Annotated in this window: 114 protein-coding genes, 1 tRNA gene and 1 pseudogene (2 of these 116 cut by a window edge); 51 read left to right on the top strand and 65 right to left on the bottom strand. The window is 65.5% G+C overall.

The features are described from left to right. On the top strand, positions 1–61 hold the 3' portion of the coding sequence (locus B3349_RS09755) for a hypothetical protein (protein ID WP_291588437.1). It extends 191 nt beyond the left edge of the window; the window shows 61 of its 252 coding nt (coding positions 192–252); its start codon lies off the left edge, out of view; it ends in the stop codon at positions 59–61. A gap of 99 nt (positions 62–160) precedes the next feature. On the opposite strand, the gene B3349_RS09750 is transcribed toward B3349_RS09755, so the two are convergent. Both B3349_RS09750 and B3349_RS09745 read right to left on the bottom strand, forming a co-directional pair. Then, positions 161–472, bottom strand: a complete 312-nt coding sequence (locus B3349_RS09750) for a hypothetical protein (protein ID WP_291588436.1) — start codon at positions 470–472, stop codon at positions 161–163. A 151-nt stretch (positions 473–623) separates the two neighbouring features. Further along, positions 624–1,301 carry a Crp/Fnr family transcriptional regulator gene (locus B3349_RS09745; RefSeq protein ID WP_291588435.1) on the bottom strand — a complete coding sequence of 226 codons (678 nt, stop codon included), beginning with the start codon at positions 1,299–1,301 and terminating at the stop codon, positions 624–626. A 322-nt stretch (positions 1,302–1,623) separates the two neighbouring features. On the opposite strand from B3349_RS09745, the gene panB reads away from it, so the two are divergent. Then, positions 1,624–2,499 carry a 3-methyl-2-oxobutanoate hydroxymethyltransferase gene (gene panB, locus B3349_RS09740; protein ID WP_291588434.1) on the top strand — a complete coding sequence of 292 codons (876 nt, stop codon included), beginning with the start codon at positions 1,624–1,626 and terminating at the stop codon, positions 2,497–2,499. Between the two features lie 39 nt (positions 2,500–2,538). Further along, positions 2,539–3,387 (top strand): pantoate--beta-alanine ligase, encoded by an 849-nt coding sequence (gene panC, locus B3349_RS09735; protein WP_291588433.1) that lies wholly within the window; start codon positions 2,539–2,541, stop codon positions 3,385–3,387. A 13-nt stretch (positions 3,388–3,400) separates the two neighbouring features. Here panC and B3349_RS09730 read toward each other — a convergent pair whose 3' ends face one another. Next, positions 3,401–3,973, bottom strand: coding sequence for a hypothetical protein (locus tag B3349_RS09730; protein WP_291588432.1), 573 nt, complete (start codon positions 3,971–3,973; stop codon positions 3,401–3,403). Between B3349_RS09730 and B3349_RS09725 the strand changes: the two genes are divergently transcribed. From B3349_RS09725 to B3349_RS09710, 4 genes and pseudogenes are all read left to right on the top strand, one after another. Next, positions 3,968–4,792 carry an ABC transporter substrate-binding protein gene (locus B3349_RS09725; RefSeq protein WP_291588431.1) on the top strand — a complete coding sequence of 275 codons (825 nt, stop codon included), beginning with the start codon at positions 3,968–3,970 and terminating at the stop codon, positions 4,790–4,792. The genes B3349_RS09730 and B3349_RS09725 overlap by 6 nt on opposite strands. Positions 4,793–4,862: 70 nt before the next feature. Next, positions 4,863–5,618, top strand: coding sequence for an amino acid ABC transporter permease (locus B3349_RS09720; protein ID WP_291588430.1), 756 nt, complete (start codon positions 4,863–4,865; stop codon positions 5,616–5,618). Beyond that, positions 5,615–6,301 carry an amino acid ABC transporter permease gene (locus B3349_RS09715; protein WP_291588429.1) on the top strand — a complete coding sequence of 229 codons (687 nt, stop codon included), beginning with the start codon at positions 5,615–5,617 and terminating at the stop codon, positions 6,299–6,301. The genes B3349_RS09720 and B3349_RS09715 overlap by 4 nt, the downstream gene beginning before the upstream one ends. 86 nt (positions 6,302–6,387) lie before the next feature. Continuing rightward, positions 6,388–6,843: pseudogene (locus tag B3349_RS09710) on the top strand (MaoC family dehydratase). 5 nt (positions 6,844–6,848) lie between these two features. Here B3349_RS09710 and B3349_RS09705 read toward each other — a convergent pair. Beyond that, a complete protein-coding gene (locus B3349_RS09705; protein ID WP_291588428.1) occupies positions 6,849–7,832 on the bottom strand; it encodes a LysR family transcriptional regulator in 984 nt (327 codons plus the stop codon). Positions 7,833–8,016: 184 nt separating this feature from the next. Between B3349_RS09705 and lysA the strand changes: the two genes are divergently transcribed. Together lysA and B3349_RS09695 are read left to right on the top strand one after the other, a co-directional pair. Beyond that, positions 8,017–9,264: a diaminopimelate decarboxylase gene (gene lysA / locus B3349_RS09700; RefSeq protein WP_291588427.1), complete on the top strand. Its 1,248-nt coding sequence runs from the start codon at positions 8,017–8,019 to the stop codon at positions 9,262–9,264. A 318-nt stretch (positions 9,265–9,582) separates the two neighbouring features. Further along, the gene (locus tag B3349_RS09695) at positions 9,583–10,545 is read left to right on the top strand and encodes an aldo/keto reductase (RefSeq protein ID WP_291588426.1); all 963 of its coding nucleotides are present in this window, start codon (positions 9,583–9,585) and stop codon (positions 10,543–10,545) included. 118 nt (positions 10,546–10,663) lie between these two features. Here B3349_RS09695 and B3349_RS09690 read toward each other — a convergent pair whose 3' ends face one another. The 4 genes from B3349_RS09690 to B3349_RS09675 form a co-directional block, all read right to left on the bottom strand. After that, positions 10,664–11,653 (bottom strand): NAD(P)H-dependent glycerol-3-phosphate dehydrogenase, encoded by a 990-nt coding sequence (locus tag B3349_RS09690; RefSeq protein WP_291588425.1) that lies wholly within the window; start codon positions 11,651–11,653, stop codon positions 10,664–10,666. Between the two features lie 292 nt (positions 11,654–11,945). After that, a complete protein-coding gene (gene secB, locus B3349_RS09685) occupies positions 11,946–12,404 on the bottom strand; it encodes a protein-export chaperone SecB (RefSeq protein ID WP_066539427.1) in 459 nt (152 codons plus the stop codon). 128 nt (positions 12,405–12,532) lie between these two features. Continuing rightward, positions 12,533–12,790 carry a glutaredoxin 3 gene (grxC, locus tag B3349_RS09680; RefSeq protein ID WP_291588424.1) on the bottom strand — a complete coding sequence of 86 codons (258 nt, stop codon included), beginning with the start codon at positions 12,788–12,790 and terminating at the stop codon, positions 12,533–12,535. A gap of 82 nt (positions 12,791–12,872) precedes the next feature. Then, a complete protein-coding gene (locus B3349_RS09675; RefSeq protein ID WP_291588423.1) occupies positions 12,873–13,280 on the bottom strand; it encodes a rhodanese-like domain-containing protein in 408 nt (135 codons plus the stop codon). Between the two features lie 168 nt (positions 13,281–13,448). Between B3349_RS09675 and gpmA the strand changes: the two genes are divergently transcribed. The 4 genes from gpmA to B3349_RS09655 all read left to right on the top strand — a co-directional run bounded on the left by gpmA (position 13,449) and on the right by B3349_RS09655 (position 17,080). Next, on the top strand, positions 13,449–14,192 hold the full coding sequence (gene gpmA / locus B3349_RS09670) for a 2,3-diphosphoglycerate-dependent phosphoglycerate mutase (RefSeq protein WP_291588422.1): 744 nt from the start codon (positions 13,449–13,451) through the stop codon (positions 14,190–14,192). A gap of 104 nt (positions 14,193–14,296) precedes the next feature. Further along, positions 14,297–15,733, top strand: coding sequence for a S41 family peptidase (locus B3349_RS09665; RefSeq protein ID WP_291588421.1), 1,437 nt, complete (start codon positions 14,297–14,299; stop codon positions 15,731–15,733). A gap of 92 nt (positions 15,734–15,825) precedes the next feature. Next, on the top strand, positions 15,826–16,569 hold the full coding sequence (locus B3349_RS09660; protein WP_291588420.1) for a HesA/MoeB/ThiF family protein: 744 nt from the start codon (positions 15,826–15,828) through the stop codon (positions 16,567–16,569). 133 nt (positions 16,570–16,702) lie between these two features. After that, positions 16,703–17,080 carry a response regulator gene (locus B3349_RS09655; protein ID WP_291588419.1) on the top strand — a complete coding sequence of 126 codons (378 nt, stop codon included), beginning with the start codon at positions 16,703–16,705 and terminating at the stop codon, positions 17,078–17,080. Between the two features lie 64 nt (positions 17,081–17,144). Here B3349_RS09655 and B3349_RS09650 read toward each other — a convergent pair whose 3' ends face one another. Beyond that, complete coding sequence (locus B3349_RS09650; RefSeq protein WP_291588418.1) at positions 17,145–17,777, bottom strand: response regulator; 633 nt, start codon at positions 17,775–17,777, stop codon at positions 17,145–17,147. A gap of 143 nt (positions 17,778–17,920) precedes the next feature. On the opposite strand from B3349_RS09650, the gene B3349_RS09645 reads away from it, so the two are divergent. From B3349_RS09645 to B3349_RS09625, 5 genes are all read left to right on the top strand, one after another. Then, positions 17,921–19,276 (top strand): CHASE3 domain-containing protein, encoded by a 1,356-nt coding sequence (locus tag B3349_RS09645; RefSeq protein WP_291588417.1) that lies wholly within the window; start codon positions 17,921–17,923, stop codon positions 19,274–19,276. Positions 19,277–19,469: 193 nt separating this feature from the next. Then, positions 19,470–19,634 (top strand): DUF1328 domain-containing protein, encoded by a 165-nt coding sequence (locus B3349_RS09640; RefSeq protein WP_083520533.1) that lies wholly within the window; start codon positions 19,470–19,472, stop codon positions 19,632–19,634. A 32-nt stretch (positions 19,635–19,666) separates the two neighbouring features. Beyond that, complete coding sequence (locus B3349_RS09635) at positions 19,667–20,095, top strand: hypothetical protein (protein WP_291588416.1); 429 nt, start codon at positions 19,667–19,669, stop codon at positions 20,093–20,095. A gap of 119 nt (positions 20,096–20,214) precedes the next feature. After that, positions 20,215–20,535, top strand: coding sequence for a BON domain-containing protein (locus B3349_RS09630; RefSeq protein WP_066539439.1), 321 nt, complete (start codon positions 20,215–20,217; stop codon positions 20,533–20,535). Between the two features lie 141 nt (positions 20,536–20,676). After that, complete coding sequence (locus tag B3349_RS09625; protein ID WP_291588415.1) at positions 20,677–21,801, top strand: zinc-binding metallopeptidase family protein; 1,125 nt, start codon at positions 20,677–20,679, stop codon at positions 21,799–21,801. A gap of 66 nt (positions 21,802–21,867) precedes the next feature. On the opposite strand, the gene coaD is transcribed toward B3349_RS09625, so the two are convergent. The 4 genes from coaD to B3349_RS09605 form a co-directional block, all read right to left on the bottom strand. Then, positions 21,868–22,362 carry a pantetheine-phosphate adenylyltransferase gene (gene coaD, locus B3349_RS09620; protein WP_291588414.1) on the bottom strand — a complete coding sequence of 165 codons (495 nt, stop codon included), beginning with the start codon at positions 22,360–22,362 and terminating at the stop codon, positions 21,868–21,870. A 165-nt stretch (positions 22,363–22,527) separates the two neighbouring features. Continuing rightward, entirely contained in the window at positions 22,528–23,289 is a 762-nt protein-coding gene (gene rsmD, locus B3349_RS09615) for a 16S rRNA (guanine(966)-N(2))-methyltransferase RsmD (protein WP_414646874.1), read from the bottom strand. After that, on the bottom strand, positions 23,286–24,641 hold the full coding sequence (locus tag B3349_RS09610; RefSeq protein ID WP_414646873.1) for a M16 family metallopeptidase: 1,356 nt from the start codon (positions 24,639–24,641) through the stop codon (positions 23,286–23,288). The genes rsmD and B3349_RS09610 overlap by 4 nt, the downstream gene beginning before the upstream one ends. Positions 24,642–24,661: 20 nt before the next feature. Continuing rightward, complete coding sequence (locus B3349_RS09605; protein ID WP_291588413.1) at positions 24,662–26,119, bottom strand: M16 family metallopeptidase; 1,458 nt, start codon at positions 26,117–26,119, stop codon at positions 24,662–24,664. Positions 26,120–26,147: 28 nt separating this feature from the next. On the opposite strand from B3349_RS09605, the gene ftsY reads away from it, so the two are divergent. Further along, positions 26,148–27,323, top strand: a complete 1,176-nt coding sequence (ftsY, locus tag B3349_RS09600; protein WP_291588412.1) for a signal recognition particle-docking protein FtsY — start codon at positions 26,148–26,150, stop codon at positions 27,321–27,323. Between the two features lie 113 nt (positions 27,324–27,436). On the opposite strand, the gene cutA is transcribed toward ftsY, so the two are convergent. Together cutA and B3349_RS09590 are read right to left on the bottom strand one after the other, a co-directional pair. Next, complete coding sequence (cutA, locus tag B3349_RS09595; protein WP_291588411.1) at positions 27,437–27,820, bottom strand: divalent-cation tolerance protein CutA; 384 nt, start codon at positions 27,818–27,820, stop codon at positions 27,437–27,439. 496 nt (positions 27,821–28,316) lie between these two features. Beyond that, positions 28,317–29,069, bottom strand: a complete 753-nt coding sequence (locus B3349_RS09590; RefSeq protein ID WP_291588410.1) for a GntR family transcriptional regulator — start codon at positions 29,067–29,069, stop codon at positions 28,317–28,319. A gap of 285 nt (positions 29,070–29,354) precedes the next feature. Between B3349_RS09590 and B3349_RS09585 the strand changes: the two genes are divergently transcribed. The 4 genes from B3349_RS09585 (at position 29,355) to B3349_RS09570 (ending at position 34,111) form a co-directional block, all read left to right on the top strand. Beyond that, on the top strand, positions 29,355–30,335 hold the full coding sequence (locus B3349_RS09585) for a Bug family tripartite tricarboxylate transporter substrate binding protein (protein WP_291588409.1): 981 nt from the start codon (positions 29,355–29,357) through the stop codon (positions 30,333–30,335). Positions 30,336–30,362: 27 nt separating this feature from the next. Then, entirely contained in the window at positions 30,363–31,559 is a 1,197-nt protein-coding gene (locus tag B3349_RS09580) for an amidohydrolase family protein (RefSeq protein WP_291588408.1), read from the top strand. Between the two features lie 465 nt (positions 31,560–32,024). After that, complete coding sequence (gene rpoH / locus B3349_RS09575; RefSeq protein ID WP_291588407.1) at positions 32,025–32,975, top strand: RNA polymerase sigma factor RpoH; 951 nt, start codon at positions 32,025–32,027, stop codon at positions 32,973–32,975. A 146-nt stretch (positions 32,976–33,121) separates the two neighbouring features. Then, positions 33,122–34,111, top strand: a complete 990-nt coding sequence (locus B3349_RS09570; RefSeq protein WP_414646872.1) for a Bug family tripartite tricarboxylate transporter substrate binding protein — start codon at positions 33,122–33,124, stop codon at positions 34,109–34,111. 140 nt (positions 34,112–34,251) lie between these two features. Here B3349_RS09570 and B3349_RS09565 read toward each other — a convergent pair whose 3' ends face one another. From B3349_RS09565 to B3349_RS09550, 4 genes are all read right to left on the bottom strand, one after another. After that, positions 34,252–35,853, bottom strand: a complete 1,602-nt coding sequence (locus B3349_RS09565) for a methyl-accepting chemotaxis protein (protein ID WP_291588406.1) — start codon at positions 35,851–35,853, stop codon at positions 34,252–34,254. 232 nt (positions 35,854–36,085) lie between these two features. Further along, positions 36,086–36,697: an SCO family protein gene (locus B3349_RS09560; protein ID WP_291588405.1), complete on the bottom strand. Its 612-nt coding sequence runs from the start codon at positions 36,695–36,697 to the stop codon at positions 36,086–36,088. 240 nt (positions 36,698–36,937) lie between these two features. After that, positions 36,938–37,627, bottom strand: coding sequence for an SCO family protein (locus B3349_RS09555; protein ID WP_414646871.1), 690 nt, complete (start codon positions 37,625–37,627; stop codon positions 36,938–36,940). Further along, on the bottom strand, positions 37,608–38,324 hold the full coding sequence (locus tag B3349_RS09550; protein ID WP_291588403.1) for an SURF1 family protein: 717 nt from the start codon (positions 38,322–38,324) through the stop codon (positions 37,608–37,610). Before B3349_RS09550 ends, B3349_RS09555 begins: the two co-directional genes overlap by 20 nt. An 81-nt stretch (positions 38,325–38,405) precedes the next feature. On the opposite strand from B3349_RS09550, the gene B3349_RS09545 reads away from it, so the two are divergent. Continuing rightward, positions 38,406–38,636, top strand: coding sequence for a twin transmembrane helix small protein (locus B3349_RS09545; RefSeq protein WP_098066335.1), 231 nt, complete (start codon positions 38,406–38,408; stop codon positions 38,634–38,636). 166 nt (positions 38,637–38,802) lie between these two features. On the opposite strand, the gene B3349_RS09540 is transcribed toward B3349_RS09545, so the two are convergent. The 7 genes from B3349_RS09540 to B3349_RS09510 form a co-directional block, all read right to left on the bottom strand. After that, positions 38,803–39,684 (bottom strand): cytochrome c oxidase subunit 3, encoded by an 882-nt coding sequence (locus B3349_RS09540; protein WP_291588402.1) that lies wholly within the window; start codon positions 39,682–39,684, stop codon positions 38,803–38,805. A 59-nt stretch (positions 39,685–39,743) separates the two neighbouring features. Beyond that, positions 39,744–39,950: a DUF2970 domain-containing protein gene (locus tag B3349_RS09535; RefSeq protein ID WP_291588401.1), complete on the bottom strand. Its 207-nt coding sequence runs from the start codon at positions 39,948–39,950 to the stop codon at positions 39,744–39,746. Beyond that, entirely contained in the window at positions 39,947–40,537 is a 591-nt protein-coding gene (locus B3349_RS09530; protein ID WP_066539838.1) for a cytochrome c oxidase assembly protein, read from the bottom strand. The genes B3349_RS09535 and B3349_RS09530 overlap by 4 nt, the downstream gene beginning before the upstream one ends. 159 nt (positions 40,538–40,696) lie before the next feature. Next, the gene (locus B3349_RS09525) at positions 40,697–40,795 is read right to left on the bottom strand and encodes a cytochrome oxidase small assembly protein (protein WP_225608779.1); all 99 of its coding nucleotides are present in this window, start codon (positions 40,793–40,795) and stop codon (positions 40,697–40,699) included. A 63-nt stretch (positions 40,796–40,858) separates the two neighbouring features. Then, positions 40,859–42,523 (bottom strand): cytochrome c oxidase subunit I, encoded by a 1,665-nt coding sequence (gene ctaD, locus B3349_RS09520; RefSeq protein ID WP_291588400.1) that lies wholly within the window; start codon positions 42,521–42,523, stop codon positions 40,859–40,861. Positions 42,524–42,557: 34 nt separating this feature from the next. Then, positions 42,558–44,132: a cytochrome c oxidase subunit II gene (gene coxB / locus B3349_RS09515; protein WP_291588399.1), complete on the bottom strand. Its 1,575-nt coding sequence runs from the start codon at positions 44,130–44,132 to the stop codon at positions 42,558–42,560. Between the two features lie 491 nt (positions 44,133–44,623). Continuing rightward, the gene (locus tag B3349_RS09510; RefSeq protein WP_291588398.1) at positions 44,624–45,535 is read right to left on the bottom strand and encodes a class I SAM-dependent methyltransferase; all 912 of its coding nucleotides are present in this window, start codon (positions 45,533–45,535) and stop codon (positions 44,624–44,626) included. 83 nt (positions 45,536–45,618) lie between these two features. On the opposite strand from B3349_RS09510, the gene B3349_RS09505 reads away from it, so the two are divergent. The 3 genes from B3349_RS09505 (at position 45,619) to B3349_RS09495 (ending at position 47,379) form a co-directional block, all read left to right on the top strand. Beyond that, the gene (locus tag B3349_RS09505) at positions 45,619–46,320 is read left to right on the top strand and encodes a ComF family protein (protein WP_291588397.1); all 702 of its coding nucleotides are present in this window, start codon (positions 45,619–45,621) and stop codon (positions 46,318–46,320) included. Positions 46,321–46,386: 66 nt separating this feature from the next. Beyond that, entirely contained in the window at positions 46,387–46,872 is a 486-nt protein-coding gene (gene trmL / locus B3349_RS09500) for a tRNA (uridine(34)/cytosine(34)/5-carboxymethylaminomethyluridine(34)-2'-O)-methyltransferase TrmL (RefSeq protein ID WP_291588396.1), read from the top strand. A 186-nt stretch (positions 46,873–47,058) separates the two neighbouring features. Further along, on the top strand, positions 47,059–47,379 hold the full coding sequence (locus tag B3349_RS09495; protein WP_291588395.1) for a DUF4148 domain-containing protein: 321 nt from the start codon (positions 47,059–47,061) through the stop codon (positions 47,377–47,379). 107 nt (positions 47,380–47,486) lie between these two features. Here the strand turns inward: B3349_RS09495 and B3349_RS09490 are convergent, their stop codons facing one another. Further along, the gene (locus B3349_RS09490) at positions 47,487–47,960 is read right to left on the bottom strand and encodes a MaoC family dehydratase (RefSeq protein ID WP_291588394.1); all 474 of its coding nucleotides are present in this window, start codon (positions 47,958–47,960) and stop codon (positions 47,487–47,489) included. A 160-nt stretch (positions 47,961–48,120) separates the two neighbouring features. After that, entirely contained in the window at positions 48,121–48,759 is a 639-nt protein-coding gene (locus tag B3349_RS09485) for a LysE family translocator (RefSeq protein WP_291588393.1), read from the bottom strand. 172 nt (positions 48,760–48,931) lie between these two features. On the opposite strand from B3349_RS09485, the gene B3349_RS09480 reads away from it, so the two are divergent. Then, positions 48,932–49,363: a DUF1841 family protein gene (locus tag B3349_RS09480; RefSeq protein ID WP_291588651.1), complete on the top strand. Its 432-nt coding sequence runs from the start codon at positions 48,932–48,934 to the stop codon at positions 49,361–49,363. A gap of 182 nt (positions 49,364–49,545) precedes the next feature. On the opposite strand, the gene B3349_RS09475 is transcribed toward B3349_RS09480, so the two are convergent. Next, a complete protein-coding gene (locus tag B3349_RS09475) occupies positions 49,546–50,214 on the bottom strand; it encodes a c-type cytochrome (protein WP_291588392.1) in 669 nt (222 codons plus the stop codon). A 105-nt stretch (positions 50,215–50,319) separates the two neighbouring features. On the opposite strand from B3349_RS09475, the gene B3349_RS09470 reads away from it, so the two are divergent. The 9 genes from B3349_RS09470 to B3349_RS09430 all read left to right on the top strand — a co-directional run bounded on the left by B3349_RS09470 (position 50,320) and on the right by B3349_RS09430 (position 61,261). Continuing rightward, positions 50,320–51,162 (top strand): AAA family ATPase, encoded by an 843-nt coding sequence (locus B3349_RS09470; protein ID WP_291588391.1) that lies wholly within the window; start codon positions 50,320–50,322, stop codon positions 51,160–51,162. Positions 51,163–51,249: 87 nt separating this feature from the next. Continuing rightward, complete coding sequence (locus tag B3349_RS09465; protein ID WP_291588390.1) at positions 51,250–51,492, top strand: hypothetical protein; 243 nt, start codon at positions 51,250–51,252, stop codon at positions 51,490–51,492. A gap of 76 nt (positions 51,493–51,568) precedes the next feature. Then, complete coding sequence (locus B3349_RS09460; protein WP_066539601.1) at positions 51,569–52,180, top strand: GNAT family N-acetyltransferase; 612 nt, start codon at positions 51,569–51,571, stop codon at positions 52,178–52,180. A gap of 18 nt (positions 52,181–52,198) precedes the next feature. Then, positions 52,199–53,386, top strand: a complete 1,188-nt coding sequence (locus tag B3349_RS09455; protein WP_279999767.1) for a vWA domain-containing protein — start codon at positions 52,199–52,201, stop codon at positions 53,384–53,386. Between the two features lie 10 nt (positions 53,387–53,396). Then, positions 53,397–55,304: an autotransporter assembly complex protein TamA gene (locus tag B3349_RS09450; protein ID WP_291588389.1), complete on the top strand. Its 1,908-nt coding sequence runs from the start codon at positions 53,397–53,399 to the stop codon at positions 55,302–55,304. Between the two features lie 2 nt (positions 55,305–55,306). Next, positions 55,307–59,512 carry a translocation/assembly module TamB domain-containing protein gene (locus B3349_RS09445; protein WP_291588388.1) on the top strand — a complete coding sequence of 1,402 codons (4,206 nt, stop codon included), beginning with the start codon at positions 55,307–55,309 and terminating at the stop codon, positions 59,510–59,512. Between the two features lie 34 nt (positions 59,513–59,546). Continuing rightward, a tRNA-Arg gene (locus B3349_RS09440) sits at positions 59,547–59,621 on the top strand. A 121-nt stretch (positions 59,622–59,742) separates the two neighbouring features. Beyond that, a complete protein-coding gene (locus tag B3349_RS09435; protein ID WP_291588387.1) occupies positions 59,743–60,066 on the top strand; it encodes a hypothetical protein in 324 nt (107 codons plus the stop codon). A gap of 40 nt (positions 60,067–60,106) precedes the next feature. Then, on the top strand, positions 60,107–61,261 hold the full coding sequence (locus tag B3349_RS09430; protein ID WP_291588386.1) for a DUF697 domain-containing protein: 1,155 nt from the start codon (positions 60,107–60,109) through the stop codon (positions 61,259–61,261). A gap of 103 nt (positions 61,262–61,364) precedes the next feature. Here the strand turns inward: B3349_RS09430 and B3349_RS09425 are convergent, their stop codons facing one another. From B3349_RS09425 to B3349_RS09400, 6 genes are all read right to left on the bottom strand, one after another. After that, a complete protein-coding gene (locus B3349_RS09425) occupies positions 61,365–62,735 on the bottom strand; it encodes an ATP-binding protein (RefSeq protein WP_291588385.1) in 1,371 nt (456 codons plus the stop codon). Next, positions 62,732–63,391 (bottom strand): response regulator transcription factor, encoded by a 660-nt coding sequence (locus tag B3349_RS09420; protein ID WP_291588384.1) that lies wholly within the window; start codon positions 63,389–63,391, stop codon positions 62,732–62,734. Before B3349_RS09420 ends, B3349_RS09425 begins: the two co-directional genes overlap by 4 nt. Positions 63,392–63,430: 39 nt before the next feature. Beyond that, positions 63,431–64,969, bottom strand: a complete 1,539-nt coding sequence (locus tag B3349_RS09415) for a Do family serine endopeptidase (protein ID WP_291588383.1) — start codon at positions 64,967–64,969, stop codon at positions 63,431–63,433. A gap of 255 nt (positions 64,970–65,224) precedes the next feature. Next, positions 65,225–65,575 carry an arsenate reductase (glutaredoxin) gene (gene arsC, locus B3349_RS09410; RefSeq protein WP_291588382.1) on the bottom strand — a complete coding sequence of 117 codons (351 nt, stop codon included), beginning with the start codon at positions 65,573–65,575 and terminating at the stop codon, positions 65,225–65,227. Positions 65,576–65,626: 51 nt separating this feature from the next. Beyond that, on the bottom strand, positions 65,627–66,022 hold the full coding sequence (locus tag B3349_RS09405; RefSeq protein WP_291588381.1) for a DUF423 domain-containing protein: 396 nt from the start codon (positions 66,020–66,022) through the stop codon (positions 65,627–65,629). Positions 66,023–66,051: 29 nt separating this feature from the next. Then, positions 66,052–67,695: an ABC transporter permease gene (locus tag B3349_RS09400; protein ID WP_291588650.1), complete on the bottom strand. Its 1,644-nt coding sequence runs from the start codon at positions 67,693–67,695 to the stop codon at positions 66,052–66,054. 129 nt (positions 67,696–67,824) lie between these two features. On the opposite strand from B3349_RS09400, the gene B3349_RS09395 reads away from it, so the two are divergent. Beyond that, the gene (locus B3349_RS09395; RefSeq protein WP_291588380.1) at positions 67,825–68,913 is read left to right on the top strand and encodes an ABC transporter ATP-binding protein; all 1,089 of its coding nucleotides are present in this window, start codon (positions 67,825–67,827) and stop codon (positions 68,911–68,913) included. A 99-nt stretch (positions 68,914–69,012) separates the two neighbouring features. Here the strand turns inward: B3349_RS09395 and B3349_RS09390 are convergent, their stop codons facing one another. From B3349_RS09390 to B3349_RS09355, 8 genes are all read right to left on the bottom strand, one after another. Next, a complete protein-coding gene (locus tag B3349_RS09390; protein ID WP_291588379.1) occupies positions 69,013–70,425 on the bottom strand; it encodes a dihydrolipoyl dehydrogenase in 1,413 nt (470 codons plus the stop codon). Positions 70,426–70,567: 142 nt separating this feature from the next. Beyond that, positions 70,568–71,329, bottom strand: a complete 762-nt coding sequence (locus B3349_RS09385; protein ID WP_291588378.1) for a lysophospholipid acyltransferase family protein — start codon at positions 71,327–71,329, stop codon at positions 70,568–70,570. A 22-nt stretch (positions 71,330–71,351) separates the two neighbouring features. Then, positions 71,352–72,647 carry a dihydroorotase gene (locus B3349_RS09380; protein ID WP_291588377.1) on the bottom strand — a complete coding sequence of 432 codons (1,296 nt, stop codon included), beginning with the start codon at positions 72,645–72,647 and terminating at the stop codon, positions 71,352–71,354. 223 nt (positions 72,648–72,870) lie between these two features. After that, positions 72,871–73,833 carry an aspartate carbamoyltransferase catalytic subunit gene (locus tag B3349_RS09375; protein WP_291588649.1) on the bottom strand — a complete coding sequence of 321 codons (963 nt, stop codon included), beginning with the start codon at positions 73,831–73,833 and terminating at the stop codon, positions 72,871–72,873. A 2-nt stretch (positions 73,834–73,835) separates the two neighbouring features. After that, a complete protein-coding gene (gene pyrR / locus B3349_RS09370; RefSeq protein ID WP_291588376.1) occupies positions 73,836–74,357 on the bottom strand; it encodes a bifunctional pyr operon transcriptional regulator/uracil phosphoribosyltransferase PyrR in 522 nt (173 codons plus the stop codon). Continuing rightward, the gene (gene ruvX / locus B3349_RS09365; protein ID WP_291588375.1) at positions 74,354–74,866 is read right to left on the bottom strand and encodes a Holliday junction resolvase RuvX; all 513 of its coding nucleotides are present in this window, start codon (positions 74,864–74,866) and stop codon (positions 74,354–74,356) included. Before ruvX ends, pyrR begins: the two co-directional genes overlap by 4 nt. After that, positions 74,863–75,462, bottom strand: coding sequence for a YqgE/AlgH family protein (locus B3349_RS09360; protein WP_291588374.1), 600 nt, complete (start codon positions 75,460–75,462; stop codon positions 74,863–74,865). The genes ruvX and B3349_RS09360 overlap by 4 nt, the downstream gene beginning before the upstream one ends. Before the next feature lie 324 nt (positions 75,463–75,786). Continuing rightward, complete coding sequence (locus tag B3349_RS09355; protein ID WP_172591871.1) at positions 75,787–75,960, bottom strand: rubredoxin; 174 nt, start codon at positions 75,958–75,960, stop codon at positions 75,787–75,789. Between the two features lie 87 nt (positions 75,961–76,047). Between B3349_RS09355 and thiD the strand changes: the two genes are divergently transcribed. Both thiD and hemL read left to right on the top strand, forming a co-directional pair. Beyond that, entirely contained in the window at positions 76,048–77,013 is a 966-nt protein-coding gene (gene thiD, locus B3349_RS09350; RefSeq protein ID WP_291588373.1) for a bifunctional hydroxymethylpyrimidine kinase/phosphomethylpyrimidine kinase, read from the top strand. Beyond that, positions 76,997–78,301 carry a glutamate-1-semialdehyde 2,1-aminomutase gene (gene hemL / locus B3349_RS09345; RefSeq protein WP_291588372.1) on the top strand — a complete coding sequence of 435 codons (1,305 nt, stop codon included), beginning with the start codon at positions 76,997–76,999 and terminating at the stop codon, positions 78,299–78,301. The genes thiD and hemL overlap by 17 nt, the downstream gene beginning before the upstream one ends. Positions 78,302–78,356: 55 nt before the next feature. On the opposite strand, the gene B3349_RS09340 is transcribed toward hemL, so the two are convergent. Beyond that, a complete protein-coding gene (locus tag B3349_RS09340) occupies positions 78,357–79,316 on the bottom strand; it encodes a LysR family transcriptional regulator (RefSeq protein ID WP_291588371.1) in 960 nt (319 codons plus the stop codon). A 50-nt stretch (positions 79,317–79,366) separates the two neighbouring features. Between B3349_RS09340 and ertE the strand changes: the two genes are divergently transcribed. Next, positions 79,367–80,668, top strand: a complete 1,302-nt coding sequence (ertE, locus tag B3349_RS09335; RefSeq protein WP_291588370.1) for an N-carbamyl-l-glutamate amidohydrolase ErtE — start codon at positions 79,367–79,369, stop codon at positions 80,666–80,668. Between the two features lie 67 nt (positions 80,669–80,735). Here the strand turns inward: ertE and B3349_RS09330 are convergent, their stop codons facing one another. The 7 genes from B3349_RS09330 to B3349_RS09300 form a co-directional block, all read right to left on the bottom strand. Further along, on the bottom strand, positions 80,736–81,341 hold the full coding sequence (locus B3349_RS09330; protein WP_291588369.1) for a DNA-3-methyladenine glycosylase I: 606 nt from the start codon (positions 81,339–81,341) through the stop codon (positions 80,736–80,738). 59 nt (positions 81,342–81,400) lie between these two features. Further along, on the bottom strand, positions 81,401–82,879 hold the full coding sequence (locus B3349_RS09325) for an amino acid permease (protein ID WP_291588368.1): 1,479 nt from the start codon (positions 82,877–82,879) through the stop codon (positions 81,401–81,403). Positions 82,880–83,286: 407 nt separating this feature from the next. After that, positions 83,287–83,727: a c-type cytochrome gene (locus B3349_RS09320; protein WP_066539640.1), complete on the bottom strand. Its 441-nt coding sequence runs from the start codon at positions 83,725–83,727 to the stop codon at positions 83,287–83,289. 108 nt (positions 83,728–83,835) lie between these two features. After that, positions 83,836–85,434 (bottom strand): bifunctional phosphoribosylaminoimidazolecarboxamide formyltransferase/IMP cyclohydrolase, encoded by a 1,599-nt coding sequence (gene purH / locus B3349_RS09315; protein ID WP_291588367.1) that lies wholly within the window; start codon positions 85,432–85,434, stop codon positions 83,836–83,838. Between the two features lie 64 nt (positions 85,435–85,498). Next, positions 85,499–85,756, bottom strand: coding sequence for a helix-turn-helix domain-containing protein (locus tag B3349_RS09310; protein WP_066539644.1), 258 nt, complete (start codon positions 85,754–85,756; stop codon positions 85,499–85,501). Further along, entirely contained in the window at positions 85,753–86,796 is a 1,044-nt protein-coding gene (dusB, locus tag B3349_RS09305) for a tRNA dihydrouridine synthase DusB (RefSeq protein WP_291588366.1), read from the bottom strand. The genes B3349_RS09310 and dusB overlap by 4 nt, the downstream gene beginning before the upstream one ends. 166 nt (positions 86,797–86,962) lie before the next feature. After that, complete coding sequence (locus B3349_RS09300) at positions 86,963–87,589, bottom strand: M15 family metallopeptidase (RefSeq protein ID WP_291588365.1); 627 nt, start codon at positions 87,587–87,589, stop codon at positions 86,963–86,965. A 140-nt stretch (positions 87,590–87,729) separates the two neighbouring features. On the opposite strand from B3349_RS09300, the gene B3349_RS09295 reads away from it, so the two are divergent. Beyond that, positions 87,730–88,242, top strand: a complete 513-nt coding sequence (locus B3349_RS09295; protein ID WP_291588648.1) for a YqaA family protein — start codon at positions 87,730–87,732, stop codon at positions 88,240–88,242. Positions 88,243–88,358: 116 nt separating this feature from the next. Further along, on the top strand, positions 88,359–88,541 hold the full coding sequence (locus B3349_RS09290; RefSeq protein WP_291588364.1) for a hypothetical protein: 183 nt from the start codon (positions 88,359–88,361) through the stop codon (positions 88,539–88,541). 1 nt (position 88,542) lies between these two features. On the opposite strand, the gene B3349_RS09285 is transcribed toward B3349_RS09290, so the two are convergent. From B3349_RS09285 to orn, 5 genes are all read right to left on the bottom strand, one after another. Beyond that, complete coding sequence (locus B3349_RS09285; protein WP_291588363.1) at positions 88,543–89,241, bottom strand: RNA polymerase sigma factor; 699 nt, start codon at positions 89,239–89,241, stop codon at positions 88,543–88,545. Between the two features lie 291 nt (positions 89,242–89,532). Continuing rightward, positions 89,533–90,627 carry a redox-regulated ATPase YchF gene (gene ychF, locus B3349_RS09280; RefSeq protein WP_291588362.1) on the bottom strand — a complete coding sequence of 365 codons (1,095 nt, stop codon included), beginning with the start codon at positions 90,625–90,627 and terminating at the stop codon, positions 89,533–89,535. A 247-nt stretch (positions 90,628–90,874) separates the two neighbouring features. Further along, on the bottom strand, positions 90,875–91,174 hold the full coding sequence (locus B3349_RS09275; RefSeq protein WP_291588361.1) for a hypothetical protein: 300 nt from the start codon (positions 91,172–91,174) through the stop codon (positions 90,875–90,877). Positions 91,175–91,240: 66 nt separating this feature from the next. Continuing rightward, entirely contained in the window at positions 91,241–93,304 is a 2,064-nt protein-coding gene (locus B3349_RS09270; protein ID WP_291588360.1) for a DEAD/DEAH box helicase, read from the bottom strand. Positions 93,305–93,657: 353 nt separating this feature from the next. Next, the gene (gene orn / locus B3349_RS09265) at positions 93,658–94,236 is read right to left on the bottom strand and encodes an oligoribonuclease (RefSeq protein ID WP_291588359.1); all 579 of its coding nucleotides are present in this window, start codon (positions 94,234–94,236) and stop codon (positions 93,658–93,660) included. A gap of 29 nt (positions 94,237–94,265) precedes the next feature. Between orn and B3349_RS09260 the strand changes: the two genes are divergently transcribed. The 3 genes from B3349_RS09260 to rsgA are packed head-to-tail and all read left to right on the top strand — an operon-like array spanning position 94,266 to position 96,918. Then, positions 94,266–95,588 (top strand): M48 family metallopeptidase, encoded by a 1,323-nt coding sequence (locus tag B3349_RS09260; RefSeq protein ID WP_291588358.1) that lies wholly within the window; start codon positions 94,266–94,268, stop codon positions 95,586–95,588. Beyond that, positions 95,585–95,935 carry a 4a-hydroxytetrahydrobiopterin dehydratase gene (locus B3349_RS09255; RefSeq protein ID WP_291588357.1) on the top strand — a complete coding sequence of 117 codons (351 nt, stop codon included), beginning with the start codon at positions 95,585–95,587 and terminating at the stop codon, positions 95,933–95,935. Before B3349_RS09260 ends, B3349_RS09255 begins: the two co-directional genes overlap by 4 nt. After that, complete coding sequence (gene rsgA, locus B3349_RS09250; protein ID WP_291588356.1) at positions 95,932–96,918, top strand: ribosome small subunit-dependent GTPase A; 987 nt, start codon at positions 95,932–95,934, stop codon at positions 96,916–96,918. The genes B3349_RS09255 and rsgA overlap by 4 nt, the downstream gene beginning before the upstream one ends. Positions 96,919–97,086: 168 nt before the next feature. On the opposite strand, the gene B3349_RS09245 is transcribed toward rsgA, so the two are convergent. From B3349_RS09245 to rpsP, 6 genes are all read right to left on the bottom strand, one after another. Then, positions 97,087–98,064 (bottom strand): CobD/CbiB family protein, encoded by a 978-nt coding sequence (locus B3349_RS09245; RefSeq protein WP_066539661.1) that lies wholly within the window; start codon positions 98,062–98,064, stop codon positions 97,087–97,089. Between the two features lie 60 nt (positions 98,065–98,124). Further along, positions 98,125–98,874 (bottom strand): CoA pyrophosphatase, encoded by a 750-nt coding sequence (locus B3349_RS09240; protein WP_291588355.1) that lies wholly within the window; start codon positions 98,872–98,874, stop codon positions 98,125–98,127. Positions 98,875–99,037: 163 nt separating this feature from the next. Beyond that, positions 99,038–99,424 carry a 50S ribosomal protein L19 gene (gene rplS / locus B3349_RS09235; protein ID WP_066539666.1) on the bottom strand — a complete coding sequence of 129 codons (387 nt, stop codon included), beginning with the start codon at positions 99,422–99,424 and terminating at the stop codon, positions 99,038–99,040. A gap of 112 nt (positions 99,425–99,536) precedes the next feature. Continuing rightward, positions 99,537–100,316 (bottom strand): tRNA (guanosine(37)-N1)-methyltransferase TrmD, encoded by a 780-nt coding sequence (gene trmD / locus B3349_RS09230; protein WP_291588354.1) that lies wholly within the window; start codon positions 100,314–100,316, stop codon positions 99,537–99,539. A 38-nt stretch (positions 100,317–100,354) separates the two neighbouring features. Then, positions 100,355–100,924, bottom strand: a complete 570-nt coding sequence (gene rimM / locus B3349_RS09225) for a ribosome maturation factor RimM (protein ID WP_291588353.1) — start codon at positions 100,922–100,924, stop codon at positions 100,355–100,357. A gap of 90 nt (positions 100,925–101,014) precedes the next feature. After that, positions 101,015–101,269 (bottom strand): 30S ribosomal protein S16, encoded by a 255-nt coding sequence (gene rpsP, locus B3349_RS09220; protein WP_066539673.1) that lies wholly within the window; start codon positions 101,267–101,269, stop codon positions 101,015–101,017. Positions 101,270–101,556: 287 nt separating this feature from the next. On the opposite strand from rpsP, the gene B3349_RS09215 reads away from it, so the two are divergent. The 5 genes from B3349_RS09215 to B3349_RS09195 all read left to right on the top strand — a co-directional run bounded on the left by B3349_RS09215 (position 101,557) and on the right by B3349_RS09195 (position 107,543). Continuing rightward, on the top strand, positions 101,557–102,006 hold the full coding sequence (locus tag B3349_RS09215) for an NINE protein (RefSeq protein ID WP_291588352.1): 450 nt from the start codon (positions 101,557–101,559) through the stop codon (positions 102,004–102,006). Between the two features lie 233 nt (positions 102,007–102,239). Beyond that, positions 102,240–103,520 (top strand): sigma-70 family RNA polymerase sigma factor, encoded by a 1,281-nt coding sequence (locus tag B3349_RS09210; RefSeq protein ID WP_291588351.1) that lies wholly within the window; start codon positions 102,240–102,242, stop codon positions 103,518–103,520. Positions 103,521–103,693: 173 nt separating this feature from the next. After that, a complete protein-coding gene (locus tag B3349_RS09205; protein WP_291588350.1) occupies positions 103,694–106,090 on the top strand; it encodes a TonB-dependent receptor in 2,397 nt (798 codons plus the stop codon). Positions 106,091–106,176: 86 nt separating this feature from the next. After that, positions 106,177–107,337 (top strand): PepSY-associated TM helix domain-containing protein, encoded by a 1,161-nt coding sequence (locus B3349_RS09200; RefSeq protein ID WP_291588349.1) that lies wholly within the window; start codon positions 106,177–106,179, stop codon positions 107,335–107,337. Further along, positions 107,334–107,543 carry a hypothetical protein gene (locus B3349_RS09195; protein ID WP_291588348.1) on the top strand — a complete coding sequence of 70 codons (210 nt, stop codon included), beginning with the start codon at positions 107,334–107,336 and terminating at the stop codon, positions 107,541–107,543. Before B3349_RS09200 ends, B3349_RS09195 begins: the two co-directional genes overlap by 4 nt. A gap of 98 nt (positions 107,544–107,641) precedes the next feature. Here the strand turns inward: B3349_RS09195 and B3349_RS09190 are convergent, their stop codons facing one another. From B3349_RS09190 to B3349_RS09180, 3 genes are all read right to left on the bottom strand, one after another. Continuing rightward, positions 107,642–108,652, bottom strand: coding sequence for an inorganic phosphate transporter (locus B3349_RS09190; RefSeq protein ID WP_291588347.1), 1,011 nt, complete (start codon positions 108,650–108,652; stop codon positions 107,642–107,644). A gap of 20 nt (positions 108,653–108,672) precedes the next feature. Next, the gene (locus B3349_RS09185; RefSeq protein WP_218332853.1) at positions 108,673–109,320 is read right to left on the bottom strand and encodes a DUF47 domain-containing protein; all 648 of its coding nucleotides are present in this window, start codon (positions 109,318–109,320) and stop codon (positions 108,673–108,675) included. A 639-nt stretch (positions 109,321–109,959) separates the two neighbouring features. Continuing rightward, positions 109,960–110,446, bottom strand: partial view of an ABC transporter ATP-binding protein gene (locus B3349_RS09180; protein WP_291588346.1) — the 3' portion only. Its footprint extends 254 nt past the window's final position; the window shows 487 of its 741 coding nt (coding positions 255–741); its start codon lies beyond the right edge, outside the window; its stop codon occupies positions 109,960–109,962.

Here is a 110,446-nt window from a genome sequence, read left to right as displayed (position 1 = left end):
GCAAAAAAAAGCGCTGCCGATGGCAGCGCAATCCATGCAAGTCACCGCGTCATCCGCGTGATCCAGAGCAGCGCACACAGCCCGGTTCACATTGCGCAGATGCACTGGCGACCTTGCATGCCTCCAGGGCCAAGGTGTGATTCACACCCTGGCCACGTGCTCAGGGCTGGGCCGTGGCCTGGCCTTGGCGGGCCGTGGTCTGCACGGAGCCCATGTACTTGGCCACGGTCTCCTGGAATGCAGGGCCGTTGCGCAGTTGCTCGTACTTGCGGTATTCAGGGGTGTACTTCACGTCCGGGAACTGCGCCGGCGAGGGCATGAAGCTCATGCCCGACTTGTGCCACAGTTCCAGATCGGCTTGCACCTGGGCTTTTTGCAGGGTCTCGGCGTCGGCCGACACGGTCGATTCGGCGTGGGCAGCGCCCACCAGGGTCATCACAGCCGCGGCAGCGGCCATCCATTGCTTGCGCATGGCATTGTCCTTTCCAGACACATTCACAGAAATTGCCGGGCTGCTGACAGTGGCAGCACAGCCTGGAAAGCAGTGTCGGGCAGGAGCGGGGTACCGTCTGTGCGTTTTCTCACGCAGTGCAGCAAAAAGCCGGAAAAAGACCCAGCACTGCTCAGCGCATGTCTTCCAGCAGCACGCGCAAACCATCCACATTGGTCAGGCGCAGGCCGCGGCCTTCGCGCTGCAGCAGACCCAGGCGGGTCAGGCGCGACATCTCGCGCGCCACTTCTTCGCGGCTGCTGCCCAGCAAGGCCGCCAGACTGACCTGGGTGGGTGCCGGCTGCAGCAGGGCCTGGTTGTTCTGCACCCCGGCCCGCTCCGCCAGCATCAGCAAGCGCGCATGCAGGCGCCCGCCCACGCTGAGCGTGCCCATTTCCACCAGCCGGGCCACCAGCGACCAGACCAGGCGGTTCATGCCTTGCAGCAGGGCCGACAGCATGCCTTCCATCACCGCCGGGTCACGGTCAAACAGGGCCTTGACCTCATGCCCCTCCAGCGTGGCGATCAGGCTGGCATCGGCCGCCTCCACCACCAGCGGCACGCTGGGCGGCTGGGAGCACTCCCCCAGCCAGTGGTTGCCGCACCACTGGCCCGGCATCAGGTCCCCCACGATCATCTCGCGCCCCTGGCTGCCGTAGTAGCGCACCCACAGCCGGCCGTGCACGATCAGGTTCAGCCGACCCTCATCGAACGCATCCGGCAGCGGCTGCCCCGGCTCCAGCAGACGCCAGCGGAACCGTGTGGCCAGGGACTGCAGATCCGCCTCCCCCAGATGGGCCAGCAAAGGCATGGTCTGCAAGGCCTGCCAGGACGCCGGAACCGGTGCCGGCGCAAGCGCTGCCCCTGCATCGTCAGAACGCAGCAGCGGTGGCGAGGAAACGGAAAGGGAGGCCATAGGAGCCCATTGTGCCGTGGCCGCCACCGATCCGCTGCACGCAGAAACCTCTGCGGTTTCCGGGCTCTCGCCCAGCCCTTCGCGCCCTGCAGCACCCGCTGCAGCACAAACCCCGGTGGCGCGCCGGTGAACTGGCTACCGCGGCATTGCAGCATCCCCTAGACTCGCGCCAGATTGCAGCACTGACCCAACGCAAAAAACACCTCTGGGAGACAACATGTCCGCAAGTACCACCGGCACGCCGTACGGCACCATTCCGCCCGCATCCCCGCTGCCCCAGCGCCGCCCCGTCAGCCTGCCGCGCCTGGCGCAGATGCGAGCAGCCGGCGAAAAGATCACCATGCTCACCGCCTATGACGCCACCTTCGCCGCCGTGGCCGATGCCGCCGGCGTGGAATGCATTCTGGTGGGCGATTCCCTGGGCATGGTCTGCCAGGGCCTGCACAGCACCGTGGGCGTCAGCCTGGACGACATGTGCTACCACACGGCCAGTGTGGCGCGCGGTCTGCACCGCGCCCAGGCCACGGCCTGGCTGATTGCCGACCTGCCCTATGGCAGCTACCAGGAATCCCGCGAACAGGCGCTGCGCAGCGCCAGCGCCCTCATGCAGGCCGGCGCCCACATGGTCAAGCTCGAAGGCGGTGGCTGGACCGCGCCCACGGTGCAATTTCTGGTGGAACGCGGCATCCCCGTCTGCGCCCACCTGGGGCTGACACCCCAGACCGTCCACGCACTGGGTGGCTACCGCGTGCAGGGCAAGGACGATGTGGCCGCCGCCACGCTGCGCCGCCAGGCCCGCGAGCTGCAGGATGCCGGCGCCGCCATGCTGGTGCTGGAGATGGTGCCCGCCGCCCTGGCCGCCGAGCTGACGCAGGCGCTGACCCACTGCCACACCATCGGCATCGGCGCTGGCAATGGCACAGCCGGACAGGTGCTGGTGCTGCACGACATGCTGGGGGTCAACCTGGGCAAGATGCCCAAGTTCGTGCGCAACTTCATGCAGGAGGCCGGCAACGTCAAGGGCGCCATGGCGGCCTATGTCCAGGCGGTCAAGGATGGCAGCTTCCCCGACAACCAGCTGCACGCCTGGTAAGCCCTGGCTTCTCCCGTTTCCGTCCCGTTTTCCGACACCATGCACATCGTCCATACCATCGCCGACCTGCGCTCCGCACTGGCAGGCCGCGGCCGCCCCGCTTTCGTTCCCACCATGGGCAATCTGCACGAGGGCCATCTGTCCCTGGTGCGCACCGCACGCCAGCATGGAGATGTGACCGTGGCCAGCATCTTCGTCAACCGCCTGCAGTTTCTGCCGCATGAAGATTTCGACAGCTACCCGCGCACCTGGGATTCGGACTGCAGCAAGCTGCAGTCCGCCCACTGCGACCTGCTGTTTGCACCGCGCGAAGCCGATCTCTACCCCGAAGCCCAGACTTTCAAGGTGCAGCCCGACCCCACGCTGGCCGACATGCTGGAAGGGCATTTCCGCCCCGGTTTCTTTACCGGCGTGTGCACCGTGGTGATGAAGCTGTTCTCCGCCGTGTTTGCCACCACCGGCGGCGGCACGGCCATCTTCGGCAAAAAGGACTACCAGCAGCTGATGGTGATCCAGCGCATGGTGCAGCAGTTTGCGCTGCCCATCACCATCATCGCCGGCGATACCGCCCGTGCCGACAGCGGCCTGGCACTCAGTTCCCGCAACGGCTACCTGAATGCCGAGCAACTGCAGCAGGCCATGGCCCTGTCCCAGGCACTGAAGACCCTGGCGCAGGCGGCCCGCACGGGCCGCACTCCACTGGCTGACCTGGAAACCCAGGCCATCGGCCAGCTGCAGGCCCTGGGCTGGGAGCCCGACTACCTGACGGTGCGCCTGCGCAGCAACCTGCAAATCCCCAGTGCCGCCGACCTGGGCACAGCCCCGCTGGTGACATTGGGCGCCGCCAAGCTGGGCAGCACCCGGCTGATCGACAACCTCGAGTTCTGAACTGCGGCAGCTCTCAGCACTGGAACGCCCCGGTGGCGCAGTGCGGGGCCTCCGGCAGGACTTCCAGCGCATGGGCGGCCACGCGCAACTGCGCACCGCTGGCACATTCCAGCTCCAACACCAGAGGCTGGCGCAGCACACAGGGCACAGGCAACGCCAACAGGCGTTGCCCCTCCAACAGCACACGCCCGCCCTCCAGCTTCCCGAAAAGCGCTTGCACGGGCGGCATGGGCCCGGCCAGCGTGCAGACCAAGCGCATCGGCAGCCACATACCTTCGCCGCTGCCGGTCTTGCGCTCCTCCTGTGCATACACCCGCGCGGCGGAAAAGCGCACGGTCAGCACCGCAGCGGTGCCCGGGCTCACGCTGCACGCTGCGACTTCTGAATCCTCGAATACCCATTGCATGGCCGTGAGCATAGAGGCTGCACGGCCCGATCGCATGCCCGTCGCTGGGGCAAGAAAGCTTTTCAGATAAGCAAGACGAAATTTGTTGCTTCTGCCCTGCAGGCGGCATTTCCACAATGGCTGGACCAGGTGCGGCCCGCACCGCTTTTTCCGCCATGGAAGGATGTTCGTTTTATGCAATTCAAGAAGTGGATCACCGCCGCCGCTGCAGGCGCCGCGCTGCTGACAACCGGCTCTGTCTGGGCCGACCGCCTGCAGGACATCAAAAAGGCCGGCGTGCTACGCGTGGCCGCCTTTGATGGCAACCCCCCGTTCGGCTTTGTCGACGCCAAGACCCGCAAGATCGTGGGCCTGGACGTGGACTACGCCGAAGAATTTGCCAAGCGCCTGGGTGTGAAGCTGCAACTGGTGCCCACCAATCCCGCCAACCGGGTGCCGTTGCTGGTGTCCGGCAAGGTGGATCTGGTACTGGCCAACTTCACCATCACCGAAGAGCGCGCCAAGCAGGTGAACTTCAGCGTGCCGTACTTCTCGTCCGGCACGCAGTTCCTGGCCCCCAAGGGCACGCTGGCCTCGGCCGACCAGCTCGGCAGCCTGCGCATTGCCGTGGACAAGGGCACTACCAACGAGATCGTGCTGCGCGAAAAATACCCGCAGGCCACCCTGGTCGCGTTCGACGACACGCCATTTGCCTTCACCGCCCTGCGCAACGGCAATGTGCAGGCCCTGGCGCAGGACGGCCCCAAGCTGGTGGGCCTGCTGGGCACCATCAAGGACGCCCAGGAACGTGCCAAGTGGGAAGTGCCGGCATTCACCATCTCGAACGACTTCATCGGTGTGGGCATTCCCAAGGGAGAGACTGCGCTGACCGACTGGGTCAACACCACCCTCAAGGAACTGGAAGGCAAGGGCCAGGCCGGCAAGATTTACGACGCCTGGTTCGGACCCCGGAGCAACACGCCGCTGGTACGCACTTTCAAGATCGGCGACAAGGTCTGAGCCACCGCGTCCGTGCCACTTTTCGCCAGGGTCTGCGCGCCTGACCGGTGTGCAGCCCTGGCGGCTTCCCATGACCCCTGTTCTCCCCTGGCCAGACGCGGTGCTGGCCGTCAAATACTGGCAATGGCTGCTCAGCGGCTGGTCGGTCACCATGGGCACCTCGCTGCTGGTGATTGCCCTGTCCACCCTGCTGGGCATGCTGTTTGCCATCGCCCGCGATGCCCCCGTGCCGGCGCTGCGCGTAGCGGCCAGCGTCTACCTCTCGGTGTTTCGCAACACGCCGCTGCTGGTGCAGCTGTTTTTCTGGTATTTCGGCGTTCCCAGCCTGCTGCCTGCGGGCTGGATGGGCTGGCTGAACACGCCACATGTGCTGGCCCTGGGCGGATGGCATCTGGCCTGGCCGTCGCTGGAGTTCCTGTCCGCCGCCGTAGGCCTGGTGCTGTATTCCACGGCCTATGTGGGCGAGGAAATCCGCGCGGGCATAGCCAACGTGCCGCGCAGCCAGCTTCAGGCGGCCCTGAGCCTGGGCATGACGCGCTGGCAGTCGCTGCGCCATATCGTGCTGCCGCAGGCGCTGGCCCATGTGGTCTCGCCGCTGTGCGGGCAGTACATGAATATCACCAAGAACACCTCGCTGGGCATGACGATCGGCCTGGTGGAACTGTCCTACCGCGCACGCCAGGCGGAGGCCGAGACCTTTCAGTCTTTCCAGGTCTACGGCATCAGCACCGTGCTCTACATCGTGCTCATCATCGCCCTGGAGCTGCTGAGCCGACAGGTGCAGCGCCGGCGCCGATGGGGCCGGCTGCCCGTGGGGCGCACATGAACCTGGCAGCATTGGCCGACGACTGGCTCTACCTGCTGGTGGGCACCTTCCCCGAAGGACCGCCCGGTGGTGCGCTGCTGACCTTGATCCTGAGCGCCACCTCCGGCCTGGCCTCGGCCGCGCTGGGGCTGGTGCTGGGCATCGCACTGGCCATGGGCAGCGGGCCGTGGGCCACGCTCTTGCACACCGTGCTGGGCTTTCTGCGCGCCATTCCCGTGCTGATGCTGATCTTCTGGATCTACTTTCTGCTGCCCATGCTGTTCGGTATGGATGTGCCAGGCACGGTGTCCGTGGTGTGTGCCCTGTCGCTGATCGGCGGCGCTTATCTGGCACACGCCGTGGCGGCGGGCATCCATGCCGTGCCCCAGGGCCAGTGGGACGCAGGCCGAGCGCTGGGCATGGGCCGCTGGCAGGTCCTGCGCTGGCTGGTGCTGCCGCAGGCACTCACGGCCATGCTGCCCTCGCTGGTCAACCAGTGGGTCACACTCATCAAGGACAGCTCGCTGGCCTATATCGTGGGCGTGGGCGAACTGTCGTTTCTCTCCACCCAGGTGAACGCGCGGCTGATGGTGAACCCGGCCGAGGTGTTTGTATTCGTGGGCGGCGTGTACTGGCTGCTGTGCTCGCTGCTCCACCTGCTCACCTGGGCCGTCGGACGGCGGCAGCCAGCGCAGCGCGCCTGATTCGCTCCTGCACTGCTGCCTGCGCTACAGGGCCGTCACGCCCGGCCCTACATACTGGCCGGCATTCCCCCCACAAGGAGGCCGACATGCCGGAAAAGAACCTGTACCTGGACGATTTGTACGTGGGCCAGACCTTTGTCAGCGGTGAGCATGTGCTGGACGAAGCCCAGATCATTGCCTATGCCAGGCAGTTCGACCCGCAGGTCTTTCACCTTGACCCGGAAGCCGCCAAGCACACCTTCTTCCAGGGTCTGGCGGCCAGCGGCTGGCACACGGCATCGGTCAGCATGCGCCTGGTGACCGAGAGCATTCCGCTGGCAGACGGCGTGATCGGCGGCGGCATGGAAGAGCTGGCCTGGCCCCAGCCCACACGGCCCGGCGACCGGCTGCATGTGGAATAAGAGATCGTGGAGATCATCCCCTCCCAGTCCAAGCCCGACCGCGCCATGCTCCGCGTGCTGTGCCAGACCAAGAACCAGCGCGGCGAAGTGCTGCAGCGCTTCCGCCCCAAGATGCTGGCTTTCAAGCGCCCCACCGCCTGAGGCGTTCAGCCGGCGGGTGGCTGCAGCGCCTGCGCCGTGTGCTGCAAAGCGGCCACCAGCGCATCCACAGCCGGCTCGGCCGGGCGGTGCAGCGGCAGCAGCACATGCACCTGGTAGGGAATGGCAAAGGCCAGCGGGCGCACCACCAGCTGCGGCCCAGCACAGGCCTGGGCCGTGTAGGGATTGACGATGGCCACGCCCAGCCCCTGCTGCACCAGCGCGCAGACCGAGACCGCACTGGCCGTCTCCAGCCCCAGCGGGCGCTCCACCCCGGCCTGGGCAAACACCGCATCGATCTGCTGACGGTACGGGTCGTCCCGCGCCAGGCTGATAAAGGGCTGGCCGGCAAAGTCCGGCGCCGCCAGCAGCGGCTGCTGCGCCAGCGGATGGGTGGCGGGCAGCACTGCCACCTCGTCCAGCGCCGGCAGCGGCAGGCTGCGTGTGCCGGGCGGGGCGTCAGCCAGCTCGGCCAAACCCAGGTCAAAACGCTGCGCGGCCATCCATTCCTGCAGCAGCGGCCCTTCCTGGGTGGTGATGCTCACCGGCACCGCGCCCTGCCGGGCCTGCAGGCGCGCCAGGGCGCCAGGCAGCAGCGCATGGCTGAGCGCCGGCAGGCACAGCACGCGCACATGGGCACCCTGGGCCTGGCCCAGCTCCAACGCCCGGTCCACCACGCGCTCCAGACCCTGCCAGCTGCGCTGCACCTCGGCCCACAGCGCCAGCGCCCGCGCCGTAGGGCGCAACCGGCCCTGGGCACGCTCGAACAGCGCATAGCCCAGCAACTGTTCCAGCCGTGCCAGCTCGCGGCTGACGGTGGGCTGGCTGGTGAACAGCAGCCGTGCCGCACCGGTGACACCGCCGGCCAGCATCACCGCCCGGAACACCTCAATGTGGCGGTGGGCAATGCGGGGCGCAGTCCCGGTGGAATCGGAGACCGCGGCAGGCACAGCCGGCACAGGCGGCACAGAGGAAGCAGGCGGACGGGTCATGGTAGCTGGCAATGCATATCGAATATGAATGACTTTGCCACAACAAAGCATTAGACCAAATACACCTACTGCGGCATTCTCTGCATCCAAGGGGGTCGGCCACCGTGCCAGATGGCCCATCTTTCCCGCATCGCACGCACCCGCTGTGCGCCAAAGCCGCTATCCATTGCAGAGTATCCAGACCATGAGCAACCCTTTCTCCCCCGCCCAGCTGTGGGCCCTGGCCGACGAATTCGGCACACCGCTGTGGGTGTACGACGCCGCCACCATCCGCGAGCGCATTGCCCAGCTCCAGGCCTTTGACACCGTGCGCTTTGCCCAGAAGGCCTGCTCCAACATCCACATCCTCCAGCTGATGCGCGAACAGGGCGTGAAGGTGGATGCTGTCTCGCGCGGCGAGATCCTGCGCGCTCTGGCCGCCGGTTTCACCCCGGGCTTTGGCGAACCGGCCGACATCGTCTTCACCGCCGATGTGATGGACGAAGCCACGCTGGCCACCGTGGTGGAACACCAGGTGCCGGTGAACGCCGGCTCCATCGACATGCTGCACCAACTGGCCGCCGCATCCAAGGGCCACCATGTGTGGCTGCGCATCAACCCCGGTTTTGGCCACGGCCACAGCAACAAGACCAATACCGGCGGCGAACACAGCAAGCACGGCATCTGGCACAGCGAGCTGGAAGCCGCGCTGGAAGCCATCAAGACCGGCGGCCTGGTGCTCGCCGGCCTGCACATGCACATCGGCTCGGGCGTGGACTACGGCCACCTGCAGGAAGTCTGCGGCGCCATGGTCAAGCTGGTGGAACGCACCCGGGCGGCCGGCGTGGACCTGCATGCGATTTCCGCGGGCGGTGGTCTGTCCATCCCCTACAAGGCGGGCGATGCCACCATCGACACCGAGCACTACCACGGCCTGTGGAATGCGGCACGCCAGCAGGCCGAAGCCATCGTGGGCCACCGTCTGGGTCTGGAGCTGGAGCCCGGCCGCTTCCTGGTCGCGGAATCCGGCGTGCTGCTGGGCACCGTGCGCGCCACCAAGAATGCAGGCAGCAACCACTTCGTGCTGGTCGACACTGGCTTCAACGAACTGATGCGCCCCAGCATGTACGGCAGCTACCACGGCATGGAAGTGCTGCGCCGCGACGGCCGGCAACTGCCCGCGCAGGACAGCGTGGTGGCCGGCCCGCTGTGCGAATCGGGCGATGTCTTCACCCAGGGCGATGGCGGCGTGGTGCTGCCCCGCAGCCTGGCCGGGGCCAGCGTGGGCGATCTTCTGGTGATCCACGACACGGGCGCCTACGGCAGCTCCATGTCCAGCAACTACAACACCCGGCCGCTGGCGGCCGAGGTACTGGTCGACGCAGGCCAGGCCCGCCTGATTCGCCGCCGCCAGACGGTGGACCAGCTGCTGGCACTGGAACTGGGCCTGTAATCCCTGACCGGCCGGCCTGCCGCGCTGCACCACCTGGTACGGCCGACAGGCAACGGCGCTGTTGACGCACTTCAGCCACCTTCGGGTGGCTTTTTTTGCACCCACCTGCCGCCCTTCGCCGCCAGTGGCTGCGGGCTGTCCTGCAGGCGATAAGCACCGGGCCGGCGGTCACGCGAGAATGGCCGCAGCACCTGGATATGAACATGGCCCACACCTTCCTGCACCTGTGTGATCAGCTCATTTATTCATAGCTTTTGGTGCTAAGCCCCTGTGTACCATGGGTGCGCAATACCTGCCCTTCCCTGCCTGGAGATCCCAATGTCCTTTCCCACCCGCCCGCTGGGCCAATCGCCGCTGATGGTGTCGCCGCTGTGTTTTGGCGGCAATGTGTTCGGGTGGACGGTGGACCCGTCCACCAGCTTTGCTCTGCTGGACGCGTGGCTGGGCGCGGGCATGAACTTCGTCGACACGGCCGATGTGTACTCGCGCTGGGTGCCGGGCCATGTGGGCGGTGAATCGGAAACCCTCATCGGCCAGTGGCTGCAAAAAAGCGGCAAGCGCAAGCAACTGGTGCTGGCCACCAAACTGGGCAAGGACATGGGCGACGGCAAGGTCGGCCTGCACCCCAAGTACATCAAGCAGGCGGTGGATGCCTCGCTGACGCGCCTGCAGACCGATTACATCGACCTGTATCAGACCCATGACGACGATCTGAACATTCCGCTGGAAGATGTGCTGGGCACCCTGGGCGAGCTGATCCAGGCCGGCAAGGTGCGCGCCATCGGCGCAAGCAACTACAGCGCCCAGCGCCTGGCCGAGGCGCTGGACTGCAGCGACCGGCACCGCCTGGCGCGCTTTGACAGCCTGCAGCCGCTGTACAACCTGTACGACCGCGCCGTGTTTGAAAAAGAGCTGCAGCCGCTGTGCGTGGCGCGCAACGTGGGCGTGATCAATTTCTACGCGCTGGCGGCCGGCTTTCTGACGGGCAAATACCGCAGCGAGGCCGATGTCGGCAAAAGCCTGCGCGGCGCCAAGACCACCAGCCTGTACCTGAACCCGCGCGGGCTGCGTATCGTCAATGCACTGGAGCAGGTGGCCGCCCAGTACAAGGCCCAGCCCAGCGAGGTGGCCATTGCCTGGCTGCTGCAGCAAGCCGGCATTGCCGCGCCGATTGCCAGCGCCACCAGCCTGGCGCAGCTGCAATCCCTGGTCACGGCCGCCACACTGCAACTGGATGCCGCCGCACTGGCCACGCTGGACGCCGCCAGCCGGGAGGACTGAGCCGCTGGCGCGCATGCGCCGCAGCACCCCGCCCTGGCAAAAAACCGAACGGTCTGCGCAGAGGCCAGGCCGTTCAGTCTATGCAGCGCCGTCCGCCTGCGCGCAGTCGGCCAGCGGTTCAACGCTCCTGCTTCGGGTCACGCTCCATCAGACGATGCACAGCCTGGGCCGGCGCCACCTTGCCGTCCAGCAGGTCGACCACCGTCGCCGCAATCGGCATGTCCACACCCAGCACCTGGGCGCGGGCCAGCACGGTGCGGGCGCTGTACACGCCTTCAGCCACATGGCCCAGTGACTCCACAGCCTGGGCCAGTCCCATGCCGCGGGCCAGCAGCAAACCCACCTTGCGGTTGCGCGACAGGTCGCCGGTGGCCGTCAGCATCAGATCACCCAGGCCCGACAGGCCCATGAAGGTGTCGGCCCGGGCGCCCAGGGCCACGCCCAGGCGTGTCATCTCGGCCAGGCCGCGCGTCAGCAGCGCGGCGCGGGCATTCAGTCCCAGCTCCAGCCCGTCGCACAGACCGGAGGCAATGGCCATCACGTTCTTCACGGCGCCCCCCACTTCCACCCCGACGATGTCATCGTTGCCGTACACGCGCAGCGAGGGGCTGTGCAGCGCCTCCACCAGCGTATGGCGCACGCCGGCATCGCGGCTGGCAGCCACCAGGGCCGAAGGCTGGCTGCGCGCCACCTCCTGCGCAAAGCTGGGACCGCTCAGTGCGCCACAGCGCAACCGGGGCGCCACCTCGGCGCAAACCTCGTGCGGCATCAAGCCGGTACCGGCTTCAAAGCCCTTGCACAACCAGGCCACGGGCGCGTGCAGATGCTGCAGCCGCTGCAGCCATTCGCGCAATGCGGCCATGGGCGTGCCAATGATGACCAGCTCGGCATCGGCCACGGCATCCAGGGCGTCGCCCTGCACCACCTGCAGGCCCGGCGCAAACGCCAGGCCCGGCAGGTAGCGCATGTTCTGGCGGCTGTCGTGCATCTCCCGGGCCTGCACGGCATCGCGTGCCCACAGGCGCACCTGGTGGCCCGCGGGGTGGGCGGCGGCCGACATGGCCATGGCCGTGCCCCAGGCTCCGGCACCAATCACTGTGATTTTCATAGCTGCTTGTGCAGTTTCCATATGCTTTAGCGGCACCTTGAAGGTTTGTTCTTTCCCGGCGCTGCAGCGCAGCACGGGACATGCAGCCAGCATGGTACGCGCTGGCACACCCGCCTTGGTGCAGCGCAGCAGGCCACAGGTATCCGAAAGTTATCCGAACCCGGGTCAAAGCAGCCGGATGGCGGCATGCCAGTGTGCTGCGCGCGGCAGGGCCTAATGCAAAGAGGCCCCGCAGGGCCTCTTTGTCCAGAGCACATCGGCACGCGGCGCCAGGGCCGCCTGCCTGCGGTGCTTACTGGGGCAGTGCGCCGTCGGCCTGTGCGGCTTGGGCAGCGGCTTGCTGCTCGTACATGGCCTGGAAGTTGATTTCCGCCAGGTGCACGGGCGGGAAGCCGGCGCGGGTCACGATGTCTGCCACGTTGCCGCGCAGGTAGGGATAGATGATCTGCGGGCAGGCCACGCCGATCACGCCACCCATTTGTTCTTCGGGGATGCCGCGGATTTCGAAGATGCCGGCCTGCTTGGCTTCCACCAGGAACACGGTCTTGTCTTCGATCTTGGTCTGCACCGTGGCGGTCACGGCCACTTCAAAGATGCCTTCGGCCACGGGGGTCGCTTCCACACCCAGTTGGATGTCGACGCTGGGCTGGGTCTGCTCCAGCAGGATGGCGGGCGAGTTCGGTTGTTCCAGCGACAGGTCCTTCAGGTACACGCGCTGGATTTGGAACACGGGGTTTTCTTGTTCGGACATGGAGTCAGTCTTTCAGGTCTAAAGCAACCGGAGCTATACAAAAAAGCCCGCCGGCGCAAAGGCTGCGCAGCGGGCGTGGCGTGCATTATGCAGTCGCGGTCTGGCTGGGCATGGGCACACGGCAGGGATCAGACGTTGAGCAGGGGCAGCAGACCACCCTTGGCATCCAGCGCCATCAGATCGTCGCAACCGCCCACATGGGTATCGCCGATATAGATCTGCGGCACCGTGCGGCGTCCGGTGGACTGCATCATGTGGTCGCGGGCAGCGGGGTCGGTGTCGATGCGCACTTCCTCGATCTGCTCCACGCCCTTGGACTTCAGGATCTGCTTGGCACGGATGCAGTACGGGCACACGGCAGTGGTGTACATCTTGACGGCTTGCATGGAAATCTCTCCTCGGTGGTAAGGGCTGCAACCGGTCCGCAGGGCGAACCCCAGCTGCATATCCCCTCTATGTGGGGGCGGATCAGGCTTTTACAACCGGCATGCCGGCATTGCGCCAGCCCTTCATGCCACCGGCCAGGGCCTGGGCCTTTTCATAGCCCAGCTTCTTGGCCATGGCTTCGGCACGCACGGCGCGGGCGCCCTTCTCGCAGACCAGCACCACGGGGACAGACTTGTTCTTGGCCACCTGGGGCAGGCGCTCGTCCAGCTGTGCCAGGGGAATATTCTTGGCGTTGGTGATGTGACCGGTCACATATTCCTCGGCCTCGCGCACATCGACGACCACCGCTTTTTCGCGGTTGATGCGCTGCACGGCGTCAGCCGGAGTCAGGCTGCCAGCGCCCGCACCCTTGAGGGCAGGCACCATCAGCAGTGCGCCGGAACCAATGGCCAGCAGGAACAAATACCAGTTCTCGATGAAAAATTGCACGTCAATCCTCGGGATAGCAAACCGCGCAATTCTAGGGGGAGTTCCCCGGCCCGCCCCCGCGCACGGGCTTGACTGCTGCCAAGGGCGTCCCGTGCGGCCTAAAATCGCGGTTTTTCACGATCCGCTCACTTCTTTGTTTGCCGCGCGCGTGACGCGCCAAGGGACCCCATGTACAAGCTCGTTTTGATCCGCCACGGCGAATCCACCTGGAACCTCGAGAACCGTTTCACCGGCTGGACCGATGTGGACCTGACCGACACTGGCGTGGAACAGGCCAAGAACGCAGGCCGTCTGCTCAAGGCCGAAGGCTATGACTTCGACCTGGCTTTCACCAGCATGCTCAAGCGCGCCACCCGCACCCTGTGGCACGCCCTGGACGAGATGGACCGTACCTGGCTGCCGGTGGAACACAGCTGGCGCCTGAACGAGCGCCACTACGGCGGCCTGCAGGGTCTGAACAAGGCCGACATGGCCAAGCAGTACGGCGAAGCCCAGGTGCTGCAATGGCGCCGCAGCTACGACGTGCCGCCACCCGCCCTGGAAGCCACCGACCCCCGCAGCGAACGTGGCGACCGCCGCTATGCCGAGCTGCAGCCCGAGCAGATTCCGCTGACCGAATGCCTGAAGGACACCGTGGCCCGCGTGGTGCCGTTCTGGAACGACGCCCTGGCCCCCGCCATCCTGGCCGGCAAGCGCGTGGTGCTGGCCGCCCACGGCAATTCCATCCGTGCGCTGATCAAGTACCTGGACCATATTGCCGATGACGCCATCGTGGGCGTGAACGTGCCCAACGGCATTCCCCTGGTGTACGAGCTGGACGCCAACCTCAAGCCCATCCGCAGCTACTACCTGGGTGATGCCGAAGCCGCTGCCAAGGCCGCCGCTGCCGTGGCCGCCCAGGGCAAGGCCTGACGCGGGGCCGCAGCACGCTCTAGGTATCTGCACCGGGTTCGGACCCCAGACCCCCAAAGGGCCAAGGCCCCCGGTGTATATTGCTGTGTCAAAGGTATGGATCTATGGGCCAAAAACTGAAAATTGCTGGATGGGTATCGGTGGGTGCACTGGCTGGTGCACTGACCACGGTATCGCTGCAGACCGTGGCGCGTGGCGCCATGACGCCGCTGCCGCTGGAAGAGATCCAGCAGCTGTCCGCAGTGTTCGGCATCGTCAAAACCGACTATGTCGAGCAGGTCGATGACAAGAAACTGATCACCGATGCCATCTCCGGTATGGTGGCCAGCCTGGATCCGCACTCCCAGTACTTCGACAAGAAGTCCTTCAAGGAATTCCGGGAAGGCACGTCGGGCCGCTTTGTGGGCGTGGGCATCGAGATCACGCAGGAAGACGGTCTGATCAAGATCGTCTCCCCGATCGAAGGCTCCCCGGCCGACCGTGCCGGCCTGAAGACCAACGACCTGATCACCAAGATCGACGAAACCGCGGTCAAGGGCCTGTCGCTGAACGATGCGGTCAAGCGCATGCGCGGCGAACCCAACACCAAGGTGACACTGACCATTCTGCGCAAGGACGAGAGCCGCAGCTTCCCTGTGACCATCACGCGCGAAGAGATCAAGACCCAGTCCGTCAAGGGCAAGCTGATCGAGCCCGGCTACGGCTGGATCCGCCTGAGCCAGTTCCAGGAACGCACGGTGGACGACTTTGTACGCAAGGTCGAAGAAATCTACAAGCAAGACCCCCAGCTCAAGGGCCTGGTGCTGGACCTGCGCAATGACCCGGGCGGGTTGCTGGATGCGGCCGTGGCGATTTCCTCGGCCTTCCTGCCCCAGGGCGTGACCGTGGTCAGCACCAACGGCCAGTTGCAGGAAAGCAAGGCCACCTTCAAGGCCGATCCCGAGTTCTACGCCCGCCGTGGCCAGGGTGATCCGCTGCAGCGCCTGCCCGCCGCACTGAAGAAAGTGCCGCTGGTGGTGCTGGTCAACGAAGGCTCGGCATCCGCCAGCGAAATCGTGGCCGGTGCCCTGCAGGACCACCACCGCGCCACCATCATGGGCAGCCAGACCTTCGGCAAGGGATCGGTGCAGACCGTGCGCCCCCTGGGCCCGGATACCGGCCTGAAGCTGACCACGGCACGCTACTACACGCCCAGCGGCAAATCCATCCAGGCCAAGGGCATCGTGCCCGATGTGATGGTGGATGAAACCGCCGACGGCGATATGTATGCGGCACTGCGCATGCGCGAAGCCGATCTGGAAAAGCACCTGTCCAGCGGACAGGGCGAGGAAGTCAAGGACGAAGCCCGCGAGAAGGCCCGTGAAGAAGCCCGCAAGCGCCTGGAGGAAGAGGCCAAGAAGCCGGCTTCCGAGCGCCGTCTGCCGGAGTTCGGCTCCGACAAGGACTTCCAGCTGCGCCAGGCGCTGAACCAGCTGCAAGGCAAGTCGGTGAAGGTCAGCAAGACCCTGACCGAGCGCCCCGCAGAAACCAAGGAAGAATGAGCACGGCAGGCTTCCCGCCTGCGCCGCTCACCCAAGCCGGGACGCCATGCTCCCGGCTTTTTCATTTCTCGCAACGATATGGGCCCACTGCCATGAATGACGATCAACTGCTGCGCTACTCACGCCACATCCTGCTGGATGAGGTCGGCATCGAAGGCCAGCAGCGCATTCTGGATGCCCACGCCCTGGTCATAGGTGCAGGCGGTCTGGGCTGCCCGGCAGCGCTGTTTCTGGCATCGGCCGGTGTCGGCGAGATCACGCTGGTGGACCACGACACGGTCGACCTGACCAATCTGCAGCGCCAGATCGGCCACACCACCGAACGTGTGGGCATGCCCAAGGTGGAGTCCCTGGCCGCCGCACTGCATGCGCTGAATCCCGGTGTGAAAGTGCATTGCGTACAGCAGCGTGCCGATTCCGAGCTGCTGGACCACGCAGTGCCGCACGCCAGCGTGGTGCTGGACTGCAGCGACAACTACCGCACGCGCCACGCCATCAACGCGGCCTGCATGCGCCACCAGGTTCCGCTGGTGGCTGCCGCCGTGATCCGCTTTGACGGGCAGCTGAGCGTCTTTGACCCACGCCAGCCCGACAGCCCCTGCTATGCCTGCCTGTTCCCCGCCGATGCCGAGTTTGAAGAGGTGCAATGCTCCACCATGGGCGTTTTTGCCCCGCTGGTCGGCGTGATGGGGAGCCTCCAAGCCACGGAAGCCCTCAAACTGCTTTCCGGGGCAGGCACGTCCATGACAGGGCAGTTGCTGATGCTGGAGGGTCGCAGCATGGAATGGAGCCGGATGCGCGCGCACCGCAACACAGAATGCAAGGTATGCGGTTAAAAAATGTAGGATTCTGCCTACCCTTTTACATCTCAGAGGCTGGCAGAATGGTCCGTACAAAGTGCACACCGGCACTTGCCACTCCGCACCTACCATGTCCGCATTGCGTCCCCCCACTTGATGGTTATCTACAGTGAAACTGCGCGCATACATCGTTGAAGACAACGCCACGATTCGCGAGAACCTGATCGAAACGCTTTCTGAGCTGGCCGATGTGGAGACCGTGGGTATTGCGGAAACCGAAGCCGAAGGCACGGCCTGGCTGTCCGCGAATGGCCACCATTGGGATATTGCCATCGTGGATCTGTTTTTGCGCCAGGGCAGCGGCCTCGGCGTGCTGGCGGCCTGCCAGGAACGCTCTGCGCAGCAGCGTATGGTGGTGCTCAGCAACTACGCCACGGCCGATGTCAGGGCGCGCTGTTCCCAGCTGGGCGTGGATGCGGTATTCGATAAATCGAATGAAATCGATGCGCTGGTGGATTACTGCACACAGCAAAGTGCCGCGGCATAAAAGCCCCGCAACCGCCCATAAAAAAAAGCTGCCTTCCGGCAGCTTTTTTTATGGCGCACAGTCTTCAATCAATGAGCTTGTTTTTCAACGCGTAGTAGGTCAGATCGCTATTGGAGGAGAGCGACATTTTCTCCATCAAACGCGTTCTGTACGTACTTACAGTTTTTACACTTAGAGACAGAGACTTTGCAATATCGCCTGCTGTTTCCCCCTTGGCCAGTTTCAGGAAAACCTGAAATTCGCGCTCTGACAGTTGCTCATGGGGCGGCGCATCGTCCTTGCGATTGAGTTGCTGCGCCAGCAAATCGGCCACCGTGGGCGTCAGATAGCGGCGCCCCAGCGCAATGGTGCGAATGGCTTCGGCAATTTCCTTGGGTTCGCATTCCTTGTTGAGATAACCGCTGGCACCCTGGCGAATCAGATTGATCGCGTAATGCTCTTCGGGATAACCGCTCAGGATCAGAATTCCCATATCCGGCGCCTTGGCCCGCAACATGGCCAGGGCATCCAGGCCACTTTGTCCGGGCATGGACAAATCCATCAGCAATACATCAATCTCTTGCTCTCTCACCAGATCAATGGCTTCACGGCCATTCGAAGCCTCCCCCACCACCCTTAAATCCACATGCTCGGACAGGTATTGGCGTAAACCCTGACGAACAATCGCGTGGTCATCGACTATGCCTACTTTGATCATCGAATCGTTTCTCCTCTGAGTAAGGCACACAGTCAGGTTTCTGTATGCAGAAATCCACTGGTCATTGCTAACGTACATCGCGTCTGAAGCAACTTGATTATGCAGAATAACTGCACCACACTCGTGACCGCAGGAGGATTTCGATGAAGTGGTCCCAAATACGCCGAATGGCCATCAGCTTGCCGCTGGCCATGCTGGCAGCCATCGCCATGGTGGCGATCAATGAGGTTGGGTACCAACGCTCCAACCAGGCGCTTGAAGCCATGGCGCACACCCAAAGCACGCGCAATGCCATCAACCAGTTGATGCAGAACATGCTGGATGCAGAAACTGGGCTGAGAGGCTATCTGCTGACCAGCGACGAACGCTATCTAGAGCCCTACAACAAGGCCGTCACATCGATCAACGGTGACATGGACCAGCTGCGCGAACTGTTCATCGATGAGCCCGATGACCTGACCATTTTCTCTCCTCTCTCCCGCCAGGTCTCCCGCAAGACGGCCGAGATGGAGCTGAGCCTGCGCCTGTTCCGCGAAGGCAATGAGGAAGCCTGGCGCTTCGTCATGTTCACCGACATGGGCAAGCAAAACATGGACGCCATCCGCAGCTACACCCGGCAGCTGACGGAGAGCAGCGATGCCCGTGCAGAGGCCAAACGCAGCGATGTCGAGAACGCGTTGTGGCTGTCCCGCCTGGGGATTGCTACCGTGACGGTAATCGGCCTGCTGGCGTTCTACATGTACCTGCGCCAGACCCACACCCTGGAGGATGTGTACAAGCGGGAACAGAAAATCCAGAGCGAGGAACGCAGCCGCCTGGAAGACCTGGTGCGCGAGCGCACCGCCACCCTGACCGAACTGGCCAACCACCTGCAGCAGGTACGCGAAGACGAACGCGGCCATCTCGCACGTGAATTGCACGACGAACTGGGATCCTTGCTCACAGCAGCCAAGCTTGACGTGGCCCGCCTCAAATCCCGCATCGACATGACGGTGCCCGAAGTGGCGGACCGCATCATGCACCTGACGGAAACCCTCAACAGCGGCATTGCCCTCAAACGCCGCATCATCGAAGACCTGCGCCCGTCGTCCCTCTCCAACCTGGGCCTGACGACGTCACTGGAAATCCTGACCCGCGAGTTCGCCCAGCGCTCCAACATCGAGGTGGAAAGCAGCCTGGAGCAGGTGGAACTGCCCGACGCCACGCAGCTGACGGTCTACCGCATCGTGCAGGAGTCGCTGACCAATATCGGCAAGTACGCCAGTGCGTCCCGGGTGGTGGTCAGCGTGCACAACTACCCTACCTATGTGGCGGTGCAGATCCAGGACAATGGCAACGGTTTTGACATGCACAGCGTGCGTCCCAATTCGCACGGTCTGGCCGGCATGCGCCACCGGGTGGAAGCCGCAGGCGGCCGCCTGACCGTCACCTCCGCACTGGGCGATGGCACCACCATCTCTGCGGTGATTCCCACGGCCCAATCCTCGATTGCCGCCTGACCCCCGCGCCCCGGGCTCCCCATGGCTTGCTTTGGCAAGCCATTTTTTTGTAGTCCCAGACTGACACTTCTGCACCCTCCCGGCTGACGCCGAGCCATCCCCGGGACCGTCACCTCGCTGTTACAGCTGGCCCTACAGTGGTCCATCTGCCTTCCAACATTGGGAAGCGGTTTCACTCTTAGCGGAGAACGATATGCTGCACTACGCCATCGTCTGCTTGGTCATCGCCCTGATTGCCGCCGTCTTCGGCTTTGGCGGCATTGCCGCCAGCGCGGTGGGCATTGCCAAGATTCTGTTCTATGTGTTCGTGATCATGGCCGTCATCACTTTTGTGCTCAGTCTTCTCAAAAAGGGATGAATGCTGCCCTCACCCTATAAAGGATCCATGACATGCCATTTTCTGAAGATACCCAAAAGCGCGTAGACCAGGCTGCGGATGCCACCCGGGATGCCGCCAAGGAAGCCGCCCACAGCGCCCAGGAATTTGCCGGCAACGTGGCCGACAGCGCCCGCGACGCCATGCGCAACACCCGTGCGGCGGCCAGCCATGCGTTTGACAAGGCCCAGGACGGTTTCAATGCGGTGGAGCGCGAGCTCAACCCCACCATCGACGATTTCGCCGCCAAGGCGCAGGCCATGGCAGAGCGCAGCATCCAGTTCTGCGCCGACAGCTCCGAACGCGCACGCCGCCAGTTCCAGCAGGCATCCGAAGCCACCACGCGCTATGTGGTGGAGCAGCCCGGAAAGTCCATCCTGCTGGCCGCCGCTGCGGGTGCCGCCGTCGCCGCCGCACTGCTGATGGGCTCGCGTCGCCGCTAAGGCGCTGGCGCACCACCGCTCCACCACGTGCCTTGGGATCTCACCCGAGGCACGGTATGGCAAAGCGCCCCTCACCTTCTTCCCTTTCTCCCTCCCAACAGACCACATAAGGAGCTTCTATGCAGAAAACCACCCGTGCCATCACCTTGTCTGTCCTGATGGGCGCCGCCGTCCTGGTCACCACCGGTTGTGCCGTGGTCCGCGACCAGCAAAGCGTGGGGTCCTATGTCGATGACTCCGCCATTACCACGGCGGTGAAGGCCAAGATGGCCGAAGACAAGTCCGTGTCGGCCACCGCCATCAGTGTGGAAACCCTCAAGGGCACGGTGCAGCTGTCGGGCTTTGCCAAGAGCCAGGCCGAAAAAGACCGTGCGGAATCCATTGCACGCAACACCAAGAACGTCCGGGCCGTGCAAAACAGCATCGTGGTCCGTCCCTGACCCCCGCTGCGCTGCGGCCGCTCACCGCGCCTGCAGCGCAGCCCCTCCTCCATGACGGGCCCCGGAGCCCCAGTTGCCGGCAAATGCTTACGCGTTTGCCGGCATTTTTTTGGGGCTTTGCCATTCGGTAAGCTACACGCTATGCGCGCCTTCAATTGCGATCACTGCGGCCACCTGGTTTTCTTCGACAGCACCTGCTGCGTGCACTGCGGCAGCACGCTGGCCTTTGTGCCCGAATGGCTGCGCATGGCGGCACTCACCCCGGCTCTGCCCGCAGGCACCCCCTCGGTGCCCGCCGTCCAGGCCATGCCCACGGCCGCCCCTGCGGCCGAACTCTGGCAGTCCAAGGATGCCGGTCGCACGGACTCCGGACGCTGGCGGCTGTGCAGCAACCACACGGCCTACCAAGCGTGCAACTTTGCCGTACCTGCGGACGATCCCCAACCGCTGTGCATTTCCTGCCGGCAAACCCGCTGGCTGCCGGATTTGTCAGACCTCGCCAATCTGCGCCGCTGGAAAGTGATCGAAGATGCCAAGCGCCGCCTGTTCTACACCCTGGCCCGCTTGCACCTGACCCGCCTGGACGGCGTGGTGGCACCCGAGTTCGAGTTCCTGGCAGACCAACCCGGCCAGCCGGTGATGACCGGCCACCGCAGCGGCACCATTGTGCTGAATGTGGCCGAAGCCGATGACGACGAACGCACGCGCCGCCGCATGGCACTGCATGAGCCCTACCGCACGCTGGTCGGCCACCTGCGCCATGAATCGGGGCATTTCTACTGGGATGTGCTGGTCCATGCCCAGCCACACGCACTGGAACAGTTCCGCGCCCTGTTTGGCGATGAGCGCCAGGACTATGGCCAGGCGCTGCAGACCCACTACCACGTGGGTCCTGCCGGCCCCTATGGCTGGCAGGAGCAGCATGTCAGCGCCTATGCCACGGCCCACCCCTGGGAGGACTGGGCAGAAACCTGGGCCCACTATCTGCACATGGTGGATCTGATGGAAACAGCCGCCTGCTACCGCACGCAGCTGACCATACCGGGAGAGCTGGGGCCGCACACCGTGCAGGACCCGTTCACACCGCAAGGCCGTGATTTCAACGCCATGCTACGCGCCTGGGTGCCGCTGACCCTGCTGCTCAACAGCCTGAACCGCAGTCTGGGCCAGGACCACGCCTATCCGTTTGCCCTGTCCGGCGGCGCCATCACCAAGCTGCGCTTTGTGCACGACCTGCTCACGCCCTACCAACCCGCCGCCCACTGAGCAGCGCCCCCTAAGCCAGCGACCAAAGGCCAGACATCAGAGGGTATTCAGCCCCCCTGGCCGGGCTCAAGCGCGTCCCACCTTGGCCATCAAGCGCGCCTGCACGCTGTCAGAAACAAACTTGTCCACCTCGCCGCCCAGCGAGGCAATCTCGCGCACAAAGGTGCTGCTGATGAACTGGTATTTGTCACCCGGCGTCAGGAATACGGTTTCCACCTCGGGCATCAGGTGGCGGTTCATCCCGGCCAGCTGGAATTCATAGTCGAAGTCGGTCACCGCACGCAGCCCGCGCACCATGGCCTTGCCGCCCTTGGCCACAACAAAGTCGCGCACCAGGCCGGAGAAGCTCTCCACCGTGGCGTTGGAGTACGGCGCCGCCGCCTCCCGCACCATCTCCAGGCGCTCGTCCAGCGTGAACAGCGTTTTCTTGTGGTGGCCCGCCGCCACCGCCACGATCACCCGATCAAACAGCTGGCAGGCACGGCGCACCACGTCTTCGTGGCCCAGGGTGATGGGGTCGAAAGTGCCAGGGTAGACAGCAATCACCGGGGGATGGGACATGGACAGGCCTCCTTGTTCTGCAGGGTTGTCAAAAAAAGCAGCGCCATTATGCCGCTGCCCATCCCGCCACCCTGTCCCCTGGAAGATGCCTGCGCACCATCAAAAAGAGGCCCAGCAGAGCCTCTTGTGCAATCTGCTTGCGCGCAGCAGTGGCCTGCATCGGCATTACTCCGCTGCAGCAGCCTCCGGGCGCTTGCGCAGCAAATGCGCGTGCACCATGCCGGCTTTCAGGTAGCGGTGCACCTGCAGACCGACAGCCTCCAGCGCGGCATCGTCCCAGGCCGCGGGCGCTTCCAGGTAGACATAGCCATCCGCAGCCACCGCCTGGGCGGCTGCCTGCAGCGCGGGCTGAAACAGCGCTTCAGCGCCGAACGGCGGGTCGAGAAAGATCGCATGCCATTGGCCGGGCGCCGCCTGCTTCAGCGCGGCCAGCGCATCACCACGCTGCACACGCACCGCCGTGGCCCCCAGTTGCTGCTGCAACCGCTGGATCTGGGCAATCAACGCCGCATCCTGCTCCACCATCCACACTTCGGCGGCGCCGCGCGAAGCGGCTTCCAGTCCGAGTGCGCCAGTGCCGGCAAACGCGTCGATGCAACGCCAGCCCCCCAGGTCCTGGCCCAGCCAGTTGAACAGAGTCTCGCGCACGCGGTCGGGCGTGGGGCGCAGGCCAGGCCGGGTGGCCACAGGCAGGCGCCGGCGGCGCCAAGCGCCTCCGATGATGCGGATCTCTCCGCTACCGGTATTGCCCTGGCGCGGCGCCTTGTTTCCGCCCCCTTGCTTGGCACGGGCAGCGGAAGCCTTGGCGGCGTTCTTGACGGCAGCACCTGCGGTCTCGGCCTCCTGCTGGGCTTTTTCCTGGCGGCGCTTGAGCTTGGCCTCCACGGCCAGGGCTTCGTCCAGGGTGCGATAACTGTTGCGGCTCACTTGTTCTTTTCTCCGAGCACCACGGTGACCATGCGGTCCGGGTGCAGCACGCGCTGCACGGCAGCGCGGATGTCGTTCACGGTCAGGGCCTGAATGCGGTCGGTCCAGTGGTCCAGATAGTCCAGAGGCAGGCCGTTCCAGGCGATATTGGCCACATTGCCCAGCAGCTTGGCATTGCTGTCGATGCGCAGGGCGAAGCCACCGATCAGATTGTCCTTGGCTGCCTGCAACTCGGCTTCCGTGGGGCCTTCGGCGACGAACCGGGCCAGCACCTCGCGCGAGACCTTCAGTGCCTCTTCCGCCTGGTCGGGCCGCGTCTGCAGGCTGATGACGAAGGCACCGGCATGCAGACCGGGCGCAAAGTCGCTGCTCACGCCATACGTCAGGCCGCGCTTTTCACGCACCTCTTCCATCAGTCGCGAGACAAAGCCGCCACCGCCCAGGATGTGGTTGCCCACCAGCAGGGCCAGAAAGTCGGGGTCCTTGCGCGCAATGCCAGGCTGGCCGACCAGCACCTGGGCCTGGGCCGACTGGAAGGGAATCTTTTCCTCCACCGCCTTGCTCAGAGCTGGCACCTCTGCCACGGCGGGCAGAGGCAGGCAGCCCTTGCCGTCATTGGCAGGCAAGCGGGCCAGCAACTGCTGCACCAGGGTGTCGGCCTGGGCGCGGTTCACCGCCCCCACCACGCTGACCTTGGCACGGCAGGCCTGGAACGATCGCGCATGCAGGGCCTGCATGTCGCCCAGCTGGATATGGGCCAGCGTCTGCTCCGTGGTGCGCATGCCGTAGGGGTGGCCGCTGTACACCAGCTTGCCGAAGGCACGGCCGGCCACCGTGCCAGGGCGGGTGCTGCTTTCCTGGATGGCCGCGCTCCAGCGGGCGCGCTCGCGCTGCCACACGTCCTGCGGCCAGCTGGGCTGTGCCATCTGGCGCGAGGCCAGGTCCACCGAGCGGTTCAGCAGATCCGGCACCGTCAGACTGCGCAGCGAATAGCTGAAGCTGTCCTGCCCGGCGCCCGCTCCGAACGAGGCCCCCAGATCGGCCCAGGCTTCGCCCAGCCTGTTTTCGTCCAGCGCCGCCGCCTTGCCGTCGGCCTTGACACCCTTGGAAGCCATCAACGCCACGGCAGTGGCCAGACCGGACTTGTCCACCGGGTCGCGGCGGCTGCCGGCATCAAACGCCACCTGTACATCCACCATGGGAATGCTGGGACTTTCCACCAGCCAGACCTGGGCGCCGCTGGCCTGGGTCCAGTGCTGGATGGGCAGCAGTGCCCAGGCGTTGCTCACGCCCAGGCCTGCCACGGTGCATGCCGCATAGGCGCAGGCCGCAATGGTTTTCATCTTCTTCATGACCAAATCTCTCCTGGCGCTCAGTGCAGATCGCCGCTGACAGGGGCGGCAGGGCGGGGTTTCTTGCCCGCCAGGGGCTGGGGCACCAGCACGCCCACGGTCAGTTGGTCGTCACCAAAATAGCGTCGGGCCACGGACTGCACCTGCTCGGCCGTCACGGCCATCAACTGGCGCAGCACCTGGTCTTCGGCATCCACGGGCATGCCCATGGTCCAGTAACTGCCCAGGCTTTGTGCCTGTGCAAAGACCGAGTCCCGCTCATACACATTCGAGGCCATCCACTGGGTCTTGACCCGCTCCAGCTCGGCCGCCTGCACACCGTCCTTGGCAATACGCTGGATCTGGCCACGCAGGGCTTTTTCCACTTCCGCCGCCGTATGGCCCTTGGCCGGCACGCCGGTCAACATGAACAGCGCCGGCCCCCGGCCGAATACCGAGGCCGAACTGCCAGCCCCATCGGCCACGCGGCCCTTGCCTTGCACCAGGGCCCGCTCCAGGCGCGCACCGTCATAGCCGTCCAGCACAGCGGACAGCACCAGCAGCGCCAGTGCGTCGCGGTCTTCGGCCGTGGGCTGGGCCAGATTGCGGTAGGCCGGAGCGCGGTAGGCCATGGCCACAAAGGCCTGCTCGGCCGGCTGTTTCACTTCGATGCGGCGCACGCCGATCTGCGCAGGCTCGGTGCGCGGCTTGCGCGTTGGCACAGTGCGAGCCGGAATCTGGCCGTAGGTGGCTTCCGCCCAGACCTTGACCTGGTCGGGATCGACATCTCCGGCAATCACGATGACGGCATTGGCCGGCACATACCAGGCTTTCTGGAACTGGCGCACATCGTCGGGCGTCATCGCGTCCAGATCGTCCATCCAGCCCACCACCGGGCGGCGGTAGGGCGAGGACTGGAACACGGTGGCCATCATCTGCTCCATCAGCACCGAGCGCGGCTGGTCTTCGGTGCGCATGCGGCGCTCTTCCTTGACCACTTCGATTTCCTTGGTGAACTCGGCATCCGGCCACTGGTTGCTGGCAAAGCGGTCGGCCTCCAGGGCCATCACTTCCTGCAGCTTGTTCGCCGGAATCTGCTGGTAGTACCCGGTGTAGTCACGGTTGGTGAAAGCGTTCTCACGCCCGCCCAGAGCGGCCACCTTGCGCGAGAAATCGCCCGGCGCCACCTTGGCCGAGCCCTTGAACATCATGTGTTCCACCACATGGGCCACGCCCGAAGTGCCATCCACCTCGTCCATGGAACCCACCCGCACCCAGACCATGTTCACGGCCGTGGGGGCACGCTTGTCCGGCTGCACAATCAATTGCATGCCATTGGAGAGCTGGTACTGGCGCACGCTGGAAGCCGCGCCAGGGGCTGCGACAGCCCATTCGGCCAGCGAAGACGACACCGATGGCGTGGCCGGTGCATCCGCAGAACCGGCCTGCGCCAGTGCGGCACTTGCCACAAGTCCTAGGAGGGTAAGGGTACGTTTCATAGAATGGAGTGATTCTAAGAATCCACCAATGTTCAGTTTTTTCAAGAAAAAGCCCCCACACACCGAGTCTGCCGCTCCCGAAGCGGCGGATGTACGGCCCGATGCGCAGGCACCCCTGTCTGACGCGCCAGCCCCTGCCTTGCCCCAGCCTGCCACTGGCGAAGCCGCCAAAGGCGGCACCATGGGCTGGCTGCGCAACACCTTTGGCGGCGCCAAGGCGGATGCTACCCCGGTCGAAGCCGTGCCGTCGGATTTCTCCGTGCCCGCCGTCGCCGAGCCCCAGGCCAAGCCCGAAGCTGCGGGCGAGCGCCAGGGCTGGATGGACCGCCTCAAGGCGGGCCTGCGCAAGACCGGCACCAGCATCACCACCGTCTTCACCGGCACGCGCATCGACGATGCCCTGTATGAAGAGCTGGAGGACGCCCTACTGATGGCCGACACCGGCGTCAAAGCCACCCAGCACCTGCTGGAAGACCTCAAGCGCCGCGTCAAGGAAAGCAAGACCACCGAGCCGGCCTCCGTCAAAGGTCTGCTGGCCGAGGCCCTGACCGATCTGCTGGCCCCGCTGCAAAAGCCGCTGACGATTGGCGAACACCAGCCCACCGTGCTGATGGTGACCGGCGTCAATGGCGCGGGCAAGACCACGTCGATCGGCAAGCTGACCAAGCACCTGGCCGACAACGGCCAGACCGTGCTGCTGGCCGCCGCCGACACCTTCCGCGCTGCAGCGCGCGAACAGCTGGGCGTCTGGGCCACCCGCAACACGGTGGAAATTGTCAGCCAGGAAGGCGGCGATCCCGCAGCGGTCAGCTTTGACGCGGTCTCCGCCGGCAAGGCCCGCAAAAAGGATGTGGTGCTGGTCGATACCGCAGGCCGTCTGCCCACCCAGCTGCACCTGATGGAAGAGCTGAAAAAGATCAAGCGCGTGGTCAGCAAGGCCGATGGCACGGCCCCGCACGAGGTGCTGCTGGTGATCGACGGCAATACCGGCCAGAACGCGCTCAACCAGGTCAAGGCCTTTGACGAGGCCCTGGGCCTGACCGGCCTGATCGTGACCAAGCTGGACGGCACGGCCAAGGGTGGCGTGCTGGCGGCCATCGCCCAGGAAAAGCCGATCCCCGTTTACTTCATCGGCGTGGGCGAGAAGGTAGAAGACCTGGAAACCTTCAACGCCAGGGAATTTGCCCAGGCGCTGCTGGCCTGACGCAGGCTACGGCGCCTCCCTCCCCTCTACGACCGAAAGCCCTGCTCCGCAGGGCTTTCTTTTTGGAACACGGCCTGCACAACGGTGTCAGCCCCCTCCAGCGCAGACCGTCTCTAGCGTTTGGCATCCCGGACCGGCATGGGGGCCTTGACATTCTGTGCCACCCACTGGCCGTAATCGTGCTGGGCCTGTTCGCCGCGCAGCAGCAGCTGCGGCAGCTCGTAAGGATGCTGGCTGCGCAGCCATTCCAGCAGCGGCTGCACCGCATCCGGCACGGTCTTGAACACCAGGCGCCACTCGGGCGACGCCTGCAATTCCCCGTTCCACAGATAGTGGGAAGTGATCTGGTCCACCTGCGCGCAGGCTGCCAGTTGCGCCTGCACCGCCCCCTGGGACAGGCGCTGGGCATCTTCGGCCGTGGGCACGGTGGTGGTCACCACGCTGACACCCCGAAAGGCAAAGCCCTTGGAGGGGCGGGTGGGGGGAATCTGGCTCATGCAACGCTCCGGCGGTTGGCAACAGGGGCCGATGGTGCCCCACTGCGCGGCAGTTGGGCATATTTTTTCCAACGGTTGCACCACAGCGCCCTGCGGCAGGAAGTGCACACTCAGCCGCCAGGGCCACCGCCTCTGCATTCCAGATGCCAGCCATGGCATCTTGATAAAACAATGATTTACAAGGCCTTGTACGTGCCACGCACTGGCGGCCCGTGCAGAACCTTGCTGCCTTCGCGGGCGAGTGGTTGTTGCGCGCCGTCCTGCCCAGTCCGCGACCGCCCCTAGTTGCTGGGCCAGCCCCACGGCGGCGGCCATCCCGCCCGGTTCCTGGGCACACTGCACCTCCATGAACTGGAGTACCAGTCGCGCAAGAACTGCACACGGAAAAGCGGCCCATGGCAGCTTAGGGCAGTTCACGCCATCTCTGGCTGCACACAGACTTCCCCCCGTGATGGCGGCGTGGCAGACCTCCACGATGTGCCTGAACTTTTGCCTGCTAACACCCAGATGTGCTTGAACTGCCCGCCAGCAAGCTCACCAGATCCACCTCGCGCTCAGCCACCGCACCATGGATCACCCGCTGCTCCAGCTCATCCAGATGGGCCATGGCCACGGCCAAGGCCTTATCGCGTGCGCCGCCCAGCAAGGCGTTGATGATCTCCTGGTGCTCGCGGGGAGCACATACGGTCGCGGCCACACTGTCAAACAAGGCCTTGTACAACTCCGTAGTGCTCACCAGGCGTTGCATGTATGACAGCAACTCCTCGCTACCCGCCATGTGTGCCAGCACCAGATGGAACTCACCGGCCAGCCGGATAGAGTCTGCCCGGCGCCCATCCTCCATCGCCTGGTATTCCGCTTGCACATGACGCTGCAGCGCCTCTGTCTGCACAGCGTTCAACTGGCCGCACAGGCTGGTCACCAGACCTGCCTCGACAATGCGGCGCGCACGGTAGATGCTGCGCATCTCCTCGACCGTCGGGTTGGGCACAAAGGCCCCCCGGTTGTGCTCCAGCACCAGTCGCTTTTCAGCCCCCAAGCGGGTAAACACCTTGCGTACGGCACCCCGGGTGCAGTCCAGCGCCTCGGCCAGCGCGCGCTCGCGCAAGGGCGTGCCGGGACGCAGCTTGCCGCTCAGCAGCGCCCGCGAAATCGCCTCATAGACACGTTCGTCCACACTGACTGTGCCATCGGCTACAGGCTCTTCGCTGGGGACATGGGGAGCAAGGCGGCGGGAAGAGGCGGACATGGACAGCACAAAGACAACAGGCTTGAAATCTTAGCGGCACGGGCACCCCGCGTTCAAGTCAGGGGACCCGCCGTCGCCAGGCATCAGGGTTTACGCGCAATACCTGCACAAATATGAGTCTCACCCAAAATTTTGGTTAACCAAAATATAAAATTTGATTAACCATTGTATTGAACCAGCTCATACCAATGGGGAGAGACATGCCATATCAGCGGACGTTCTGCGTCGCCTGTCGGGCACTTGTCGGCCTGAGTCTTTTCTCTGTTCCCTAGAAAGTTTTCACCCATGGCGCAACTTCCCGCTTTTCCTCTCAAAGCCCTGGCGGCCCTGTCGCTGGCTGGTGCATCCGCCTTCGCCCACGCCGCGTGGCCGGACCGCCCCATCACCCTGGTGGTGGGTTTCACCGCCGGCGGATCGGCCGACACGCTGGCGCGCACGATCGCCGAGCCGCTGTCCCGCCGTCTGGGCGTGCCGGTGATTGTGGATAACGTGGCCGGCGCTGGCGGCACCATCGCCACCCAGCGTGTGGTGCGCGCCAAGCCAGACGGCAACACCATCATCCTGGCGTCCAACAGCGAAATCGTGCTGGCCCGCCACTTCAACAGCGCCATTGCCTACGATGGCACCAAGGACCTGCGCCCGGTCACACTGGTGGGCGTCATGCCCATGGTGCTGGTCGCCGGCCCCAAGGTGCCTGTCACCTCGGTCGAGGCCATGCTCGCGCGCGCCAAGACCCAGGCAGGTGCCGACACCTTTGCGTCCTCCGGCATTGGCACGGCCTTGCACATTGCCGGTGAAATGCTGAACCAGCAGGCCAAGGTGTCGATACAGCACGTCCCCTACAAGGGCGGCGTACCCATGCTGACCGACATCATCGGCGGCAATGTGGATTACGGCTACTTCATGGTGCCTTCGGTGCTGGGTTTCCTCAAAGAGGGCAAGGTCAAGCCACTGGGCACCACCTCGAAGACCCACTGTGAAGTCCTGAAGGGCATCCCCGCCATGTCGGCCAGCAAGGCACTGCCCAACTATGACTTCGGCGTATGGACCGGCATCTTCGCCCCCAAGGGTGTCGCGGAGACCGTGGTGACACGCCTGAACACCGAGATCAATGCAGCGATGCGCGAACCCCAAGTCATCAAAATGCTGGACCAGGCCTGCATTGGCCAATCGGGCGGCACGCCCGCTGAGTTCGCCAAGCTGATCCTGGCAGACGCCCAGAAGATGCGCCAGATCGCAACGCCCGAAATCGGTGCCGTGCGATAGGCTCCATCCCTACAGGAAACATTCAACGTGAGCACTTCCAGCCTTTTACTGCAGAACGTTCGCCCCATGGGCGAGCCAGCCTGCGACCTGTTGATCGAGCAAGGCCGTATCGCGGCCATGGGCACCTCGCTGAACACACCCGAAGGTACCGAGCGCATCGACGGCGGGGGCCAACTGCTACTGCCCGGCCTGATCGAATCCCACACCCACCTGGACAAGACACTCTGGGGCCAGGACTGGTACGTCAACGAGGTGGGCAACCAGTTGGTCGACAAGATCAACAACGAGCGCACCTACCGCGCCCAAACGCGGCACGACAGTGCGAGCCAGTCGCTGCGCATGGCACGCGAGTTTCTCGCGTTGGGCACCACGCGCATCCGCAGTCACGCCGACGTGGATACGGACATTGGCACCCAGCATGTGGCGGGCCTGCTGCAGACCCGCGCGGACATGGCGCCCTGGCAAGATATTCAGGTGGTGGCTTTCCCACAATCGGGCCTGCTGCAGCGCAAGGGCACGGCACAGCTGCTGGATGCATCCCTGGCCATGGGGGCGGACGTGCTGGGCGGTCTGGACCCCTGTGCCATCGACCTGGACCCGGCCCAATCGCTGAACGTGCTGTTCGAGATCGCCGAGCGCCACAACAAGCCGCTCGACATCCACCTGCACGAGCCCGGCGACATGGGCGCCTTCTCGCTCCAGCTGATCTTGGACCGTACCGAAGCACACGGCCTGCACAACAAGGTGGTGATCAGCCACGGCTTCTGCCTGGGCGATGTGAGCGATGCCCAGCGCAGCGCGCTGCTGGCGCGCATGGCCAAACTGGGTGTGTCGCTGGTCACCAGTGCGCCGCCTTCGCGCAGCGTGCCGCCGCTGGGTGCCTGCCAGCGCGCGGGCGTGCCCATGGCTGGCGGCAACGACGGTATCCGCGATACCTGGTCGCCCTACGGCCGCCCTGACATGCTGGAACGCGCCATGTTCATCGGCATGCGCTACAACTTGCGCCGCGACGATGAAGTCGAGCAAGCGCTGCACTGCGTCACCCACGCAGGTGCCACGGTCTGTGGCTTCGCCGACTATGGCCTCACACCCGGAAGCCGAGCCGATCTGGTGCTGGTGCCCGCCCAGACGCCCGCCCACGCCGTGGCCGCCCGCCCCGTTCGCTCACTGGTCATCGCCCACGGTCAGATCGTGGCGCGCGAGGGCAGCTTGCTGCTGGAGTAACCGGAATCAGAAGCCCCGCCCCCACGGACGTGCTTCTGTAGCTTCCGCCCCCCAAATCACGCAATGAAATCGAGCAATCGCTTTCATTGAAAATCTCTTAGACAGGGACAAACCCGGTCTGTCTTTTAAGCAGGGTATGTCCAAGTGCCCCGCTGCGGGCACTTGGACATACTTTTCGCAAGGGCTTCACCGCACCGCCCTGCGGCAGGAAGTGCACACTCAGCCGCCAGGGCCGCCGCCCCGGCATTCCAGGCACCAGCCATGAAATCTTGATAAAACAATGATTTACAAGGCTTTATACGTGCCACGCACTGGCGCCCTCCAAATCCAGTACAAATCCTGTGACGGTGTACGGAGCCTGCGACAACTTGTCACGACCCCTGGCCCTACATCGCGGGAACTTATGCCTTAGCACTCAGTCATAGAGAGTGCTAATATGGATTTATGGAAGAAAGGATCAATGCAATGACTACACAGACGGGCACCCTTACGGCTGCAACGGCTCTGGCACCTGCGAATCCTTGGGCTCTGGTGCCGCCGCTGGGCAATCTGGATGCTTACATCTCCGCTGTAAACCGCCTGCCCATGCTCACCCAAGAGGAAGAGCAGGACTATGCGCGCAAGCTCAAAGAACACAACGACCTGGATGCCGCCGGGCGCCTGATCATGTCCCATCTGCGCCTGGTGGTATCCATCTCGCGCCAGTACATGGGCTATGGCCTGCCCCACAGCGACCTGATCCAGGAAGGCAATGTGGGCCTGATGAAGGCGGTCAAGCGTTTTGACCCCGACCAGAACGTGCGTCTGGTCAGCTACGCCATGCACTGGATCAAAGCCGAGATCCACGAGTACATCCTGAAGAACTGGCGCATGGTGAAGGTGGCCACCACCAAGGCCCAGCGCAAGCTGTTCTTCAACCTGCGCTCGATGAAGCAAGAGCTCAAGGCGGATGCCGCCATCGAAACCGGCGACAACACCTTCCGCGACACGCTGACCGCACAGGAGATCGACTCCGTCGCCGCCAGACTGAACGTCAAGCGCGAGGAAGTGATGGAGATGGAAACCCGCCTGTCGGGTGGCGACGTGCTGCTGGACCCTTCGCCCAGCGACGACGATGACAAGGCCTTCGGCCCCATCTCCTACCTGACCGACGGCGCCCACGAGCCCACAGCCATGATCGAATCGCGCCAGCGCGATGTGATGGCCACCGACGGCATTGCCCAGGCGCTGGAGGCGCTGGACGACCGCAGCCGCCACATTGTGGAAGAGCGTTGGCTGAAGGTGAACGATGACGGCTCCGGCGGCATGACGCTGCACGAGCTGGCAGCCGTGTACGGCGTGAGTGCCGAACGCATCCGCCAGATCGAAGTGGCCGCCATGAAGAAAATGAAGAAGGCGCTGGCCGAGTTTGCATAAACCCGGCCAAAACCGCACAGTGCCACACAGGCACTGCGCCCATGGCTGCCCTGCAGCCTCCTGAAACCCGGATAATTTCCGGGTTTTTTATTGCCCGCCGTCACGCCGTCCGCGCAGGCAGCTATCACTTTGCATTGGGAGAAGCCATGACCGAATCCACCCGCTCCACGCTGTGCCGCCGCAGCCTGATGAGCCTGGCCTGCGCGGCCGCCCTGGGCTGCAGCGTGGGCGCGGTCCAGGCCGAGCAGTGGCCCAGCAAGCCCCTGCACCTGATCGTCGGCTTCCCCGCAGGCTCTTCCCCCGACCTGACGGCCCGGGCGCTGGCCGAACCGCTGGAAAAAGCCCTGGGCCAGACCATCATTGTGGAAAACAAGGTGGGCGCGGGCGGCAACATTGCTGCCGAAGCCGTGGCCAAGGCCACGGACGGCCACACGTTCAGCGTGATGATCAACGGCAATATGACCATTGCCAAGCTGCTGAACCCCGCCGTGCGCTACGACCCGGTGAAGGACCTGCAGCCCGTCAGCCTGATCGGCGTGGCGCCACTGGTGCTGGCGGCACCGGCCAATGCCCCGGACGGCAAGGCCTTCTTCGCGGCCGGTGCCGCGGCTGGCAGCAAGTGGAGCTATGGCTCGCCCGGCGTGGGCACTGTGGGCCACCTGGGCATGGAACTGCTCAAGAGCCGCTCCGCGTTGCGGCCCGAACATGTGCCCTATGCCGGCTACCCCCAGGTGTACCAGGGTCTGCAAGGCGGCGATCTGCAGCTGTCCATGCTGCCGCCCGCGCTGGCCATGCAGCAGATCCAGGCCGGCAAGCTGCGCGGCATTGGCGTGACCTCGGCGGCCCGCAGCCCGCTGGCCCCCGGCCTGCCCAGCCTGAAGGAGCTGGGCGTGCAGAACTTTGACCTGGAAATCTGGAACGCTGTGGCCGCCCCCAAGGCCATGCCACGCGCCCATGTGGACAAGCTGGCCGCCGCCGTCAGCGCCATCGTGCGCACCCCGGACATGCGCGCCAAGCTGGCAGTCCAGGGCTGGCAGGTGGTGGGCAGCAGCCCGGAAGGCCTGTCCAACCGCATCCAGCAGGATGTGAAGGCCCTGGGCACCATCATCCGCGAACAAGGCATTCGCGGCCAGTAAGCGCTGCGCGGCCGCAGGGCCTGGCAGCCATGGGCGGATCGCCCACAAAAAAAGGAGGCCTGGGCCTCCTTTTTTCACGCCGTGCATTCCGCCACGCATGCCGGTGGCCCTGAAGGCCGCTGCATCTACACACGCCTTTGTCAGGCCGCTTCCAGGGCCCGGACTTCCAGGGTCTGCAACGCCTGGCGCTGGCGTGGGATGAACACCGCCGCTGCGCCGTGCAGGCGCTGGGCCTGCAGCGCCAGCACATCGCTGAGCTGGGCACTTTCCTCGGCCATGCCGCGGTTCTGCTCGCTCAGGTCACGCAAATGGGCCACGGCGTCGCTGATCTGCGCACTGCCGGCCGCCTGCACATGGGTCTGCTCCAGGATACGGCCCATGGACTGGGCCAGGCTGTCGATGCCTTCCACCACCGAATGCATGGTGATGCGTGCCGTCTGGGCGGCAGCGTGGCCCTGCTCCACCTGCTGGCGTGAACCCTGGATCAGGTTCTTGATGTCCCGCGCGGCCTGGGCGCTTTGCTGCGACAGCTGACGCACCTCCGCCGCCACCACGGCAAAGCCTTTGCCATGCTCTCCCGCCCGCGCGGCTTCCACGGCCGCATTCAGCGCCAGCAGATTGGTCTGGAAGGCAATGCCATCGATCATGCCCACGATGTCGGCCACCTTCTTGCTGGAGACATCAATGCCCTGCATGGCCTGGACCAGCTGGTCGACGCAGCTCTGGCCCTGGCTCACGCCCTGCACGCCTTCGCGCGCCTGCACCATGGCAGCCTCGGCCAGGCTCTGGGTTCCGGCAATCGTCTGCCCCAGCTGCGCCAGCGCTTGCGCCGCCTGCTCCAGATCGGTCGACGCCTGCTGGGTGCGCTGCGCCAGCTGCACATTGCCGGTCTGCAGGGATCCGGCGCAAGCACTGACCTGCTCGGCCTTGCCTTCGATATCACTGACGAGGGAACGCATGTTCAGCCCCGCCTGCTCCACACTGCGCATCAGGCTGCCGACTTCATCGCGCCGGCTCAGGAACAGCGACTGCGCACTTTCCCCGCTGGCCACCTGGCGCGCCTGGCGCAGCACGGCGTGCAGCGGCCAGACCAGGTGGCGCCCCATCCACAGCAAGCCGCCCAGCGCGCATGATGCCCAGCCCAGCGCCATGGCCAGCAGGATCGTGCTGTGGACGCCCAGGGCGGCCCCCAGACCCAGCGCCACGCCCCACAGCAGCATGGCCGCGGCACCGGTGCAGAGCTTGGTGGTAGCCGACACAAAGTGCAAGCGGCTCCACCAGGCACGCCAACCCTGCGGGAATACATAGCCGCGGCGCACCTGCAACTGGTGGTTGCCGCTGTTGAGCAGGTCATACAGCGCCTGCTGGGCCTGGGTTTCCTGCGCCGTGGGCTTGGTGCGCACCGACAGATAGCCAATCGTCTTGCCGCCCGCCTGGATGGGGCTGGCATTGGCCCGCACCCAGTAGAAATCGCCGTTCTTGCAGCGGTTCTTGACCACGGCCGTCCAGCTGGCGCCGTGCTTCAAGGTATCCCACATGTCGGCGAACAGAATGGCCGGGGTATCCGGGTGGCGGATGATGTTGTGGGGCTGCTGCTGCAGCTCCTCGAAGCTGTATCCGCAGGTGCTCAAAAAGGCGTCATTGGCATAGATGATGTTGCCTTTGAGATCGGTGGCAGACAGCAGCGTATCGCCATCCTGCAACTGGTGCTCCACGGCGGTGACCGGCAGATTGATGCGCATAAACCCCCTTCGCTTTGTTGCTTTGCGGGTGGATGCGGCGCTCACGGCAGTCCACCGAAGAGGTGCAATATGCGGAGCCGTCCCACGTGCCCGGTTGATAAAAATCAACACCACCGCGCAATGCATAGCGAATACCAATCTCTGGGGATGCGCTATCGTGGCATGCACGCCGCAGGTATTGACCTGCGGCAAGATGCCCTTGACCTGATGCCGCTACCAGCGGCATCAGCCCTTATTTTTCGGCCAGCAGCACCTGGGCATCGGCCACCAGCGGCTGGGCGCCAGCGCCGTAGCGGTGGTAGGCGCGCAGGCGGCCCTGGGGGTCGTACATGTACAGGCCGGCCGTGTGGTCCAGCGTGTAGGCGCCGGGGACCTTGCCTTCCACCTTGCGGAAGAACACCTTGAAGTCCTTGGCCACGGCCGCCACCTGCTCGGGGGTGCCGGTCAGCGCCACCATGCCGGGGTCGAAATTGCCCACATAGGCCTTGAGCACTTCCGGCGTATCGCGTTCCGGATCCAGGGAGACAAACACCCCTTGCAGCTTGTCACCCTGGGCGCCCAGCATCTGCTTGACCTCCACCAGTTCCTGCAGGGTGGTGGGGCACACATCGGGGCACTGGGTGTAGCCAAAGAACACCACGGTCACCTTGCCGGCGAAATCCTTGATGGAGCGCAGCTTGCCGTCGGCGTCGGGCAGCGGGAAGTCCTTGGCGTATTCGGCCCCCGTCACATCCACGCCCTGCAGCTTGACTTCCTGCTGGCGCGAGCAACCCGCCAGCCCCAGGCCCATGCCGGCCACCAGCCCAGTGGCCAGCAGGCCTTGCAGCATCCGTCGTTTGTCCATCCTGATCCCTCTCGCAATGGGCGGGGTCAGCGCACAACCCGTCACACGGGGCATGGCTGGTGGACCCACCATGAAAATACAAAACGCTGCGTGCGGCCACCACCACCGTTGCGGCAGGCGGCGCACCCAGCCTGGATGGCAAATCCTAACCCGAGGGTCGCACCATGCAGCGCCATGGTGCACATTTCCGGAGAGACTGGCTGCTGCGCAAGGGTTTGGGCCGCAGCAGGCCACCCCGGTTCAGCGCCCCGGCTGGTCCCAGGAGGAAGAGGCCCGCAGCAAGCGCTCCAGATCGCGCTTGGCACGGCCGGCGCTGCTGCGCTCCATGCCTGCGGGCAGGCGCATCATCCAGTGGCCTTGGGGGTCCACGATGTACAGATGGTCCTCCAGCGCGTGGCCCGCCTCGGGCTGCAACCATTGCGCCACCTGCGCACGCGGCAGGCGCAGCGCGCTGCCCTGCTCCAGGGCCGGCCGCAGGGCCGCATCGGGCTGCACCGCATCGCTCACCAGCCAGACCCAGTCCAGGCGCTCCTTCTCGCGTCCCAGGCTCTCGCGCAGCTGGCGCTGCAGGTACAGATGCTCAGCACAGCGGCCTTCGCAGGCGCCGCCGGCCACGCTGACCAGCAGCCACTGCCCTTGCAGGCTGGCCAGCGGCACGGTACTGCCGTCCAGGCGCTGCCCCTGCACACCATCGGGCATGGGGTGCTGCGGATCGATCAGCGTGCCAAAGCTGCTGCGTCCTTCGGGACGGACCACGTAATAGGTGAAGTAGGACGCGATCACAGGGGCCGCGCAGACCAGCAGCACGGCCAGCATCTTCCAGCGGCCGCTGCGGGTGCGCGCCGGCTCGGGTACGCCGGCCTCCGGCAGGCTGTGCACGGTCAGGCCCAAAGGCTGGGGAGCAGACGATTCAGGGGGCATGGGCAGCATCAAAAGAGGGACGGCGCAGCGGCCGCAGGATCTGGAACCACAGGTACAGCAGTGCAACCAGCGCACACAGACCGAACCACTGGAAAGCATAGCCGTAGTGCTTGGACACCCCGGCATCCGGAACCGGCCATTGGCGCAGCAGGCCTTCGGAGGCGGCGCCGGTCTGCACCACGCTCCACGGAAGCAAAGCCAGACCCGTCTGCTGCGCATAGGCCGGCAGATCCAGGTTCTGGCGGATACGCGCAACGTCGGCAACGCCCGGCTCTGCCCCTAGCGCATACAGCTGCGAGGGCGCTGCAGCGATGCGGCCTCGCACCTGCACCAGACCTTCTGGGGTGGCAATGGGCGGCAGGGCCGTGCGGTCCAGGAAATTGCGCGGCACCCAGCCGCGCTGCACCACCACGGCACCGCCTCCCTCCAGCAGCAACGGGGTCAGCACATAAAAACCTGGCCGGCCCTGCATCTGGCGGTTGTCCAGGTAGACGGTGTGTGCGGCCTGCCAGCGCCCGGTCAGCTGTACGGGCCGGTGCAACCAGCCCGACGGCTCGGCAGCATGATCCGCAGCGGCCCGCAGTGCCGGCCAGTCGGTATTGCGCAGCACAGGCTGCGCGGACTGCAGCGCGATGGCGGCCTGCAAGGCCTCTTTCTGCGCCGCGCGGTCCAGCTGCCACCCGCCCAGTCGTGCCGTCAGGGCCATGCACAGCACTGCGGCGAGCAGTACCACCCATCCACGTATTCCCTTGGGAAGCCACCTCACACTCACCCGATAATGCCTTTCATGGGATACCTTGTTGCACTGGCCTTTCTGGCCATCATCGCCAGCCTGGGAACGGCCCTGTTCTTCATGCTGCGCAAGGACGACGACACGCCGTCGGACAGCGAACGCGGCCGCCGCATGGCGCGTGCGCTGGCAGTGCGCGTGGGCCTGTCGATCGCCCTGTTCCTCTGCCTGCTGCTGGCCTGGAAACTGGGGTACATCCAGCCCACCGGCTTGCCCTTGCGTTCGTAGGCACCGCCAGGGGACTGTGCCACCATCGCTGCGCAAAGCAGCGCTGCCAGACCCCGCAGCCCCGCCATTCTGAGGACACCATCCCTTCAGCCGGCTGACAGCCCCGGCACGGACAGCACCTTCGGGCCCAGCCACCGGCAGGGCAATCGCCCTGCCTGGTTCCAACTCACATCCAGTACACCAGCACGTAGAGGAACAGCCACACCACGTCCACAAAGTGCCAGTACCAGGCCGCCCCCTCAAAGCCGAAGTGGCGCTGGGCCGAAAAATGGCCGCTGTGCAGGCGCAAGGTGATCACCAGCAGCATCAGCATGCCCACAAACACGTGGAAGCCGTGGAAGCCCGTCAGCAGGTAGAAGGTGGAGCCGTAGATGCCGGAGTTGAGCTTGAGGTTCAGGTCCGTGTACAGGTGGTGGTATTCATAGCCCTGCACGCACAGGAAGACAAAACCCAGGATCACCGTGGCCCACATGAAGGCGATGGTGCGGGCACGCTGGCCGGCGCGCAGTGCGTGGTGGGCAATGGTCAGCGTCACACCCGAAGTCAGCAGCAGCGCGGTGTTGATGGTGGGCAGCCAGAACGGCCCCACGGTCTGGAACGGCTCCACCGTGCCCGCCGGCGAGGTGGTGGCGCCCGGAGAGACCGAGGGCCAGGCGGCCTTGAAATCCGGCCAGAGCAGCGAATTCTCGAAGCCCCCCAGTGCCGGCACCGAATGCGCACGCGCCCACCACAGGGCGGTGAAGAAGGCGCCGAAGAACATCACTTCCGAGAAGATGAACCAGCTCATGCTCCAGCGGTAGGACAGATCGATCTTGCGGCCGAACAGCCCTGCCTCGCTCTCGCGCGCCGCATCGCGTATCCACTGGTAGAGCACCACGCCCCACCAGACCAGGCCCAGCAGCACCGACCACATGCCCCAGCCGTGGCCGTTGATCCAGTTGCCTGCGCCCAGCACCACGAAAAACAGGCCCGCTGCCGCCCAGATGGGATGGTGCGACACGCCGGGCACGTAGTAGTACGGCGTTGTTCCAGGGGTCGATGCACTCATGACTCAGCTCCTGTCGTTTTTTGCGAAGGCCGCAGCACGCTGCAGCAGTTGTTGTTCTGTCAGCTCACCCATTTCACCAGGGCGATCAGCCCCAGCACCAGCACAAACACCGCCACCAGCCCCACGGCGATCACCTGCAGCGGCTGCAGCTGTGCAAAATCCCGCTCGTATTCGCTGCCCTTGCGCACGCCCAGCAATGCCCAGGCCACGGCCTTGATCGAATGCCACAGACGGTGCTGCTGTCCGGCGGGGGGCGGTACGGTCATGACTGCTCCTTGCCGGTGACCACGCTGGCCACGGGCGCGGGCGGCGTCTTCCCCCCCACCTCAAAGAAGGTATAGGACAGGGTGATGGTGGTCACATCCTTGGGCAGCTTGGGATCGATGACAAACGCCACCGGCCATTCCTTTCGCTCCCCCGGCTCCAGCACGTACTGGTTGAAGCAGAAGCACTCCAACTTGTTGAAGTGCGGTGCAGCATTGCGCGGTGCATAGCTGGGAATCGCCTGCGCCGCCATGCGGTGGTTCTGCACGTTCTGGAATTCATACATCACCGTCGCCAGCTCGCCCGGATGCACCTGCAGCGAACGGCGTTCTGGCTTGAACTCCCACGGCCCGCGCGCATTGGCGTCGAACTCCACGGTGATGGTGCGGCTGGTGTCCACCTGGGTGTTGGCCGGCACGGCCGAGGAATTGCCCGGCACCTGCCGCTCCGACACGGCCAGCACATTGATGCCCAGCGCCTCGCACACATGCTTGTAGATCGGAATCAGTGCATAGCCGAAGGCAAACATGCCCACGGCCACCACAGCCAGCTTGCCCACCATCCGGAGGTTGTCGCGGTGTACGGCCATCACCCCTCCTGTGCGCAGTCCACTGCGCATTGACGCAGGCCCCGCCGCTGCGACCACCGGCGCGCGCCCGCCACAGGACGGCCACCCGGGGCGCTCCCGCAGCGCAGGGTGGCATCCCCCGGGGGGCAGGACGCGAAGCGGTGCAGCGCGGTGTGCATCTCAGTGCAGCAAGGCCATCTTGGCCACAAAGCCGACAAAGAACACGGCCGCGATCGACGCCAGGATCAGCGCCATGCGCAAATTCTTCTGGCGCTGCATCTGGTAGGCCGTGGTGCGGTCGTGCAGACCGGCCGATGGTTTGGAGGGAGCGGTGTGCATGGCTTATCCAATCACGCGGGTTGCAGTGGCGTCCAGTTTGGGCGGGTTTTCGAAAGTATGGAAGGGGGCTGGCGATGGCACTTCCCACTCCAGGCCTTCTGCGCCGTCCCAGGGTTTCTGTGGTGCCGGTGCGCCGTGGCCGCGCATGCCGGGCCAGACCACAAAGACAAAGAAGTACACCTGCATCAGGCCAAAGCCGAAGGCACCGATGGAGGCCAGCATGTTGAAGTCGGCAAACTGCATCGGGTAGTCGGCATAGCGGCGCGGCATGCCGGCCAGGCCCAGGAAGTGCATGGGAAAGAAGGTGATGTTGAAGAAGATCAGCGAGCCCCAGAAATGGATCTGGCCGCGCAGCTCCGAATACATCACGCCGTTCCACTTGGGTGCCCAGTAGTAGTAGCCGGCAAACATCGAGAACAGGGAGCCTGCCACCAGCACATAGTGGAAATGCGCCACCACGTAATAGGTGTCCTGCAGCTGGGTGTCGATGGGTGCCATCGACAGGATCAGCCCCGTGAAACCGCCCATGGTGAACACGAAGATGAAGCCCACGGCAAACAGCATGGGGGTCTCGAACGTCATGGAACCACGCCACATGGTGGCCACCCAGTTGAAGATCTTCACCGCCGTGGGCACCGAGATCAGCATGGTGGCGTACATGAAGAACAGCTGGCCGGTGACCGGCATGCCCGTGGTGAACATGTGGTGCGCCCACACGATGAAGGACAGGATGGCGATGGCGGCCACGGCATAGACCATGGAGGTGTAGCCGAACAGCTTCTTGCGGCTGAAGGCCGGCACGATCTGGCTGATGATGCCGAAGGCCGGCAAGATCATGATGTAGACCTCGGGGTGGCCAAAGAACCAGAAAATGTGCTGGTACATCACCGGATCGCCCCCGCCTGCAGGGTTGAAGAAGCTGGTGCCGAAGTGGCGGTCGGTCAGCGTCATGGTGATGGCACCAGCCAGCACGGGCATCACAGCGATCAGCAGGTAGGCGGTGATCAGCCAGGTCCAGACGAACATCGGCATCTTCATCAAGGTCATGCCGGGTGCCCGCATGTTCAGGATGGTGACGATGATGTTGATCGAGCCCATGATGGAGCTGGCACCCAGGATGTGCATCGCAAAGATGCTGGTGTCCATCGAGGGCCCCATCTGCAGTGTCAGCGGCGCATACAGCGTCCAGCCGGCGGCCGGTGCACCACCGGGCATGAAGAACGAGGTCACCAGCATGATCGCCGCCGGAATCATCAGCCAGAAGCTGAAGTTGTTCATGCGCGCAAACGCCATGTCCGAGGCGCCGATCTGCAGCGGAATCATCCAGTTCGCGAAACCAACGAAGGCCGGCATGATGGCCCCGAACACCATGATCAGCCCGTGCATGGTGGTGAGCTGGTTGAACAGCTCGGGGTTGACGATCTGCAGCCCCGGCTGGAACAGCTCCGCGCGGATCAGCAGCGCCAGCACGCCGCCCACCATCAGCATGGTGAAGGCGAACAGCAGGTACAGCGTGCCGATGTCCTTGTGGTTGGTGGCGTACAGCCAGCGCTGCCAGCCCGTGGGCTGGTGGTGATGGTGGTCATCGTGCGCACCATGGTCATGGTGGCCGCCATGGACATCGACCTCGGGACCCGGGGTGTGGGATGGGGGGTATACGGCGCTCATAGGAATGTCTCCGGTATTCACTGCCTGCTGCGCATCACTGCGCGGCCACGATGTCCACACGACGGGCTTGCTGATCGGCCCCGGCCCCTGCGGTGATGGTGGTGGGCTTGTGCAGGGCAATGCGCTCCTGTGCCACACCGGCATCCGTCAGCGCCTTGGCCACGTTCTGCGCGCGCTGCTTGGCCAGCTCGGTGTTCTGGTCGGCATTGCCTGTGGCATCCACAAAGCCCGACAGGGCCACCTTGCTGTCGGCATGCGCTTTCAGATACTCCGCCGCCTGGGCCACCACGGCCTGCGCCTCGGCATTCAGCGCCTTGTCGCCCGTGGCAAAAAACACCTGGTAAGGCTGTGGCGTGGCAGCGGCAGCAGCCGCCCCTGCCACAGGCTCTGCCGCCGCGGGCGGCGCCGCGCTGGGGGTGGCCGCTCCGCCTTCGGGGAACTTGCCGCCCCGGGCATCCTTGAACTGCATGGGCTGGATCAGCTGCCCGGTCTTGTTGCTCCAGTGGTTCTTGGTGAAGGTCAGCACCGCGGCCAGCTCCACATCGCTGAGCGCCTTCCACGATGGCATGGCGCCGTTGTTGCGCCCTTCCAGCACCACATGCATGGCGTCCGCCAACGGCCCCAGCACCACCGGGCTGCCATCCAGCGCCTTGATGGGACCAGCGCCCTTGCCGTTGGGCTGGTGGCAGACCGCGCAGTTGGCGGCATAGACCTTTTCGCCGCGCGCAATCAGTTCATCCAGCTTCCATTCCTTGTTGGGATCATCGCGCTTGGAAGCCGCCTTCTTGGTTTCCTCTTCCACCCAGGTCTTGTACTGGTCGGACTGCAGCACCTTCACATGGATGGGCATGTAAGCGTGTTCCTTGCCGCACAGCTCGGCGCACTGGCCGTAGTAGTCGCCCGGCTTTTCGGCCTTGAACCAGGTGTCGCGCACAAAGCCGGGAATCGCATCCTGCTTGATGCCGAAGGCAGGCACCATGAAGGAGTGGATCACATCGTTGGCGGTGGTGATGATGCGCACCTTCTTGCCGGCGGGCACCACCAGCGGCTGGTCCACCTTGAGCAGATAGTCGGGCGGTGCATCCTTGACATTGCCGCTGTTGGACAGCACGCGGTGGCTGGTGTCCAGCGTGGAGATGAAGCTCAGCCCCTCGCCCTCCCCTTTCAGATAGTCATAGCCCCATTTCCACTGGTAGCCCGTCACCTTGATGGTCAGGTCGGCATTGGTGGTGTCCTTCTGCGCCACCAGCACCTTGGTGGCCGGCAAGGCCATCAGGATCACGATGATGAAAGGCACGATGGTCCAGGCGATTTCCACCGTGGCCGATTCGTGGAAATTGGCGGCCTTGGCACCCTGGGAACGGCGGTGTTTCCAGATGGAATAGAACATCACCGCGAACACGGCCACGAAGATCACCGTGCAGATGCCCAGCATCATCCAGTGCAGAAAATGCTGCTCCTGCGCGATGCGCGTGACCGGGGGGTGCAGATTGAGCTGACGCACCGCAGGGCCGCCGGGCAGGTCCTGGACCGCATAGGCCGCCTGCGCCATCCAGGCTGCAGCGGACATCATCGTGAGACGCAGGGGCCGAAAGGGGATGCTTTTCATAGTTCTCGCTCAAGTCTTAGGCCACTAGAAACAGGGAACCTGGCAGGCAGGGGGCTACAGCCGCACGCCTGCTCGCACTCAACTCAGAAAAACCAACCAGCGCGACGCAGCCCGCTCCCACGGGTGTGCCCACATCGATCCATGCCTGCATGCAGGCCAGCCGCCAACCGCAGCACCACAGCCTGTGCCGCCGCAAAGAAAATAGTGGATGAAGCAGTGCCGACGCGTTTCCAGGAAACAGCCTGAAAAGCCCGAGAAGACGCCCTCTGCGTCGTGTGAAACTTCAGCATGCAGGCCTGTGCGCGCGCAGGGCGCAGGCCCGACTCCAAGGCAATGCGAAACACCAATTTTTTTCTCCTGACGGCATGCGGCCGTGGGGGCCCTCTCCCCAGCCTGGAGTCATGCGGTCTGGAGAAAAGCTCGTGTGTCAGTGGTTGAAAAAATTGTAGGTCGCTTTGCGTGGAATCAAAGGGGCATAAGCGCCTTTTGTGTTATCGCAAACCCGTGTTGCGACCTTGCCGCAACATCGCCCGCATATCGTCCAACGGCACACTGCTTTCCCCGGCCGCACGGACCCGGGGTGCTGGCTTGTAAGCATGGCCGTAGACCACTTCGAAGGTCAACGCCAGCTGTCCATCCTGCTCCTGTAAACGCAGCGCGCCGTCCAGCAATTGATGGAGGTCAAGACGCCATTGCCGTCCGCGCAGACCGGCAAAGCGCTGCGGATGCAGATTGCATCCCAGCTCGCGCAATTCCTGCAGCAGACGCTCTGGCGAAGCAAAGGTCAGCGTGATGCGCTCCATGTCCATCACCGGCTCTGCAAAGCCGCTTTGCACCAGCATGTCGCCCCAGTCGTGCATGTCCGTGAAGCTGTGGCCCGCCGCCGGCCAGCCTGCCCGCTGGTAGGCATCGCGCAGTTCATGGGCCGTGTCGGGCCCCAGGCAGGAAAACATCACAAAGCCATCCACCGCCAGGGCCTTGTGCCACTGCGCCAGCAATGCCAGCGGGTCGGCCGCCATGTGCAGCTGCATATTGGCCCACAGCATGTCCACTTCCTGCCCGGCAGGCGGCATACCAAAGCGGGGTTGCTTGCCCGCCCAGCGCTCCATGCTCCACCATGCCTTGCCCAGTGCCTTGTGCGCCGCTTCGGCGCGCTGTGCCTGCGGCTCATGCACCCAGGAATGTGCTTGCGGGTAGCGCTGTGCCACCAGCGCGTGTGCCTGCAGTCCACCGCGTACCGGCTCCCAGTCCAGCCACGACTGCGGTGGCTTGGCCATCCACTGCAGGCGGTCCTGCATGCGGCGTGCCACCTCTTCGTGCAGCCACGGCGATGCCGCAGGCGCCTGGGCCTGCCAGCGGGCGGCGGCAACGGGGTCGATGGTGGGCGGCAGAGCAGTAGACATGGAACAACAGATGGGGAGGCAATCGGACAGTCGGCGCGCATCCGGCATGACGGTGGCGCTGCGGGCGGCAGTATATTGATTCCATGCGTCTGCACATCCCGGCATGGCTATCCGCCCGCATTCCCAGCCAGTGCATGGCCTGCGGCAGCTGGCCCGCGCAGCCGCTGTGCGCACAATGCCAGGCGCGTTTTGCACAGACTGTGGCGCGCTGCCGCAGCTGCGCCCTGCGTCTGCCCGACGCGCACGCGGGCGCACACTGCGGGCAGTGCCTGCGCCACCCACCGGTGCTGCAGCACTGTCTGGTCGCCGTAGACTACGGCTACCCCTGGGCCTTGCCGCTGACGCAGTGGAAGCTCCATGCCCAGCCGGCCATCGGCCGCCATCTGGCGCAATGGCTGCAGCAGCACGCCGCCTGGCCCGCGCTGCGCGACGGTTGCGCGCTCACCATCCCGATCCCGCTGTCCCCGCAGCGCCTGCGCAGCCGTGGCTACAACCAGGCACTGCTGCTGGCCCGCGCGCTGGATTGCCCGGCCATCCAGCCGCAGCTGCTGCAACGCACGCACGACACGCCCACCCAGATGCGCCAGGGCCGTGCCGCACGGCTGCGCAATCTGCGCGGCGCCTTCAGCGTGCCGCCGCAACACCAGGGCCTGCTGCGTGGAAAGACCGTGCTGCTGGTGGACGATGTCATCACCACGGGCGCGACCCTGCAGGCTGCCGCACAGGCCCTGCTGGCCGCCGGCGCCAGCCAGGTGCATGCCGTGGCCCTGGCCCGCACGCCCTAGCCCCATGCCAGCGCCATAGGGGTGCACACCGCAGGGACGGCGGTCACAGCGGACAATACGCCCCTTATGTTCCACATTGTTCTTGTTGAGCCCGAGATTCCACCGAACACGGGCAACGTCATCCGCCTGGCCGCCAACACCGGCTGCGATCTGCACCTGATCGAGCCCCTGGGCTTTTCCATGGAAGACCGCCACATGCGCCGCGCCGGGCTGGATTACCACGAATACGCACCGGTGCGCCGCCATGCCAACTGGCAGGCCTTTCTGGCCGCCATGCAACCCGCGCCCGAGCGCATGTTTGCCATGACCACCCACGGCAGCCGCCCGGCGTTTGACCTGGCCTTCCAGCCTGGCGACTGGCTGGTCTTCGGTTGCGAAACCCGGGGCCTGCCTGCCGACCTGCGCAACAGCTTCCCCGAAAGCCAGCGCCTGCGCCTGCCCATGGTGGCCGGCCAACGCAGCCTGAACCTGTCCAATGCGGTGGCGGTCACGGTGTTCGAGGCCTGGCGCCAGAACGGTTTTGCCGCCCCCGCAGGCCAGACGGCAGGCTGAGCCCGCAGCAGCACCGCTTCGGTGCACGATGCCTCAAGTGGTGCAAAAGTTCCGCCTCATTGACAATGAATTCGAAACAATGAGTCGTAAATTTACATGCTTATCTTCATAAATGGAACGATCTACAGTTCATCCATACGGTAACGCCACAGCGCCACACCGGAAGTTGAACGAAAAGGACATTCCATGAAAAGCATTCACACCCTCAGCATCGCCGCCGCTCTGGCCCTGACCGCACTGGGCAGCCAGGCCGCCGGTATTTCGGCCCCCCTGGGCGAGCAAGGCTGGCCCCCCGTGGTGGAAAGCCACAGCACCCTGACCCGCGCGCAGGTGCAGGCCGAATTGCAGGATGCCCGCCAGAACCACCGCATGGCCGTGGCCGAAGGCGACCAGGTGCAACTGCGTGCCGATGAGCTGGCCACCCGCTCGGCCGTGAGCCGCGAGGCCGTGCGTGCCGAAACCCTGGCCGCCATGAAGGACGGCAGCATCGTGCACGGCGAGCTGTAAGTCCGCAGCCCGCGCGATTGCCCCTGGCAAGACCGCTCCAATGCAAAGCCCCGCTGCCTGCGCAGACGGGGCTTTTTCATGGGACTGGAAAAGAGATGGGGCTGGGCTCAGCCCTGGGCCGCACCGTGGCTGCGGCTCAGCGACTCGGCCACGCACACGGGCTTGTCGCTGCCTTCGCGCTCCACCGTCACCCCCCAGGTCATCTGCATGCCGTCGGGCTGCACCGGCTCGGCCGCCAGCAGCTTGATGTGGGCGCGCAGCCGGCTGCCCACGGGCACAGGCGCGGGAAAGCGCACCTTGTTCAGACCGTAGTTCACGCCCATCTTGGCACCCTCCACCGTCACCGTCTGCTGCATGAATTGCGCCAGCAGCGACAGCGTCAGATAGCCATGGGCCACCGGTGCACCAAACGGGCCGTTCTTGGCCCGCTCGGGATCGACGTGAATCCACTGGTGGTCGCCCGTCGCCTCGGCGAACTGGTTGACCTGCTCCTGGGTGATGGTGATCCAGTCCGTCACGGCCACATCCTGGCCCACGGAAGCACGCACATCGGCGTAAGAGGCAAAGCGTCGTTTCGTCATGCGGCCCACTGTAGCCAGCAGTCCGCACAGGCTTTGTCGGTAATGGGACAGTTGAGGGAAAGCCCCAGGACTCTGAGTCCGCGCTAGCGATGGAGCAACAGACCGCTCATGCGCTGCCCGCGTGCAGCGATGGTGTCGATACCGGTGCTGTCAGCGGCTGTCAGTGGCTGGCGCCACGCTGCACAAAGAACAGACCAATCCCCACCAGCATCAGCAAACCGCCAAAGACGCGGTTCTGCCAGCGCATGGCTTCGGGACTGCGCATCCAGCGGCGCAGTGCACTGGCGCTGCCGGCATAGCCGTGCATCACCACCATGTCCACACCGATGCAGGTGGCCGACATGATGACCAGCTGCAGCCACAGCGGGCGCTGTTCGGTCAGAAACTGCGGCAGCACCGCCACCATGAAGATGATGCCCTTGGGGTTGGTGGCATTCGTCAGAAAGCCGGCCAGCACGCGCTGGCGCCAGGTCAGGGCCGGAGCGCCCTGGGCATGGCCGATGTCCAGACCGTTGCCCACGCTGCGCCACTGGCTCCAGCCCAGGTAGATCAGGTAGCAGGCGCCCAGGATCTTCACCGCCGCAAACGCCCATTCCGAGGCAATCAGCAAGGTGCCCACGCCGCCGCCGGCCACCAGCAGAATCAGCAGCAGGCCCAGTTGCAGGCCACACACCGTGGCACTGCTCTTGCGCAGGCCGTAGTTCAGCCCGTGGCTCATGGACAACACCGCGCCCGACCCTGGCGACAAGGCAATCAGCCAACACGCCATAAAGAAAGCCCACCACGTCTGCACATCCATGCCACACCTGCCCTGCCGTCGCCACACCGCATTGCCACGGCAATGCACCAAAGCGGCGCATCTTACGCCTGCCCCGCATGGCGTGCCGGCGCCCGGGGCGACACAGGCCCACGCGCAGCTGAATGCCGCGGCCAGCGCGGCCCACTGCCCCCGTGCTACGCTGCCGGCCATGATTTTCAACCCTTCGCAAGCGGACGTGCGACGCTTCTTCTGCAGCGTGCGCGCCAAGATGAAGAGCGAATCCCCCATGGAAGCCATCGAGACGCTGGCCAGCCTGTGGATTGCCGAGCACCCCGAATACTTTGCCGAGCTGGACGATGTGGACGCCGCCGTGGCGCGCAACTACGACGCCGAACCGGAGCGCACCAACCCGTTCCTGCACCTGTCCATGCACCTGTCCATCAGCGAGCAGTGCAGCGTGGACTCCCCCCGCGGCATCCGCCAGGCCGTGGAGCTGCTGGCCCGCAAGCGCGATCTGCATGACGCCCACCATGAAGTGATGGAATGCCTGGGCACCATGCTGTGGGAAAGCCAGCGCAGCGGCCGCCCGCCCGATGGCAACGCCTACGTGGCAGCGGTGCAACGCCGCGCCACCCAGGACTGAGCGGCAGACCACGCCCACCAGGCGACCACCTGCCGCACATCCCGAGGCACAGGCCGCTGGTGCGCACACCCGGCGCTGAAGCGGCCTTTTTCATGCCATGCATGCGCCGAACGCACCAACACAAAGCCCGCACAAGGCGGGCTGCGGAAAGCGGTGTGACCATGCCGCCGTGCGGCAGCCTGTCAGCGAAAGCGTGATTCCGGCACCGTGTGCAGATCCCCTTCCAGCGAGCCGATATAGCCCGCCAGCTGCTTCAATTCCTGCAGCGTGAACTGCTTGGCGATGCCGCCCATCACCCCGTTGCTGCGCCCCACCGTGCCCTTCCCGGCATCGCGCTGGTAGGACTTGAGGGCGGCATACACATAGTCGGCATGCTGGCCCGCCACCTTGGGATAGGCCGGGTCGATGGGCTTGGCAAAGCCTTCACCATGGCAGGAGAAGCAGGCCCCCTTCTGGATCAGGGCCGCCACGGCGGGCGCCGGATCGTGCGCCTTGGCCGCGCCGGCAGAGCCGGCCGCTGGCGCGTTCTGACCGGCATAGAAAGCGGCCACATCGGCCATGTCCTGTTCGGTCAGTGAATCCGCGATGCCCCGCATGGTGGGATGGCGGCGGTCCGCCTTCTTGTAGGCGGCCAGCGCCGATTCGATATAGCGTGCACTCTGGCCCGAAATCTTGGGCACTTTGTACACCTCGGGAAAACTGGCCTGGTAGCCTTCGATTCCGTGGCAGCCTATGCACATGGCCACCTTGTTTGCGCCCGCCTGGGCGTCTCCCTTGATCTCCTGGGCCGATGCTGTGAAGGTCACAGAAGCGACAACCAAGAGCCCTATCGTGGACAGCTTTTTATTCATTGCGCGCACAATCCTTGGGAAGTTTTAGCTGGGATTTGGCTCACACAGATTCATTATGGCGAGAACCGTCAAGCGCCCTAATCAATGTTTACGCTGATATAGACCATGAAATTCCAAGGCACCGAGAACTACGTCGCACCCCAGGATCTGATGCTGGCCGTCAACGCAGCCATCACGCTGCAGCGTCCGCTGCTGGTCAAGGGCGAGCCCGGCACCGGCAAGACCATGCTGGCCGAGGAAGTGGCCGACGCGCTGGACATGCCACTGTTGCAATGGCACATCAAGTCCACCACCAAAGCCCAGCAAGGCCTGTATGAATACGACGCCGTCAGCCGCCTGCGCGATTCGCAGCTGGGTGATGAGAAGGTCAAGGACATCCAGAACTACATTGTCAAAGGCGTGCTGTGGCAGGCCTTCACCGCCGATCAGCCCGTGGCGCTGCTGATCGACGAGATCGACAAGGCTGACATCGAATTCCCCAACGACCTGCTGCGCGAACTCGACCGCATGGAGTTCTACTGCTACGAGACGCGCGAGATGATCCGCGCCAAGCACCGGCCGGTGGTCTTCATCACCTCGAACAACGAAAAAGAGCTGCCCGACGCCTTCTTGCGCCGCTGCTTCTTCCACTACATCAAGTTTCCCGAAGCGGAGACCATGCGCCAGATCGTGGACGTGCACTTCCCCACGCTCAAGAGCGAGCTGCTGACGGCAGCGATGAAGAGCTTCTACGACATCCGCAGCATCCCGGGACTGAAGAAAAAGCCTTCGACCTCCGAACTGATCGACTGGCTCAAGCTGCTGCTGGCCGAAGACATTCCGCCCGAAGCCCTGCAATCGGCCGACAGCAAGGTGGCCGTGCCGCCGCTGGTGGGCGCGCTGCTGAAGAACGAACAGGATGTAAGCCTGTTCGAAAAGCTGGTTTTCATGAACCAGCGCAACCGCTGAACAGGCGCGCAAAGGGCATACCCGCTGCCGCCCGCCCACCCGCCCTGCTATGGTCAAACGTTCACCATACACACAGGGAGACAGACCATGAGCACTGCCAAGAAACTGCTGCTGGAAGGCGTCAGCGACGCCGTGGGTTTCATTGCGGGCGCATTGGCCGGCTATGGCCTGGGCCAGGCGGCGGGCTGGAACATCTTTGATGCCGGCTATGGCGCCACCAGCCTGCTGGGCATTGTCTGCGTCGGCCTGGGCGGCGGCCTGGGCCTGCAGCTGGCGCGGCGCTGGCGTGCCGCCCGCGCACAGCGTGCGCAGGGTGCAGAACGCCCCTGAATGGCCGCACACCCGCCAGCTTCTGTCAGCTTGCGCGCGCGAGAATGTCTGGAACCGATTGTTGGAACCCCACACCATGAACACCACAGCCTTCGTCACCCCCGTCACCCTGCAAGCCCATGGCGTGCGCCTGGTTCCGCTGGAACTGGCGCATGAAGAAGGGCTGCGTGCAGCGGCGGCCGATGGACAGCTGTGGAACATCCGCGTCACCTCGGTGCCCGAGCCGCAGGACACCCGTGCCTACATCGAGACCGCGCTGCAGATGCGCGCGGCCGGCAACCGCTTTGCCTTTGCCGTGCTGGACGACGCCTCCGGCGAAGTGCTGGGCAGCACCAGCTACCACGACATCCTGCCGGCCGTGCAGCGCGTGGAGATCGGCTACACCTGGTACGCCCAGCGCTGCCAGCGCACCCATGTGAACACCACCGCCAAGCTGCTGATGATGGGCCACGCCTTCGACACACTGGGCTGCCATGTGGTGGGCTGGCGCACCGACAATTTCAACTTTGCCAGCCAGCGCGCCATCGAACGCCTGGGCGCCCGCAAGGACGGCGTGATCCGCGGCCACGCACTGCGCCGCGACGGCACCATCCGCGACACGGTGATGTACAGCCTGCGCGCCGGCGAATGGCCGGAAAGCCGCGCCCAGTTGCTCGACAAGATGAAGCAACACCTGCGCCAGCCTTGAGCGCCCGGAGTTCCCACCATGCTGATTGACTTCTTCTACACCCTGCGGGCGGCCAAGCTGCCGGTGTCCGTCAAGGAACTGCTCACGCTGCTGGAAGCGCTGCAAAAAGGCGTGGTCGGCCCCCAGAGCGAAGACGGCTGGAGCATGGATGATTTCTACTTCCTGGCCCGCACCACCCTGGTCAAGGACGAGAAGCACTACGACAAGTTCGACCGTGCCTTCGCCGCCTACTTCAAGGGCGTGGAGATGCTGACCGATTTCACCAAGGAACTGCCCGCCGAATGGCTGCGCAAGATGCTGGAGCGGGAGCTGACGGACGAACAGAAGGCCGCCATCCAGAAAATGGGCTGGGACGAGCTGATGGAGACGCTCAAGAAGCGCCTTGAGGAGCAGAAGGGCCGGCACGAAGGCGGCAACAAATGGATAGGCACCGGCGGCACCAGCCCCTTCGGCCACGGCGGCTACAACCCGCAGGGCATCCGCATTGGCGGCCCGGGCAAGAACCGCAGCGCCGTCAAGGTGTGGGAGCAACGTGCCTACCGCGACTACGACGACACGCAGGAGCTGGGCACGCGCAACATCAAGGTGGCGCTGCGCCGCCTGCGCAAGTTCGCCCGCCAGGGCGGCGAGCTGGAGCTGGACCTGCCCGACACCATCCGCAGCACGGCTGCCAACGCCGGCTGGCTGGACATCAAGATGGTGCCGGAGCGCCACAACAATGTGAAAGTGCTGCTGCTGATGGACGTGGGCGGCACCATGGACGACCACATCCAGCGCGTCGAAGAGCTGTTCTCCGCCGTCAAGAGCGAGTTCAAGCACCTGGAGTTCTATTACTTCCACAACTGCGTCTACGACTTCATGTGGAAGAACAACAAGCGCCGCTTTGGCGAGAAGTTCGACACCTGGGACATCATCCGCAAGTACAACAAGGACTACAAGCTGATCTTTGTGGGCGATGCCACCATGAGCCCCTACGAGATCACCCAGCCTGGCGGCAGCGTGGAATACAACAACGAGGAAGCCGGCGCCGAATGGCTGCAGCGGCTGACGCATGCCTTCCCGCACCATGCCTGGGTCAATCCCGAACCGCAGGGTGTGTGGGAGTACCGCCAGAGCATCGACCTGATCCGCCGCCTGGTGGGCGGCCGGATGTACCCTTTGTCACTGAAGGGTTTGGAAGAAACCATGAGGCTGCTGTCAAAATAGGGAAATGCCCATGCTTTCCCCCACAACGGCGCCGGCCCCAGGGTCGGCGTTTTTGTTGGCCGGCTCGCTATTGCTGAGCGGCTGCAGTCTGCTCTCCAAGAACCACTCCGCGGACGCGGCCGCTGCGTCCGTGCCTTCCGGGCCGCCCAGCTTCAGCGTCGAGGTCGAGGCTCCCGACGGCGTGCGCGAACTGCTGGAAAAGCACCTGGAGCTGGTGCGCTTCAGCCAGCACCCGGATCTGCGCCGCCGCGAAGTGGTCAGCCTGCTGAATGCCTCCGATAGCAACATCCGCGACCTGATCGGCACGCTGGGCTATTTCTCGCCCCAGATCCAGCTGGAACTCAAGGACACGCCCGACGCCAAAGAGGCGCCGATGGAGGTCACCGTCAAGGTCGATCCCGGCCCGCCCACCACCATCCGCACGGCCGACATCCGCTTCTCCGGCCTGAACGCCGAAGAAACCCACAGCGACTGGCAGCGCGATGACATCCGCAAGAACTGGGGCCTGACAGCGGGCGAACCATTCACCCAGTCGGCCTGGGGCGGCGCCAAGAGCCAGGGGCTGCGCAGCCTCCAGGCCCAGCGCTTTCCCACAGCCCGCATTGCCAGCAGCAAGGCAGACATCGACGCCGACACCCAGAAGGCCGATCTGTCCATCGACTATGCACCGGGCCCCGCGTATTACTTTGGCCCGCTGCAACTGAGCTACAGCACCCGGACCGAAGATGGCGAGCAGGATGTCGACGCCCCACCGCGCTATGACCCGGAAGGCATGCGCCGCATCGCCCGCATGCCGGTGGGCGAGGAATACAAACAGACCTCGCTGCTGGATGCACAGCAGCGCCTGTCCAACAGCGGCTATTTCGATTCGGTGTTTTTGACCCTGGACACCGATGCTGCCCAACCCGGCCAGTCCGAAGTGCATGCACCCGTCATTGCCCAGGTGCGCGAAGCCAGGCTGCAGAAGTGGGTGTTCGGTGTCGGCGCCAGCACCGACACGGGCCCGCGCCTGTCTGTGGACCACATCCACAACCGGGTGCCCGGCCTGGGCTGGCGCGCGGTCAGCAAGCTGCAGCTCGACACCAAGAACCCGCTGCTGTCCACCCGCCTGGTCGACCTGCCCAACGAAGACGGCTGGGCCTGGTTCACCGGCGCCAAGGCGGAACGCGAGGAGCTGGGCGACTACAACACCAACAGCCTGCAGCTGCAGTTCGGCCGCACCAAGAGCGCCGACCGCATCGACCGCAATTACTACCTGCAGTACGACTTCACCAAGCTGCAAGGCACGGGGGCGCCCAGCAGCAGCTCGTCGGTCACCGCCAACTACGGCTGGACCGGGCGGTACTTCAACAACCCCATCTCGCCCACCAGCGGTTTCGGTTTTGCCTGGGAAGTCGGCGCCGGCACCACCCTCACGCCGGAACGCGAGCCGTTTGGCCGCGTGTCCGCCCGCTGGCTCACCTTGATCGGCCTGGGTGACCCGGACCAGGCAGGCCGGCGCCAGAGCCGCCTGGCCTTGCGGGCCGCCGGCGGCGCCGTGATTGCCAAGGACGGCGTGGACATTCCCGCCACCCAGCTGTTCCTCACCGGTGGCGACACCACGGTGCGCGGCTACCGCTACCAATCCATCGGGGTGGAGAACGAGCTGGGCAAGCTGATCAGCGGCCGCTACATGGTGACCGGCAGCGTGGAATGGCAGCGCCCCATCACCGTGCGCGGCAACCGCTCCGACTGGGAACAGACCGTGTTCGTGGATGCTGGCAGCGTGGCCGACAAGCCCAACCAGATGACCGTCCACACCGGCGTGGGCACCGGCATCCGCTGGGCCAGCCCGGTGGGCCCCGTCCAGGCCGATATCGCCTACGGCCTGAAAACCCAACAATTCCGCCTGCACCTGCGCATGGGCTTCACTTTCTGAGCATGGCAGATCCCACTGTATCCCCATCCTCCTCAGACCTTCCCTCTTCGGCACGGGATGGCAGCCCGCCACCCGCTGCGCCGGCACGCAGCCCCCGCCGCTGGTGGCACAAACTGCTGCTGGCCCTGGCCGCCCTGGTGCTGCTGCTGGCAGTGCTGCTGGGCGGCGGCTGGTGGTGGATGGGCCAGGCCGACTCCCTGGCCAGCACCCTCACCCGCGTGGCCGGCTGGCTGCCTTCCGGGCAGACGCTGGAAGCCAAGGAGGTGCAGGGCACGCTGCGCCATGGCGGCAAGATCGGCTGGCTGCGCTGGACCAGCCCCACCTTGCAGGTGGAAGTGGAGCAGGCCGACATCGGCTGGCAACTGTCCCCGCTGCTGTCACGCGAGCTGCGCCTGGGCCAGGTGCACATTGGCACCGTGCGCATCCGCAGCACGCCCGACCCCACGGACCAGACGCCGACCGAACCGCTGCAGTCGCTGACATTGCCGCTGCGCATCGATCTGCCGTTCCAGGTGGACACGGTGGTCTGGCAGGGTACGCCCGAGGTGCAGGCGACGGAGCTGCAGGGCCACTACCGCTACACCGGCAGCCACCACCAGTTGGCCGTGAACTCGCTGCGCTGGGCAGAAGGCCGCTACGCCGCCCAGCTCAAGCTGCAAGGCGCGGCCCCGATGGAGCTGGAAGCCCATCTGCGCGGCAGCATCCAGACCGCCCTGCCCGAGCAGGACATGCGGCTGCAGACCCTGGCCACCGTCCAGTTGAGCGGCACCCTGGCCGGTGCCGACGCACAGATTGAAGCCCAGGCCAGTGCCTACGCCAAGGATGTGGTGCAGGAAGGCAACCAGGAAGACCTGCCGCAACCTACGCCCCATGCGGAAGAAGACATTGCCAACAGCCAGACGCTGCGCGCCCAGCTCAGCGCCAAGCTCCAGCCCTGGCAGCCCCAGCCCGTGGTGTCCGCCCAGGCGCAACTGCACCAGGTGGACGTATCGCTGTTCTGGCCCGGTGGCCCCCATACCCTGCTCAGCGGGGACGTACAGGCCGGCCCTTCGGCCACCGGCTGGGATCTGCGCGCCAATGTGCGCAACGCCATCCCCGGCCCCTGGGACCTGCGCGCCCTGCCCATCCACCAGATCGAAGCCGATGTGCAGCAGCAAGGCACGACCTGGCGGCTGGAAGAAGCCCAGATCAACCTGGGCACCGGCCATCTCACGGCCCAGGGCAGCTATGACGGCACCACCCGCAGCGTGCAAGGCGATGCCGTGCTGCACCAGGTCGACCCTGCGGCACTGTGGAGCACGCTGGACCCCACCCCCCTCAAAGGCCAGATCACCGCACGCACCCAGTCCGCCGAAGCCGATGCCACGCCAGTGGTGGATTTCAGCGTCGACATTGCAGCGACCCGTGGCCCGGCCACCGGGCGCGTGGTGCGCACCGCAGGCAGCAGCAGCCCGCTGCGCATCGACGCCGTGCGCGCCCAGGGCCAGTGGAGTGCCCCGGTCCTGACCCTGCGCCAATTGCACCTGAACGCCATGCAGGCACAGCTGGACAGCAAGCAGCTGGAATTCCACAGCGACAGCCTGCTGGTGCGCACCACGGCACAGCTGAAAGCCCCTGGCACCCAGCTGGAGCTGCAAGGCCATATCAGCCCTGACGAAGGTGCAGGCCAGGCCAGCCTGCGCCTGCAATCCGCCCCGCAGATGCTGGCCTGGCTGCAACGCCTGCCGGGCATGGCTGGCACGCTGCAGGACGCCAGGCTGGAGGGCGCAGCCGATGCCAGCGTGCAATGGCAAGGCGGCTGGGGCAAGCTGCAGCAGCGCCTGCAGCACACCGCGGCCACACCGGTCGCCTCGGGCCTGCAACTGCAGGCCAGCCTGCGCAGCGCGGGCCTCCAATGGACACCGGCCGGCCCGGATGCCACCACCACCCGCATCGACCAGTTCAACCTGAACCTGCAGGGCACGCCCGAGCAGTTGCAGGCCACGCTCAGCACGCAGCTGCGCCAGGGTGCGCAGCGCATCGCCCTGGACACCCAGCTGCAAGGCGGCCTGCTGACCAACCGGGGCGCTGCCGCCCTGGACTGGCAAGGCCGCGTGGAGCGCCTGCAAGCCCAGTGGAACCCAGGCACCGAGGGAGCCGGCAGCTGGAAAGCGGAACTGGCCGGCCCGCTGACCGTCAGCCAGCGCACCGTGGGCCAGACCCTGCGCAGCCAGCGCATCGACACCAGCGCCGGCCAGCTGCGTGTCAGCGCGCCCACCGGCAGTGCGCCCGCCGGACTGCAATGGCAGCCCATCAATCTGCGCCAGGGCAGCGACGGCAGCTGGCAGGTACAAAGCCAGGGGCAGTTGCAAGGCATTCCGCTGGCCTGGGCCGATGCGTTCGGCGCCGAGCCCGGCACGGGCCCGTTGACGGCAGCCGGTATCAGCGGTGACCTGAGCCTGAACGGTCGCTGGAACATCGACACCACAGGCCGCAGCCCGGTGGCCGATGTGGTGCTGGAACGCGCCAGTGGCGACATCCGCCTGGCCGTGGTGGAAGAGGAAACCGCCGCCAATGTCACCGTCATCCGCTCCGAAGGCGCTGTGGCGCGCCGTGCCGATGGCGCTGTGCAGCAACAGCGCGTGCCGGGCCGCGGCATGCGCGCCCGCATCCAGAACCTGCGCCTGCAGCTGCAGATGCGCGACAGCGAAGTCCGCACCCAGCTGCTGTGGGACACCGAGCGCGCCGGCCAGCTGAGTGCCGACGTGCGCAGCTCCCTGCAACGCACGGCCGAAGGCTGGACCTGGCCGGAAAGCGCCCCTCTCTCCGGCAGCGCCAAGGCCAACCTGCCCGACATCGGCATCTGGGCCATGTTTGCGCCGCCCGGCTGGCGCGTCACCGGCAGCCTGAACGCCGATGTGCGCATTGCCGGCACACGCAGCGATCCGCGCTGGGACGGTACCCTGGGGGCCGACAAGCTGTCCATCGTCTCGCTGCTCGACGGCCTGGATCTGCACGACGGCCGCCTGCGCGCACGCCTGCAAGGCACGCGCCTGGACATCACCGAACTGACGCTGCAAGGCGGCAAAGGCAGCACGGCCCGCATCCTGGGCTACAGCGGCAACCTGACGCCCGCCCCGCAGGAAGGCGGCCAGCTGACAGGCTCCGGCTTTGTGGCCTGGAACCCCCAGCCCGCCGCCGGCCAGTCGGGCATGCAGATGGACATCCAGCTGCGCGCCGAACGCCTGCAGGTGCTGGTGCGGGCCGACCGGCAGCTCAGCACCTCGGGGCAGATGCAGGCCCGGCTGGACAACGGCCAGTTCGTGCTGCGCGGCGACCTGACGGTCGACCGCGCCGCCATCCTGCTGCCCGATGCCTCCGCACCCTCACTGGACAAGGATGTGGTCGTGCACTCGGCCGCCTCCCGCAAGGCCGAGGCGGAGCGCCGCCAAAAGGAAGCCCGCCAGGCCGCACAACAGGCCAGCGCCGGTGCCAGCCCCAGCACCGCCAAAGTGCCGGACATTCTGCTGAACCTGAACCTGGGCCGTGACTTCGCCCTGCAGGGCTTTGGCATCACCACCCGATTGCGCGGCCAGTTGCAGGTGCGCGGCGGCAGCACGCTCAGCGCCCCACCGCAGATCACCGGCGAGGTGCGCACGGAAGAAGGCCGCTACCGCGCCTGGGGACAGTCGCTGGACGTGGAAAGCGGTCTGGTCCGTTTCAACGGCCCCTACAACAACCCCTCGCTGGACATCACGGCCATCCGCCCCAACATCACGGTACGGGCCGGCGTACGCATTCTGGGCAGCGCCACCGACCCGCGCGTGACCCTGTTCTCCGACCCGGAAATGTCCGATGCCGAAAAGCTCTCCTGGATCGTCATGGGCCGCGACACGGCCAGCGGCGGCGCCGAAGCTGCGCTGCTGCAACAGGCGGCGCTGGCCCTACTCAGCGGCGGCGGCACCAGCGAGAACTTTGCCGGCCGTGTGGGGCTGGACGAGATCGGCTTCAAGGGTGCCAGCTCCGACAGCACCGACCCCAATGCCGGTGCCGCACTCACGCTGGGCAAGCGCCTGTCCAAGGACCTGTATGTCACCTACGAACAGAGCCTGAACGGCGCCATGGGCACGCTCTACGTCTTCTATGAGATGTCCCGCCGGCTCACGCTGCGCGGCCAGACCGGCCTGCAGACCGCCGTGGACCTGATCTATACCGTGCGCAAGGACTGAAGGCCGCTGTCGGCAGGTAGAATCAGCCGTTTCGCTCCCCATAGTTCAATGGATAGAACGAGCGCCTCCTAAGCGCTAGATACAGGTTCGATTCCTGTTGGGGAGACCACATGCAAGGCCATCGGAACGCAAGTTCCGGTGGCCTTTTTGTTGTGCCCGGCAAAACCTGACAACGCGGCCGCCGCCTTCAACTGCAGTACAACCGGGGCTCCGGTTTTGAGAAATCCGCCATGAGCATTGTTGTCTACTATCTGCTGAACACCTCGCCCGAAGGCGCCGAGCCTGCCTGGCAGCCGCAGTGCCTGCCGTACTCCGATGCGCAGATGGGCGAAGCGCTGCAGCAATGCCAGCGGCTGCGCAGCGATGCCCGCCATGCGCATGTCACGATTTCGTCCGAGCTGCGCGACATGGTCGGCCCCGTCGGCGTGGCGGCGGTGGAAGGCGGCCGCACCCCGGACGGCGAGCTCTACGACTGGAGCAAAGCCGGCCGTGCCGGAGCCAGCCGCAAACATGCCCTGCAGCCCCCGGTGCAGCGCAAGGACATGGACACCTGATTCCGCTGCACACGCCCTGCACCTTGGAGAAAGCCCTGCCATGCACCGCACCACCCACCGCATTCTGATGGCCTTGCTGGTCGCCTTTCTGGCCTATGTGGCCGTATTCACGGTGGCCATGGTCTCCCAGTTGGCCGACGCGGTCGACCGGGTGCATGCTGGGGCTGGGCAATGGACCTTCTGGGGTTTGCTGGCCGTTCTGGCGGTGGCGGTGGTGGTGCCCACCGCCTTGCTGCTGTGCCTGCCTGCGGCCCTGCAACCACCCTCCAGCGACGACCCCACTGTGCAGGCGGCCTACCAGACACGGCTGCGCCAGCACCTGGCGCGCAACGCCCACCTGGCAGGCCAGTCGCTGCAGGCGGAGACCGATGTGGCACAGGCCCTGCAGCAGCTGCAAACCCTGGCCGACGCCGAAACCCGCCGCACAGCCGCCAGCGTGCTGGCCAGCACGGCGCTGCTGCAAAACGGCCGGCTGGACGGCCTGGTGGTGCTGGCCAGCCAGCTGCGGCTGGTGTGGCGTGTGGCACGCATTTACGGCCTGCGCCCCTCGCTGCGCCAGATGGGCTACCTCTACGGCAATGTGGGCGCCTGCATGCTGCTGGCCAACAGCCTGGACGAGATGGACTTTGCCGAACTGGCAGCCCCGCTGGTGCAGGCCACCACGCCCGCCGCCCTGGCCAGCGTGCCCGGCCTGGGCGCCATGGGCAGCCTGCTGACCAACAGCCTGGCCAGCGGCGCGGCCAATGCCTTTCTGACGCTGCGCGTGGGCCTGATGGCCCAGGCCTACTGCGCGCCGCTGCAGCGCCCGGAGCGCGCTGCCGTGCGCCGCAGTGCCACCGTACGGGCGGCCAGCCAGCTGGGTCAGCTGGTGCGCGAAGCGGGCAGCAGCGTCAGCCAGGCGGTCTACGGCCGCATGCGCGATGCCGTCAGCCAGACCGCGCAATCCACGGTGGACAGCGTGCGCCAGAGCGGCCAGACCATGGTGGACGCCACGCGCGACGCCGCACGCAGTGCGGCCAGCACCTCCGGCGCCTGGGTGGACCAGGCCACCGGCAAGCTGCACCAGGCCACGCTGCAGGTCGCCGACCACACGGCGCGTGCCGCCGATGCGGTACAGCACAGCACCCAGCATGCCACGCAGCAGACACGCGACAAGCTGCACGCGGCCATCGTGGCATTGAAGAAAAAGCCATGAACCAGCGGACCGGCTTGCAGAGCCTGCAGGCCACGCGCCCCATGCGCGGTCGCCCTGCGCGCTGTCCCCAGCGGCGCGCCATCCACAGTCACACCACAGCCGCCTAGGCAGACTCCTGCACGGCCGGCCAGCACACCCGCACGCACAGCCCACCCAGCGCGGGTGATTCAAGCAGTTCCACCTGCGCGCCCTGGCGCTGGGCAATGGTCTGCACAATGGCCAGCCCCAGGCCGCTGCCGGGCACACCCGATGCGGCGGCACCGTCGGCGCGTACAAAGCGCTCCAGCGCCCGCGCACGTTCTGCGGCGGGAATGCCCGGGCCGCTGTCTTCCACCCGCAGCTCCACCTGGGCCGGGCGGTCGGGCAAAGCAGGCAGCAACGCCAGCCGCACATCCACCTGCCCACCGGCCGGCGTGTACTTGATGGCGTTGTCCAGCAGATTGCCCAGCAGCACCTGCAGACTGGCCGGCTCTGCCCGCACATTGGCGGCAGCGGCACTGCCCTCGGCCAGACCCAGGTCCACCCCCTGGGCCTGGGCGCTGGGGGCCAGATCGGCCAGTTGCTGTGCCACCAGCGGCGCCAGATCCACCACCGGGGCCGGGCTGCTGCGGGCGCCTTGCTGTGCATCTTCCCGCGCCAGCAGCAGCAGCTGGTCCACCAGCTGGGCTGCGCGGTCGATGCCGGCTGCCAGCCGCTGCTGGGCGCGGTGGCGCGCCGCCTCATCCGGAGCGCGCTGCAGGCCTTGCAGCTGCAGCTTCAGCGCCTGCAGCGGCGAACGCAGGGCGTGGGCAGCGTCGGCCACAAAATGCTGCTGGCTGGCAAATGCCTGCTGCACGCGGGCGAACAGCAGGTTCAGCTCCTGCACCAGCGGCTGCACCTCCTGCGGCAGACCGGCCTCGGGCACCGGCGCCAGCGATGCGGCACTGCGCCCGGCCAGTTCCCGCCGCACCCGCTCCACCGGGCGCAGCGCATGGCCGACCACCCACCACACGGCCAGCGCCAGCAAGGGCGCCAGCAGCGCAATCGGCCACACCGTGCGCCAGGCCAGCGTGCGCGCCATTTGGCGGCGCACCTGCAGGTTCTGCGCCACCTGGATCACCTGGGCCGGGGACTGCAGCGAAAACACCCGGTAGGTCGTACCACGCACCGGCACATCGGCAAAGCCCAGCACCGCCATCTGCGGCAGCGCGGCCCCGAAGGCGGATTCAAAAATGCGCAGACCTTCATTGGTCCAGACCTGGACAATGAATTCGTGGTTCTCATCCTCCGGCGGCAGCAGGGGGGAGGCGGCACGCGCATCCACCGGCAGGCCGGCGCGCAATGCCAGTGCGGTCTGGCGCATCTGGTAGTCGAACAGGGCATCGGCTTCCGCCAGCGCATTGCGGTAGGCCAGCGCCCCCTGCAGCAGCGCGGCCAGCACAATGGCCAGCCCCATCAGCACGATGAGACGGATGCGCAGCGAAGTTGCCTTCATGCCTTGGGCACCATATAGCCTAGGCCGCGCACGTTGAGAATGAACGCAGCGCCCAGCTTCTTGCGCAGGCCGTGGATGTACACCTCGACCGCGTTGCTGCCCACTTCTTCCCCCCAGCCGTAGAGCTTGTCTTCCAGCTGCGCCCGGCTGAGCACCTGGCCCGATCGGGCGGTCAAGGCTTCCAGCACCGCCCATTCACGCGCCGACAGCGCCACGCTGGCGCCCTGCAAGGTCACGCTGCGGGTGCTGGGATCCACCTCCACGCCGCCGTGGCAGTACGCCGGCTCGGCCCGCCCGCTGCTGCGCCGGTGCAGCGCGCGCATGCGGGCCAGCAACTCGTCCAGGTCATAGGGTTTGACGATGTAGTCGTCCGCCCCCGCATCCAGCCCGGCCACACGCTGGGCCACGGCATCACGGGCTGTGGCCACCAGCACCGGCGTGCGGTCCTTGCGGGCACGCAGCGCGCGCAGCACATCCAGGCCATCCATCTTGGGCAGACCCAGGTCCAGCAGCACCAGGTCGTAGGCGGTGGTGCGCAAGGCCGTGTCGGCCTGCACACCGTCGCGCGCCCAGTCCACTGCGTGGCTGGCGCCCCGCAGCAGGTCCTGGACGGCTTCGCCGATCATGGGATCATCTTCAACCAGCAGCAATCGCATGGTGCAAGCATAGCCGTGTGGCGTCCCGATGGCTCACCCTCAGCCCAGGTGCACGGGGACAAAGATCTTGTCACCCCCCCGCATCACCAGCAGGGCCACGGTCTTGCCGGCCTTGGCCATGGCAGCCTGCACGGTGTCCATGCTGCTGACCGGCTGGTTGTTGATGGACAGCAGCACATCGCCCGCCACCACACCGGCCTGTGCCGCAGGCCCTGCCACCTGGCCGATCAGCAGACCGCCCTGCACGCCCACCTGCTGCTGTTCCTGCGGGGTCAGCGGGCGCAGGCCCAGACCCAGCTTGCCTTTTTCCACGCTGGCCTGCGCGGTCTTCTTGGCCTTGGCATCGTCCGCGCTGGCCAGGGTGGCCGTCAGCTGCTGCAACTTGCCCTGGCGCCAGACGGTCAGCTGTACCTCCTGGCCGGGCCGGCGCATGCCCACATAGGCCGGTAGATCGCCGGAAGAGACAATGCGCTGACCGTCCACCTCGCGCAGCACATCGCCCGGCTGCAGGCCGGCCTTGGCGGCGGGCGAACCGTCCTGGACCGACGACACCAGCGCACCTTCGGGTGTGGGCAGGCCAAAGGATTCAGCAAAGCCCTGGTTCACTTCCTGCACTGCCACGCCCAGGCGGGCATGTTCCACCTTGCCGTGGGCCACGATCTGCTGCTGGATCTGCGTGGCCAGCTCGATCGGGATGGCAAACGACACCCCCTGGTAGCCGCCCGAGCGGGTATAGATCTGGCTGTTGATGCCCACCACCTCGCCGCGCGCATTGAACAGCGGGCCGCCCGAATTGCCGGGGTTGATGGCCACGTCGGTCTGCAGGAAAGGCACCAGGCTGTCGTCCGGCAGCGAGCGGCCCTTGGCGCTGACCACGCCGGCCGTCACGCTGTTCTCGAAACCAAATGGTGCGCCAATGGCCAGCACCCATTCGCCCACCTGCAGGTCCTTCGTGTTGCCCAGGCGCACGGTGGGCAGGTTCTGCGCATCGATGCGGATCACGGCCACATCGGTCTTGGGATCCATGCCCAGCACCTTGGCCCGGAATTCACGCCGGTCGCTGAGCTTGACGGTCACTTCCTTGGCGCCATAGACCACATGGGCGTTGGTCAGAATCAGACCATCGCTGCCCACGATGAAGCCCGACCCCTCGCCCCGTGCCGGTGTATCGCGCGGCTGGGGCTGGTCCCCGGGCAGGCCCGGCATGCCGAAGCGGCGGAAGAATTCAAAGAAGGGATCGTCCGGGCTGATCTGCGGGCCGGCGCCGCTGTCATCGCTGTCGTCGTCGGCTGCGGCGTCGCCACGCATCTGCATGGCGCGGGCATCGCCCACCACGCTGATGTTCACCACGGCCGGTGCGTTGGCACGGGTGATGGCGGCAAAGTCGGGCATGGCCACCGTGGGCACCAAGGCCGGTGCAGTCGGCGCGACCGCTGCTGCGACAGTAGCGGCCGGGGTGGCGCGCGCTTCGTGGTGCAAACCGGTCACCAGACCGGCACCCGCTGCGCCAATGGCGCCAGCGGCGACCAGGGCCAGAACCAGACGACGGGGAGTAGAGAGCAGAGTATCAGTATCCATGGCGGTTCCTTTCAGTCCTACCGGCATGCCGGTATTGCGATGGACTGCAGTGTTCCCGCCCAGACTTAAAAGTGACTTAAGCCACGGCTTCAACCCGCGATTGCAGGCGTGGCACCGTGAGCACCACCCGCGACACGCCGTGGACCGGCCCTGTCGCAGGCATGAAGGATCCGGATGCGCTGCCCGCAGCTGTGCGCCGCATCTGGGCCCCTGCCTCACCAGGCCGTGCAGCGCAACTGGGCCGGCGCGCGCTGCTTACAGCAGCTCCAGCACCTTCTCGGGCGGGCGGCACAGCGCAGCGCCCTTGGGGGTGACCACAATGGGACGGTTCAGCAGCGCCGGATGGGCTGCCACAGCCTGGATGATCTGCACATCGCTCACGCCCGGCTGGTCCAGGCCCAGTTCCTGGTAGACCGCTTCCTTGGTGCGTAGCAGCTCACGCACGGGCACGCCCAGGTGTTCCACCAGCTCGGACAGCTCGGGCGCGGTCAGCGGCGTGGCAATGTAGTCGACGATATTGGGCTCGATGCCGCGCTCGCGGATCAGGGCCAGCGCGCCGCGCGAATTGCTGCAGCGGGCGTTGTGAAAAATGGTGATATCGCTCATGCCGCGAGTGTAGGGGCAGCGCAGCCCCCGCACACCCGGTCCGGCACGGATTCAAGGCCGGTTGCGCAAGCCCAGTCCGGCGGCAGCCAGCACCAGCCAGCCGGCGATCAGGCAGGTGCCGCCCCAGGGCACGAAGGCGCGCAGGCTGTCCACGCCGCCCAGAATGCGCAGATAGACCAGCCCGCTGAACAGCAGCACCCCCACGGTGAACAGCAGGCCGGCCAGCGCCAGCAGCCGGCTTTCCGCCCGCTGCGCCAGTGCCCCCACGCCCAGCAGCGCCAGCGCGTGGAACATCTGCTGCTGCACCGCCGTCTGCAAGGTGGCCCGTGCCGCTTCGCGCATCGTGGCGTCTTCGATAAAGCCCAGCCCGTGCGTCGCATAGGCGGCCATGCCCACGCCCACGGCGCCCAGCAGCCCGGCCACCGCAATCCAGATTCTTCCACCCATGGCTCTCGGCCCTTTCCTTGTTGCTTGGTTTAGCTGCGCCCGGACCGCAGGGTGCGGCTGAGCATGATGACGGGAATCAGGCCCACGGCCACCAGTGCCAGCGAAGGCAGTGCGGCCTCGCCCAGGCGCTCGTCGCGGGCCAGCTGGTAGGCCACCACGGCCAGCGTATCGCTGTTGAAAGGCCGCAGCACCATGGTGGCGGGCAGTTCCTTCATCACATCGACAAACACCAGCAGGCCGGCAGCGGCCGTGGAGCGGCGCAGCAGCGGCCAGTGCACGCGGCGCAGCAAGCCCCAGCCGCCGGTGCCCAGCATGCGGGCCGATTCATCCAGGCTCATGGGAATGCGCGAATACCCGCTTTGCACCGACTGCAGCGCCACCGCGCAAAAGCGCACCAGATAGGCCCAGACAATACCCACGGCCGTGGCGGTGATCAACGCGGGCAAGCCCCATTCCGGCACCGCCTGCTGCAACCAGCCCACCGGCAGCAGCAGCCCCACCACGATGACGGCCCCCGGCACGGCATAGCCGATGCTGGCCAGCTGCACCACGCCGCGGGTCAGCCCATCGGGGCGGCGGCGCACGGCATAGGCCAGCGCCAGCGCAATCGCCACCGCCAGCACGGCGGTGATGGCACCCAGGCGCACGCTGTTGGCGGCCCATTCCAGAAAACGATTCCATGGCAGCACCGTCCAGTCGGCAGCCAGCGGGCGCAGCATGAAGGCCACCGGCGCCACAAAGCCCATCACCACGGGCAGCAGGCACACCAGCCAGGCCAGGGCGCAGCGCCAGCCGCGCAGGCGCTGGGGCTGTGCTTCGGCCGAGCCGGCGCGGCCCACGCCGCTGGTGGTAAAGCGCATGCGGCGCTGGGCACGCAGCTCCAGCTGCAGCAGCAGAACCACCAGCACCAGCAGCATGGTGGACAGCTGGGCTGCGGCAATGCGGTTGTCCATGGCCAGCCAGGCTTTGTAGATGCCGGTGGTAAAGGTCTGGATGCCGAAGTAGCTGACCACGCCGAAGTCCGCCAGCGTCTCCATCAGCACCAGCGCCACGCCGGCGGCCACGGCCGGGCGGGCCAGCGGCAGCGCCACCGTCCAGATGCGGCGGCGCAGCGAAGCGCCCATCAGCCGCGCCGCTTCCATCAAGTGGGCGGCGCGCTCGCCCAGCGCGGTGCGGGCCAGCAGATAGACATAGGGATAGAGCGAGAAAATGAACACCCAGACGGCGCCGCCCAGGCTGCGCACCTCGGGCAGCAGGCGGCCTTCCAGGCCATAGGTGTCGCGCAGCCAGACCTGCAGCGGGCCGCTGAACTGCAGGAAATCGGTGTACGCATAGGCGGTCACATAGGCGGGCATGGCCAGCGGCAGCAGCAGCAGCCACTCCATGGCGCGGCGGCCCCGGAAATCGAACAGCGTCACGGCCGCTGCCGTGCCGGTGCCCACAATGGCGGCCCCCACGGCCACCAGCAGGCCCAGCCAGATGGTGGTGCCCAGATAGCCCGGCAGCACGGTGGAAGCCATCTCGCGCAGGATGCTGGCGGGCGTGGCTTCGCCCTGGCCCAGGGCCTGATCGATGGGCAGCCACGAGGCCAGCACGGCCAGCACCGGCAAAGTCAGAAGCAGCGCCAGCAGCAACAGCGGGATGGCGCGGAGAGAGAAGGAGCGGAAACGCAAGAGCAGGTCCTGGCGGAAGATGGAGGTCACATCCCGGGGTCAGCGACCCACCACAAGTGTCCATTCCGCAGGGAATGGAAAGAATGCAAATGCAAATTCTACGCATTTGCCGTCTTCTACAATTTAGCCATGTTCCTCCAAGTGTCCCAACTCGGCGTGCGTTACGCCGGTCGCCCCCGCCCGGCTGTCGACGGCGTGTCCCTGAATCTGCAGGCCGGCGATATCGGCGTGCTCATCGGCCCTTCTGGCTGCGGCAAGACCACGCTGCTGCGTGCCGTGGCCGGGCTGGAACCCGTGAGCGAGGGCACGATTGCGCTGGAAGGCCGCGTGGTCAGCTCCTCCACCGTGGCCCTGCCGCCCGAGCAGCGCCGCATCGGCATGGTGTTTCAGGACTATGCCCTGTTCCCCCACCTGAGCGTGGGCCGCAATGTGGCTTTCGGCATCCACGATCTGCCCAAGGCCGAGCAGGAGCGCCGTGTGACCGAGGTCCTGGAACTGGTGGGCCTGACCGGATCGGCCGCGCGCTTTCCGCACGAACTCTCCGGCGGCCAGCAGCAGCGCGTGGCCCTGGCCCGCGCGCTGGCTCCACGCCCGCAGCTGCTGCTGCTGGACGAACCTTTTTCCAACCTGGATGTGGACCTGCGCGAACGCCTGGCCCACGAGGTGCGCGGCATCCTGAAGGAAGCCAAGGCCACGGCCTTGTTTGTGACGCACGACCAGCTGGAGGCCTTTGCCATTGGCGACAAGATCGGCGTCATCCACGATGGCCATCTGCACCAGTGGGACAGCGCCTACCGCCTCTACCACCGTCCGGCCACGCGCTTTGTGGCGGACTTCATCGGCCACGGCGTGTTCCTGCCGGCGGAGCTGCGCCCGCATGGCGACCACGGTGTGGTGCTGCACACCGCGCTGGGTGACCTGGTGGATGGCGGTGAATGCCCGCTGCCCTCGGCCTACCCAGGCGGGCAGTGCGATGTGCTGCTGCGCGCCGACGACATCGTGCACGACGACCATGCGCCGGTGCAGGCGCAGATTCTGCGCAAGGCGTTCCGCGGCTCGGAATTTCTCTACACGCTGCGGCTGGACAGCGGCCACAACGTGATGGCCCATGTGCCCAGCCACCACGACCATGCGGTGGGCTCGCGCGTGGGCATCCGCCTGGACATGGACCATGTGGTGACCTTCCCGCGCGAAGAGCAACTGAGCCCGGTACCCTGAGCACGGCGCCAGCTGCGGCGGGCAGCACAACAGGCCGTGTGCCGCAACTGCAGCACCGGCATCGGACATGCCAAGCAGCTGTGCGGCATGCCCCTCCGTTCAGCCGATCTTCTTGAAGGCCTTGCGCAGTTCCTTGAGCGCGTTGTCGATCATCTCCTCCACCGTGGGGTGGTAGTACGGCAGATCGCGCAGGCTCTCCGACGTTTCGCCGCGCTGCACCGCCCAGGCCAGTTGGTGGGCCAGGTGCTCGCCACCGGTGCAGAAGATGCTGGCGCCCAGCAGCTTGCGGCTGCTGGCATCGGCATACAGCCGCAGCACATGGTGGGGCGCCTGCATGATCTTGGAACGCCCATTGCCGCTGCCGCGCGTGGTGGCCACCACGGCATCGGGCGGCAGGCTGTGAAAGCGCTTGCCCACCACGGCCAGGTCCGGGTCGCTGAACACAATCGACAGCGGCGCGCTGCGCCGGCGCACCGGCTGGCCTTTTTCCAGCCCCAGGTGCTGCAGCGCACGCTGGGCGGCAATCACGCCGCCCACGGCGGCCTCGTGCATCAGCGGCCGGTCGCTGCCCACATCGCCGGCCAGGAACATGGGCACCCCCAGCACCTGCTGCGTGACCACGTCCCAGCGCAAGCGGCCCTTGTCGTCAAAATGCGCGCCGGCCTGCTCCAGCGCCAGGGCCTGGGTCCGCGGCATGCGGCCGGTCGCGGCCAGCACCCAGTCCACCTGGGCCTGCACGGCCCCGGCCTGAAAATCCACCCGCCCATCGCTGCGGCGCTGGGCCGTCACTGGCGCCTCGAATGCCATGGGAAACTGCTTGCCGAAGTAGTCCAGCGCCGCGCTGTTCACCTCCGGGTCTTCCATCAGCCCGATACGGTGCGACCGGTTGCTGCCTACCACCTGGCTGCCCAGACGCGACAGCGCCAGGCCCATCTCCAGGCCGATGGGGCCCAGACCCACCACGGCCAGGCTGCGCGGCAACTCGTCCAGGTAGAACAGTTCGTCGGTGGTGATCAGCTTGTCGCCCAGGGCATCGTGCAGCGCCTGGGGCCGCGTGGCTTCGGAGCCCGTGGCCAGCACAAAGGCCCTGGCCTGCACCGTGGTGCCGCCTTCCAGCAGCAGGGTCTGCGGTCCGGTGAAGCGCGCCTGGCCGCTCAGCAGTGCATCGCCCGCCAGCTCGTTGAGCTGGCGGATATTGCCTTCCACCAGCTGGTCGCGCGTGGTCAGGGCCTGCTCCCACAGCAGCTGGGGCGTGGTGCTGCCTGCGGGCAGCAGGTCCAGCGCGCGGTCGCGGTGGGCGGCTGGCAACAGGCTGCGCAGCATGTCCCAGCGCTTGCCGGCCTGCAGCACGGCCTTGGACGGCATGCAACCCACACGGGCACAGGTGGTGCCCAGCGGCCCCTGGTCGATGATCACGGCCCGCACGCCGGCCTTGCGCAGCGTGCTGAAGGCATTCATGCCCGCTGTTCCGGCACCGATGACGGCCACATCCACTTGCACGTTTGCTCCCATGTCTGCCCTCCTGAACTGATGACTTGCTCACCATTCTGATAGCAGAATGTGCAATCTGGAGTAGGCAAATGGCCTGAGGCACCCGGAAACCAACACGGCCCGGGATCACCGGGCCGTGTGGCAGGAGAAAGAGCGGGTGAATTCAGTCGCCCGCCGGACCGCAGGGCAGGCCGGCCAGGGCCGCCACGCGCTGGCGCATGTCTTCGCTCCATGTGCGGCGGTCGCGCCCGCGGGCGGTCTCGGGCACGCCATAGTGCACCTGGGCCACCAGATCGTCGGCCCGCAGGGTGCGCCAGATGGAGGTCAGCAGCGTGGTATCACCCTCGTAGCTGGGTGCAGTGCTGACTTCGCCGCTCGCCGCCGTCACAAAGCGCAGTGCCACGGGCTGCACCGGCACATCGGCCACCACGGCCGACTGCAGCAGATTGCTGTGGAACGGCAGCAGGCGCAGGCCGTCGCCCGTGGTGCCTTCGGGAAACACCGCCAGCACATCGCCCTGGGCCAGGCTGTCGGCCATGGTCTGCACCATGCGCTGCGCGTCGCGGCGCGAGCTGCGTGCGATGTACAGCGTGCCTGCCGCCGTGGCAAGCCGGCCGATCAACGGCCAGCTGCGCACATCGTCCTTGGAGACAAAGCGGCAAAAGCGCGCCGCGTGCATGACCGGGATGTCCAGCCACGAGATATGGTTGGCCACCAGCAGGGCCGGCCCGTCCGACACCGGATGGCCGACCACTTCCAGCCGGATCCCGGCCTTGCCCAGCAAGGCGCTGGCCCAGGCCTGCACACGCTGCTGGCGTTCCAGGCTGTTGAGGCGCGGAAAGCGCCACACCACCGTGGCCATGCCCTGCAGGACATGGCCCAGCATGTGCAGCGCGCGGGCGCTGGCCCGCAGATGACTGGCCATGGGGTGCGCTTTCGGCCGTGATTTAGGCGCGCTCGAAGGCGATATGGCCGCCCACCACGGTCAGCTGCACGCGTGCGGGCAGTTCGTAGCCGTTGAACGGCGTGCTCTTGCCCTGGCTGGCCAGTTCGCTGGCCCCCACGGTCCAGGCCGCTTGCGGGTTGACCACGCACAGGTCGGCCACACCGCCATCCACCAACTGGCCCAGGCTGGCCTGCAGCGTGCCCAGGGCACCGCCCAGCACGCGGGCCGGAGCCGCGGTGACCACTTCCAGTGCGCGCACCAGCGGCACGTTCTGGTCCTGCGACCATTTCACGGCCAGGGCCAGCAGCAGCTCCACCCCGGTGGCACCGGGTTCGGCTTCGGCAAACGGCAGCACCTTGGCATCTTCATCCACCGGACAGTGGTCGGAGACCAGGGCGTCGATGGTGCCGTCGGCCAGTGCGGCACTCAGCGCATCGCGGTCGCGCTGCTGGCGCAGCGGCGGGACCAGGCGGGCGCTGCTGTCGAAGTAGCCGATGTCGTTTTCGGTCAGGTGCAGCGAGTTGATGGAGACGTCGGCAGTCACATTCAGGCCCTCGGCCTTGGCCTTGCGCACCAGCTCCACACCTGCGGCGCTGGACAGACGGCACAGGTGCACACGGGTCTGCGAACCACGGATCAGCTCGAAGATGGTGTGCAGCGCAATGGTTTCTGCCGCCACCGACACGCCCGACAGGCCCATGCGGGTGGCCAGCGGGCCGCTGGCGGCCACGCCCTTGCCCAGATCCTTGTCCTGCGGGCGCAGCCACACGGCGTAGCCAAAGGTGTTGGCGTAGGCCAGCGCGCGACTGAGCGTGGTGATGCTGGACAGCGGCACATCGGCCTGGCCGAAAGCCACGCAACCGGACTCGGTCAGCTCGGCCATTTCGGTCAGCGTCTCGCCCTTCAGGCCCACCGTCAGTGCGCCCATGGGGAACAGGCGCGACTGGTGCAGCTTTTCCGCACGGAACTTGAGCATTTCCACCAGACCCTGCTCGTCCAGCACCGGATCGGTATCGGGCAGGCAGACCAGGCTGGTCACCCCGCCGGCCACGCTGGCGCCCATTTCGGAGGCCAGCATGCCTTCGTGTTCATAACCGGGCTCGCGCAGGCGCACGGCCAGATCCACCAGACCGGGCAGCACCCACTGGCCCGAGGCATCGACCACACGGTCGGCCTCAAAACCGGCCGGAGCGTGGCCTACCGCCACCACACGGCCGGCGGCCAGCGCCACATCACAGACCTGGTCAAAACCGCGGGCCGGATCGATCACGCGGCCGTTTTGAATCAAGATTTTCATGGTTTCACACCAAATGGGCCGCCCATGCGCTCTGCAGGCGCACAAGCAGCAATCAAACACATACCCAGCAAAGCCTCACGCCACCCGCCCCTGCGCATCGCCTGCTGTCGCCGGGACACCGAACCCGCGCCGTCCTGGCGCATGGGTGTCGCCGCCCCACCCGCTGCAACGCGGCGGGTGAAGGGGGAAGCGGCGCAGCCGCTCAGGGGGAGGGCCGGATGCATCAGGCCTCGTTGCCCGCCACGATCGACATGACCGCCATGCGCACGGCGATGCCGAAAGTCACCTGCGACAGGATCACCGCCTGCGGGCCGTCGACCACGGCGGAGTCGATCTCCACGCCGCGGTTGATGGGCCCCGGGTGCATGACGATGGCGTCGGGCTTGGCCAGCTCCAGGCGCTTTTCGGTCAGGCCGAAGCTCTTGAAATACTCCTGGCTCGACGGCAGCAGGGCGCCGCTCATGCGTTCGTTCTGCAGACGCAGCGTGATGATGACGTCGCAGTCCTTGATGCCTTCTTCCAGGTTGTGGAAGACGCGCACGCCCATTTGCGCCATGTCCGACGGCACCAGGGTGCGGGGGCCGACCACTCGCACCTCGGCCGCGCCCAGGGTGGTCAGGGCATGGATGTCCGAACGCGCCACGCGCGAATGCAGCACATCCCCGACGATGGCCACGCGCAGGTTGGAGAAATCCTTCTTGTAGTGGCGGATGGTGTACATGTCCAGCAGACCCTGGGTCGGGTGGGCATGGCGGCCGTCACCGGCATTGACCACGTGGACATGGGGTGCCACATGCTGGGCAATCAGGTAGGGGGCGCCGGATTCGCTGTGGCGCACGACAAAGATATCGGCCGCCATGGCCGAGAGGTTGTCGATGGTGTCCAGCAGCGTCTCGCCCTTGGCGGTAGAGCTGCGGGCGATGTCCAGGTTGAACACGTCGGCGCTCAGGCGCTTGGCCGCGATCTCGAACGTGGTGCGGGTGCGGGTGCTGTTCTCGAAGAACAGGTTGAACACGCTCTTGCCGCGCAGCAGCGGCACTTTCTTGACTTCGCGGTCATTGACGTTCACGAAGTTGCTGGCCGTATCCAGGATATGGGTCAGGATGCCCTTGGACAGCCCTTCGGTGGTGAGCAGGTGGATGAGCTCGCCGTTCTTGTTCAGCTGGGGGTTGCGCTTGTACAGCACGTTCATGCCTCTTTGACTTCAAATTGGAAGGTGCCGTCTTCGGTGCGCGCCAGCGCCAGCGACTGGCTGGCAGGCAAGGCCACGCGGGCGGCGGCAAATTCGGCGGCCACGGGCAGCTCGCGGCCACCCCGGTCCACCAGCACGGCCAGGCGCACGCAACCCGGGCGGCCGTAGTCGTACAACTCGTTGAGCACGGCGCGCACGGTGCGGCCGGTGTAGAGCACATCGTCCAGCACCAGGATGTCCGCGCCATTCACGTCGAAATCCAGCTGCGTCTGGGCGCTGGAGGCCATGCCGCGCTGCGCGAAGTCGTCGCGGTGCAGGGCCGAGGACAACACGCCGGGGGTTCCGGGCAGACCCAGGTCCTTGTGCAGGCGCTCCACCAGCCAGGCGCCACCCGAGGCCACGCCGACCAGCTGGGTATTGGCGCCCATCAGGCTGCGCACGCCGCGCAGCAGCTCACGGTACAGGGCCTCGGCATCCAGCACCAGGGAACCGGCAGTGCCGGCGACGGAAACGCTCATGGAAGACTCCTCAAAAATTGCTCCAGGATGATGCAGGCGGATGCGGCATCCGCATCCTTGGCGCCACCGGCCAGGGCCTCGGTGGTGCTGTAGCGCTCATCCACTTCATAAACGGGCAGGCGAAAGCGCCCATGCAGCTGGCGGCCGAACTTCCTGGCGCGGGCCGTGTTCTCGTGCGCCGCGCCATCCGGGTGGTAGGGCACACCGATCACCAGGGCCTGGGGCTGCCATTCCTGGATCAGCTTTTCCACGGCGGCAAAGCGCGCATCAGCCCCTTCGGCCTGGATGGTGCGCAGGGGGCTGGCACCTCCCAGCACCCGGTTGCCCGAAGCGCAACCGGTGCGCTTGGTGCCAAAGTCAAACGCCAGAAACTGCTGAAAATGGGGTGGAACAGCAGGCACTGCCGGCACGGGAGCGGCGGCAGCCGGTGCGGCCGACGGGGTCGCAGCCAATTGCTCGGCCGGGGCAGCAGCGCTGCCGGGCCGGTGGTCCGGGGTGGGATGGGTCATGCGTGCCCCGCGTCAGGCGAGAGCATCCACGCCTGCAGGCCGAGCAGGCCCAGGGCCTTGTCGTAGCGCTGTTCGGGCGGGGTATCGAACACCACATTGGCATCCGCCTCCACGGTCAGCCAGGCGTTCTCGCCCAGCTCGGATTCGAGCTGGCCTTCGCCCCAGGAGGCATAGCCCAGCGTGACCAGCACGCGGCGCGGGCCGGCACCGGTGGACAGGGCTTCGAGCACGTCCTTGGAAGTGGTCATCTCCAGCCCGCCGGGAATGGTCAGGGTTGAGGCATAGATGGCCGTATCAGGTGCTGCGCCCTCGACCACGATGGGGTCATGCAGCACAAAGCCGCGATCGGTCTGCACGGGGCCGCCCTTGAAAACGGGTGCGGCACTCAAGTCATCCCTCCCCATGGGCAGGTCGATCTTGTGCAGCAGGCCTTCCAGGCTCAGTTCCATGGGCTTGTTGATGATCAGGCCGAGCGCGCCGCGCTCGCTGTGTTCACACAAGTACACCACGCTGTGGGAAAAAGATTCATCTTCCAGACCGGGCATGGCGATCAGGAAATGGTGCGTCAGATTGATAGGCGCAGATTCAGCGGGCATGGCCCTGATTTTAGCGGGGTTCGCCCCCACCGGTCGCCAGCAGCCCTGGGACTACCGCAGGGCATGGGGTCATAGGACAAGACAAAAAATGTGAGCTGTCCCTGCTTGCTTGGCAGAGATATCAGCCGTTTTGGTGGCTGAAATGCAGGCCTTTTCGGCTCCAGCAGCTTCTGTTTTGGCCATGCTGCCATGGCCTGGGACCGCGCGGCCTGGCCGCAGATGCCCAGCGTGAGGCACGCCCACAGGGTGGGCCGGACGTGGCCCTGCCCCGACATCGAGACGGCCAGGTGCGGATGGCGCACTGGCGGGCAAGGTAGGCTGTCCTTAGAACTCGACCATCTCGAAGTCGGACTTTCCCACGCCGCATTCCGGGCATGTCCAGTCGGCTGGCACATCCTCCCATCGCGTTCCTGCGGCAATGCCATGCTCGGGGCTGCCCTGCGCCTCGTCATACATCCAACCACACACCACACATATCCAAGTTTTAGGGTCCACCACAGCTCAAAATGCCTTCACATAGAATGAATCATTTTATCCAGCCCTTAGCGGCGCTCGTCTTGATCGAGCCGACGCCTGGACTCGCGCATGGCCATTTCCCCTCCTTCCCCTCCACCCCCCGAATCTGAGGCAGACGCCGAGCTGGCGCTCACGGACCCGGTGTGCGTGCTGAGCTTCAATGCCTGCGATCCCTGCGGTGCTTCCGGCCTGACGGCCGACATCACCACCATCGCCAGCGTGGGAGGTCACCCGCTGGCTGTGGTGACGGGTACCTATGTGCGTGACACCAACCGCATCTTTGACCACCACCGGCTGGACGACGAATGGGTGTCCGAGCAGGCACGCGCCGTGCTGGAAGACCTGCCGGTGCGTGCCATCAAGGTGGGGTTCGTCGGCTCGCCGGAAATCCTGACAGTGATCGCCGAGATTTCCACCGACTATCCCGACATCCCGATCATCAGCTACATGCCCGACCTGTCCTGGTGGGACAGCGACCAGATGGAGCAGTACCTGGATGCCTTCCAGGAGCTGCTGCTGCCCCAGACATCGGTGCTGGTGGGCAACCACGGCACGCTGTGGCGCTGGCTGCTGCCCGATTGGGAACACAGCCGCCCGCCCACCGCCCGCGACCTGGCCATGGCGGCCCAGGAAAAAGATGTGCCGTTCGTCCTGGTGACCGGCATTCCCCTGCCCGGCCAGTTTGTGGACAACGTGCTGTCCTCGCCCGAGACGGTGCTGGGCAGCAGCAAATACGAGCTGTTCGACGGCAGCTTCATCGGCGCTGGCGACACCCTGTCGGCCGCACTGGCCGCCTTGCTGGCCACCGGCAACGACCTGGGTGCCGCATCCGAGGAAGCCCTGGAATACCTGGACCGCTGCCTGGACCACGGCTTTCGCCCCGGCATGGGCCATTTCCTGCCGGACCGCATGTTCTGGGCACAGCCCGAAGACGACGAAGAAGCCGATGCCATACCCCCGGGCGGCACGGCAACCCCTGCAACCACTGCGCCCCTCGAGGGCTTTGTGATGCCCCCCCATGACACCAAACACTGACCTGAATATTGCCCTGTTCGAACGCGCCAAGGCCGTGATCCCCGGCGGCGTGAACTCGCCCGTACGGGCCTTTGCCGCTGTGGGCGGTACCCCCCGCTTTGTGCAACGCGCCCAGGGCGCCTATTTCTGGGACCAGAACAACCAGCAGTTCACCGACTACATCGGCAGCTGGGGCCCCATGATCCTGGGCCACGGCCACCCCGAAGTGGTGAGCGCCGTGCAGACCGCCGTGCTCGAAGGCTTCAGCTACGGCGCGCCCACCGAGCGCGAAGTGGTGCTGGCCGAGCAGATCCGTGCACTCATGCCCAGCATGGACATGGTGCGCATGGTCAGCTCCGGCACCGAGGCCGGCATGAGCGCGCTGCGTCTGGCACGCGGCTACACCGGCCGCAACAAGATCATCAAGTTCAACGGCTGCTACCACGGCCATGCAGATGCCCTGCTGGTCAAGGCCGGCTCGGGCCTGGCGACCTTCGGCGCCTCCTCCTCGGCCGGCGTGCCCGCCGATGTGGCCAAGGACACCGTGGTGCTCGAGTACAACGACGTCGCCCAGCTCGAAGAGGCTTTTGCCAAGATCGGCAGCGAGATCGCCTGCGTGATCATGGAGCCCATCGCCGGCAATATGAACTTCGTGCGCGCCAGCGTGGCGTTCACGCGCCGCATCCGCGAACTCACCCAGGAGCACGGCGCCCTGCTGATCTACGACGAGGTCATGACCGGTTTCCGTGTGGCCCTGGGCGGCGCACAAAGCCTGTATGCCCAGCAGATCCCGGGTTTTGCCCCCGACATCACCGTGATGGGCAAGGTCATCGGCGGCGGCATGCCCATGGCGGCCTTTGGCGCCCGCCGCGAGATCATGGAAAAGCTCTCGCCCCTGGGCCCGGTCTACCAGGCGGGCACGCTGTCGGGCAACCCGATCGCCACGGCCTGCGGCCTCAAGACCTTGGAGCTGATCAGCCGCCCCGGCTTCCATGCCGAGCTGCACCTGAAGACCGGCCACCTGATGCAAGGACTGAAGTCCGAAGCCAGCGCTGCAGGCATTCCCTTCAGCGTGGACTGGCAAGGCGGCCTGTTCGGCTTCTACTTCCTGCCCGAACTGCCCACGACCTATGCCGAAGTGATGAAGACCGATGGCAAGGTCTTCAACAAGTTCTACCACGCCATGCTGGACCAGGGCCATTACTTTGCCCCGGCGCTGTATGAAGCGGGCTTTGTCAGCGCCGCCCACACGGACGAGGATATCGACCGCACCATCGAAGCGGCCCGCCAGGTGTTCAAGACGCTCTGAGCGCCGCACACTGCTGCACACCACGCCGGGCTTGCCCGGCGTTTTGCTGCCTGGATCAGGGTTCCGGGCGGGTCTCCAGGTCCAAGTCCTGGTCCTGCTCCCAGGCCTGTCCATGGGCCTGGATGCTCTGGCACACCACGGACAGGGCCCGGCCCAGGGGCTTGTCCTTGCGCAGCACCATGGCCAGACTGCGCTCCAGCCGGGGGGCCAGCGGGCGCAGTTCCAGATCGTCCCGCGCACCCCGGCCCTGCATGGCCATCCGCGGCAACACGGCGTAGCCCAGACCGATGGCCGCCATTTCCTTGAGTGCCTCCACGCTGTCCAGCTCCATCTGGGGGCGCGGCAGCTCGCCGCCCCGGCGCAGCCAGGCATCCACCACGCCCCGGGTGCTGGCCGACTTCTGCAGCGCCAGCAGGGGCAGGGGCCGCAACTGGGCCGCCGTGGCGCTGGCGCCCTCCCCCAGCAGCCCGGCACGGGCCACGGCCACCAACTCGTCGCGCAGCACGGTTGTGGCCAGCAGGGCCCGGCGGTTCACGGGCAAGGTCACCAGGGCCAGGTCCAGGCTGTTGTCCTCCACCCTCCGCACACACGCCTCGGTATTGCCAGTGACCACCACGATGTCGATGCCGGGGTAGCGTGCCCGCACCTGGCGCAGCACGGCAGGCAGCAGGTACAGGCACACGGTCAGCCCGGTGCCGATGCGCACCTGGCCGCTGACCCCGCGCGCATGGGAGCCCAGCGCCTGCTCCAGCCCCTCCAGCGCCAGGGCCACGGCCGGCAGCTGTGCCAGCAGGGCCTGCCCTGCTGCCGTGGGCACGGCGCGCCGGCCCACACGCTCGATCAGGCGCGTGCCCAGTTGGCGCTCCAGCTGCCGCAGCTGCAGGCTGACCGCGGGCTGGGACAGCTGCAGCAACTCTGCGGCCTGGGAAAAGCTGCCTTCCTGCACCACCAGGCAGAAGCTGAGCAGCAGAACCAGGCTGGGGGCGTTGGCCAAAGTTTCGCTGATACCTTGCATAAGCAACCCAATATTCCTTTTATAGCTGACGCAGGCGAAGATTAGGCCATATGCACAACGCTTCCGCGCCCTCCTCCCTCCCTGCCGCCCAGCCCCCTGCCTTGCCCCCCATCAATGGTGAGCGCCTGTGGCGCAGCCTTGAGACACTGTCCGGCTTCACCCGGCCTGATGTGCCCTGGACCCGCCGCGCCTTCAGCCCCGAATACACGGCCGCGCGTACCTGGTTGCGCCAGGCTTTCGAAGCGGCCGGCCTGCAGGTGCGCCTAGACGCCGCCGGCAACCTGATCGGCCGCCGCCCCGGCCGGCGCAATGATCTGAAGCCCCTGGCCACGGGTTCGCACACCGACACGGTGAATGCCGGCGGGCGCTTTGACGGCATCCTGGGCGTGCTGGCCGGCCTGGAAGTGGCCCATGCCCTGCAGGATGCAGGCTCCATGCTGGAGCACCCCTTCGAGGTCATCGACTTCCTCTGCGAGGAACCCAGCGACTACGGCATTTCCTGCGTGGGCAGCCGCGCCATGGCCGGCCAGCTCAGCGCGGACATGTTGACCGCCAGCGACGGCCAGGGCGACACCCTGGGCCAGGCGCTACAGCGCCTGGGCGCCCGCCCCGAAGCACTGGCCGAAGCCGACCGCCGATCGGACGGCTTTGCCGCCTTTGTAGAGCTGCACATCGAGCAAGGCCCGATGCTGGAGCGCGAAGGCTTGGCCATCGGTGCCGTGACCGACATCGTGGGCATACGCCGCGCCCAGCTGTTCTTTGAAGGCCAACCCGACCATGCCGGCACCACACCCATGGAAGAACGCAGCGATGCCCTGGTGGCTGCCGCCACCGTGATTCGCCAAGCCCAGCGCCTGGCGCGCCAGTGGAGCCGAACCCGACCTCACTATGTGGTGGCCACGGTGGGCCGCATGGCGGTGGCGCCCAATGCCAGCAACACTGTGCCCGGCCAGGTCGATCTGACGCTGGAAGTGCGCAGCAACCATGCACCCGTGCTGCAGGAGTTCTGGGAGGTGCTGGCGCGGCGCTGCGACCCGGCCATTGCCCGCCTGGGCGTGCAGTGGCGGGTGGAACCACGCACCCATGTGAACCCCGTGCCCTGCGCCCCCTTGGTCACGGCCGCCGTGGCGCAGGCCTCTCAGCGCCTGGGGTTGCCCTGCCGGAGCATGCCCAGCGGCGCCGGCCACGACGCCATGTATGTGGCCCACTGCGGTCCTTCGGGCATGATTTTCATCCCCTGCCTGGACGGCCGCAGCCACAGCGCCGTGGAGTGGGCCTCGCCTGCCCAGGTACTGGCAGGCACCCGGGTGCTGGCCGCCACGCTGCAGGATCTGGATCGCCAGCTGGACTGAGGCGCGCGGGCTGGGATGCGCCAGGGCCCCGACCTGCGAAGGACGCCGGCCGGGCCATGGCGCAGCCTCAGACCGGCCGCTGCCAACGCTGCTGGGCCTGCGCCACCGCAGACCGCGTGACGCAGCCCGGCGCGTGGTCGTTGACCATGCCCATGGCCTGCATGAAGGCGTAGACCGTGGTGGGGCCGACAAACTTCCAGCCGCGCTTTTTCAGCTCCTTGGACAGGGCCAGCGACTCGGCCGTCTGCGCGGGCACCACCTCCCCCGTGGACGGCGTGGCCGGCTGGTAGCGCCAGAAGAAGGCCGCCAGCGAGCCTTCTTGCGCCACCATCTCGATGGCACGCTGGGCGTTGTGGATCACAGCCTCGATCTTGCCGCGGTGGCGCACGATGCCGGTGTCCTGCAGCAGGCGCTCCACATCGGCCGCACCAAAGCGCGCCACCTGGTAGAAGTCGAAGTGGGCAAAGCCGGCGCGGAAGTTCTCGCGCTTGTTCAGGATGGTGAGCCAGCTCAGCCCGGCCTGAAAGCCTTCAAGGCTGAGCTTTTCGAACAGCCTGCGGTCCTCTGTGACCGGAAAACCCCATTCGTGGTCGTGGTAGTGCACATACAGCGGCGAGCCATGGCACCAGAAGCAGCGGTCCTGCCCATCGGCAGAGGGAAGAGTGTGAGACATGGCAGCACTGTACGCAAAGCGCCATGTCCTGCGGGTGCTTCCACCCCCGGCATGGGGCTTTACTGCGGTTGCGCCAGGCGCGAATGGCGCATCCCGTAGGCCAGGTAAATCAGCAGACCGATGGCCATCCAGCCGATGAAGCGCAGCCAGGTCAAGGTGGTCAGATTCAGCATCAGATAGCTGCACAACAGCGCCGACACCACGGGCAGCACAGGTACCAGCGGCACGCGGTAACCGGTCTTCAGATCCGGGCGCTTTTTGCGCAGCACCAGAATACCGAGGCTGACCAGCACAAAGGCCGACAGCGTGCCGATGTTGATCATCTCCTCAAGCAGCTCCACCTTGGTGAAGCCGGCCAGGCCCGCAATGACCACCCCCACCAGCCACTGCAGTCGCACCGGCGTCTTGTGCGTGGAAGAGGTCACACTCCAGCTGCGCGGCAGCAGGCCGTCCCGGCACAGGGCCAGCAGCACGCGGGCCGAGCCCATCAGCAGCACCATCACCACAGTGGTCAGGCCCATCAGCACGCCCACGGCAATCACCTGGGCGGCCCAGTTGGCCCCCACGCTGACGAAGGCGGTGGCCAGCGACGGGTTCTCGGCCTTGGCCAGCTCGGTATAGGGCACCATGCCGGTCAGTGCCAAGGTCACCAGCACGTACAGCAAGGTCACCAGCGCCAGCCCGCCAAAAATGCCGCGCGGCAGTGTCTTCTGCGGGTCTTTGACCTCTTCGGCCGAGGTGGCCACCACATCGAAGCCGATGAAGGCGAAGAACACCAGCGATGCACCGGAAATCACCCCCAGCCACCCGTACTGGCTGGGCTGGGCGCCAAACAGCCAGGCCAGCATGGGCTGGCCCCAGACATCGCCGGTCACACCATGACCGATCACCGGCGGCTGTGCCGGCGGCACAAAGGGGGTGAAGTTCTTCACATCCATGTAGGAAAAGCCCACCGCGATCACAAACAGCGTGATGGCGATCTTGACCAGCGTGAACACATTGTTCACCCGCGCCGACGCCTTGGTGCCACGCACCAGCAGCGCGGTGAAGATGGCGACGATGACGAAAGGCCCCCACTCCATGGCCACCGGGCCCAGGTAAACGGTGCTGGGCACATCCCAGCCCGCGGTGGCAAAGATGGTGGAGAGGTAAATGCCCCAGTACTTGGCGATCACCGCACCGGCCGACACCATTTCCAGCAGCAGATTCCAGCCGATGATCCAGGCAAGACCTTCGCCCATGGTCAGATAGGTGTAGGTGTAGGCACTGCCGGTGACCGGCACGCTGGAGGCGAACTCCGCATAGCACATGGTGGCCACGGCGCAGGTGGCCGCCGCCAGAATGAAGGAGAAGATCACCGCCGGCCCGGCAAAACTGCCTGCCGCACGTGCACCCACCGAGAAAATGCCCGCCCCGACGGCCACGGCCACGCCGAGGATCATCAGATCGAACGCACCCAGACTGCGCTGGAGCTGGCGGCCCGGCTCATCCGAGTCGGCCAGCGCCTGTTCAATGGTTTTGGTTTTCAGCCACTGCATGCATACCCCCAGGAGCCGGACCGGCCCCAGGCACAGCGACTCCATTGAATTGTTCGAAAACGCGAATCCTAGGGTTTTTACTTACTTCATGCAGAATCCTGCAGCTTTTCCTGATCAGACGCATGTTTTGTGTGCTTGCTTGCCGCCAGTCCCTTCGCAAGCGGTTAAGCGCCACCACACCGCTCACAAAGGCTGTGCTTTTCGTGCCGATCACGCAGGCAGACTGCAAAGCCATACGCCACCGCGCCGCCAATCCTGCATACCGCAAGGCTTGGGCACTGCGCACATGCCTCGCTGCCCCGCCCACTTCGGCTCCGGTGTACCCCGGACACAAAAAAGCCTGCCCCTAAGGCAGGCTGGGTGAACCGGTACGCTGTCCGCATGCCGGTGTGCAGAGCAAGCTGCCCTTATTTGGCCACAGGCTCCGCCGCCAGCAGCCAGCGGGCGATCTGCAGCGACTGCGCCTCATCCACCTGCGACTGGCGCGGCATGATGACCTTGCCCCAGGCGCCCACACTGCCCTCGCGGATCTTGCGGGCCAGGTAGGCCTCGGCATCGGGCTGGCCGCGGTAGCGCTCGGCAATGGCGACGAATGCCGGGCCCACATAGCCGCGGTCCCAGCCATGGCAGCGCATGCAATCGGAAGTCTCCACCAGCTTCTTGCCGGCGGCCAGTTCCGGGTGCTGCTGCACCAGGGCCTCGGCGGCTTTTTCCGCCGGGCTCACCATCATGATGCGCCAGCCGATATTGGCCACGCCCAGGGCCGCTGCCACCATGAAGATGGCAATCGCCCAGCCGATCCAGCGCGGCTTGGGCGGGTAGTGGTCTTCGTCGTCGTGATCAGTCATTGACACTCAAAATGCCTTGTCGAATGCGCCGCAGGCACTGGCGTGCCTGCGGGATTTCGCAAGCCCTCCCCGTGCAGCGAGCCCGCAGCGGGAAAGGCGCATGGCCTCTCAATGGCGGAAATGGCGCACGCCGGTGAAGACCATGGCCACGCCGCGCTCGTTGGCGGCGTCGATCACTTCCTGGTCGCGCATGGAGCCACCGGGCTGGGCCACACAGCTCGCACCGGCATCGACCACCACATCCAGACCGTCACGGAACGGGAAGAAGGCATCCGACGCCACCACCGTGTTCTTCAGGCTCAGCTTGGCAGCTTCGGCCTTGATCGAGGCGATGCGGGCCGAGTCCAGGCGCGACATCTGGCCGGCACCCACGCCCATGGTCATGCCGTCCTTGCAGAAGACAATGGCGTTGGACTTGACGTACTTGGCCACCTTCCAGGCGAACAGCAGGTCCTGCAGCTCGGCCGGTGTGGGTTGCTTGACGGTGACCACCTTCAGGTCGGCCAGGGCCAGCTCGTGGTTGTCGGCGGTCTGCAGCAGCAGGCCGGAACCCACGCGCTTGGCGTCCATGGCGTTGCGGCCTTGCTTCCAGGCGGTGTCACCGCCAGCAGGCAGGGCAATCTTCATCAGGCGCACATTGACCTTGGGCTTGAAGATTTCCAGCGCTTCCGCGGTGAAGTCGGGGGCCATCAGCACTTCGACGAACTGCTTGACCACGGCTTCGGCTGCAGCCTTGTCCACGGTGCGGTTGAAGGCGATGATGCCGCCGAAGGCGCTGGTGGGGTCGGTCTGGAAGGCCTTGGCGTAGGCTTCGTGCGCATCCTTGCCGATCGCCACGCCGCAGGGGTTGGCGTGCTTGACGATCACGCAGGCGGATTCGTCAAAGCTCTTCACGCATTCCCACGCCGCATCGGCATCGGCAATGTTGTTATAGGACAGTTCCTTGCCCTGCAGCTGTTCGCCGGTGACCAGCGAACCCGGTGCGGGGTACAGGTCGCGGTACAGCGCGGCCTGCTGGTGGCTGTTTTCACCGTAGCGCAGATCCTGCACCTTGATGAACTGGCCGTTGCTCTGGCCGGGGAACAGGCCGCGCTCGGGCACATAGGCCTCGGACAGCTTTTCGTCTTCGAACTTCACGCTCGACAGGTAGTCGCTGATGGCGCCGTCGTACTGGGCAATGCGGTTGAACGCAGCCACAGACAGGGCAAAACGCAGCTTGTCGCTCAGCTTGCCAGCGGCCTTCAGTTCGCCAATCACTGCCTCGTACTGGTCAGCGGCGGTGATCACGCCCACATCCTTCCAATTCTTGGCAGCGGAACGCACCATGGCGGGGCCGCCGATGTCGATGTTCTCGATGGCATCGGCCAGCGTGCAGCCGGCCTTGGCGACAGTGGCTTCAAACGGGTAGAGGTTCACCACCAGCAGGTCGATGGTCTCGATGCCGTGTTCCTTCAGCGCGGCCATGTGCTCGGGCAGTTCGCGGCGGGCCAGCAGGCCGCCGTGCACCATGGGGTGCAGGGTCTTGACACGGCCGTCCAGCATTTCGGGGAACTTGGTGACTTCCGCCACTTCGGTCACGGGCAGGCCTTTTTCGGCCAGCAGCTTGGCGGTGCCACCGGTGGACAGCAGCTGCACGCCCAAGGCATGCAGGCTTTGTGCAAATTCGACAATGCCGGTCTTGTCGGAGACGGAAATCAGAGCTTTCATGGGAGCTTTGGAAAAGTGGATAAAAATCAGGTTCTGCAGCTTGCGGGATCAGAGCAAGCCGCCGTCAATTGGTCGTGCCGCCTTGCAGCATCTGGTGGTCCACCAGCTTTTTGCGCAAGGTGTTGCGGTTCAGACCCAGCCATTGCGCCGCGCGCGACTGGTTCTGGTCGGCCTGCTGCATCACCACTTCCAGCAACGGTTTTTCGACCAGGCGCACCAGCATGTCGTACATGTCGTTGGGGGCCTCGCCGCCCAGGTCGCGGAAGTAGATTTCCAGGCTGGAGCGCACGCACTCCTCGATGTTTTGGTTCTGCTGGCTCATGCGGCCATTTCCTCAATGTCGGTTTCCACGCCACCCTCCGGCAGGCGCTCCATCTGGCTGCCCAGTGCGTCAAAGTAGCTGGCCACGGCCTGCCACTGCGCCTGGCAGTCGTCGATGGTGTTGATGTGTCGTCTCAGTTCGTCCCCGCCCGGCAGGCTGCGCACATACCAGGCAATGTGCTTGCGCGCACTGCGCACGCCGGTCAGCTCGCCGTACAGACCGTAGTGGTCCTGCAGATGCTCCAAAAGCAATTCCCGTACCTCGGCCACGGTGGGCGGCGCCAGGTGGGTGCCGGTGTCCAGAAAGTGGGCAATCTCGCGGAAGATCCATGGCCGCCCCTGGGCGGCGCGGCCCACCATCACGGCATCTGCACCGGTATAGGCCAGCACATCGCGCGCCTTTTCGGGGCTGGTGATGTCGCCATTGGCCACCACGGGGAGCTTCACGGCCTGCTTGACGGCCGCAATCGTGTCGTATTCGGCAAAGCCCTTGTAGCCCTGTTCGCGGGTGCGGCCATGCACCGTCAGCATCTGGATGCCGACATCCTCGAAACGCCGGGCCAGCTGCTCGGCGTTACGGTGGGCATCGCACCAGCCGGTACGCATCTTCAGCGTGACCGGCACATCGAAGGGGCGTGCGGCCTCGACCACGGCCTGCGCAATCTCCACGGCCAGCGGCTCGTTCTGCATCAGGGCGGAACCCGCCCATTTGTTGCAGACCTTCTTGGCCGGGCAGCCCATGTTGATGTCGATGATCTGGGCACCGCGTTCGATGTTGTAGATGGCCGCTTCGGCCATCATGGGGGCATCGGTGCCGGCAATCTGCACGGCAATCGGGCCAGGCTCACCCGCGTGGTTGGCGCGGCGGCTGGTCTTGAGGCTGTTCCACAGGTCTTTGCGCGACGTGACCATCTCGCTGACCGCATAGCCCGCGCCCAGTCGCTTGCACAGCTGGCGGAATGGCCGGTCCGTCACACCCGCCATGGGAGCGACAAACAGGCGATTTGCCAAAGTGTGTTGGCCAATGCGAAGGGCAGACATGCTGGAGAAAAAGAGACGGAGAACGCGGGACGAAAAGAGGCGAGATTGTACCTGCCCATTTTTTCAGCAACCACCGCACTGCACAAAAGCACCAACCCCGCGTCAGGTACCCCGGCTGTGCCAGCCTCCGTCCGGCAGATGCGCCAGCCCACATCCTGGACTGCGCTCAACGCCGGCGCTGCTGCACCGGAATGAAGGCCCACCAGGGGCCGGTGACCGAGGCATAGCCCTGCGAAGCCATCACGCTGCGCAGCCAGCGGCGGTTGAATTGCACGTCCGGCGACACCTCGCTGTCGTCCAGCGTTTCCAGATCGGCAGCCCGCTGGCGGCTGGGCCAGGGCGACGGATGGTAGTCCGAGCCCATATCCACCAGCTCACCGTCGCCCAGTGCTCCACGCACCGTGTCCATGGCCTTTTCGCCATCCAGCACCACGGCCGTGACGGCCAGCACGCGCTGGTTCAGCGGGGCCGGAGCCTGCGGACAGCCCAGAATGCGAATCGCCAGTCCCAGGGGATGGAGGATTTGCTGCAGTGCAGTCAACGAGGCGGCCTCCAGCCGCAGCCCTTTGCAATCGGCGGCGGCCAGGCGCGCCGCGATCTCGGCCGGCCCCTGGATGGGGACTGATGCGGCCACCGGCACTGCGGAGGCCGGGGCTGCGGCGGCACGCGCAGCAGGTTTCGCCGCGCCAGCGCGCGGCACAGGTGCTGCATTGCCTGCCCACGCCAGCTGCGCCACGCCCAGCCAGATCCAGGCCAGGCTCCAGGCGCGCCAGCGCCGCAGGCGGGACTGCATCCTCCGGGCTCTGGCGCGAAATACTGGTCGCAGCCTGCGCACGATTCCGTCACACATTGGGGTCATAGCGGGCAGGATAGCGGGTCAATGGATGGCCTCACGCCAGCCAACACCTACACTTGCACTCCATGGAAATCTGGATGCACCAGCTGCTGCAGTGGCTGTCCCTGCCGCAATTCGGCCTGAGCACACTCTTCATCGTGGCCCTGGTGTCGGCCACTTTGCTGCCACTGGGCTCCGAGCCGGCCGTGGTCGGCTTGCTGCAGCTCAACCCCGAACTGTTCTGGCAGGCCATTGGCGTGGCCACCGTGGGCAACACGCTGGGCGGCGCCATCAGCTGGTGGATGGGCCTGGGTGCCCAGAAGGCCTGGGCCCTGGCACGCGCACGCCGCCAGGCCGGTCATCCGGCCGACGCCGCCCACCCAACGCCCCGTGCACTGTCCCGCCATGAGCGCCGTGCCCGCATCTGGCTGCGCAAGCTGGGTCCCAAGGCCTGCCTGCTCAGCTGGCTGCCTGCCGTCGGCGACCCGCTGTGCGCCGTGGCCGGCTGGCTGCGGTTTCCCTTCTGGCCCTGCCTGTTCTACATGGCCATCGGCAAATTCCTGCGCTACCTGGTGATGACCAGCGCCATCCTGGCCGTCATCCCGGGCTGAGCATCCAGCCGGCGGCACATCCCCGACGAACGGTATATCACCCTCCCTTCCGCAGTGGAACTTCGCCCGCGGCCGTGTTACAGAGAGAGTTGCCACATTCTTCTCCCCCACAGCCGATGAATGATCCCGACAGCACCGATGAGATCATCGCCCAGGCCCAGGTCATGATTGCGCGTCTGCGCGCTCTGCTCCAGGCCTCGGACGAGCTACGCCTCCAGCATGGACCGGACGTGCTGGCCGCAGCTTCCGGACCCGCCGAGAGCGCTGCGCCGCTGCCACCCGCTGCCGAGGAGCCCTGACTCAGGCCACGGCCACAGCCTCCGGCATGCGCGCCCGCAAGGCACTGCGGGCACGCGACAGACGGCTGCGCACCGTCCCCTTGGGAATATTCAACGCGACAGCGGCCTCCTCATAGGACAGCTCATCGACCACCACCATCCACACCAGCTGGCGCATGTGGTCGGGAATTTCGGACATGGCCAGCGTCAGTGCCCGCAATTGCTGCCCCTGGTCCAGCACATCCATCGGTGATGGCCCGGCGTCCTGCTCTTCCATCAGCAACTCATCGCTGCAAAACTCGAAGCGCCGATGGGGCGAGCGAGAGAGGTAATTGCGCACCAGATTCTTGGCAATGCCATACAACCAGGTCGACAGCTCGGAATCCCCTTTGAAACTGGCGAGTGCGCGGTGCGCTTCCAGAAAGGTTTGCTGCACCAGATCCTGGGCATCCGCGACATGGCCGATTTTTTGGTAGATAAAGCGGTACAGCCTGGGGCCATGCAGACGCACCAAACCATGTAAATGATTTTCTGCAACCTCTGGCGTACTTGCCAGACTGCCATCGCCGTACCGAACGCCGCCATTGCCCCAATGACTGTGGTGTATTCCCAGATCCATGATGCCTCGCTTGATCGGGCTATCACGTGGTGCAGCGCTGCCAGCCTTTGCGGCATCTGGCCCGTCTGCGGTGGTGCGTCCCTGTCCAACAGGGACCGACACCCACTGCAGGGATACTGCTTTCTATTGCCCGGAATGCGCTATTGAAAAGGGTATGGCTGCAGAGCACCATCCCCAGAAATAGCTATTTTTTACCCTCGCATGGCTTAAATAGATTTCTTCAATAATCGAATGAGCCATTCGCAATAATCCACACGCCATAAACAAACCGTCTGTCGGATTTATTTTCCCACTACCGCTAAATGGACTAAGCAGAAACAAAAAAGCCCCGCAGATTCTCACCTGCGGGGCTTGGGATGGGATCCATGCAAGCGCATGGGCGCCCAAATAGCTTCAGACGTTGAACAGGAAGTTCAGCACGTCACCGTCCTTCACGATGTATTCCTTGCCTTCGGCACGCATTTTGCCGGCATCCTTGGCGCCTTGTTCGCCCTTGAACTGGATGTAGTCATCAAAAGCAATGGTCTGGGCGCGGATGAAGCCACGCTCGAAATCGCCGTGAATGACACCGGCGGCCTGCGGTGCGGTGGCACCAATCGGCACTGTCCAGGCGCGCACTTCCTTCACGCCCGCAGTGAAGTAGGTCTGCAGGCCCAGCAGCTTGAAACCAGCCCGGATCAGGCGGTTCAGGCCCGGCTCTTCCAGACCCAGCTCTTCCAGGAACATGTCGCGGTCGGCGTCATCCATCTCCGACATCTCGGCTTCGATCTTGGCGCAGATGGCCACCACAGGGGCGCCTTGCGCATCGGCATACGCCTTCAGGCTGTCGAGCAGCGGGTTGTTCTCGAAACCGTCTTCCGACACATTGCCCACGAACATGGCGGGCTTGGCCGTGATCAGGCAGAACTGCTTGAGCAGCGGTGCGTCTTCCTTGGAAACCGGCACGATGCGGGCAGGCTTGCCTTCGTTGAGCACGGCCTGGATGGGCGTGAGCAGCGACACCAGCTTGGCGGCTTCCTTGTCGTTGCCGGACTTGGCCGCCTTGCTGTAGCGGTTGATCGCCTTTTCGACAGTGGCCAGATCGGCCAGACACAGTTCGGTCTGGATGACTTCGATGTCGGCAATCGGATCCACCTTGTTGGCCACGTGGATCACGTTGGGATCTTCAAAGCAGCGCACCACATTGACGATGGCGTCGGTTTCACGGATATGGGCCAGGAACTGGTTGCCCAGGCCTTCGCCCTTGGAGGCACCAGCCACCAGGCCGGCAATGTCCACGAATTCCACGATCGCGGGAACAACGCGCTCGGGCTTGACGATGTCGGACAGCTGGTCCAGACGCGGATCAGGCACTTCCACCACACCGGTATTCGGCTCGATGGTGCAGAAGGGATAGTTCTCTGCGGCAATGCCGGCCTTGGTCAGGGCGTTGAACAGGGTGGACTTGCCCACATTGGGCAGGCCCACGATGCCACATTTGAGGCTCATGAAAATCCTTTGATGGTCAATGCGCGTGGCGGTATCCGCCATGCCTGCATCCACATGCCCTGCGGCATACGATGGCTGCTATGAAAAATTGCTGCGCACACCCAGCCCTGCTGGTGTGAGCGCATGCCGGAAGCCCTCCTCCGGCGACCGGCGCATTGTAATGAGGCTGCAATGACAACGGGCACCTACAGGAAACGCCATGGCGTTTCTGTGGTGCCCGGTGGATGGAGAGCCGAAGGCCTGAGACTCAGCGCGCCTTGCACTGGACCTGCAGCAGGCGGTGCGTGGAGCTCTCCGCCGCAGCGCCTGGCTCCCGCAAGGGGCGCACACGCAGATCGATGTACCCGCGATCGCCACACAGCTGCTTGAGTGTGGCTTCGCATTTGCGCAAATCGTCGTGGCGCAGATCGCACACCAGCGCGTAGTCGTAATCCGGCTTTTCCAGGTACGGCGCGGCATCCTTGGCCATCGGGTCTTTCGGCGGGTTGCTTACACAACCGGCCAGTGCTGCGGCAGCCAAGGTGGCGGCAATCAAAGCGAACTTCATGGATGCATTCCTTGCAAAAGCGTGGAGTGCATCTTAACCGCCCCCTGCAGCACCGCGGCGCGCAGATCAGCGATCGTTGCGCGAGAAGCCCTTGCCGCCACGGCCAGCGCCGTGTTCGCGGTCACCACCACGCGGTGCGTACGGCTTGGGAGCACCGGTGTGCTGCTTGCCGGCAAAACCACCGCTGCGGCGTTCGCCACCGCCGAAACCACGGCTGTCGCCGCCGCCAAAGCTGCGGGCTTCGCCACGGGGGGCTTCCGAGCGGCCGAAGCCACCACGGTCGCTGCGTTCGGGAGCACGGTCACCAAAGCTCTTGCGGGCATAGCCTTCGCCACCACCGTCACGGCGGGCACCAAACGAGCGGTCATCGCGCGGAGCATTGTTGCCATCCCGGCCGCCAAAGCCACCGCGATCGCCGCCGAAGTTGCGCTCACCACGGTCGCCGAAGCCACCACGGTCCTGGCCACCGAAGCCGCGTTGCTCGCGGTCAGCGCCAAAGCGGGGAGCACGGTCGCCGCCAAAGCCGCCACGGTCACCACCGAAGCTGCGTTCACGTCCGCCACCGAAGCCACCGCGGTCGCCGCCACGATCACCAAAGCCTTGCTTACGGCCATAGCCTTCGCCATCACGGCGACCACCGAAGCCGCCACGGCCACCGGCACCACCACCGCCACGGCGGCCATCGCGCTCTCCAGCGGCAGGGAAACGTTGCGCCGGCTCCAGGCCAGGCACCACTTCAGCCTTGAATTGCTGGCGGGTATAGCCTTCGATGTCGAACACACGGCGACGGTCGCGGAATTCCGCAAACGTCACGGCAATGCCTTCGCGGCCAGCACGGCCGGTACGGCCAATGCGGTGGGTGTAGTCTTCTGCCTTCATCGGCAGGCCGTAGTTGAACACGTGGGTGATGGTGGGCACGTCGATGCCGCGCGCAGCCACATCGGTGGCCACCAGCACTTGCACCTGACCATTGCGCAGCGCCATCAGGCGGCGGTTGCGCAGACCCTGGCTCAAAGCGCCGTGCAGTGCCACGGCGGAGAAACCTTCCTGCTGCAGGTCGGTGGCCAGGCCGTCACATTCCACCTGGGTGGAAGCAAACACGATGGCCTGGTTGATCGAGGTGTCACGCAGCCAGTGGTCCAGCAGCTTGCGCTTGTGCTGGGCGTTGTCGGCCCAGAACAGCGCCTGCTTGATGTTGGCGTGCTTTTCCTGCGGGGTGTCCACGGTCACCTTCTTCACGCCGGCGCCGTTGTCGTGCATCACACGCATGGCCAGTTGCTGCACGCGCGGTGCGAACGTCGCGCTGAACATCATGGTCTGCTTGCGCTGGGCGGTCATCTGGTTGACTTCGGCCAGGTCGTCCGAGAAGCCCAGATCCAGCATGCGGTCTGCTTCGTCCACCACCAGGAACTGCACCTTGTCCAGCTTGATCTGCAGCGAGCGCTGCAGGTCCAGCAGACGGCCAGGGGTGGCCACCACCAGGTCAGCGTTCTGCAGCTTGGCAATTTGCAGTTGGTAAGGAATGCCACCCACCACATTGGCAATGCGGATGCCACGGCAGTGCTTCACCAGCTCGATGGCGTCGTGCGCCACCTGCTGGGCCAGCTCGCGTGTGGGGCACAGCACCAGGGCGCCGGGCACGGCAGCCTTGAAGTTGCGGGCGTTGGTCGGGTCCTTGCGCTTGGCACGCTTGGGGGTGGGCTCACCCTTGGCAGTGGCTTCGGCGCACTGGCGGTCGAACTCCGCCTTGGCTTCGGCATCGGCCTCAGCGCGTTGCTGGATCAGGGTGTTGAGCACGGGCAGCAGGAAAGCGGCCGTCTTGCCCGAACCGGTCTGGCTGGACACCATCAGGTCGATGAAGCCGTTGGCATCAGCGCCTTCGCCCATGGCCAGGGGAATGGCTTTTTGTTGCACGGCGGTGGGCTGGGTGTAGCCCAGGTCGGCCACAGCCTGCACCAGCTCGGGCGCCAGGCCCAGTTGCACAAAACCGTTTTCCACTTCGGGTACGGCTTCGGCTTCCACGGTTTCGGTGTCCTGGTCGGCCAGCAGGGCGTCCAGTTGAGATTCTTCAGCTTGCAAAAGAGATGCAGCAGGCGCAGCAATGCCCTGCTCAAGGAGTGTGTCGTTCATGGTTTTCTCATGCGAGCAGCGCCACAACATCGGTGTTGCGGTGGCTGCTTGACGGTCATAAAAACATCAACCGTCAAACGCTTCGGCTCTGCAAGAGCCTGGAGGGCGTGCTTCGCGGCGGAGGCTGTGGAGGTGAACCACAGTCCTGTATCGCCAAAATGGGGCCCGGTGTGTGATGGGAGATGCGCGATTGCCCTGCCATAGGAAAGTGGCGGGTAATGGGGCAAGACCGCAATTGTCGCACAGTTCGGGTTTTCACGTAAACCCCTTATAGCAGATCAGAACTCGCTCTCCGACCAAGCCAGGCAGGGCTGGAGGCGGCGCACCACCGTCACCTCCCCCGCCAGCCCTGTTTACAGTGCCAGAAAATGCGCCCGGTAGTGCGCCAGCTCGTCGATGGACTCGATCACATCCGCCAGGGCCGTGTGGCGCTGGGCTTTCTTGAAGCCATCCACCACGGAAGGCTTCCAGCGGCGGGCCAGCTCCTTGAGGGTGCTGACGTCCACATTGCGGTAATGGAAGTAGGCCTCCAGCTTGGGCATGTAACGCACCAGAAAGCGGCGGTCCTGGCCAATGCTGTTGCCACACAGGGGCACCTTGCCTTTGGGCACGTACTTGGACAGAAAGGCGATCAGCTGCTTCTCGGCATCGGCCTCGGTGATGGTCGAGGCCTTGACCCGGTCCACCAGCCCGCTCTTGCCGTGCGTGCCCTTGTTCCATGCATCCATGCCGTTGAGCAGTTCATCACTTTGGTGGATGGCAAACACCGGCCCTTCCACACGCACCGACAAATCGGCACTGGTGATGACCACGGCAATCTCGATCAGGCGGTCGGTTTCGGGCTGCAGGCCCGTCATTTCGCAGTCCAGCCAGACCAGGTTCAGGTCGGACTTGGGCAGCACAGGGGTTTCATGGGAGACGGCATCAGACATCTCTAAATTGTCGCCTACACTCGCCGCACATGCCGTCTACCGACTCTTTTCCTCCTTCGCTCCTGCTGACTCTGGCGTTTGCCGCCGCCCTGGCATTGCAGCTGCTGCTCAAGCTCTGGCTCAGCACCCGCCAGGTGCGCCATGTGGCCGTGCACCGGGGCGCCGTGCCCACGCCGTTTGCGGACCGCATCTCCCTGGCGGCGCACCAGAAGGCCGCCGACTACACCCTGGCCAAGGCCCGGCTGGGCTTGCTGCAGCTGGCACTGTCCACGGTGATGTTGCTGGCCTGGACCTTGCTGGGTGGCCTGGATGCGCTGCACCAGTTGCTGCTGACCCAGCTGGGAACCGGTTTGGCACAGCAACTGGCGGTGCTGGCCGGATTCGTCCTGATTTCCGGCCTGCTGGAACTGCCGCTGTCCTACTACCAGACCTTTGTGCTGGAACAGCGTTTTGGCTTCAACCAGATGACACCGCGCCTGTGGCTGGTGGACCTGCTCAAGTCCACGCTGGTCGGCGCCCTGATCGGCCTGCCACTGGCCGCGGCCGTGCTGTGGCTGATGCTGGCCACCGGCAGCCTGTGGTGGCTGTGGGCCTGGTGCCTGTGGACAGGGTTCAATGTGCTGCTGATGTGGATCTTCCCCAGCTTCATCGCCCCGCTGTTCAACAAATTCGAGCCGCTGGCCGACGAATCGCTCAAGACCCGGGTCACCGCGCTGATGCAGCGCTGCGGCTTTGCGGCCAAGGGCCTGTTCGTGATGGACGGCAGCCGCCGCTCGGCCCATGCCAATGCCTATTTCACCGGCTTTGGCTCGTCCAAGCGCGTGGTGTTCTACGACACCTTGCTCAAGCAGCTCAACGTTGACGAAGTAGAAGCCGTGCTGGCCCATGAACTGGGCCACTTCAAGCACAAGCACATTGCCAAGCGCATGGTGCTGATGTTCGCACTCAGCCTGGCCGGCTTTGCGCTGCTGGGCTGGCTGTCGCAGCAGGCCTGGTTCTACAGCGGTCTGGGAGTGCTGCCCAGCGTACAACTGGCCATGGGCATGCCCCAAGGGGACGACAACGCCGTGGCGCTGCTGCTGTTTGTGCTGGCCCTGCCGGTGTTCACCTTTTTTGTCTCGCCCCTGGTTGCCATGGGCTCGCGCCGCGATGAATTCCAGGCCGACGCCTACGCCATGGCCCAGGCCGATGGCACAGCCCTGGCCAGCGCACTGCTGAAGCTGTACGAGGACAATGCCTCCACGCTCACGCCCGATCCGGTGTACGCGAAGTTCTATTACTCCCACCCTCCCGCGCTGGAGCGGCTGGCACGCATGCCGGCTCCGGCGCACTCTGCAGGAGCCGCCGCATGACCACGCCTTCCCAACTGCAGCCCATCGATTGGTCCCGTCTGCCCCGTCGCCACGCCATTTCGGCCGCCGATGCCGCCCAGCGCCTGGTGCGCCATCCAGGCTGGAGCATCGAGGGCGAAGGCGCAAGCACCGCACTGACCAAGACCTACCACTTTGCGAATTACTTCCAGACCCTGGCCTTCGTCAATGCCCTGGCCTGGATCGCGCACCAGCAGGACCATCACCCCAGCCTGCAGGTGGACTACGGCCGCTGCACCGTGCGCTGGAACACGCACGACGCCGGCGGCCTGTCCGACTCCGACTTTGACTGCGCCCAGCGCACCGACACCCTGGTAAGCACCCTGTGAGCAAACGCCGATCCGCCCCTGCCGCCTCCAACGCTGGCAACGCCCCCCAAGAAGGTCTGGTGGTTGGCAGCCATGGCCGCCACTGCGTGGTCGAAACGGCCGACGGCCACCGCCGCATCTGCCACCCGCGCGGCAAGAAGAGCCAGGCTGTCGTGGGCGACCGTGTGCTGTGGCTGGCACCGCCGCCCGGCCAGGGCGAGGAAGGCACGATCGAGAAGGTGCTGGAGCGCCGCAACCTGCTGTACCGCCGCGACGAAATCCGTACCAAGATGTTTGCCGCCAACATCGACCAGGTGCTGATCCTGATCGCGGCCGAACCCGTTTTTTCCGAAAGCCAGCTGGCGCGTGCGCTGATCGCGGCCGAGGATGCACACATCCAGCCCATCATTGCGCTGAACAAGAGCGACCTGGAAGAGCCGTTTTTCGAGGCCTGGATGCGCCTGTCCGCCTACCGGGCCATCCAGGACGAAGACGGCAGCGACCACTACCCCGTGATTCCGCTGAACCTGACCAGCGACGACCCCGATCAGCGCGAAGCGCTGATGGACCTGTTTGCCGGCAAGAGCACGCTGGTGCTGGGCCCGTCCGGCTCCGGCAAGAGCACGCTGATCAACCTGCTGGTCCCCGGTGCCAATGTGGCAACCAACGAGATCTCGCAGGCCCTGAACTCCGGCAAGCACACCACCACCACCACCACCTGGTACTGGATGGACGAGGCACGCAGCACCGCGCTGATCGACTCGCCCGGTTTTCAGGAGTTCGGCCTCTACCACATCGCGCCCACCGACCTGCCGCGCTGCATGCCCGACATCGGCGCCAAGGCGCAGGAATGCAAGTTCTACAACTGCACCCATCTGCACGAACCCGGTTGCGCCGTGATGGCCGAAGTGGATAACGAAGGCAGCCCGCACCACATTGACGCGAACCGCTACCGCATCTACGGCGAGCTGTTTGAGGAACTGAGCCATTCGCCCTGGCGTTGAGCCTGCCAGCCCGGTTCAGGGCACATGCAGCCACAGAAGGCCAGCGACACAGGCCACGCGGGATTCAGGGCCCCAGGACGCCTGCACCCTTGGGTGCCGGCAGAAAAACCGGGGATGTCTCAGCCGGTGCGCCTGCAGCCCGGCAGCATGCGCGCGCCCTGCGCACCCTCAGCCCAACAGTCGCGCCAGGGTCAGCAGGGCGAGCAGCAGCATCCAGACGACGACCGAGCGCCACACCAGCCCCACCACACTGCGCAGATGGCTGACCTCGGCCGCGCGACCGGGGGTGGAACTGGACCCCTCCTCATCGTCATACAAGGGACCGGTGGCCAGCTCTTCCCGCTGGCGCAGCGCTTCGCCCCCCAGCTGCACATTGATGGCACCGGCCGTGGCGGCCAGGATCACGCCATCGTTGTCATGCGGAAAACGCTGGGCGTAGTAGCGCCAGCCGTCGATCGCCTCTTCAAAGCTGCCCACAATGGCAAAGCCCAGGGCGGTCACGCGGGCCGGCAGCCAGTCCATGGCCTGCCAGGCGGCGCGGGCGGCCTGCTGCAGGCGCTCGCTGACCGGGGGGGCGCCGGCAATCGACCGGCGCGACCAGTAGCGCGACAGATATTCCGCCGTGCGGTAGACCACGGCACCGGCCGGGCCCAGACCCAGCATGGACAGCACCACAAACCACAGCAGCACGCCAAACACATGGCGGTGGGCGCAGATCACCGAATACTCGACCACATGGCGCACCACTTCACTGCGCGGCAGCTCGCTGGCATCCACCTGCTGCCAATCGGCCAGCGCTTCGCGCGCGGCGTGCTCGTCCCCCGCCTCCAGCGCATCGCGGATGCGGGTGAAATGGTGGCTGAACTGGCGAAAGCCCAGCGTGGTGTAGAGGATGGCCACATTCCACACCATGGCCGCGGGCCAGCCGATGAAGTAGTCCAGCAGCCAGTAGATGCCCGCCGCCAGCGCTGCCGGCACGATGGCCGCCAAGGCCCAGGCGACCCAGCCATGGTGTGCCTGGCCCGCATCGAAGTTGCGTCGCACCGACACCGTCCAGGCCCGCAGGCCGGCGTGCACCGGGTTGCTGCGGGAGAGCGGGCGCGCCTGCTCCAGCAGCAGGGCAATCAGGATGGCGAAAAAACTCATCCCACCATAATACCGGCTGAAGCCAAAGCGCTGCTCGGGCCGTCAGCCTGGCGACGATTTTCAGGCCAGCGGCACCTGCATGAAGCGGTAGAAATTGCGCAGCATGCCCGCCGTGGCGCCCCAGATGTAATGCTGGCGGGCGCCATCCTGGTAAGGCATGGCAAACCATTCACGCTGCATGCCGTTCCACTCGTAGCTGTGACGCTCGTGGTGGGTGGGGTCCAGCAGAAAACGCAGCGGCACTTCAAAGATATCCGCCACCTCATAGGGGTTCGGGCGCAGCGGCGCTGCCGGATCCACCAGCGCCACCACCGGCGTGACCTGAAACCCCGTCCCGGTGGCATACACCGGCAAACAGCCCAGCACCTGCACATAGGCCGCGTCCAACCCCACTTCCTCATGGGCCTCGCGCAACGCGGTGGCCGCGGCATCCACATCTTCCGGATCGCGCTTGCCTCCGGGAAAGGCCACCTGGCCCGAATGGGTGGACAGGTGCGTGGTGCGTTCGGTCAGCAGCACCGTCAATTCCTCGCGCAGCACCAGCGGCAACAGCACGGCGGCCTGGGTGGGAGGACGGTCGGAGAAGCGCGGCTCACGCCGCAGCTCGGGCTCCCACTGCGGTGCCGCCGCAAAGCGCTGGCGCAGCGCCGCTTCCGTCTGCCAGGCCAGCGGCACTGCTGGCAGATGGGCATCCACCCCCACCAGAGGGGCGTGGCGCGGATCGAACGCAGGAGGCAGGCGACCAGGGGCACCGGTCGGTGCGGCGCCACCCGTAGGGGCCGGGGCGGATGTGGAAGAGGCAGTGGACATGGCGGGCGGTGCAGAGCGGTACAGGCAGGCGGTGTACGCAGACAAGGGGTACGCAGCAGGCATAAAAAAGCCGCTACAGCGAACTGTAGCGGCTTTCCCGGTCAAGCTCCGGTCGCGTGGATGACCTGGCCACCGCAGCGGCCAGACCCCACACGTTCGCGCTTTACGCGGCTGCGACGGCAGCCTTGTTGACGCGCTGGGGCAGCTTTTCCTTGATGCGAGCCGACTTGCCGCTGCGCTCACGCAGGTAGTACAGCTTGGCACGGCGCACGTCACCGCGGCGCTTGACTTCGATGCCGGCGATCAGAGGGGAGTAGGTTTGGAACGTACGTTCCACGCCTTCGCCGCTGGAGATCTTGCGCACGGTGAAGCCGCTGTTCAGGCCGCGATTGCGCTTGGCAATCACCACGCCTTCGTAGGCCTGCACGCGCTTGCGGCTGCCTTCGACCACGTTCACGCTCACGATGACGGTGTCACCGGGGGCGAAAGCGGGGATGGTCTTGTTCAGACGGGCGATTTCCTCTTGCTCGAGGGTCTGGATCAGGTTCATGGTTGCATCCACTCGATCGTGTCCGCGCCAGAATTGGCAAGCGCCGGGATTGGCGCTATAGGCTGCATTCAAACCGATGCAGCGGCCGGATAGAGGATCGAAGAACCAGCCATTATAGCGGGGACGCGATTTTTGCCAAATAGGCTTCGTCTTTGGCGTTCAACAGCCCCTGGCTGCGGGCCTGGACAATCAGCTCCGGCCGGTGGGCGGCCGTGATGCGCAGGCGCTGGTCGCGGCGCCAGCGCTCGATCTGGGCATGGTGTCCGCTCAGCAGCGCGGCCGGCACCTCTTGCCCATTCCATTGTTCCGGCCGGGTGTAGTGCGGGCAGTCCAACAGGCCATCCAGCGCAGGATTGAAACTGTCTTGCTGAAAGCTGCCTTCGTCATTCAGCACGCCGGGTTGCAGACGGGCAATGCTGTCAAGCAGCACCATGGCGGCCAGCTCGCCACCGGACAGCACAAAGTCACCCAGGCTGATCTGGTGCGTGACATGGGTGTCGATAAAACGCTGGTCAATGCCTTCATAGCGGCCGCACAGCAGCACGGCGCCCTGACTCCCGGCCCAGTCGGCCACCGCCGCGTGCTTGAGCGTCGCGCCGATGGGCGAAAACAGCACCAGCGGGGCGGGCTGCGCGGTTTCCTGCGCCTGCTCCGCCACGCGCGCGGCGCGGATGGCGTCCAGGCAGTGCTGCAGCGGCTCGGCCAGCATCACCATGCCGGGCCCGCCACCGAAGGGACGGTCATCCACACGGCGGTAGTTGCCCTGGGCGTAGTCCCGCGGATTCCACAGGTGCACCGCCACCTGTCCCGAAGCGTAGGCGCGCCGCGTGACCCCGCTCTCCAGGAACGGGGCGAACATCTCGGGAAACAGGGTAATGATGTCAAAACGCATGGTGCTATGGCGCAGGCAGCGCCCCAATTCGCAGCCGATCAGTAGTCCAGCTGCCAGTCCACCAGGATGCTCTTGGCAGCCAGGTCGACCTTGTCCACATAGGCGTCGACAAAGGGGATCATGCGCTCACGCTCTTTGCCGCCTTCGTCATAGGCCAGTACCAGCGTGGTCTGCGGACCGGTGGCCAGCAGGTCCTTGACCACCCCCATGGCCACGCCTTCGCGGTTGACCACGGACAGCCCGAGCAGATCCACCCAATAGAACTCACCTTCTTCGGCCGCCGGAAAGGCCGTGCGCGAGACAAAGATGCGCGCGCCGCGCAGGGTCTCGGCCGCATTGCGATCCCCCACGGCTGCCGCAGTGGCCACGATGGAATCCGAGTGCGCGCGCGCCTGCTTCACAGGCAATAGCACGGTGCCGGTGAAATGCTTGGCGCCTTTTTCGGCCGGCAGCAAATACCAGTTTTTGGCGGTGAGCAGCACGTCGGCATCGCTGCTGTAGGAGATGACCTTGAACCAGCCCTTGATGCCCCAGGCATCGGCAATGCGGCCCACTTCCACGGCGTCGGCAGGCAGGGCGGTCACTTCAAGTTCGGGCATCTGGCTCATGGCAGTCACTGACAGGTTTGCACACAGAGAAAATAAAAAAACGGGTTCCGTCAGACTGGCCGACGGAACCCGTTTTGAGGGGAGTGCTGATTAAGCAGCAGCCTTGGCGGCAGCTTGCTTGATCAGGCGTTCCACGGTGTCGGAAGCCTGAGCACCAACGCTCTTCCAGTAAGTCACGCGGTCCAGCGCCACGCGCAGGCCTTCTTCAGCGCCACGGGCGCTGGGGTTGTAGAAACCCAGACGCTCGATGAACGAACCGTCGCGACGCACGCGCTTGTCAGCGGCCACGATGGTGTAGAAAGGGCGAGCCTTGGAGCCGCCGCGGGACAGACGAATAACGACCATGATTAATCCTTCGGGTGGTATAGGCAGCTTGCGCTGCACATTCTTTGCTCCGTTTGAGACACGCGACATAGCCACCCGGCCAGCGACACGCAGCAAAGTTCGCGATTATAGCGACTTCTGTGCAAGCTGCCTACACCCTCCGGAATCACGGACGCTCGTCGAGCGCCTTCCTGCCGCCTTGATCCTCTGCAGGCGACTTGCATGCAGCCACCTGGCCGGTGCCCGGTTGCGGGCCATGGCGTAGTCCCTAGCTGGTCGCAGCGGCCATGGTCCCGAATAATTCCCCCATGCGCAAGAACAAGACCGTCGCCGCCTGGCTGGCCTTTCTGGGCGGCCCGCTGGGCCTGCACCGCTTCTACCTGCATGGCCTGGGCGATCTGCCAGGCTGGCTGCTGCCCATCCCCACCGCGCTGGGCCTGTACGGTATCCAGCGCATGCAGCAGCTGGGCCAGGACGACCACCTCAGCTGGGTGCTGATTCCGCTGCTGGGCTTCACCATCGCCGGCTGTGCGCTGAAGGCCATTCTGTACGGACTGGCCACACCCGAGCGCTGGAATGCGCTCCACAACCCCTCGTCTGCGCCCGATGCCGCACCCGGCCGCACGGGCTGGCCCACGATTTTTGCCATTGCCGCCGCACTGATGGTGGGCGCCGCCGTGCTGATGGCCAGCCTGGCCTACAGCTTTCAGCACTACTTCGAATACCAGATCGAAGAGGCCCGCAAGATTTCCCAATAGCGCAAAAGCCACGCCGGCGGCATCTCTGCGGCGGCTCATCGTATCCAAAATCGAAGCAACTCAGGCTTGCCGGGCAGTCCGATACGGCTGAAAACATCCGGAAATCTTCGAGCACCGCGCCCCCGCAGGACTGGTTTTCAGAAGCCCCAGGGGTCTGTGACTTGGATGTACACACCCAAATAAGAATAAGAACTATTCTCTAGAATAGAAGAATCCCTGACCACCTGCCGCCCATGTCCTCCTCACCCCTGTTGCACAGTGCTCTCGACAACTACCGCACCCTGGTGGGATTTGTCGCCCGCAGGATGGGCGACCGGCAAGAGGCCCACGACCTGGTGCATGACGCCTGGGTGCGCGCCGCCGAGAGCCAGCCCACGCTGTCGCAGGAGTTGCACAGCCCCTCCTCACGCGCCTACCTGTATGCCGTGGCGGAGAACCTGGTGATTGACCATTACCGCCGTCGCAAGCGCCAGCAGGAGGCGCTGCAGGGCGTGTCGCTGTGGCAGCCTGCGCAGACCGACGACGTGAAAGACACCCACAGCCTGCGCCAGGCCATTGCGGCCGTGGACCTGGCACTGGCCGACCTGCCACCTCGCTGCCGTGCCATATTTCTGGCCGACCGGCTCGACGGCACTCCCCAGAGCGACATCGCCGCGCAGCACGGTACCTCCGTCAAGACGGTGGAGCGCGAAGTGCAGCGCGCCATGGACGCCATCGAGCAGGCGCTGCACCGCTGGCGCGGCGACCCCGCACCTGCCGCACGCAAGGGCCGGCGGCGCACGCTGGGAGCCTTGCTGTCGCTGGCGGGCATCGGTGTGTGCGGCTCCAGCGCCTGGCTGGCATGGCGCCAGTGGGTGCCATCCTGGCAGCTGACCCTCAGCGCCACCCAGCACCAGCCGCTGCTGCAGGCCCTGCCGGACGGCAGCAGCCTGGCGCTGGATGCACAAGGCCTGGCCGACGTGGCCTTCTACGCCCACCAGCGGCATGTGCAGCTGCACCGCGGCACCGCCTTCTTCAACGTGCAGCGCGATGCACAGCGGGCGTTCATTGTGGATGCGGGCAGTGCCCGCATCACCGTGCTGGGCACCCGCTTCGAGGTGGCCCTTGAAGATGCGCACACCGTGCGCGTCACGGTGGAGCAAGGCCATGTGCAAGTGGCCCAGCGGGACGGCACCGCAGAACCCCATGCCGTGGAGCTGCACGACGGCGAAACCCTGCGCTGGACGGCTGGCCACGCGCCCCAGCGCAGCCAACCCGGCGGCGAGATTGCCACCTGGCGCAACGGCTGGCTGGAGCTGGACAACCTTCCGCTGGAAGCCGCCATCCAGCGCATCAGCCGCTATTGTTCCCAGCCCGTACGGGTGGAGCCTTCTGCGGCGCAGTTGCGGGTGTTCGGGCGCGTACAGATCAGCCACGCCGCCGACTGGGTGCAACTGCTGCCCGCCATGCTGCCTGTACAGCTGCGGTCCGAGCAAGCCCACGGGCAGGCATGGATCGTCATCACCCGGTCTTGAGGCTTTGTCCAAGAGCTGCTGCATTTTTTTGAGGGATTTGCGGCGCGAGTGCGTTGTACAGCATGAGATCTGCCGCAGCACGTCCCGTTGACTGCGGGCTGCAGATCGAGGATTCCGGCACGCCATTCCCGACGAAGACCGGAAAACGAAGCACTCTCATTTCTCTTTCCGTTATGCCCGAACGCTCTTTCGCCCCCCATCCACCCGCCACGCTGCGCCTGCTGGCCGCAGCTGCCCTGGTGGCCATGGCAAGCGCCCCTGTCCACGCCCAGCCGGCGCCCGTCTCGACTGCTGCCCAAGCGCCCATCGCCTTCCAGATCCCGCCACAGGCGCTGGACAGCGCCCTGGCCCAGCTGGCCCGCACCGCCCAATTGCAGCTGATGGCGCCAGCGGCTCTGCTGCAGGGCCGCAGGACGGCGGGGGTGCAGGGCACGCTCAGCCCCCAGGCTGCGGCACAGCAGTTGCTGCAAGGCAGTAGCTTGAACGCCCGCATCAGCGGCAACACGCTGCTGATCACCGCCGCCACCGGCGAAGCAGCCCTGCAGGATGTGACCGTGCGCAGCCGTGCGGACGGCCTGCCCGAAGCCTATGCCGGCGGCCAGATCGCGCGCGGCGGCAGCCTGGGCGTGCTGGGCACGAATGACGTGATGGATACGCCTTTCAGCGTGGTCAACTTCACATCCGAGCTGCTGGAGAACCAGCAAGCCCGCACGCTGGCCGATGTGGTGGTCAACGACGCCTCGGTGCGCTCGCTCACGGCCTCGGGGGGCTTTGGGGACTCGTTCCAGATCCGCGGCTTCAATGTCGCGAACGGCGAGACCTTTGTGAACAATTTCGGCGGCCTGGCAGCCACCACCACCATCCCCGTGGAAATGGTGGAACGGGTCGAGCTGCTCAAAGGCCCGGGCGCACTGGCACGCGGCGTTGGGCCCGACGGCAGCATTGGCGGCAGCATCAACCTGGTGACCAAGCGCGCCAGCGATACCCCCCTGACCCGATTGACCACCACCTACACCAGCAAGGCCCAGCTGAGCACCCACCTGGACGTGGGCCGCCGCTTTGGCGAGGACAAGGCCTGGGGCATTCGCGTGAACGGCGTGCTGCGTGGCGGCGAAGGCAATATCGACGGTGGTCGCCAGAAGATGGGCATGGGCTCGCTGGGGCTGGACTACCGCGCCAGCCGCCTGCGCTGGTCGCTGGATGCCCTGGCCCTGCATGACGACACCCGGGAATTCCGCCCCCAGGCCATGGTGCTCTTCGGCCCCGGCGGCTACAGCGACACGCGGTTGCCGGCCCCTCCTGATGGCCGCCTGAACTTCTACCCCGGCACGTCCATCGACTCCACCAACAAGATGGTGACCAGCCGGCTGGAGTATGACGTGACCGACCGCCTGACCCTGATGGCCGGCGTGGGCTACAACCACTTTCGCGTGAACCAGAATTTCCCGTCGGGCAACCTGCTGGATGCCAGCGGCCGCATGCTGGTGGGCAATGCCATCTACGACGACGCCCGCGAAACCACCACCGCCGACCTGGGCGTGAAGACCAGTTTCCGCACCGGCGCCGTCGACCACCGTGTCGCTCTGGTCGCCAACTGGCTGGACCGTGACAGCGGTTACTACTACGACGGCAATCTGCCGTCCACCAGCTCCACGATCTACGACCCCTTGCCCATCGTCGATGGCAGCCACCGCAAGCCCGTCAAGGACAGCAACCTGCGCCAGCAGGGCCTGGCACTGACCGATTCGCTGGCCATGCTGGACGACCGCCTGCTGCTGACCTTCGGTCTGCGCCACCAGCGCATCAAAACCCACAGCCCCTTCAGCCAGACGCAGACCTCGGCCAACTCGCCGCTGGCGGGCATCGTCATCAAACCCGTCGACCACGTGGCGCTGTACGCCAACTACACCGCAGGTTTGACCGATGGGGGCACGGCCCCTGCGGGCGTGGCCAATGCCTTCCAGACCATGGCGCCCTTCAAATCCAAGCAGTTGGAGACCGGCGTCAAGGTGGACTGGGGCCACATGGTCACGCAAGCCACGGTGTTCCAGATCAAGAAACCCAGCGGCTATACCGACCCGGTCAGCAATGTCTACAACTATGCGGGCGAGCAGCGCAACCGCGGTCTGGAGCTGTCCACCTATGGCGAGCTGCAGCGCGGTCTGCGCCTGATGGCCAGCGCGGCCTTCACCCAGGCCAAGCTCACCCGCATCGAAGACCTCAGCGTACAAGGCAACAACGCCCCCAATGTGGCGCGCCGCACGGTGAGCGTGGCCGCTGACTGGGATGTGCCGGGCGTGCAGGGCCTGAGCCTGAATGGGCGCGCACTGTATGTCTCGTCCGTCCACCTGGACAACGCCAACACCTTGCGTGTGCCCGGCTGGACGCGCATGGACTTCGGCGCCCGCTACGCCATGCAGGTGGCCGGCAAGCCGGTGGTGCTGCGCGCCAACATCGAGAACCTGGCCAACCGCCGCTACTGGCTGACCACCACCGTGTCCTCAAGCTACTCCTACGCCATGGTCAGCGCGCCGCGTACGTTCACCCTGTCTGCAGCCATCGACTTCTGACACCAGTCAGAGGCTCTCTCTGGCCCTGCGCTGCCGCCCCCACCGGCCGCGCAGGGCCTTCGCGCTCCTTCTTTTCTTGAGCTGCCATGCAAAACACAACCATCAAGACCTGGGCCTGGGTGCACAAATGGAGCAGCCTGGTCTGCACCGTCTTCATGCTGCTGCTGTGCCTGACCGGCCTGCCCCTGATCTTCCACCACGAGATCGGCCACCTGCTGGGTACGGAGGTCGAAGCCCCGGCTATGCCGGCCGATACCCCGCGCGCCAACCTGGACGACGTGCTGGACGTGGCCCGCGCCCAGTACCCCGACCGGGTGGTGCAGTTCGCCTCCCCCGGCGAGGACGACTACAACCTCTGGTTCGTCACCATGACGCCCACACCCGAGCCCACCACGGACTTTCGCAGCGTGGTGGTCGATGCCCGCACCGCCGCGCTGCTGGCCGAGCCCCGCTTTGACCAGGGCTTCATGTGGATCATGTTCAAGCTGCATGTGGACCTGTTCGCCGGCCTGGCTGGCAAGCTGTTCCTGGGCTTCATGGGCTTACTGCTGCTGGTGGCCATCGTCAGCGGCACCGTGCTGTACGCCCCCTTCATGCGCAAGCTGCAGTTCGGCAGCGTGCGCCGCGAGCGCCAGACGCATGTGAAATGGCTGGACCTGCACAACCTGCTGGGCATCGTCACCCTGGTATGGCTGCTGGTGGTGGGTGCCACCGGCGTCATCAACACCTGGGCGGACCTGGTCATCAAATACTGGCAGCACGACCAGCTCACCAGCATCCTGCAGCCCTACCAGGGCCAGCCCCTGGTGCCCGCCGCGCAGCGGGCCCAGCTGCAACCCGCGCTGGAAGCGGCCCAGCGCCAGGTGCCGGACAGCCGGCTGTTCTTTGTGGCCTTCCCGGGCACCAGCTACTCCAGCCCCCATCACTACACCTTCTTTCTCAAGGGCAACGAGCCCCTGACATCCAAGCTGCTGTGGCCGGTGCTGGTCGATGCGCGCACCGCCGAGGTGACTGCCGCCCCGTCCATGCCCTGGTATGTGAAGACCCTGCTGCTGTCCCAGCCGCTGCACTTTGGCGACTACGGCGGGCGGCCCATGCAGATCCTGTGGGCGCTGCTGGACATCGCCTCTATCATCGTGCTGGGCAGTGGCCTGTACCTGTGGCTGCGCAAGCGCAAGACAGCGCCCAGGACCACCGCTCCCGCAGCATCCACCGCGACCGCGGACAACGCAGAAAGTGCCGCATGACGCAACCTCCCAAGTACCGCCACTTTGTCTTTCTCTGGGCCTGGCCCATCGCCCTGGGGCTGCTGACCGCCGTGGGCCTCGTCGCAGCGCTGTTCAGTGAAGACGGCTGGGGCGACCACCTGGCCGCGCTGTGCCTGGGCATACCGGTGCTGGTCGGATTGTGGTTCGGCTGGCTGCGCCGCCAGACACCACGTCGCAGCGAATAAAAAAGCCAATTACCCTTGCACATAGAAAAAGGACTTACAGGCATTGCTACCCGGAAGTCCTTTTTTGTGCGCGGATGCAGCTATCCGCTGCGGCTGGATCAGTACAGCTGCAGGCTGACCCAGTAGGCGATGGCGGCCACAAAGGCGCTGGCCGGGATGGTCAGAATCCAGGCCCAGACGATGTTACCGGCCACGCCCCAGCGCACCGCGCTCATGCGCTGGGTAGAGCCCACGCCGACGATGGCACCGGTGATGGTGTGGGTGGTGGAAACAGGAACGCCCAGGAAGGTGGCAAAGAACAGCGTCATCGCACCGCCGGTTTCGGCACAGAAACCGCCCACGGGCTTGAGCTTGGTGATCTTCTGGCCCATGGTCTTGACAATGCGCCAGCCACCAAACATCGTGCCCAGGCCGATGGCCAGGTAGCAGCTGATGATGGTCCACAGCGGAGGCGAGGCTTCGCCTGCCGTGGAGTAGCCGGTGGCGATCAGCAGCAGCCAGATGATGCCGATGGTCTTTTGTGCATCGTTGCCGCCGTGGCCCAGCGAATAGGCACCGGCCGACACCAGCTGCAGACGGCGGAACCACTTGTCCACCTTGTTGGGGCGGGTGCGACGGCAGATCCAGGCGACCGCCACCATCATCAGCGAGCCGAACAGAAAGCCCAGCAGCGGCGAGATGAAGATGAAGGCCACAATCTTCAGGATGCCGCCGGCGATCAGCACGCCGGAGCCGGCCTTGGCAATGGCAGCGCCGACGATGCCGCCGATCAGCGCGTGCGACGAGCTGGACGGAATGCCGTAGTACCAGGTGATGACGTTCCAGACGATGGCCCCGGCCAGCGCGCCGAACACCACATGGGTGTCGACGATGTCCGGCTGGACAATGCCCTTGCCCACCGTGGCCGCCACACTCAGGTGGAAGACAAAGATGGCGACAAAGTTGAAGAAGGCGGCAAACACCACGGCCTGCGTGGGCTTGAGCACGCCGGTGGAGACGACGGTCGCAATCGAGTTCGCCGCATCATGAAACCCGTTCATGAAGTCGAACACCAGCGCCATCGCCACCAGCAGAATCACCACCCACAGGGCGGCTTGTACGGTTTCCATGAGGGAGAGCTCCTGCGTGCTTAGGAGTTCTCGAGGACGATGCCCTCAATGATGTTGGCCACGTCTTCGCACTTGTCGGTGACGGTTTCCAGCAACTCGTAGATGGCCTTGAGCTTGATCACTTCACGCACATCGGGCTCTTCGCGGAACAGCTTGCTCATGGCGGCGCGCAGCACACGGTCGGCATCGCCTTCCAGGCGGTCGATCTCTTCGCAGGTCTTGAGTGCGGCTTCGGCCGTGCTCTGGTCGGCGATGCGGTCCAGCAGCTTGACGGCGTCGCGCACGCGCTCGCAGCACTTCACGCTCAGGTCCGTCAGACGGTGGATTTCGGCCGTCATGTGGCGCACGTCGTACAGCGCCATCGATTCGGCGCAGTCCTGCAGCAGGTCGGCCACATCGTCCATCGTATTGATCAGCGTGTGGATGTGCTCGCGATCGATGGGGGTGATGAAGGTCTGGTGCAGGGTCTTGTTGACCTCGTGCGTCACGCGATCGGCAGCGCGCTCGGCGTTGTCCACGTCCTGGTTGTACTTGTCGCGCAGGTGTTCATCGCCATAGTTGGCGACCAGCTGGGAAAAGGCACGTCCGGCCTCCACAATGCGATCCGCATGCTGGTTGAACATTTCGAAAAAATTGCCCTCGCGCGGCAACAGCTTGCCAAACAGCATCAATGGCTCCTCATGACTGACAGGTGCCAGTCACCCGGATGGCAGCTGGCGCGAAATTTCGGCGAAGTGTAACCGCCGGGTAATCGGGCCTGGCTGCCGGCGTTCTGTGCCGTCAGCCTGCGGTGCCCTTTTCCATGGGCGCCGGCAGGCCATCGCAGTACGTATTTCGTGTGACGTGCACATGTCGGTACTGTCGATAGGCGGCAATTTTTACCCAAACCGCCTGGGGTTCGCAGGCAACGGGTCATCTCCCCCACCCGCATAGGGACGACTCACTTCCGTTTTCAGGCCGTGTTTTCAGAGGGTAGACCGCCACCTCGGGCGACAGAAAATAAATCTGCGCAAAATGTTGCGCCGCAGCGACAAAGGCCTCGCCGTGCGGCCGTCCACCATATTCGCTCCTAATAGAGGAGCTATATCTTCTTTCCAGTTATAGACGTGGTGTTGTTTTTATATTGAAAACAAATATGGATATGCGCATATAGCTATATTATTAATAGCAATCATTTCATGCACCACCAGCACTGCGGTGCATTTCCCCGCACAGAGGGCTGCAGGGCACCGGTTACCAACCGGTTTCATGCCTTGCCAGGGCCCCCTGCTGCTGCCGCTCCGGCCGGCAGCAGGGGGGCCGGGTGCTTACTCGCCCAGGTAGGCGGCGCGCACGCGCGGGTCGTCCAGCAGGGTCTTGCCCTCGCCTTCCATGGTGATGTTGCCGGACTCCATCACATAGCCCCGGTTGGCCAGTGCCAGCGCACGGCTGGCGTTCTGCTCCACCAGCACGATGGTCATGCCCTGGGCGTGCACATCAGCCACCACCTCGAAGATCTTGTCCACCATGATGGGGGACAGGCCCATGGACGGCTCATCCAGCAGCAGCAGCTTGGGGTGGGCCATCAGCGCGCGCGCCATGGCCAGCATCTGCTGCTCGCCGCCGGACATGGTGCCGGCCAGCTGGTCGCGGCGCTCCTTCAGGCGCGGGAACAGCACGAACATGCGCTCGATGTCGGCCGTGATCTGCGCCTTGTCGTTCTTGGTATAAGCCCCCATCAGCAGGTTTTCCGTGATGGTCATGCGGGCGAACACACCACGCCCTTCGGGCACCATGATCAGGCCTTCCTTGACC

The organism is Comamonas sp. UBA7528 (genome assembly GCF_002479375.1).
Classification (GTDB): Bacteria; Pseudomonadota; Gammaproteobacteria; order Burkholderiales; family Burkholderiaceae_C; genus Comamonas.
The sequence above is the reverse complement of the archived record's forward strand: the minus strand, read 5'-3'. Positions and strand labels throughout refer to the sequence as shown.

Excerpts from the sequence above, each read along its gene's own strand:
- B3349_RS09465 (WP_291588390.1), top strand. The coding sequence starts at position 51,250 with ATGAGCACTGCCAAGAAACTGCTGCTGGAAGGCGTCAGCGACGCCGTG.
- B3349_RS09725 (WP_291588431.1), top strand. The coding sequence starts at position 3,968 with ATGCAATTCAAGAAGTGGATCACCGCCGCCGCTGCAGGCGCCGCGCTG.
- B3349_RS09200 (WP_291588349.1), top strand. The coding sequence starts at position 106,177 with ATGCAAAACACAACCATCAAGACCTGGGCCTGGGTGCACAAATGGAGC.
- hemL (WP_291588372.1), top strand. The coding sequence starts at position 76,997 with ATGACACCAAACACTGACCTGAATATTGCCCTGTTCGAACGCGCCAAG.
- lysA (WP_291588427.1), top strand. The coding sequence starts at position 8,017 with ATGAGCAACCCTTTCTCCCCCGCCCAGCTGTGGGCCCTGGCCGACGAA.
- B3349_RS09255 (WP_291588357.1), top strand. The coding sequence starts at position 95,585 with ATGACCACGCCTTCCCAACTGCAGCCCATCGATTGGTCCCGTCTGCCC.
- B3349_RS09630 (WP_066539439.1), top strand. The coding sequence starts at position 20,215 with ATGCAGAAAACCACCCGTGCCATCACCTTGTCTGTCCTGATGGGCGCC.
- B3349_RS09705 (WP_291588428.1), bottom strand. The coding sequence starts at position 7,832 with ATGACCCGTCCGCCTGCTTCCTCTGTGCCGCCTGTGCCGGCTGTGCCT.
- grxC (WP_291588424.1), bottom strand. The coding sequence starts at position 12,790 with ATGCAAGCCGTCAAGATGTACACCACTGCCGTGTGCCCGTACTGCATC.
- B3349_RS09240 (WP_291588355.1), bottom strand. The coding sequence starts at position 98,874 with ATGTCCACTGCCTCTTCCACATCCGCCCCGGCCCCTACGGGTGGCGCC.
- coaD (WP_291588414.1), bottom strand. The coding sequence starts at position 22,362 with ATGTCCCATCCCCCGGTGATTGCTGTCTACCCTGGCACTTTCGACCCC.
- orn (WP_291588359.1), bottom strand. The coding sequence starts at position 94,236 with ATGTCTGATGCCGTCTCCCATGAAACCCCTGTGCTGCCCAAGTCCGAC.
- ruvX (WP_291588375.1), bottom strand. The coding sequence starts at position 74,866 with ATGACCCATCCCACCCCGGACCACCGGCCCGGCAGCGCTGCTGCCCCG.
- B3349_RS09275 (WP_291588361.1), bottom strand. The coding sequence starts at position 91,174 with ATGAAGTTCGCTTTGATTGCCGCCACCTTGGCTGCCGCAGCACTGGCC.
- B3349_RS09590 (WP_291588410.1), bottom strand. The coding sequence starts at position 29,069 with ATGTCCGCCTCTTCCCGCCGCCTTGCTCCCCATGTCCCCAGCGAAGAG.
- arsC (WP_291588382.1), bottom strand. The coding sequence starts at position 65,575 with ATGAGCGATATCACCATTTTTCACAACGCCCGCTGCAGCAATTCGCGC.
- B3349_RS09570 (WP_414646872.1), top strand. The coding sequence starts at position 33,122 with ATGACCGAATCCACCCGCTCCACGCTGTGCCGCCGCAGCCTGATGAGC.
- B3349_RS09195 (WP_291588348.1), top strand. The coding sequence starts at position 107,334 with ATGACGCAACCTCCCAAGTACCGCCACTTTGTCTTTCTCTGGGCCTGG.
- B3349_RS09550 (WP_291588403.1), bottom strand. The coding sequence starts at position 38,324 with ATGGCCCTGACGGCACGACTGGGCGGGTGGCAGCTGGACCGCGCGGCG.
- B3349_RS09495 (WP_291588395.1), top strand. The coding sequence starts at position 47,059 with ATGAAAAGCATTCACACCCTCAGCATCGCCGCCGCTCTGGCCCTGACC.
- panC (WP_291588433.1), top strand. The coding sequence starts at position 2,539 with ATGCACATCGTCCATACCATCGCCGACCTGCGCTCCGCACTGGCAGGC.
- ertE (WP_291588370.1), top strand. The coding sequence starts at position 79,367 with ATGCACAACGCTTCCGCGCCCTCCTCCCTCCCTGCCGCCCAGCCCCCT.
- B3349_RS09695 (WP_291588426.1), top strand. The coding sequence starts at position 9,583 with ATGTCCTTTCCCACCCGCCCGCTGGGCCAATCGCCGCTGATGGTGTCG.
- trmD (WP_291588354.1), bottom strand. The coding sequence starts at position 100,316 with ATGCGTTTTGACATCATTACCCTGTTTCCCGAGATGTTCGCCCCGTTC.
- B3349_RS09555 (WP_414646871.1), bottom strand. The coding sequence starts at position 37,627 with ATGCTGCCCATGCCCCCTGAATCGTCTGCTCCCCAGCCTTTGGGCCTG.
- B3349_RS09645 (WP_291588417.1), top strand. The coding sequence starts at position 17,921 with ATGAAGTGGTCCCAAATACGCCGAATGGCCATCAGCTTGCCGCTGGCC.
- B3349_RS09385 (WP_291588378.1), bottom strand. The coding sequence starts at position 71,329 with ATGGCCAGTCATCTGCGGGCCAGCGCCCGCGCGCTGCACATGCTGGGC.
- coxB (WP_291588399.1), bottom strand. The coding sequence starts at position 44,132 with ATGAAAAGCATCCCCTTTCGGCCCCTGCGTCTCACGATGATGTCCGCT.
- B3349_RS09420 (WP_291588384.1), bottom strand. The coding sequence starts at position 63,391 with ATGCGATTGCTGCTGGTTGAAGATGATCCCATGATCGGCGAAGCCGTC.
- B3349_RS09715 (WP_291588429.1), top strand. The coding sequence starts at position 5,615 with ATGAACCTGGCAGCATTGGCCGACGACTGGCTCTACCTGCTGGTGGGC.
- rpsP (WP_066539673.1), bottom strand. The coding sequence starts at position 101,269 with ATGGTCGTTATTCGTCTGTCCCGCGGCGGCTCCAAGGCTCGCCCTTTC.
- B3349_RS09745 (WP_291588435.1), bottom strand. The coding sequence starts at position 1,301 with ATGCCTTTGCTGGCCCATCTGGGGGAGGCGGATCTGCAGTCCCTGGCC.
- B3349_RS09210 (WP_291588351.1), top strand. The coding sequence starts at position 102,240 with ATGTCCTCCTCACCCCTGTTGCACAGTGCTCTCGACAACTACCGCACC.
- B3349_RS09490 (WP_291588394.1), bottom strand. The coding sequence starts at position 47,960 with ATGACGAAACGACGCTTTGCCTCTTACGCCGATGTGCGTGCTTCCGTG.
- B3349_RS09565 (WP_291588406.1), bottom strand. The coding sequence starts at position 35,853 with ATGCGCATCAATCTGCCGGTCACCGCCGTGGAGCACCAGTTGCAGGAT.
- B3349_RS09545 (WP_098066335.1), top strand. The coding sequence starts at position 38,406 with ATGGGATACCTTGTTGCACTGGCCTTTCTGGCCATCATCGCCAGCCTG.
- B3349_RS09430 (WP_291588386.1), top strand. The coding sequence starts at position 60,107 with ATGCACCGCACCACCCACCGCATTCTGATGGCCTTGCTGGTCGCCTTT.
- B3349_RS09445 (WP_291588388.1), top strand. The coding sequence starts at position 55,307 with ATGGCAGATCCCACTGTATCCCCATCCTCCTCAGACCTTCCCTCTTCG.
- trmL (WP_291588396.1), top strand. The coding sequence starts at position 46,387 with ATGTTCCACATTGTTCTTGTTGAGCCCGAGATTCCACCGAACACGGGC.
- B3349_RS09185 (WP_218332853.1), bottom strand. The coding sequence starts at position 109,320 with ATGCTGTTTGGCAAGCTGTTGCCGCGCGAGGGCAATTTTTTCGAAATG.
- B3349_RS09610 (WP_414646873.1), bottom strand. The coding sequence starts at position 24,641 with ATGAAGAAGATGAAAACCATTGCGGCCTGCGCCTATGCGGCATGCACC.
- B3349_RS09435 (WP_291588387.1), top strand. The coding sequence starts at position 59,743 with ATGAGCATTGTTGTCTACTATCTGCTGAACACCTCGCCCGAAGGCGCC.
- B3349_RS09295 (WP_291588648.1), top strand. The coding sequence starts at position 87,730 with ATGCACCAGCTGCTGCAGTGGCTGTCCCTGCCGCAATTCGGCCTGAGC.
- thiD (WP_291588373.1), top strand. The coding sequence starts at position 76,048 with ATGGCCATTTCCCCTCCTTCCCCTCCACCCCCCGAATCTGAGGCAGAC.
- B3349_RS09470 (WP_291588391.1), top strand. The coding sequence starts at position 50,320 with ATGAAATTCCAAGGCACCGAGAACTACGTCGCACCCCAGGATCTGATG.
- B3349_RS09270 (WP_291588360.1), bottom strand. The coding sequence starts at position 93,304 with ATGAACGACACACTCCTTGAGCAGGGCATTGCTGCGCCTGCTGCATCT.
- B3349_RS09360 (WP_291588374.1), bottom strand. The coding sequence starts at position 75,462 with ATGCCCGCTGAATCTGCGCCTATCAATCTGACGCACCATTTCCTGATC.
- B3349_RS09535 (WP_291588401.1), bottom strand. The coding sequence starts at position 39,950 with ATGACCGTACCGCCCCCCGCCGGACAGCAGCACCGTCTGTGGCATTCG.
- B3349_RS09510 (WP_291588398.1), bottom strand. The coding sequence starts at position 45,535 with ATGTCTACTGCTCTGCCGCCCACCATCGACCCCGTTGCCGCCGCCCGC.
- B3349_RS09190 (WP_291588347.1), bottom strand. The coding sequence starts at position 108,652 with ATGGAAACCGTACAAGCCGCCCTGTGGGTGGTGATTCTGCTGGTGGCG.
- B3349_RS09405 (WP_291588381.1), bottom strand. The coding sequence starts at position 66,022 with ATGGGTGGAAGAATCTGGATTGCGGTGGCCGGGCTGCTGGGCGCCGTG.
- B3349_RS09660 (WP_291588420.1), top strand. The coding sequence starts at position 15,826 with ATGAATGACGATCAACTGCTGCGCTACTCACGCCACATCCTGCTGGAT.
- ctaD (WP_291588400.1), bottom strand. The coding sequence starts at position 42,523 with ATGAGCGCCGTATACCCCCCATCCCACACCCCGGGTCCCGAGGTCGAT.
- B3349_RS09485 (WP_291588393.1), bottom strand. The coding sequence starts at position 48,759 with ATGGATGTGCAGACGTGGTGGGCTTTCTTTATGGCGTGTTGGCTGATT.
- B3349_RS09605 (WP_291588413.1), bottom strand. The coding sequence starts at position 26,119 with ATGAAACGTACCCTTACCCTCCTAGGACTTGTGGCAAGTGCCGCACTG.
- B3349_RS09625 (WP_291588415.1), top strand. The coding sequence starts at position 20,677 with ATGCGCGCCTTCAATTGCGATCACTGCGGCCACCTGGTTTTCTTCGAC.
- B3349_RS09320 (WP_066539640.1), bottom strand. The coding sequence starts at position 83,727 with ATGACTGATCACGACGACGAAGACCACTACCCGCCCAAGCCGCGCTGG.
- B3349_RS09640 (WP_083520533.1), top strand. The coding sequence starts at position 19,470 with ATGCTGCACTACGCCATCGTCTGCTTGGTCATCGCCCTGATTGCCGCC.
- B3349_RS09750 (WP_291588436.1), bottom strand. The coding sequence starts at position 472 with ATGCGCAAGCAATGGATGGCCGCTGCCGCGGCTGTGATGACCCTGGTG.
- dusB (WP_291588366.1), bottom strand. The coding sequence starts at position 86,796 with ATGTCTGCCCTTCGCATTGGCCAACACACTTTGGCAAATCGCCTGTTT.
- B3349_RS09450 (WP_291588389.1), top strand. The coding sequence starts at position 53,397 with ATGCTTTCCCCCACAACGGCGCCGGCCCCAGGGTCGGCGTTTTTGTTG.
- secB (WP_066539427.1), bottom strand. The coding sequence starts at position 12,404 with ATGTCCGAACAAGAAAACCCCGTGTTCCAAATCCAGCGCGTGTACCTG.
- B3349_RS09260 (WP_291588358.1), top strand. The coding sequence starts at position 94,266 with ATGCCGTCTACCGACTCTTTTCCTCCTTCGCTCCTGCTGACTCTGGCG.
- B3349_RS09455 (WP_279999767.1), top strand. The coding sequence starts at position 52,199 with ATGCTGATTGACTTCTTCTACACCCTGCGGGCGGCCAAGCTGCCGGTG.
- B3349_RS09690 (WP_291588425.1), bottom strand. The coding sequence starts at position 11,653 with ATGAAAATCACAGTGATTGGTGCCGGAGCCTGGGGCACGGCCATGGCC.
- B3349_RS09310 (WP_066539644.1), bottom strand. The coding sequence starts at position 85,756 with ATGAGCCAGCAGAACCAAAACATCGAGGAGTGCGTGCGCTCCAGCCTG.
- B3349_RS09425 (WP_291588385.1), bottom strand. The coding sequence starts at position 62,735 with ATGAAGGCAACTTCGCTGCGCATCCGTCTCATCGTGCTGATGGGGCTG.
- B3349_RS09330 (WP_291588369.1), bottom strand. The coding sequence starts at position 81,341 with ATGTCTCACACTCTTCCCTCTGCCGATGGGCAGGACCGCTGCTTCTGG.
- B3349_RS09505 (WP_291588397.1), top strand. The coding sequence starts at position 45,619 with ATGCGTCTGCACATCCCGGCATGGCTATCCGCCCGCATTCCCAGCCAG.
- B3349_RS09560 (WP_291588405.1), bottom strand. The coding sequence starts at position 36,697 with ATGGACAAACGACGGATGCTGCAAGGCCTGCTGGCCACTGGGCTGGTG.
- B3349_RS09245 (WP_066539661.1), bottom strand. The coding sequence starts at position 98,064 with ATGAGTTTTTTCGCCATCCTGATTGCCCTGCTGCTGGAGCAGGCGCGC.
- purH (WP_291588367.1), bottom strand. The coding sequence starts at position 85,434 with ATGAAAGCTCTGATTTCCGTCTCCGACAAGACCGGCATTGTCGAATTT.
- B3349_RS09395 (WP_291588380.1), top strand. The coding sequence starts at position 67,825 with ATGTTCCTCCAAGTGTCCCAACTCGGCGTGCGTTACGCCGGTCGCCCC.
- gpmA (WP_291588422.1), top strand. The coding sequence starts at position 13,449 with ATGTACAAGCTCGTTTTGATCCGCCACGGCGAATCCACCTGGAACCTC.
- B3349_RS09585 (WP_291588409.1), top strand. The coding sequence starts at position 29,355 with ATGGCGCAACTTCCCGCTTTTCCTCTCAAAGCCCTGGCGGCCCTGTCG.
- rplS (WP_066539666.1), bottom strand. The coding sequence starts at position 99,424 with ATGAACCTGATCCAGACCCTCGAGCAAGAGGAAATCGCCCGTCTGAAC.
- B3349_RS09300 (WP_291588365.1), bottom strand. The coding sequence starts at position 87,589 with ATGCAGTCCCGCCTGCGGCGCTGGCGCGCCTGGAGCCTGGCCTGGATC.
- B3349_RS09525 (WP_225608779.1), bottom strand. The coding sequence starts at position 40,795 with ATGCAGCGCCAGAAGAATTTGCGCATGGCGCTGATCCTGGCGTCGATC.
- B3349_RS09340 (WP_291588371.1), bottom strand. The coding sequence starts at position 79,316 with ATGCAAGGTATCAGCGAAACTTTGGCCAACGCCCCCAGCCTGGTTCTG.
- B3349_RS09205 (WP_291588350.1), top strand. The coding sequence starts at position 103,694 with ATGCCCGAACGCTCTTTCGCCCCCCATCCACCCGCCACGCTGCGCCTG.
- rpoH (WP_291588407.1), top strand. The coding sequence starts at position 32,025 with ATGACTACACAGACGGGCACCCTTACGGCTGCAACGGCTCTGGCACCT.
- B3349_RS09720 (WP_291588430.1), top strand. The coding sequence starts at position 4,863 with ATGACCCCTGTTCTCCCCTGGCCAGACGCGGTGCTGGCCGTCAAATAC.
- ftsY (WP_291588412.1), top strand. The coding sequence starts at position 26,148 with ATGTTCAGTTTTTTCAAGAAAAAGCCCCCACACACCGAGTCTGCCGCT.
- B3349_RS09415 (WP_291588383.1), bottom strand. The coding sequence starts at position 64,969 with ATGGATACTGATACTCTGCTCTCTACTCCCCGTCGTCTGGTTCTGGCC.
- cutA (WP_291588411.1), bottom strand. The coding sequence starts at position 27,820 with ATGAGCCAGATTCCCCCCACCCGCCCCTCCAAGGGCTTTGCCTTTCGG.
- panB (WP_291588434.1), top strand. The coding sequence starts at position 1,624 with ATGTCCGCAAGTACCACCGGCACGCCGTACGGCACCATTCCGCCCGCA.
- B3349_RS09325 (WP_291588368.1), bottom strand. The coding sequence starts at position 82,879 with ATGCAGTGGCTGAAAACCAAAACCATTGAACAGGCGCTGGCCGACTCG.
- B3349_RS09650 (WP_291588418.1), bottom strand. The coding sequence starts at position 17,777 with ATGATCAAAGTAGGCATAGTCGATGACCACGCGATTGTTCGTCAGGGT.
- ychF (WP_291588362.1), bottom strand. The coding sequence starts at position 90,627 with ATGAGCCTCAAATGTGGCATCGTGGGCCTGCCCAATGTGGGCAAGTCC.
- B3349_RS09475 (WP_291588392.1), bottom strand. The coding sequence starts at position 50,214 with ATGAATAAAAAGCTGTCCACGATAGGGCTCTTGGTTGTCGCTTCTGTG.
- B3349_RS09665 (WP_291588421.1), top strand. The coding sequence starts at position 14,297 with ATGGGCCAAAAACTGAAAATTGCTGGATGGGTATCGGTGGGTGCACTG.
- rimM (WP_291588353.1), bottom strand. The coding sequence starts at position 100,924 with ATGAGCCAGATGCCCGAACTTGAAGTGACCGCCCTGCCTGCCGACGCC.
- B3349_RS09530 (WP_066539838.1), bottom strand. The coding sequence starts at position 40,537 with ATGGCCGTACACCGCGACAACCTCCGGATGGTGGGCAAGCTGGCTGTG.
- B3349_RS09215 (WP_291588352.1), top strand. The coding sequence starts at position 101,557 with ATGCGCAAGAACAAGACCGTCGCCGCCTGGCTGGCCTTTCTGGGCGGC.
- B3349_RS09540 (WP_291588402.1), bottom strand. The coding sequence starts at position 39,684 with ATGAGTGCATCGACCCCTGGAACAACGCCGTACTACTACGTGCCCGGC.
- B3349_RS09460 (WP_066539601.1), top strand. The coding sequence starts at position 51,569 with ATGAACACCACAGCCTTCGTCACCCCCGTCACCCTGCAAGCCCATGGC.
- B3349_RS09390 (WP_291588379.1), bottom strand. The coding sequence starts at position 70,425 with ATGGGAGCAAACGTGCAAGTGGATGTGGCCGTCATCGGTGCCGGAACA.
- B3349_RS09290 (WP_291588364.1), top strand. The coding sequence starts at position 88,359 with ATGAATGATCCCGACAGCACCGATGAGATCATCGCCCAGGCCCAGGTC.
- B3349_RS09380 (WP_291588377.1), bottom strand. The coding sequence starts at position 72,647 with ATGAAAATCTTGATTCAAAACGGCCGCGTGATCGATCCGGCCCGCGGT.
- B3349_RS09635 (WP_291588416.1), top strand. The coding sequence starts at position 19,667 with ATGCCATTTTCTGAAGATACCCAAAAGCGCGTAGACCAGGCTGCGGAT.
- pyrR (WP_291588376.1), bottom strand. The coding sequence starts at position 74,357 with ATGAGCGTTTCCGTCGCCGGCACTGCCGGTTCCCTGGTGCTGGATGCC.